The sequence below is a fragment of the Fibrella forsythiae genome (assembly GCF_017353175.1).
Taxonomy (GTDB): Bacteria; Bacteroidota; Bacteroidia; order Cytophagales; family Spirosomataceae; genus Fibrella; species Fibrella forsythiae.
In genome coordinates this window covers 403091-517976 of record NZ_JAFMYW010000006.1, presented here as the reverse complement: position 1 = coordinate 517976, position 114886 = coordinate 403091, and the positions used below count along the sequence as shown (strand labels likewise).

109 protein-coding genes, 4 tRNA genes and 1 riboswitch (2 of these 114 cut by a window edge) are annotated in these 114886 nt (G+C 52.3%); of the genes, 57 read left to right on the top strand and 56 right to left on the bottom strand.

Translation table 11 applies throughout. From position 1 onward, the window contains the following. The 4 genes from J2I46_RS20925 to J2I46_RS20910 form a co-directional block, all read left to right on the top strand. Positions 1–273: the 3' portion of a hypothetical protein gene (locus J2I46_RS20925; RefSeq protein ID WP_207330997.1), read on the top strand. The gene continues 27 nt to the left of window position 1, outside the view; the window shows 273 of its 300 coding nt (coding positions 28–300); its start codon lies off the left edge, out of view; it ends in the stop codon at positions 271–273. 92 nt (positions 274–365) lie between these two features. Beyond that, a complete protein-coding gene (locus J2I46_RS20920) occupies positions 366–800 on the top strand; it encodes a hypothetical protein (RefSeq protein WP_207330996.1) in 435 nt (144 codons plus the stop codon). Positions 801–995: 195 nt separating this feature from the next. Further along, on the top strand, positions 996–1517 hold the full coding sequence (locus J2I46_RS20915; protein WP_207330995.1) for a hypothetical protein: 522 nt from the start codon (positions 996–998) through the stop codon (positions 1515–1517). A 910-nt stretch (positions 1518–2427) separates the two neighbouring features. Further along, positions 2428–2643 carry a hypothetical protein gene (locus J2I46_RS20910; RefSeq protein WP_207330994.1) on the top strand — a complete coding sequence of 72 codons (216 nt, stop codon included), beginning with the start codon at positions 2428–2430 and terminating at the stop codon, positions 2641–2643. 282 nt (positions 2644–2925) lie between these two features. Here the strand turns inward: J2I46_RS20910 and J2I46_RS20905 are convergent, their stop codons facing one another. From J2I46_RS20905 to J2I46_RS20880, 6 genes are all read right to left on the bottom strand, one after another. Next, complete coding sequence (locus tag J2I46_RS20905; protein WP_207330993.1) at positions 2926–3924, bottom strand: phytanoyl-CoA dioxygenase family protein; 999 nt, start codon at positions 3922–3924, stop codon at positions 2926–2928. A 106-nt stretch (positions 3925–4030) separates the two neighbouring features. After that, positions 4031–7735: a cellulose binding domain-containing protein gene (locus tag J2I46_RS20900; RefSeq protein ID WP_207330992.1), complete on the bottom strand. Its 3705-nt coding sequence runs from the start codon at positions 7733–7735 to the stop codon at positions 4031–4033. A 116-nt stretch (positions 7736–7851) separates the two neighbouring features. Next, complete coding sequence (locus tag J2I46_RS20895; RefSeq protein ID WP_207330991.1) at positions 7852–8376, bottom strand: phage tail protein; 525 nt, start codon at positions 8374–8376, stop codon at positions 7852–7854. Between the two features lie 41 nt (positions 8377–8417). Next, on the bottom strand, positions 8418–9050 hold the full coding sequence (locus J2I46_RS20890) for a leucine-rich repeat domain-containing protein (RefSeq protein WP_207330990.1): 633 nt from the start codon (positions 9048–9050) through the stop codon (positions 8418–8420). A gap of 17 nt (positions 9051–9067) precedes the next feature. Then, positions 9068–9646, bottom strand: coding sequence for a hypothetical protein (locus J2I46_RS20885; RefSeq protein ID WP_207330989.1), 579 nt, complete (start codon positions 9644–9646; stop codon positions 9068–9070). Between the two features lie 154 nt (positions 9647–9800). Beyond that, positions 9801–10292, bottom strand: a complete 492-nt coding sequence (locus tag J2I46_RS20880) for a hypothetical protein (protein ID WP_207330988.1) — start codon at positions 10290–10292, stop codon at positions 9801–9803. A 742-nt stretch (positions 10293–11034) separates the two neighbouring features. Between J2I46_RS20880 and J2I46_RS20875 the strand changes: the two genes are divergently transcribed. Beyond that, positions 11035–11208, top strand: coding sequence for a hypothetical protein (locus J2I46_RS20875; protein ID WP_207330987.1), 174 nt, complete (start codon positions 11035–11037; stop codon positions 11206–11208). 815 nt (positions 11209–12023) lie between these two features. After that, positions 12024–12185: a hypothetical protein gene (locus J2I46_RS20870; RefSeq protein WP_207330986.1), complete on the top strand. Its 162-nt coding sequence runs from the start codon at positions 12024–12026 to the stop codon at positions 12183–12185. A gap of 5 nt (positions 12186–12190) precedes the next feature. On the opposite strand, the gene J2I46_RS20865 is transcribed toward J2I46_RS20870, so the two are convergent. Next, positions 12191–12487 (bottom strand): hypothetical protein, encoded by a 297-nt coding sequence (locus J2I46_RS20865; RefSeq protein ID WP_207330985.1) that lies wholly within the window; start codon positions 12485–12487, stop codon positions 12191–12193. A 145-nt stretch (positions 12488–12632) separates the two neighbouring features. On the opposite strand from J2I46_RS20865, the gene J2I46_RS20860 reads away from it, so the two are divergent. Beyond that, a complete protein-coding gene (locus J2I46_RS20860) occupies positions 12633–13379 on the top strand; it encodes an XRE family transcriptional regulator (RefSeq protein ID WP_207330984.1) in 747 nt (248 codons plus the stop codon). 70 nt (positions 13380–13449) lie between these two features. On the opposite strand, the gene J2I46_RS20855 is transcribed toward J2I46_RS20860, so the two are convergent. The 3 genes from J2I46_RS20855 to J2I46_RS20845 form a co-directional block, all read right to left on the bottom strand. Next, positions 13450–14394: a site-specific integrase gene (locus tag J2I46_RS20855; protein WP_207330983.1), complete on the bottom strand. Its 945-nt coding sequence runs from the start codon at positions 14392–14394 to the stop codon at positions 13450–13452. Positions 14395–14538: 144 nt separating this feature from the next. Then, complete coding sequence (locus J2I46_RS33530) at positions 14539–14718, bottom strand: Arm DNA-binding domain-containing protein (protein ID WP_207330982.1); 180 nt, start codon at positions 14716–14718, stop codon at positions 14539–14541. A 141-nt stretch (positions 14719–14859) separates the two neighbouring features. Beyond that, positions 14860–14941, bottom strand: a tRNA-Leu gene (locus tag J2I46_RS20845). Between the two features lie 151 nt (positions 14942–15092). Between J2I46_RS20845 and J2I46_RS20840 the strand changes: the two genes are divergently transcribed. Continuing rightward, a complete protein-coding gene (locus J2I46_RS20840) occupies positions 15093–15497 on the top strand; it encodes a DUF3127 domain-containing protein (RefSeq protein WP_207330981.1) in 405 nt (134 codons plus the stop codon). Positions 15498–15615: 118 nt separating this feature from the next. Here the strand turns inward: J2I46_RS20840 and J2I46_RS20835 are convergent. After that, a tRNA-Lys gene (locus J2I46_RS20835) sits at positions 15616–15688 on the bottom strand. 72 nt (positions 15689–15760) lie between these two features. On the opposite strand from J2I46_RS20835, the gene J2I46_RS20830 reads away from it, so the two are divergent. The 6 genes from J2I46_RS20830 to J2I46_RS20805 all read left to right on the top strand — a co-directional run bounded on the left by J2I46_RS20830 (position 15761) and on the right by J2I46_RS20805 (position 21258). Further along, a complete protein-coding gene (locus tag J2I46_RS20830; protein WP_207330980.1) occupies positions 15761–16504 on the top strand; it encodes an SH3 domain-containing protein in 744 nt (247 codons plus the stop codon). 9 nt (positions 16505–16513) lie between these two features. Further along, positions 16514–17830, top strand: a complete 1317-nt coding sequence (locus J2I46_RS20825; RefSeq protein WP_207330979.1) for an MFS transporter — start codon at positions 16514–16516, stop codon at positions 17828–17830. Between the two features lie 45 nt (positions 17831–17875). Further along, positions 17876–17950: transfer RNA gene (locus J2I46_RS20820), tRNA-Val, on the top strand. Between the two features lie 291 nt (positions 17951–18241). Next, positions 18242–19222 (top strand): YihY/virulence factor BrkB family protein, encoded by a 981-nt coding sequence (locus J2I46_RS20815; RefSeq protein WP_207330978.1) that lies wholly within the window; start codon positions 18242–18244, stop codon positions 19220–19222. Between the two features lie 56 nt (positions 19223–19278). After that, positions 19279–20211, top strand: a complete 933-nt coding sequence (locus tag J2I46_RS20810) for a carbon-nitrogen hydrolase family protein (RefSeq protein WP_207330977.1) — start codon at positions 19279–19281, stop codon at positions 20209–20211. A gap of 156 nt (positions 20212–20367) precedes the next feature. Further along, entirely contained in the window at positions 20368–21258 is an 891-nt protein-coding gene (locus J2I46_RS20805; protein WP_229379867.1) for a S1/P1 nuclease, read from the top strand. Positions 21259–21271: 13 nt separating this feature from the next. Here the strand turns inward: J2I46_RS20805 and J2I46_RS20800 are convergent, their stop codons facing one another. Continuing rightward, on the bottom strand, positions 21272–21730 hold the full coding sequence (locus J2I46_RS20800) for a PPC domain-containing DNA-binding protein (protein ID WP_229379866.1): 459 nt from the start codon (positions 21728–21730) through the stop codon (positions 21272–21274). 75 nt (positions 21731–21805) lie between these two features. Here J2I46_RS20800 and J2I46_RS20795 point away from each other — a divergent pair, with 75 nt between their 5' ends. Then, positions 21806–22798 carry a transglutaminase domain-containing protein gene (locus tag J2I46_RS20795; protein WP_207330974.1) on the top strand — a complete coding sequence of 331 codons (993 nt, stop codon included), beginning with the start codon at positions 21806–21808 and terminating at the stop codon, positions 22796–22798. A gap of 100 nt (positions 22799–22898) precedes the next feature. Here the strand turns inward: J2I46_RS20795 and J2I46_RS20790 are convergent, their stop codons facing one another. From J2I46_RS20790 to J2I46_RS20775, 4 genes are all read right to left on the bottom strand, one after another. Beyond that, positions 22899–24827, bottom strand: coding sequence for a hypothetical protein (locus J2I46_RS20790; protein WP_207330973.1), 1929 nt, complete (start codon positions 24825–24827; stop codon positions 22899–22901). A 416-nt stretch (positions 24828–25243) separates the two neighbouring features. Continuing rightward, positions 25244–25606: a hypothetical protein gene (locus J2I46_RS20785; RefSeq protein WP_207330972.1), complete on the bottom strand. Its 363-nt coding sequence runs from the start codon at positions 25604–25606 to the stop codon at positions 25244–25246. A gap of 25 nt (positions 25607–25631) precedes the next feature. Continuing rightward, positions 25632–26855, bottom strand: coding sequence for a class I SAM-dependent methyltransferase (locus J2I46_RS20780; protein ID WP_207330971.1), 1224 nt, complete (start codon positions 26853–26855; stop codon positions 25632–25634). A gap of 117 nt (positions 26856–26972) precedes the next feature. Next, entirely contained in the window at positions 26973–27509 is a 537-nt protein-coding gene (locus tag J2I46_RS20775) for a GNAT family N-acetyltransferase (protein WP_207330970.1), read from the bottom strand. A gap of 111 nt (positions 27510–27620) precedes the next feature. Here J2I46_RS20775 and J2I46_RS20770 point away from each other — a divergent pair, with 111 nt between their 5' ends. The 3 genes from J2I46_RS20770 to J2I46_RS20760 all read left to right on the top strand — a co-directional run bounded on the left by J2I46_RS20770 (position 27621) and on the right by J2I46_RS20760 (position 33418). Beyond that, complete coding sequence (locus tag J2I46_RS20770; RefSeq protein ID WP_207330969.1) at positions 27621–28967, top strand: TolC family protein; 1347 nt, start codon at positions 27621–27623, stop codon at positions 28965–28967. A 19-nt stretch (positions 28968–28986) separates the two neighbouring features. Then, positions 28987–30147: an efflux RND transporter periplasmic adaptor subunit gene (locus J2I46_RS20765; protein WP_207330968.1), complete on the top strand. Its 1161-nt coding sequence runs from the start codon at positions 28987–28989 to the stop codon at positions 30145–30147. Positions 30148–30217: 70 nt separating this feature from the next. Next, entirely contained in the window at positions 30218–33418 is a 3201-nt protein-coding gene (locus J2I46_RS20760) for an efflux RND transporter permease subunit (protein ID WP_207330967.1), read from the top strand. Positions 33419–33497: 79 nt separating this feature from the next. On the opposite strand, the gene J2I46_RS20755 is transcribed toward J2I46_RS20760, so the two are convergent. Further along, positions 33498–33866, bottom strand: coding sequence for a hypothetical protein (locus J2I46_RS20755; RefSeq protein ID WP_207330966.1), 369 nt, complete (start codon positions 33864–33866; stop codon positions 33498–33500). Between the two features lie 381 nt (positions 33867–34247). Here J2I46_RS20755 and J2I46_RS20750 point away from each other — a divergent pair, with 381 nt between their 5' ends. Together J2I46_RS20750 and J2I46_RS20745 are read left to right on the top strand one after the other, a co-directional pair. After that, positions 34248–35327 carry an alpha-amylase family protein gene (locus J2I46_RS20750; RefSeq protein ID WP_207330965.1) on the top strand — a complete coding sequence of 360 codons (1080 nt, stop codon included), beginning with the start codon at positions 34248–34250 and terminating at the stop codon, positions 35325–35327. 177 nt (positions 35328–35504) lie between these two features. After that, positions 35505–37721, top strand: a complete 2217-nt coding sequence (locus J2I46_RS20745; protein WP_207330964.1) for a bifunctional alpha,alpha-trehalose-phosphate synthase (UDP-forming)/trehalose-phosphatase — start codon at positions 35505–35507, stop codon at positions 37719–37721. A gap of 4 nt (positions 37722–37725) precedes the next feature. Here J2I46_RS20745 and J2I46_RS20740 read toward each other — a convergent pair whose 3' ends face one another. Continuing rightward, positions 37726–37923 (bottom strand): hypothetical protein, encoded by a 198-nt coding sequence (locus J2I46_RS20740; RefSeq protein WP_207330963.1) that lies wholly within the window; start codon positions 37921–37923, stop codon positions 37726–37728. Between the two features lie 202 nt (positions 37924–38125). On the opposite strand from J2I46_RS20740, the gene J2I46_RS20735 reads away from it, so the two are divergent. The 3 genes from J2I46_RS20735 (at position 38126) to J2I46_RS20725 (ending at position 40192) form a co-directional block, all read left to right on the top strand. Further along, complete coding sequence (locus J2I46_RS20735) at positions 38126–39370, top strand: cation:proton antiporter (protein WP_207330962.1); 1245 nt, start codon at positions 38126–38128, stop codon at positions 39368–39370. A gap of 95 nt (positions 39371–39465) precedes the next feature. Next, entirely contained in the window at positions 39466–39690 is a 225-nt protein-coding gene (locus tag J2I46_RS20730) for a copper chaperone (RefSeq protein WP_207330961.1), read from the top strand. Positions 39691–39775: 85 nt separating this feature from the next. Beyond that, on the top strand, positions 39776–40192 hold the full coding sequence (locus tag J2I46_RS20725; RefSeq protein ID WP_207330960.1) for a hypothetical protein: 417 nt from the start codon (positions 39776–39778) through the stop codon (positions 40190–40192). Between the two features lie 48 nt (positions 40193–40240). Here the strand turns inward: J2I46_RS20725 and J2I46_RS20720 are convergent, their stop codons facing one another. After that, a complete protein-coding gene (locus J2I46_RS20720) occupies positions 40241–41497 on the bottom strand; it encodes a sensor histidine kinase (protein ID WP_207330959.1) in 1257 nt (418 codons plus the stop codon). A gap of 216 nt (positions 41498–41713) precedes the next feature. After that, entirely contained in the window at positions 41714–42589 is an 876-nt protein-coding gene (locus J2I46_RS20715) for a phosphodiester glycosidase family protein (protein ID WP_207330958.1), read from the bottom strand. A gap of 180 nt (positions 42590–42769) precedes the next feature. Here J2I46_RS20715 and queG point away from each other — a divergent pair, with 180 nt between their 5' ends. Together queG and J2I46_RS20705 are read left to right on the top strand one after the other, a co-directional pair. Beyond that, positions 42770–43702: a tRNA epoxyqueuosine(34) reductase QueG gene (queG, locus tag J2I46_RS20710; RefSeq protein ID WP_207331021.1), complete on the top strand. Its 933-nt coding sequence runs from the start codon at positions 42770–42772 to the stop codon at positions 43700–43702. Between the two features lie 90 nt (positions 43703–43792). Continuing rightward, a complete protein-coding gene (locus J2I46_RS20705) occupies positions 43793–44461 on the top strand; it encodes a TetR/AcrR family transcriptional regulator (RefSeq protein WP_207330957.1) in 669 nt (222 codons plus the stop codon). Here the strand turns inward: J2I46_RS20705 and kynU are convergent. After that, entirely contained in the window at positions 44435–45706 is a 1272-nt protein-coding gene (kynU, locus tag J2I46_RS20700; RefSeq protein WP_207330956.1) for a kynureninase, read from the bottom strand. The two genes, J2I46_RS20705 and kynU, sit on opposite strands and share 27 nt — an antisense overlap. Positions 45707–45888: 182 nt before the next feature. Between kynU and J2I46_RS20695 the strand changes: the two genes are divergently transcribed. From J2I46_RS20695 to J2I46_RS33525, 3 genes are all read left to right on the top strand, one after another. Beyond that, positions 45889–46899, top strand: coding sequence for a nitrilase-related carbon-nitrogen hydrolase (locus J2I46_RS20695; RefSeq protein WP_207330955.1), 1011 nt, complete (start codon positions 45889–45891; stop codon positions 46897–46899). 74 nt (positions 46900–46973) lie between these two features. Continuing rightward, positions 46974–47189, top strand: a complete 216-nt coding sequence (locus tag J2I46_RS20690) for a hypothetical protein (protein ID WP_207330954.1) — start codon at positions 46974–46976, stop codon at positions 47187–47189. 39 nt (positions 47190–47228) lie between these two features. Further along, positions 47229–47564, top strand: coding sequence for a 2OG-Fe(II) oxygenase (locus J2I46_RS33525; protein ID WP_207330953.1), 336 nt, complete (start codon positions 47229–47231; stop codon positions 47562–47564). 125 nt (positions 47565–47689) lie between these two features. Here J2I46_RS33525 and J2I46_RS20680 read toward each other — a convergent pair whose 3' ends face one another. After that, a complete protein-coding gene (locus J2I46_RS20680; protein WP_207330952.1) occupies positions 47690–48316 on the bottom strand; it encodes an NUDIX hydrolase in 627 nt (208 codons plus the stop codon). A 323-nt stretch (positions 48317–48639) separates the two neighbouring features. Between J2I46_RS20680 and J2I46_RS20675 the strand changes: the two genes are divergently transcribed. Together J2I46_RS20675 and J2I46_RS20670 are read left to right on the top strand one after the other, a co-directional pair. Continuing rightward, positions 48640–49065: a GbsR/MarR family transcriptional regulator gene (locus J2I46_RS20675; RefSeq protein ID WP_310589057.1), complete on the top strand. Its 426-nt coding sequence runs from the start codon at positions 48640–48642 to the stop codon at positions 49063–49065. 101 nt (positions 49066–49166) lie between these two features. Further along, on the top strand, positions 49167–49925 hold the full coding sequence (locus J2I46_RS20670) for a hypothetical protein (RefSeq protein ID WP_207330950.1): 759 nt from the start codon (positions 49167–49169) through the stop codon (positions 49923–49925). Positions 49926–49951: 26 nt separating this feature from the next. Here the strand turns inward: J2I46_RS20670 and J2I46_RS20665 are convergent, their stop codons facing one another. From J2I46_RS20665 to J2I46_RS20655, 3 genes are all read right to left on the bottom strand, one after another. Beyond that, complete coding sequence (locus J2I46_RS20665; protein ID WP_207330949.1) at positions 49952–50617, bottom strand: hypothetical protein; 666 nt, start codon at positions 50615–50617, stop codon at positions 49952–49954. Between the two features lie 108 nt (positions 50618–50725). Beyond that, complete coding sequence (locus tag J2I46_RS20660) at positions 50726–51595, bottom strand: alpha/beta fold hydrolase (protein WP_207330948.1); 870 nt, start codon at positions 51593–51595, stop codon at positions 50726–50728. A gap of 77 nt (positions 51596–51672) precedes the next feature. After that, the gene (locus J2I46_RS20655; protein WP_207330947.1) at positions 51673–53265 is read right to left on the bottom strand and encodes an NAD(P)/FAD-dependent oxidoreductase; all 1593 of its coding nucleotides are present in this window, start codon (positions 53263–53265) and stop codon (positions 51673–51675) included. Between the two features lie 199 nt (positions 53266–53464). On the opposite strand from J2I46_RS20655, the gene J2I46_RS20650 reads away from it, so the two are divergent. Then, positions 53465–53695, top strand: a complete 231-nt coding sequence (locus J2I46_RS20650) for a YXWGXW repeat-containing protein (protein WP_207330946.1) — start codon at positions 53465–53467, stop codon at positions 53693–53695. Positions 53696–53834: 139 nt separating this feature from the next. Then, positions 53835–55046 carry an acyl-CoA dehydrogenase family protein gene (locus J2I46_RS20645; RefSeq protein ID WP_207330945.1) on the top strand — a complete coding sequence of 404 codons (1212 nt, stop codon included), beginning with the start codon at positions 53835–53837 and terminating at the stop codon, positions 55044–55046. An 11-nt stretch (positions 55047–55057) separates the two neighbouring features. Here J2I46_RS20645 and J2I46_RS20640 read toward each other — a convergent pair whose 3' ends face one another. Then, positions 55058–55471, bottom strand: coding sequence for a DUF1801 domain-containing protein (locus J2I46_RS20640; RefSeq protein ID WP_207330944.1), 414 nt, complete (start codon positions 55469–55471; stop codon positions 55058–55060). A 33-nt stretch (positions 55472–55504) separates the two neighbouring features. Beyond that, complete coding sequence (locus tag J2I46_RS20635; protein ID WP_207330943.1) at positions 55505–56227, bottom strand: glucosamine-6-phosphate deaminase; 723 nt, start codon at positions 56225–56227, stop codon at positions 55505–55507. Between the two features lie 99 nt (positions 56228–56326). On the opposite strand from J2I46_RS20635, the gene moaC reads away from it, so the two are divergent. Both moaC and mobA read left to right on the top strand, forming a co-directional pair. Then, a complete protein-coding gene (gene moaC, locus J2I46_RS20630) occupies positions 56327–56797 on the top strand; it encodes a cyclic pyranopterin monophosphate synthase MoaC (protein WP_207330942.1) in 471 nt (156 codons plus the stop codon). Then, positions 56787–57404 carry a molybdenum cofactor guanylyltransferase gene (gene mobA / locus J2I46_RS20625; protein WP_207330941.1) on the top strand — a complete coding sequence of 206 codons (618 nt, stop codon included), beginning with the start codon at positions 56787–56789 and terminating at the stop codon, positions 57402–57404. The genes moaC and mobA overlap by 11 nt, the downstream gene beginning before the upstream one ends. Before the next feature lie 71 nt (positions 57405–57475). On the opposite strand, the gene J2I46_RS20620 is transcribed toward mobA, so the two are convergent. Further along, complete coding sequence (locus J2I46_RS20620; protein WP_207330940.1) at positions 57476–58765, bottom strand: hemolysin family protein; 1290 nt, start codon at positions 58763–58765, stop codon at positions 57476–57478. A 113-nt stretch (positions 58766–58878) separates the two neighbouring features. On the opposite strand from J2I46_RS20620, the gene J2I46_RS20615 reads away from it, so the two are divergent. Beyond that, the gene (locus J2I46_RS20615) at positions 58879–59568 is read left to right on the top strand and encodes an NUDIX hydrolase (protein WP_207330939.1); all 690 of its coding nucleotides are present in this window, start codon (positions 58879–58881) and stop codon (positions 59566–59568) included. A gap of 82 nt (positions 59569–59650) precedes the next feature. Here J2I46_RS20615 and J2I46_RS20610 read toward each other — a convergent pair whose 3' ends face one another. Next, positions 59651–60037, bottom strand: coding sequence for a RidA family protein (locus J2I46_RS20610; protein ID WP_207330938.1), 387 nt, complete (start codon positions 60035–60037; stop codon positions 59651–59653). 136 nt (positions 60038–60173) lie between these two features. Here J2I46_RS20610 and prmC point away from each other — a divergent pair, with 136 nt between their 5' ends. Then, a complete protein-coding gene (gene prmC / locus J2I46_RS20605) occupies positions 60174–61031 on the top strand; it encodes a peptide chain release factor N(5)-glutamine methyltransferase (RefSeq protein WP_207330937.1) in 858 nt (285 codons plus the stop codon). A gap of 118 nt (positions 61032–61149) precedes the next feature. After that, positions 61150–62106 (top strand): AAA family ATPase, encoded by a 957-nt coding sequence (locus J2I46_RS20600; protein WP_207330936.1) that lies wholly within the window; start codon positions 61150–61152, stop codon positions 62104–62106. 5 nt (positions 62107–62111) lie between these two features. On the opposite strand, the gene J2I46_RS20595 is transcribed toward J2I46_RS20600, so the two are convergent. Further along, on the bottom strand, positions 62112–63056 hold the full coding sequence (locus J2I46_RS20595; RefSeq protein ID WP_207330935.1) for a GNAT family N-acetyltransferase: 945 nt from the start codon (positions 63054–63056) through the stop codon (positions 62112–62114). A gap of 174 nt (positions 63057–63230) precedes the next feature. Here J2I46_RS20595 and J2I46_RS20590 point away from each other — a divergent pair, with 174 nt between their 5' ends. Beyond that, positions 63231–65675: an SdrD B-like domain-containing protein gene (locus tag J2I46_RS20590; RefSeq protein WP_207330934.1), complete on the top strand. Its 2445-nt coding sequence runs from the start codon at positions 63231–63233 to the stop codon at positions 65673–65675. 16 nt (positions 65676–65691) lie between these two features. On the opposite strand, the gene J2I46_RS20585 is transcribed toward J2I46_RS20590, so the two are convergent. Beyond that, positions 65692–66564 carry a Ppx/GppA phosphatase family protein gene (locus J2I46_RS20585; protein ID WP_207330933.1) on the bottom strand — a complete coding sequence of 291 codons (873 nt, stop codon included), beginning with the start codon at positions 66562–66564 and terminating at the stop codon, positions 65692–65694. Between the two features lie 281 nt (positions 66565–66845). Here J2I46_RS20585 and metH point away from each other — a divergent pair, with 281 nt between their 5' ends. Continuing rightward, complete coding sequence (gene metH, locus J2I46_RS20580) at positions 66846–70565, top strand: methionine synthase (protein WP_374758099.1); 3720 nt, start codon at positions 66846–66848, stop codon at positions 70563–70565. A gap of 51 nt (positions 70566–70616) precedes the next feature. Then, a complete protein-coding gene (locus J2I46_RS33520) occupies positions 70617–70997 on the top strand; it encodes a DUF6970 domain-containing protein (protein WP_374758097.1) in 381 nt (126 codons plus the stop codon). 24 nt (positions 70998–71021) lie between these two features. Here J2I46_RS33520 and J2I46_RS20575 read toward each other — a convergent pair whose 3' ends face one another. The 5 genes from J2I46_RS20575 to J2I46_RS20555 all read right to left on the bottom strand — a co-directional run bounded on the left by J2I46_RS20575 (position 71022) and on the right by J2I46_RS20555 (position 76313). Then, a complete protein-coding gene (locus J2I46_RS20575) occupies positions 71022–71348 on the bottom strand; it encodes a hypothetical protein (protein ID WP_207330931.1) in 327 nt (108 codons plus the stop codon). Between the two features lie 14 nt (positions 71349–71362). Then, entirely contained in the window at positions 71363–72325 is a 963-nt protein-coding gene (locus J2I46_RS20570; RefSeq protein ID WP_207330930.1) for a hypothetical protein, read from the bottom strand. 52 nt (positions 72326–72377) lie between these two features. Beyond that, positions 72378–72818, bottom strand: a complete 441-nt coding sequence (locus J2I46_RS20565; RefSeq protein WP_207330929.1) for a hypothetical protein — start codon at positions 72816–72818, stop codon at positions 72378–72380. 251 nt (positions 72819–73069) lie between these two features. Then, the gene (locus J2I46_RS20560; protein WP_207330928.1) at positions 73070–74716 is read right to left on the bottom strand and encodes a hypothetical protein; all 1647 of its coding nucleotides are present in this window, start codon (positions 74714–74716) and stop codon (positions 73070–73072) included. 19 nt (positions 74717–74735) lie between these two features. Next, on the bottom strand, positions 74736–76313 hold the full coding sequence (locus J2I46_RS20555) for a hypothetical protein (RefSeq protein WP_207330927.1): 1578 nt from the start codon (positions 76311–76313) through the stop codon (positions 74736–74738). 177 nt (positions 76314–76490) lie between these two features. Between J2I46_RS20555 and J2I46_RS20550 the strand changes: the two genes are divergently transcribed. The 4 genes from J2I46_RS20550 (at position 76491) to J2I46_RS20535 (ending at position 79235) form a co-directional block, all read left to right on the top strand. Next, positions 76491–76925, top strand: a complete 435-nt coding sequence (locus J2I46_RS20550) for a hypothetical protein (RefSeq protein ID WP_207330926.1) — start codon at positions 76491–76493, stop codon at positions 76923–76925. A gap of 60 nt (positions 76926–76985) precedes the next feature. After that, positions 76986–77639 (top strand): hypothetical protein, encoded by a 654-nt coding sequence (locus tag J2I46_RS20545; protein WP_207330925.1) that lies wholly within the window; start codon positions 76986–76988, stop codon positions 77637–77639. Between the two features lie 4 nt (positions 77640–77643). Further along, positions 77644–78510 carry a sensor histidine kinase gene (locus tag J2I46_RS20540; RefSeq protein WP_207330924.1) on the top strand — a complete coding sequence of 289 codons (867 nt, stop codon included), beginning with the start codon at positions 77644–77646 and terminating at the stop codon, positions 78508–78510. A gap of 77 nt (positions 78511–78587) precedes the next feature. Further along, positions 78588–79235 carry a response regulator transcription factor gene (locus tag J2I46_RS20535; protein ID WP_207330923.1) on the top strand — a complete coding sequence of 216 codons (648 nt, stop codon included), beginning with the start codon at positions 78588–78590 and terminating at the stop codon, positions 79233–79235. On the opposite strand, the gene crtD is transcribed toward J2I46_RS20535, so the two are convergent. Together crtD and J2I46_RS20525 are read right to left on the bottom strand one after the other, a co-directional pair. After that, positions 79232–80752 carry a 1-hydroxycarotenoid 3,4-desaturase CrtD gene (crtD, locus tag J2I46_RS20530; RefSeq protein WP_207330922.1) on the bottom strand — a complete coding sequence of 507 codons (1521 nt, stop codon included), beginning with the start codon at positions 80750–80752 and terminating at the stop codon, positions 79232–79234. The two genes, J2I46_RS20535 and crtD, sit on opposite strands and share 4 nt — an antisense overlap. Beyond that, positions 80753–81619: a YjiK family protein gene (locus J2I46_RS20525; protein ID WP_207330921.1), complete on the bottom strand. Its 867-nt coding sequence runs from the start codon at positions 81617–81619 to the stop codon at positions 80753–80755. 167 nt (positions 81620–81786) lie between these two features. Here J2I46_RS20525 and J2I46_RS20520 point away from each other — a divergent pair, with 167 nt between their 5' ends. The 3 genes from J2I46_RS20520 to clpB all read left to right on the top strand — a co-directional run bounded on the left by J2I46_RS20520 (position 81787) and on the right by clpB (position 86125). Further along, on the top strand, positions 81787–82413 hold the full coding sequence (locus J2I46_RS20520) for an LEA/WHy family protein (protein ID WP_207330920.1): 627 nt from the start codon (positions 81787–81789) through the stop codon (positions 82411–82413). A 159-nt stretch (positions 82414–82572) separates the two neighbouring features. Further along, on the top strand, positions 82573–82854 hold the full coding sequence (locus J2I46_RS32915; RefSeq protein ID WP_229379864.1) for a transposase: 282 nt from the start codon (positions 82573–82575) through the stop codon (positions 82852–82854). A gap of 622 nt (positions 82855–83476) precedes the next feature. Continuing rightward, positions 83477–86125, top strand: a complete 2649-nt coding sequence (gene clpB, locus J2I46_RS20510; RefSeq protein WP_207330919.1) for an ATP-dependent chaperone ClpB — start codon at positions 83477–83479, stop codon at positions 86123–86125. 206 nt (positions 86126–86331) lie between these two features. Here clpB and J2I46_RS20505 read toward each other — a convergent pair whose 3' ends face one another. From J2I46_RS20505 to J2I46_RS20480, 7 genes are all read right to left on the bottom strand, one after another. Next, the gene (locus J2I46_RS20505; protein ID WP_207330918.1) at positions 86332–86592 is read right to left on the bottom strand and encodes a hypothetical protein; all 261 of its coding nucleotides are present in this window, start codon (positions 86590–86592) and stop codon (positions 86332–86334) included. Positions 86593–86699: 107 nt separating this feature from the next. Continuing rightward, positions 86700–87713: a zinc-binding alcohol dehydrogenase family protein gene (locus tag J2I46_RS20500; RefSeq protein ID WP_207330917.1), complete on the bottom strand. Its 1014-nt coding sequence runs from the start codon at positions 87711–87713 to the stop codon at positions 86700–86702. Between the two features lie 128 nt (positions 87714–87841). Then, complete coding sequence (locus J2I46_RS32910; protein WP_229379863.1) at positions 87842–88039, bottom strand: SDR family oxidoreductase; 198 nt, start codon at positions 88037–88039, stop codon at positions 87842–87844. Next, positions 88014–88133 carry a hypothetical protein gene (locus tag J2I46_RS32905; RefSeq protein ID WP_310589056.1) on the bottom strand — a complete coding sequence of 40 codons (120 nt, stop codon included), beginning with the start codon at positions 88131–88133 and terminating at the stop codon, positions 88014–88016. The genes J2I46_RS32910 and J2I46_RS32905 overlap by 26 nt, the downstream gene beginning before the upstream one ends. 489 nt (positions 88134–88622) lie before the next feature. Continuing rightward, positions 88623–89804, bottom strand: coding sequence for a 23S rRNA (guanosine(2251)-2'-O)-methyltransferase RlmB (gene rlmB / locus J2I46_RS32900; RefSeq protein WP_229379861.1), 1182 nt, complete (start codon positions 89802–89804; stop codon positions 88623–88625). Continuing rightward, complete coding sequence (locus J2I46_RS20485) at positions 89777–91153, bottom strand: GWxTD domain-containing protein (protein WP_207330916.1); 1377 nt, start codon at positions 91151–91153, stop codon at positions 89777–89779. Before J2I46_RS20485 ends, rlmB begins: the two co-directional genes overlap by 28 nt. A 189-nt stretch (positions 91154–91342) precedes the next feature. Next, positions 91343–93253 carry a YgiQ family radical SAM protein gene (locus J2I46_RS20480; RefSeq protein WP_229379860.1) on the bottom strand — a complete coding sequence of 637 codons (1911 nt, stop codon included), beginning with the start codon at positions 93251–93253 and terminating at the stop codon, positions 91343–91345. A gap of 162 nt (positions 93254–93415) precedes the next feature. On the opposite strand from J2I46_RS20480, the gene J2I46_RS20475 reads away from it, so the two are divergent. Next, positions 93416–94183: a class I SAM-dependent methyltransferase gene (locus tag J2I46_RS20475; protein WP_207330915.1), complete on the top strand. Its 768-nt coding sequence runs from the start codon at positions 93416–93418 to the stop codon at positions 94181–94183. A 99-nt stretch (positions 94184–94282) separates the two neighbouring features. Here the strand turns inward: J2I46_RS20475 and J2I46_RS20470 are convergent, their stop codons facing one another. Further along, the gene (locus J2I46_RS20470) at positions 94283–95203 is read right to left on the bottom strand and encodes a polysaccharide deacetylase family protein (RefSeq protein WP_207330914.1); all 921 of its coding nucleotides are present in this window, start codon (positions 95201–95203) and stop codon (positions 94283–94285) included. 365 nt (positions 95204–95568) lie between these two features. On the opposite strand from J2I46_RS20470, the gene J2I46_RS20465 reads away from it, so the two are divergent. Together J2I46_RS20465 and J2I46_RS20460 are read left to right on the top strand one after the other, a co-directional pair. After that, positions 95569–96543 (top strand): glycosyltransferase family 2 protein, encoded by a 975-nt coding sequence (locus tag J2I46_RS20465; protein ID WP_207330913.1) that lies wholly within the window; start codon positions 95569–95571, stop codon positions 96541–96543. A 237-nt stretch (positions 96544–96780) separates the two neighbouring features. Beyond that, the gene (locus J2I46_RS20460) at positions 96781–97602 is read left to right on the top strand and encodes a YciE/YciF ferroxidase family protein (protein WP_207330912.1); all 822 of its coding nucleotides are present in this window, start codon (positions 96781–96783) and stop codon (positions 97600–97602) included. A 112-nt stretch (positions 97603–97714) separates the two neighbouring features. Here the strand turns inward: J2I46_RS20460 and J2I46_RS20455 are convergent, their stop codons facing one another. The 3 genes from J2I46_RS20455 to J2I46_RS20445 all read right to left on the bottom strand — a co-directional run bounded on the left by J2I46_RS20455 (position 97715) and on the right by J2I46_RS20445 (position 101957). Next, positions 97715–98998: an adenylosuccinate synthase gene (locus tag J2I46_RS20455; RefSeq protein ID WP_207330911.1), complete on the bottom strand. Its 1284-nt coding sequence runs from the start codon at positions 98996–98998 to the stop codon at positions 97715–97717. A gap of 69 nt (positions 98999–99067) precedes the next feature. Next, positions 99068–99580: a Fur family transcriptional regulator gene (locus J2I46_RS20450; protein ID WP_207330910.1), complete on the bottom strand. Its 513-nt coding sequence runs from the start codon at positions 99578–99580 to the stop codon at positions 99068–99070. 127 nt (positions 99581–99707) lie between these two features. Further along, positions 99708–101957, bottom strand: a complete 2250-nt coding sequence (locus J2I46_RS20445) for a RelA/SpoT family protein (RefSeq protein ID WP_207330909.1) — start codon at positions 101955–101957, stop codon at positions 99708–99710. 256 nt (positions 101958–102213) lie between these two features. On the opposite strand from J2I46_RS20445, the gene J2I46_RS20440 reads away from it, so the two are divergent. The 3 genes from J2I46_RS20440 (at position 102214) to tig (ending at position 104994) form a co-directional block, all read left to right on the top strand. Continuing rightward, positions 102214–103317: a glycoside hydrolase family 76 protein gene (locus J2I46_RS20440; RefSeq protein ID WP_207330908.1), complete on the top strand. Its 1104-nt coding sequence runs from the start codon at positions 102214–102216 to the stop codon at positions 103315–103317. Between the two features lie 117 nt (positions 103318–103434). Continuing rightward, positions 103435–103516: transfer RNA gene (locus J2I46_RS20435), tRNA-Leu, on the top strand. Between the two features lie 110 nt (positions 103517–103626). After that, on the top strand, positions 103627–104994 hold the full coding sequence (gene tig / locus J2I46_RS20430) for a trigger factor (protein WP_207330907.1): 1368 nt from the start codon (positions 103627–103629) through the stop codon (positions 104992–104994). An 82-nt stretch (positions 104995–105076) separates the two neighbouring features. Here the strand turns inward: tig and J2I46_RS20425 are convergent, their stop codons facing one another. After that, positions 105077–105490, bottom strand: a complete 414-nt coding sequence (locus tag J2I46_RS20425; RefSeq protein ID WP_207330906.1) for a helix-turn-helix domain-containing protein — start codon at positions 105488–105490, stop codon at positions 105077–105079. A gap of 235 nt (positions 105491–105725) precedes the next feature. Here J2I46_RS20425 and J2I46_RS20420 point away from each other — a divergent pair, with 235 nt between their 5' ends. Next, positions 105726–106430: a ClpP family protease gene (locus J2I46_RS20420; protein ID WP_229379859.1), complete on the top strand. Its 705-nt coding sequence runs from the start codon at positions 105726–105728 to the stop codon at positions 106428–106430. 90 nt (positions 106431–106520) lie between these two features. Here the strand turns inward: J2I46_RS20420 and J2I46_RS20415 are convergent, their stop codons facing one another. Together J2I46_RS20415 and J2I46_RS20410 are read right to left on the bottom strand one after the other, a co-directional pair. Beyond that, the gene (locus J2I46_RS20415) at positions 106521–107528 is read right to left on the bottom strand and encodes a homoserine O-acetyltransferase family protein (protein WP_207330905.1); all 1008 of its coding nucleotides are present in this window, start codon (positions 107526–107528) and stop codon (positions 106521–106523) included. 105 nt (positions 107529–107633) lie between these two features. Then, the gene (locus J2I46_RS20410) at positions 107634–108950 is read right to left on the bottom strand and encodes an O-acetylhomoserine aminocarboxypropyltransferase/cysteine synthase family protein (RefSeq protein WP_207330904.1); all 1317 of its coding nucleotides are present in this window, start codon (positions 108948–108950) and stop codon (positions 107634–107636) included. Between the two features lie 170 nt (positions 108951–109120). Next, positions 109121–109230: riboswitch (SAM riboswitch) on the bottom strand. A 188-nt stretch (positions 109231–109418) separates the two neighbouring features. Here J2I46_RS20410 and J2I46_RS20405 point away from each other — a divergent pair. The 3 genes from J2I46_RS20405 to J2I46_RS20395 all read left to right on the top strand — a co-directional run bounded on the left by J2I46_RS20405 (position 109419) and on the right by J2I46_RS20395 (position 112598). Then, positions 109419–110246, top strand: coding sequence for a rhomboid family intramembrane serine protease (locus tag J2I46_RS20405; RefSeq protein ID WP_207330903.1), 828 nt, complete (start codon positions 109419–109421; stop codon positions 110244–110246). Positions 110247–110444: 198 nt separating this feature from the next. Continuing rightward, a complete protein-coding gene (locus J2I46_RS20400) occupies positions 110445–111017 on the top strand; it encodes a C40 family peptidase (protein WP_207330902.1) in 573 nt (190 codons plus the stop codon). 159 nt (positions 111018–111176) lie between these two features. Then, on the top strand, positions 111177–112598 hold the full coding sequence (locus J2I46_RS20395) for a glycoside hydrolase family 30 protein (RefSeq protein WP_207330901.1): 1422 nt from the start codon (positions 111177–111179) through the stop codon (positions 112596–112598). Between the two features lie 32 nt (positions 112599–112630). On the opposite strand, the gene J2I46_RS20390 is transcribed toward J2I46_RS20395, so the two are convergent. The 4 genes in view from J2I46_RS20390 to J2I46_RS20375 are tightly spaced (at most 27 nt apart) and all read right to left on the bottom strand, a layout consistent with a single transcriptional unit that may run on beyond the window. Then, positions 112631–113227, bottom strand: a complete 597-nt coding sequence (locus tag J2I46_RS20390) for a chemotaxis protein CheB (protein WP_229379858.1) — start codon at positions 113225–113227, stop codon at positions 112631–112633. Further along, a complete protein-coding gene (locus J2I46_RS20385) occupies positions 113227–114036 on the bottom strand; it encodes a CheR family methyltransferase (protein WP_207330899.1) in 810 nt (269 codons plus the stop codon). Before J2I46_RS20385 ends, J2I46_RS20390 begins: the two co-directional genes overlap by 1 nt. Positions 114037–114049: 13 nt before the next feature. Beyond that, the gene (locus tag J2I46_RS20380; protein WP_207330898.1) at positions 114050–114415 is read right to left on the bottom strand and encodes a response regulator; all 366 of its coding nucleotides are present in this window, start codon (positions 114413–114415) and stop codon (positions 114050–114052) included. Positions 114416–114442: 27 nt separating this feature from the next. After that, positions 114443–114886 carry the 3' portion of a response regulator gene (locus tag J2I46_RS20375; RefSeq protein WP_207330897.1) on the bottom strand. 3153 nt of this gene lie beyond the right edge of the window, so 444 of the gene's 3597 nt are visible here — the last part of the coding sequence; its start codon lies off the right edge, out of view — the gene reads right to left on this strand; it ends in the stop codon at positions 114443–114445.

Sequence of the window (114886 nt, the reverse complement as noted above, 5' to 3'; positions counted from 1 at the left end):
GGAGCTGTTTCCGAAAGTCAGAAAGCAGCTATCAAAAATGAGTTACAAGCAGAGCTAACCTTTCGTCATCCCTTGTTTAGCGAGCCACTTGAACCCATTGGCAGAAGCTCTGTAAACGACGATGTGTTGTTTGTAAGAGAAGGGGGTAAATTAGTGGTTGTTCATTTAACTTGGTCAGGACTGGGTGATAGCGAATACCCATCAACTAAGTTTTTCGATACGTGGGCGGAATTTACTAGCAAAAAAATGGACATCGATAACTTAGGCTACTAACATAGTACCACTTATAAAACAGGTTTGGAATAGGCTTATCACCTGATGCGCAACCAACTTATAGCTGGTTGCATCTTCTCATAAAAAAGACCATGAAAATCTATTCAACCCTCACCCTGTCAATTCTCACAGCTGTTACATTGCTAGCAGCTACCGGCTCAGACTCTCTTGCACAAAGTGGGATCAACGGAGGTAAACCCATTGTCACCTATAATACCTATGGGCCTTTACCTCAGATTAAAACACAGTCGCCACCTTCCTTCCCAGGGGGAGAAGATAAACTAAACGCATTTGTCCTTAATCAGATTGAAGAAGCTGAGAACCCCGTTAGAATAAGGCGAAAAACTTGGTTAACCGCTACTCTTGATGGGACTGGTAAAGTCACCAAATTAGTGCCAACTAATGACACTGATCCAACGTTGAAAAAGGAAATGGCACGAGTAGGCGTTTCAATGCCTCGATGGAATCCAGGAACGATTAATGAGCAAGGCGTAGAGACAAAATTCCAATTTCTACTTCGACGCTAAATTAGATTTTAGTAAGACCTAAAGCCAACCCTAAAAAGTTGGTTTCTGGCTATATTCTCATACTGTAAGTGTAGTTAGAAAACAGGGCTTGATAATAGACAAGATTGATGGGTAAAGCCTCGCACACTTGGCTGGCAGAGCGATCTATTTAGTTGAAGAAGGTGGGCTATTTCCTGTTGTATCACTCAAACAAGTATGATTGTACCTGTATGGCTGCTATCGGTTAGCCTTGGCGGAGTCGGCAGTTGGCTACTTATTCAGGGCGTCAGACGAATCCTGAAGGCGGTGGGCGGTCCCGTTTTGCTCAAACTGCCCTTGACCCAGCCAAGCGGCCAGTTTGAGCTGCCCCGGGCAGGCGAGTACGCCATCTGGCAATCGGGGAGAACCCTACAGCGAGTGCCCGCAACGATGCCCTGGCCAGCCATCGTTGCGGCAGCGACAGGTGAAATGGTCAGGGTGCACCAAAGCTTTTCCACGGTGCGGGTGAACAACGGGTGGGAGGGACGTATTCAGCTCTTTAGCTTCCGGGCTAAAGCAGGGCAGTATCGACTGGAGTTGCCCCCCAGTGAATCCACCGCCTTATCCGCCTCACCTTACTTTCTTGAAATTCGAGAACGTAAGCCAAGCTATCTGTTAGTGTGGGGCATTCTATTGCTAATCATTGGGGCAGGGTGCGTGATCACCGGGTTGGCTTTACCGGCCTTCAGCATCAACTAGCGAGGAGTGCATGTTGAAGGTATGGGGAAGCCCTATCCACTTGCTTGGCTAGATTAGACTTAGTAGGTGCTCTACAGTCAGTTGACTAATCTTAGAGCAAGGTGCTCATCAACTGGCTGCTTTGGATCCGCTACAGATTATGGGCAAGGATGGCGTTTCTCGGTTTGCTTTGGATAATCACGCCCGGAGGTAGCCATAAGCTCGGCGATGCCATTACCCAGAGCCTGCAGATAACCACTCATTGTCCAGCGAGGACCGCCCCAACGGAACGGCCCTCTAGCACACTACACGTAACTTGACAACAAACGCATACTATAGGCTTAGCAATGCCTAGTTCAGGACGTCCCCGGCGGCCTCTGTCCGGTGACGGGTGTAGTGACGAATAGCCGCGCTGGGGGGGATAAGTATCCTCACCCCCCCAGCGGGCCAAGGTACGCTCAACGGCGGCTTTGAGGCCTTTGCTGAATTCCAAGCGCAGATCGACCTCTTCCCGCAGGCGCTGGCGAAACATGCTGGTCACGAACGTACTGAAGGCTATGGCCAGAGCGATGCCCTGATAGCCTGACCCAACATGCAACACTACCCAATTGTAGTAACCAATATTCGGCCCATAGGTGATAGAAATTAGCTAGGTGTCAGGCCGCCCCTTAGACCATTAACAACCTAACCCGGTAGGCTGGATAGGCCCTTGAAGAGCCTATCTAGCCCATTTACCAACAGGTCACTACTGAAGCAGTGAGGCAATGGTCCGCCTACTATGTAACCACTCTGTCATATATCACCGGGAATTGCAAGTACAATTGTACTTGGCCGGTAGTGCGTGGCGGGGTCCTGTCTGGGATTTGGCCTGTGATGAGCGAAGAATTTTGGCTTAGTTGGCTTAGGATGAGCGAGTTGATCGTTTTTTGCGTTGGAAAAGTTGGAAGATCCACTGCTGACCTGGGTTATGGGGGAAACAGGCTCGCCGGTGGAGCCGTCAAAACGGCGCTATACCGAGCTAAAAACACCCTTTTTTGGGCCTGTTTCGGCTGGTCACCGCCAGCGGACAGGATTGATCAACGCGGGCGATTACCCGGTAATTGCAGTAACTGCTTTTCGGGTGAGCCGTGACAATAACCAGCCGTGAGCGCTGGCTTGAGCAGAAGAAAAACGTGAAACCCAGACGTAGGCCAGGGCATTTTCAGCCATAAGGAGTTATTTCTAGACTAGGCCCCATGTCCACCCGGTTCTGAAAGGGTAGACTCTGGGGCACGTCTTTAATGAGCAGCTTCCCGAGGAAATCGTACCGCTAGCAGCTAAGCGTCCACGGATCGCCGCAAACTTCACCTCACTACCGACCAGCTTGTTGGTAATGAGATGAAGTTTGTCAAGTGGAGATATGGAGGGAGCAGAAGGGCAAGCCGCGTCGCTAGGGAGCATAGTTAATGTACTGGACAAAGCGGGGTGCAGCGGCCAGGTTCGGGCTGCTGCCGTGGGGCAGGGCATGATGCCAGAGAATGAAGTCACCCGCCGCGCCCGCCAGAGGAATCGCACCCAAGGCACCTAAATCCTGGGTCTGCGGATCTGCCCGGGGCGGAAGCTGGGCCAACCAGTGGGTTAGCTGATGCTGAAAACCAGGCACCAGGGTAAAAGCACCCTGATTGACCTGGGTGTCCGAGAGGTAGAGCAGACCCTGCAGGCCAAAGGAAACAGGCCGGTCCAGTCGGACGTCCCAATGCAGATGGGGCCCCGGGAAGGGCCAGCTATCCGTCTGCGGGGGATTGAAGCCGACCCTATCATGGCTAACCCACAGATCCCGTCGGCCCCATAGCTGTTCATAGGCCGCCCGGATACGGGGCGATTCCCGGTTTTTGGTCAGTAGAGCATGGGTAAACAACTGGACCATGATACCTTGCCGGGCCGTATGAGGTGTATACCAGGTCTGCGGGTCATAGCGATCGATGCCCAGAAAATCGCAGATCAGTCCGATGGTCTCTTCACAGTCTTGCCGGGAGATTGCCTCTTTGATGATTACATACCCATGGGTATCCCAGTGAAGCAGATCAGCCCCAGACAATGTCGGCTCCGTCGCTGGATCGCTGGATTCAGCCAGGGTTGTACCCAGCAACCGGGCATTAAAGGTATCAATCTTGTCCCTGTTGACCAGGCCGCCGGTGACAAGCTGGATCCAGGCCTCGAAGTCAGGAAAGCTCGGACTGACCTGAAACAGGTACTGAATGGTTGGCTCAAGGCCCAGGCCCAGGGCATTTAACAGGGCCGAGTCCAGGTGCGTCTCCTCCTCAAAGGCGTTGCTGGCCAGTTGCCCCTGGCGAATGGCCATTTTCTTGGCCCAGTAGCGTTTCAGATGGAGAATACCCAGTTGGCTTGTAACGGTCGATGCCACCAAATCGAGTGAGGTCTTAGTCATAGCGGGTTTACATGTATACACTGCCTGGGGAAGGCGAAGTAGACCGGAAAAAGCCGCGCCTGGTTAAGGAGGCGCGGCTTTTTACAGGCGAAATAATGAAGGGAAGTTACTCGGCTTTCAGTACCCGGATGGTCTGCTTCTGGGTGGGCGTACTCACCTGCAAAAGCAGTATGCCCGCTCCCTGACCCGCCACCGACAGCTCATGCTGCTCGGTAGGCTGGGGAGTGGCTACCTGTTTACTGGTGATCATCCGGCCCTGGGTATCGACCAGCTGAAGCGTCAGGGGCGCTGATCCGGCTCCCCTGATCTGCACCGACACCGCATCGCCCCGCACGGGGTTACCCAGCAAGATCACCTCCAGCTGCGTGCCAGGCTCCACAGACGCGATACGGGCCGAGCCAGTGGGTTCACTGCCCCATACCCGTTCACCGGCCACATAGACGGGCACCCGGCCGTTAGAGCTCGACTCGGCGGGCTGCTCCTGGTAGGAGTAGTCGTTGGTCTGATCAAAGCGGCCCCCGTCAGGTTTGGAGATCCGGTAACGCACCCGGCCCGTTGAGGCCCCGGGAGCCAGCTGACCGCCCTGGTTGTAGCGAATCTCCAGGTAGTAGTTGGCTCCCCCTACGGCCGGATTCAATGCCACCAGCTGGGTGCTCACGTTGCCCTCATCGACCTCTACCTGCAGGCGCTCGTTGCCGTCCGAGGTAAAGTAATACCGGGCCCTGAGATCACTGTAGTTGACAGCTACGTTGCCCTCATTGCGAATCTCCAGGTACGTATTGATCTGGGTGGCCGAGGGACCGTTCTTGCTCTCGGTCAGGGCGCGCAGGGCCCGGACGGGGGTGAACACCCCACCAGGCTCCTGTCCCGCGATGAGTACCCCGTTATAGTAAGCCGTGATGCGCAGCGTGCCTACCAGCTGGTCGCGCACTGGAGCGTACGAATAATCATCGGCCTCATTGAGGCCCGAGTAGTCGCCCTTGGCAAAATAGGCCTGGATGGGTCCCGAGCTGGCCCCGGGGGCCAGGCTGCCCGCTCCCCCGGTGAAGCTGTACTCCACGTAGCCCGCCGCGCCCGCCTGAGCAGGCACCAGCGGTACGTAGCGCAGCCGCACGTTACTGTTGCCCACCTGGGCGTAGTTGATCGAGAGGTTGCTCAGGGCCGAAGCGCCCTCTACGGTCAGGTAATAGCGCAGCGTCAGACCCGAGAGGGGTAGACTGCCCGCGCCCTGGTTCTGCAGCACGATCAGGGGCTGAATGGCGTTGTTGTCGATGTAGTTGTCCACGTCCCGTTGCAGTACCGTCAAGCGTCCCTGCACAACAACGGTGGCTGAAGCGGCATCACTCACGCAGCTGCCTAGCTGGCAGCGGGCCTGGTAGACAAACCGGCCGGGCTGGCCCGTCGGCACCGTGATGGTTGATCCGGTCCCCGAGCTGCCGTTCGACCCCGTCCAGCTAGCCGTACCCGAGCAGCCGCCCACCAAAAGCGTTACCGGAGGGGCATTGAGATCCACGGTGAGGGAGGCTTGCCCGTTCTGGGTCAGCAGCGTCGGGGTGGCCAGGGTAGCACTGTTTCCGACCGTTGTCTGGGCGGTGGCCGTGCAGCCGCCCGCCGTGGTCACGGTGACCGAATAATCACCCGCCCGGGTAACGGTAGCGGTGTTGTCCGAGGAGCCACCCACCGGCGAGGCGTCGGCGCTAAAGCGATACGTCAACGCCTGCCCCTGCCCGTTGGCGGTGGCCACCAGCGTGACACTGGACTGGGTGCAGGTGATGGGCCCGTTATTGGCCAGGCTCACCGTGGGCTGGGGATTGATGGTGATGCTCGCATTGGCAAAGGCGTAAGTGTAGCCGTTAAACACCCGCAGGCTGAAGGATACGCTGCCCAGACTACGCGCCGTCAGCGTCTGACTAAAGGCGTTGGGAGTGGTGCCGACAATGGTGTTACCGCCCCCCACTAGCGTGAAGGAGTAGGTATCAGTCAGCTGGCCGAGCGTAGCCGTCAGGGTCACCGGGGTACTAGCGCAGACCGTAGCGGGTGTGGCCGCAAAGCCAGTGATGGTGACCGGTGGCAGGTAGAAGAAGCTCAGCGGCGAGGCCGCCTGGTTGCCGTTGCTGGCTGCATCCTGGGCTACGTTTGCTGGTACGCCGATGGTGGTCTGCCCTTTAGCGGTGGGCAGCAGATCAAACGTGTACGTGCTGCCGCTACCGGTAAAGTTTCTCACCTCCCCATTGGTAATGCCCAGATCACCGGCCACAAAGCCGGTCACGTTCTCCGAGAAGGTAACCGTCACGGCCACGGGGTAAGCACCGGATAGGAAACCACCGCTGACGGCGGGGGAGGTAGTGATTACCACGCTGGGGCGGGTCTGGTCGATGGTATAGGCCTCGCCCGTGGTAAAGCCCCCGCTTAGGGGGTTACCTACCGGATCAGTAATGCCCGAGCCGCTGCTCTTGACGTCGAGCTGGATGGTGCCGTTGCCGCTTACTCCATTTACCGCTACATCGTAGGTGGTGAAGCTGCCACTCACGGCCACTACGCTGGCGATAGCGCCTGTCACCCCGCTGGCCGTCACTAGAAAGCTGCTGACGGTGACTCCGCTGACGGGTTCGCTGAAGACCACCCGGAAGCTCAGGGCGGTGGCATTGGTCGTGGCGGTGACAGGGCTTTGACGGCTACTCGACAGCACGGTAGGAGCCACACCGTCCACCAGAATACCCGTCGTGGCAGGTGCGCCACTCAGGGTGAGCGTGGCATTGTTACCCACCGCGTCCCGAATGCTGCCGCCATTGAGGGCCAGCGCCGAGGCCAGTGCGATGCCATCTGTGTCCAAATCGCCGCTTTGAATGGTGTAGCGGAACAAAAGGGCCGTGGTGCCGCTGCCCGATACGTAGCTGGCCTGGCGGTTGGTAGCACCGATAGTCAGGCCTAGTTGGGGGCTACCCGTGACGATGGCCGCTTCCGAGAAGGTAACCGTGAAGTTCAGCGGCTGGGCAGCACGGTAGGTGCCATTGGCCGGTACGCTCACGCTGGTAACGGTAGGCGCAGTCTTGTCGAGGGTGTAGGTCTCTCCCAGGAAGGGCAGGTTACTGACACTGGGTAACAGGTTTTGGGTGTTGGCCAGGATCAGTTGCAGCGTACCGCTGCCGCTGCCGGTATTCACGCTGACGGTGTAGGTCTTACCCGCCCCTGTAAGGTTACTGACGGTGGCCCCGGTGATGGTACCGCGCGTTTCCAGGGAAAAGTTACTGGCCGTTAAGCCAGTCACCTCGTCGGCAAAGGTAACCGTGTAGATTACACTAGTGGCATTGGTGGGACTGCTGCCCGTGCGGGTGATGCTGGCAACGGTGGTGGCATACAGCACCCGGAGCGGCCCGCTTCCCTGGCAGGTTCCTATGGTCCCATCGCCTTCAACGGCCTGCCAGCCCGTAGCCGGAGGCAGAGTCGAGGTGGAGGCGTTTGACTGGTAGGGTTGCCCGTCAAAGTTCAGCACCCAGCTGGAAGCCGAGGCGAGGTAGTACAAGGTGAGCGAAACGTCGGGATACCGGGTTTCGTTGATGGTGACGGCTCCACTTCCCAAGTAAGCGGGTCTGCCCGTCGACTCGAAATTGTCGGCCACTTTGGTCAGCGTATAGGTGCTGTTCAGGCACGCTCCCGTAACGGAAACGGAGGCGGGCGCGGTCTGGGCGCTTACCTGGCTGGTCCAGCTTACCAGAAGGGCAATCAACAGCCCTATTGCCCAGCAGGCTTTCTGCCCGGCGGGTACCGGCGAGGCAGAACGCTCGCGGGAATGCGTAGAAAAGAGAGTCATAACACAAGCAGAGTAAAACTTGAAACGATACGCGTCAATTGGTTAGCTGTGGGTACCTGGTGACCGGTCAGCGTATCCCGGTCACCAGGTAGGGACAAGATCTCCTGGCGAGCGGGTTAGTTACGCGAGGGGAAAATACCCTGCAGGGAAATGGAGTAATTAATGGCCAGGTAAGGTGAGCGGTTCTCGTGGGCCTGGTTACTCCCGTTAGATCCCGTCTGCTGACTGGCCATGGGAACAACGGTGCCTGACGTCCGGTACTCGGGGTCCAGTGAGCCCGTGGCGGCGGGCGAGGCCCCGGCGGGACTACCCACGTTGCCCGGTTCGGAGTAGGCATTCAGGGCGAAGGAATGGGCGTGAGCAGGGAGCTGACCAGCAATCAGCGTTACGCTTTCCACGCCACCTTTCTGCCCCAGCTGGTAGGGCTGCAGGCCCGGAGCCGACCCCATGCCAATGAGCGTGCGGCCCCGCAGATCAGGTAAGCCGAAGGTCTGAACGCCATCACCACCAAAGGTGGTGCCCAGCAGGGCAAACAACGCTTGATTTTGCGCTATTTGGAGCAGTGACCCGTCGCACAACGCCCACCCGCGGGGGGCAAAATTGAATCCAAATGCTTTGATGACACCCAGGTATTCATCCATGATTGTAAAGAGTGATTTGTGATTAATGAATTAGTTAAGGGTCAAAGCGAGCGAAACCGAATGCCTAGTTTGCGTTCCAGGGGCATAATGATCCGGTCGCTCAGGTGCTCACTGGGCAGGCAGACAAACTGTTTCATGGCCAACGCGTGCTGGCGGGTCAGCCCCGAGAGGGTCTTGATCGGATTGAGACTAACGTAGAGCTCCCGTAGCTTGAGAAGATTACCTACCGCCTCAATCGACTCAAGCCGGTTGACCTGCGCATACAGCTGTTCCAGCTGGGTGAGCGGCTCAATCCCCTGTAGCGTCAGAATGGCATTATTGTTGACGAACAGACTCCTCAGCTGGGTCAGCTGGCCCAGCTGACCCAGGTGCTCCAGTTGGTGATGGGTCAGCACCAGGGTCTCCAGATTCTGCATACCCGCCAAACCCGAGCAGTTGGTCAACTCAAAGGTCAGACTCGGATAGGGAGCCCGGGGTCCCACCAGGCGCAGGACCCTGGTTTGCCAGAGACTTTCCAGCTCCTCAGGGGTGGGCTGGGCGGCATGGCGGAAAAAAGCCTGGCTAAAGGCGGCCCGCCACTGGGGCTCCAGCTCCGTCCACCACCTGGCGCGCTTGGCGGGGGTATCAGCCAGGGCGGGATAGGCCGCTGGCCCTGCAGATGCATCAGTTGTCATACGGGGTCGGTAACGAATTAACTCAGGTGATAGCCGCTGAGCAAACTCCGGCGGTTCAGCTGGCTGGGCGCCTGGTTGAGCCGCGGCTGCGTGGGATCCTGCAGATCGATCAGTTGATAGCCAGCTCCGTCCGGATGGGACTGCACCAGGCCTTTGGTGCCCCACAGCCGAAGCTGGGTGGTCGGCTCCGTCGCCTCCCCGCCAATGCGGGCTAAGCCCTGCCAACTCACGGTTACACCCTGCTGCTCCAACTGAGCCCAGTAGGAGCCGAATCCGGTTGATGAGCGCTCAAGCAGCCCCTGGCCGGTCAGGGGCAACTCCATGCCCAGCAGCTGACTGAGGCTGGCCAAATCGGCGTCAAGCAGCGTTTGAAGTCTAGCCAGTGAGGTATACCCGGGGGTGTATACGTGTGATAGCGTAATGTGCTGAAGGGAGCCCAGCGCCCCGGTCCGGATCCAGTCGGTGGCCCTTTTCAGGGAGTTGACTGTAGAGAGGGCATCCGAGGAGGCAGGTACGGGCTGAGCCCGGAGCGCAGAGGGAACGCCGAGCAGGGAAGCCCCGGCCAGGATATGCCCAACGAATAGACGACGATTCATAAAAGGACGGTAAAGGTTTGGTATAGGCCCAGCAAAAAGATAGATCAAGTAAACAAGCTGCCAAGATCGGCAGTAAGTAGTCTAACTTGGTAGGATAAGTCGGATATTGATTGGATGGTAGTTACCGGTTAGTTAGCCGCACGGGGATTGCCCATCAGGGGCGCACCCAGTGGATCATGGTAGGAAAGCCTGCCCCGGTCTGCTGGGGTGGCTGGGCAAGGCCCATCCACACCAGCAGCGGCAGGCCGACGTAGTTCCCTGCGGTGAACTGCTCGATAAGCCACTCGCTCTGACCGCTGTAGCCCGCCGGGTGAAAGACGACTCGTAGATCCAGATCCAGGTGCAGACACGCGGCGTAGCTCCACAGCAGCACGGCTAGCTCTTCGCCAGCCTTCTCGGGCTTCTGGTCGGTGATATCACCCGAAAGTCTCTGCCGCTCGGCGGGCGCACTGACGGCGATATGGCCCGCCTCGTGAAGCATATCGCCAGGATAGGCCAGCCGGGCGGGATCAAACAGTAGTTCGCCATCCTGAATCAGTAGACCCGGCAGAAAAGTCGGTCCGGGCAGCTCCTGCTGACGGGTGGGAATGCCGATCTGGGTCAGAAACGCGCGGATCTGGTTGATTGACGGGTTGGAAGAAGGCATACGAAAAATCAGTGATGAAGGTAACCGGGCGCCGAGCTGAGTGTAACGAGCAGACAAAGCTAAGCAAACCCTTCTCCGGTAAAGGTATAGTTACTGGCCGGTTGGGGAGGCGCCAACTAAGCGACGCATCCATTAGTTAGCCTTCAGCAGCCCACTAGTACGGTGCCGGGTAAGCCTGCTCACCTACAAGCGCGTCGGAGTTCTGCGCTCCTAAAGCGCCTGCTGCCTCGTGGAGCGGTCACCTGCCTGGTCGTGCTACCCCTGGGCACCGACTAATGACGAATAAAATCGATTGGATAAGGCGGCAAAATACGTCGCCGGGACCGGTCTGCCGCTCCTTAGTTTCGCTTCAGCTGGCAGCTACACTGACCAGTGCTGTAGTCACTCTGCTTCACCCCACGGGTGACATAGGCCCACTATGCACCAGACTACCTGTCTGGCTCAAGCGGAGCTGGCTGAGCGAGCAACTTCTGTGGAGCATCTTTTCAACTGGCTAGCTGATCGGTCACCACTGAAGCAGTGAGGCAATGGGTAGGAGGCCGTCCCTTCCGCTGTAACCACCCTGTCATATATCACCGGGAATTGGAGGTGCAATTGCAGTTGGCCGGTAGTGCGTGGCGGGGTCCTGTCTGGGATTTGGGCTCCGTCGAGCGAAGAATTTTGGCTTGGTTGACTTAGGATGACCGAGTTGACCGTTTTTTGCACCAGAAAAGTCGGAACATCCACTGCTGACCTGGCTTTTGTGGAAAATGCACTGGCTCACCAGGGCGTCAAACCGGCGGTAAAAACAGCCTTTTCAGGCCTGTTTCGGGTGGCCACCCCTATCAAACAGGAGCGATCAACGCGGGCGATTACGCGGCAATTGTCCTCGCCGCGTTTCGGGCCGCTGGTGACATTCGCCCCTGAAGAGCGCTAGGCCCGTTCACAGCAGGTAGGGACGATGGGGTAAAACTGGTCCATTACCCTGACTGGCTAATAGGGCAGCCAACAAAAAAGCATTGGCGCTCCGAGCGCCAATGCTTTCTGATCTACCATCATATAGACACTTATAGTATACGCTTACTCATAACCAGACGGCATCTTGGCTTGTTTGTAGCAAATCAATCAGTGGCCTGATTGGTGGGTAGGGGATCCACTGGCCCTTAACCTTAGTTCCCTTTACGGCGGCACGATCCGCTTGTTGGGTGGGACTACTTACGCAAACGTTTCCTAGCTGGCCCGCAACCGGTCCTTCACGAAAAACCCCTATCGCAGGGGAGATAGGGGTTTGTGATTGTGTATTCAACTGTAATGATACTCAAAACTAGTACTTAAATCGGTTGCGGTATAAGCCGGTAATTCAACTCAATGAAAATTAATCAACGTTTAATCAGGCCTGGTTGCCCTGCCCAATTCCCGGCCAAGGGTCTGTTTCCAGGCACCAGGCGCAGGATGAACCCGCCTGCGGGCAGGGCTGGCTGGTCGCTCCCTGAAGCCCAATGAGTCGGCCAGTCCTGCCCGCAAGTCAATAAATTCCTTTTGTTGTATATTTGTCGCATCAATAAGAGGGCGTCCGCTTTCTTTATGGTGTGGATAAGAATGGAAAGCAGACTAGCCCTGGTAGTCTGCTTTTTTGTAGGCCTATCTGCCGGCAACTTACCGGGCCTAGGTGACCTGCTTAGCGTTTAACCAGCACGGCGGGGTTGATGGCCAGCAGATCGGCTAGCAGGTAACCCATGATTCGGTAATGGCGTGAAACAGGGCAACGTGACGGGCTTCGATCCGTTGGTCACTGGCCAGCCTGAGCAGTTGTTCGTACCTGGTCATACACCGTCCGGCGAGTCATTCCCCGGACCAGCCATCCGGTTATACCGGTTTAAGTACCGGGTTACTTCCGACTGGCGGAACCCGTAATGTTTCTAGTCGATCTTGAAGCCGGTCAGCCGTCGCTCGCGCCGGGCCCGACGAACTGCCTCTTCACTCATGTGCAGCTGGCGGGCTACGTCGCGTACGGTGAGGACGGCATCTTCTGCCGTTGCCCGGTCGCGTTCCAGGTCGCGCTTCTCCAGGTAGGCCAGTCGGGCAGTGAACTGCTCCCATTCCGACTGCTCAATGATCACCGCTGGCTGCATAGACGACGGGCTGAGGGTTGGGCGATGGACAGAAACCGCTCCGGAAAGGGGAGAGGCAGGCTGTCGACAGACCGATGACGCCATCGATAGCCGTGACTGGCGAAATGGCGCACGCTGATCTAGGGACTGGGTAACCCTGTATGGAGGGGATAGACCGCCACCGACGTCAGCAGCATATCGTGTTTACTGTCTGATAGTTGCATATTTTCCTTATTATTACTGATAAATAATGGTAAAGCGTACAAGTATAAGATTTGTAAATACTCATAAATATCAGCATATACTTAGAAAAATAAGTATAAAATCAACAGACAATCCCACCACGACCGCTGAGCGATTCAAGATATTATTTTCCGAATTAGGTGTAAATGCGAATGAAGTAGCGGTAAAGCTGGGCGAGAGCAACGGCAAGTTCTATAATATTCTGACCGGTAAAGCGGAGCCCAGCTTCAAAACCATCCAGCAGCTGACGGAGCATTACCCGCTCATCAACGCCGATTATATCATCAGAGGTCAGCTGCCGGTGCTGCACAAGTCCGGCGCCGTGATCGAAGGGGGAGGCGGGTCTGCCAGGGGTAAGATCGAACTACCGCTGTTCGAAGCAGGAACTGGTTACGCTGGTCAGCAGGATACCTATACCCTACCCGTCCTGGAGAAAAGCGCAGGTAGCTATTCATCGGCCGTTGTCATCCGCCTGACCGATAATTCGATGCAGCCCCGCTACCCGGTAGGCATGCGCCTGCTGGCCCGTCCTGTGCCTGTAGCTGACTGGGACTATCTCAACTCGGCCCTGGTGATGGTGTTGTACCGGTCGACGCTGGTGGTGCGGCGTATCAAGGAAAACGAACTGGTGCTGAAAGATCTGCTGACGCTGTATGCGGATAACGATGACTCCGGTTTTGTCACGGTGAAAAGGGAGGATCTAAAGTCAATCTGGCAGGTAGTCGACATCGTCGGCGTGGACACGATGCCATAGATGAGTTGCTGGTCTGGATAAGGTCCGCAGCTCATCTATTGTTAGTATGCCTGGAAGCACCTAAGCCCTATCACGTTGCTTTTTTCTTTGATGGCGTAGTCGTACTCCAGGCATTATAAATCGATCGATTCTTGTAATCATCAGCAATTTTGGCATAGATCATGGTAGTCTTCAGATCGGAATGCCCTAGGGCTTTACTAACCACTTCGAGGGGAACGCCCTTGACAAGACATAGCGTGGCAAACGTATGTCGACCGATGTGGGATGATACCAGCTCATGCTTGGGAACCCTGGCTAGGACGGGTACTCCTTTTTCAAAAACGATCTGCTCAACAACGGAAGTAACCCCCGCTTGCTTGGCGATGTCTTTCACATAATCATTCATTTTCTGATTGGAAAGGACCGGCAGCAGTCGAAAATTGTCGGCATAGCGGGTTAAGATTGCTTCAGCGCCGGGAAGAATCGGCACCTCTACCCGTTTGGCTTTATGAGCTCGAACACTGACTGACTTTTCGGCAATGAACGTCAGGACACGATAACCTTCCCGTTGCTCAATATGACTGGAATCTAGTCGCGACAACTCCGTATAGCGCAGTCCGGTCAGGCACTGGAACAGAAACGCATCACGGACCCGGGCGAGGGCTGTCGACAGCTTAACCTGCTCAATGTTCTTCAGCTCGGCTTCGGTTAGGTAGATACGCTCAGACGATGCCCATTCTGTCTTAATGCTGGCGTGTTGTGGATGCAGCGCAATGTCACCTGATTTACACCAATTGAAAAATGCGCGTAGGTGTTTATTGGTGTTGGCTGTCGAGTTGGGGTGCAGTTTAAGCGTGACGGTCAGATAGTTCAGAAATCGGGCATGAACCTCATTGGTGTATCCTCTGACGGACAGTGGGCCTGAGACGGCTACAAACCATTTCAGCCGGCCAGCCGTCACCCCCATGCTCTTAAGCGTTGATGGTTTGTAGTTAGCCGACTGACAATGGTCTAGATAAGCTGCATAGAGCGTCAACAGATCGGTGAGGGCAGGTGATTCTTTTTTGGGGCGCAGCGCTGCTCTTAGTTTATCAGAAGTTACGGGTTCACCGGTGTTACGAATAGTTCGGTAGGCGGCTGTCAGGCGTTCACGGAGAAGTTGTAGTGAGTCATTGGCCTCCTAATAACCAGCCATTGACCGGCGAAACTTTTGTTTCTCAGCGTCCCATTCCGACAGCTGACATTTTTCCCCTGTAGCGTACACAAGTACTTGAGCATCATGGTAGAACTCTAAGAAGATGGGCGCTTTGTCTGACTTGTCAAGCTTTGATGTCTTTTGCCTAAAGTTGATTTCGTTCATTCGATTTGGTCGGGTTATTGGTCTGGTTCAGATGGTAGTATCCCTGAAAATAACGCGTTGTAAATCGAATACAAAATACAAAAAAAAGCCTGAATATCAGCGTATTCAGGCTTTTTACTACGACAACTGTTGTGTAAGTTGTGACCACGGGGAGACTCGAACTCCCACATCTTGCGAAACCACCCCCTCAAAGTGGCGTGTCTACCAATTTCACCACGTGGCCATGGTTTAATCTGGATGCAAAAGTAGGCGAACGGGGGGATAATGTCAATGCAACCGCTGAAAATCGACTAAAATTTCGTAATTTAGGGGTACAAACCGGTTGGTATCACAACGTACCTGACTGGCTTTTTTTAACTGAATCAATTAAGTATATGGCACTTGAATTAGTGGGCAAGCTGATAAAAACGCTGCCGGAAGTGACGGGTCAGGGCAAGAACGGCACCTGGCAGAAGCAGGAATTTGTAGTAGAGACTACAGATCAGTTCCCTAAAAAAGTGTGCGTGTCGCTGTGGGGCGATAAGGTGAACGACCTGAAACAGTATGCACCCGGTGATATGTTGAAACTGAGCCTGAACCTGGAGTCGCGCGAGTACAACGAACGCTGGTATACTGAAGCACGCGTATGGCGTATTGAAGCTGCCGACGGAACGGAGAGCGGTTCAGCAGGTCAGGGCCAATCAGCTCCGGCTGCTGGTAAGCCCCGTGCTGCTCAACCAACTGCTGTGCCGTTCAACTCATCGTTCGATGATGATAACAGCGGCGACTTGCCGTTCTAAAAAAAGACTTTCGTCTTCTGTTACGCTACTACGTACCGACAACGTACCTGAAGCGCAACAGAAGGCTGTAAGAAAAAAGGGCTGGTAGCATTTGCTACCAGCCCTTTTTTCTTACTCGTGATCCGGCTGGGATTCGAACCCAGGACCCATACATTAAAAGTGTATTGCTCTACCAGCTGAGCTACCAGATCGGGCTATTTCAGCTGCAGATTAAATGACCGTTCCCTGAATCGCGATGCAAAATTATTGCGTAATTTGGCCCAATGCAAGCCTTCGTCGTAAAAATATTCCTATTTCTGGGGGTTTTGCGGTCAGTGTTCTGGCCCTCAGTAGGGTTCGCTCAGGCGGTGTCTGGTGAGAACCTCGTCGGTCAGGCTGATTCGTTATACCGAGTTGGCAACTGGGCTGATGCGGCGCGCACGTACGAGTCGGCGATGGTGGCGGGGCAGCCTGCTTCAGACCCTATGTTGCTAAAGTTAGCCAATGCCTATGAGCAGCAGGGTGATGTAGCCAAAGTGCTTTATTTCCTACAGGTCTATTTCAAGCGTCATCCCGACGAGGCGGTACTGCGGAAGATGAACGATTTTGCCCGGGCCAATAACCTCACTGGTTACGAAACGAATGACCTGAACTACTTCTACCTGTTCTACCGCCAATACGGCGTATACCTGCTTTCGGTCATGTTGCTGCTGGGCATTTATGTTTTCAGCGTTCTGCTCATTAAATCTATGCGGCATGAACCTACATCGACTCAGTTGAAAACCCTGATCCTGGTCTACTTCGTTGCACTGCTGACATTCATCAATCTGCCGGAGGGATACGATGCCGGCATTACCAACACCAATCAGGTGTTTTTGCGGACCGAGCCATCTGCGGCAGCACCGGTTGTGGCCACGCTGGGCAAAGGAAATAAAATGAACATCCTGGGGAGCACCGATATTTGGTGGCGCGTATTCTGGAATAACAAGCTTTATTACGTTCGCAAAGACACACTCTGGATCATCTGACCCAAAAATATGAAGAATAACCCCCGCGTCATTCGTGCCTGGACCCTCTATGACTGGGCCAATTCGGTGCATTCACTAGTCATTGTATCCAGCATTTTTCCCGTCTATTTTTCGGCAACAGCGCTGAACGATGTCGGCGGGCCTGTCATTAATTTCCTGGGCCTGAACGTCAAAAACTCTGTTCTGTTCTCCTATACCGTCTCGGTAGCCATGTTGCTGGTTGCCTTAGCCAGTCCGTTCACGACCGCTCTGGCCGATTACAGTGGCAAGAAGAAGGCGTTCATGAAATTCTTCTGCTATACGGGCTCTATTGCCTGTGCACTGCTCTACTTCTTCACCAAAGAAACTACTACATTCGCCATTTTTTGCTTCGGCTGGAGTCTGGTCGGCTGGAGTGGCAGTATCGTTTTCTACAATTCTTACCTGCCCGATATTGCCACTGAAGATCAGTTTGACCGGGTCAGCGCCCGTGGTTTTTCGATGGGTTACATTGGCAGCGTGGCGTTGATGGTTTTCAACCTGATGATGATCCTTAAACCAGATTGGTTTGGTGGCCTGTCAAGTGCGATGGCATCCCGGTTGTCTTTTCTAACCGTAGGGTTATGGTGGTTTGGCTTCGCTCAGATCCCGTTTCGAATCTTGCCCGATGGTGTGCGAAAAGAAAAGAATCAAGCTGGTGGTAATTGGTTGTTCAATGGTTTTTACGAGCTACGAAATGTATTCAACCAGTTGAAGGAGCAAACGCTGACACAACGTTTTCTGATTGCGTTCTTCGTCTATAACATGGCTGTGCAAACGGTTATGTACGTGGCCACGCTGTTTGGATCTAATGAATTGAAGATGGAAGGCAGTGCCCTGATCATCACGATTCTGCTTATCCAACTGGTGGCCATTCCGGGTGCATACGGATTTGCCCGCCTCTCAGAACGGATTGGCAACACCTATGCTATTATGGTCGCGGTGGTGGTCTGGATTGGGATATGCGTAGCAGCTTACTTTGTAACCACGCAAACTCAGTTTTTTATCGTAGCGGCGGTTGTTGGCCTGGTTATGGGGGGCATTCAATCGCTATCGAGGTCTACGTATTCAAAGTTACTGCCGCCTACAACCGACACTGCATCTTATTTTAGCTTCTATGATGTATGTGAGAAGTTATCGATTGTGATAGGTACGTTCATTTATGGTTACGTTGAGCAGGTAACGGGCAGTATGCGAAATAGTATTTTAGCCCTGCTTGTACTGTTTATCATTGGGTTAGCTTTATTGGCCCGAATACCATCGCAAAAAGTGTACGGTCTGCGTTTGGAAAAACCTGAAGTTGCGTAAGTTTGCACTCCCGTTTGCCAGGCAACTTGCCTGCCTGAACGACATAGGATGTTAGCTCAGTTGGTTCAGAGCGCCGCCTTGACAGGGCGGAGGTCAGCGGTTCGAGCCCGCTACGTCCTACTGCCATGCAACAGAAAGGCCCGGAAACAGCTTGTTTCCGGGCCTTTCTGTTGCATGGCAGTAGGCTCATGACCTACGTCCAGGGTAATATAGGTTACCTCTATCCCCAGGGGTTGTTGCCTTACTACGGGCCTATAGTTACTAACAACTTCGCTTTGGTAGAGTTATCCCTGTTATAGATGCGGCTGTTGGCCCACAGGGAAAAAGCCGGATAGTCGTTTAAGTGCACAAGCCGAGAACGGACCAATTTGTGAGCTTCGGTAACTGACTAGTAACAGAACTCAATTTTTTATGACAACTCAAATAGCTAAAGCCAATGAGGGAAAAGGATTTTTCTCTAACGCCTGGACAGTATTAAGTGATACTGGTAGTGGCTTCATGGACGATCGCGGGCTGAAACTAAGCGCCGCTTTAGCTTATTACACGATTTTTTCTCTGGCTCCACTGCTGGTGCTTATAATGTCGTTAGCCAGTATTTTTTTGGGTGAAGAAGCGATCCAGGGTCAGATTTTTGGCCAGATAAATGGACTGGTTGGTAATGAGGCGGCCAAACAGATTCAGGACATGATCAAGAATGTAGGGCTGTCGGGTAAAACAAACACGGCGCTGTTTGTGAGCATCGGGACGTTATTGATTGGTGCTACCAGCATTTTTGTGGAAATTCAGGATTCCATCAATCTGATCTGGCGCGTAAAAGCTAAACCCGAGAAGGGATGGCTCAAGCTCATAAAAGACAGGCTGTTGTCTTCGTCGTTGGTTGTCAGTTTAGGGTTTTTGCTGTTAGTATCGTTGCTCATAAATGGCTTAATATTAGCCCTTAGTGACCGGCTTGGACGGTTTTTGCCTGGACTGAGCGTTTACTTGATCAGCGCTATCAATTTTTTGATCAGCACGGCAGTCGTTACAATATTGTTCGGCGTTATTTTTAAGGTGTTGCCCGATGCCAAAATAGGATGGAAGGACGTGCGTTGGGGCGCCTTCTTCACTGCCTTGCTTTTTATGCTGGGCCGTTATGTTATTGGCTTATACATCGATACCACGGGAACAAGCTCGTCATACGGAGCGGCCGGCTCGCTGATCGTTGTTTTGACCTGGATCTACTACACGGCTGCGATTCTCTATTTCGGAGCTGAATTTACGCAGGTGTATGCCAACCATTTTGGTATCAAAATCGAACCTGCCGACCACGCCGTCTATATTGAGCAAACTGAACGCGAGCGTGACGTAAAGACAATTCCAATTGAGAAGAAAGTAGAGCAGGCTAAGGAGTAGATCCCGGTAAAACTTCATTAGCCAACAACCTTCTTATTTCGTATTTTGCTGTTCTGATGCAGTATAAAACCGTAAAAGTAGGCGTCGTGCAAGCCACTCCTGCGCTTTTTGATCTTGAGAAAAGCGTCGAATTAACCATTTCATGGATCGAGCGCGGAGCTCGCGAAGGATGCCAGCTACTACTCTTTCCCGAAACGTTTATTCCCTGTTACCCGCGTGGGCTCCGCTTTGACGCGGTTATTGGCCGCCGGTCAGATCAGGGAAGAACCATGTGGCTGGATTACTGGTCGAACAGCATTGAGGTTGGTTCGCCTGAGATGGAGCAGATCAGTGAAGCAATTAAGCAAGCCGGTTTAGTTGTCGCTTTAGGTGTAACAGAACGGGAACCTATCGGCGGCTCGCTGCATTGTAGTCTGCTTTATTTCGGCCAGGATGGAACGTTGCTGGGTAAACATCGAAAACTGAAACCCACCGGGCTTGAACGGTTCATCTGGGGACAGAGCGACGGTGATTCGCTGGTCAGCTTTGATACCGAACTGGGAAAGATTGGCGGGTTGATCTGCTGGGAGAACTATATGCCGTTGGCCCGAACCGCTCTGTATCAGAAAGGTATCGAGATTTACCTGGCACCCACTGCCGACGCGCGCCCCGCCTGGCAATCGACCATGCAGCACATTGCTCTTGAAGGCCGTTGTTTTGTTCTGGCCAGTAATCAGTACGTTACCCGGGCTGATTATCCAGACCGATATCAGGCTGAGCTAACTGGTGAGCCTGAGATCATGAGTAGAGGAGGAAGCGTAATCATGTCGCCAATGGGTGAGGCTTTGGCCGGCCCCCTGTGGGATCAGGAGGGTTTGTTAGTCGCCGATCTAGACTTTTCCGAATTGATTAAAAGTAAGCTCGATTTCGATTGCGTTGGCCATTATGCCCGGCCGGATATCTTTCAGCTGAACGTTGTCGACCAGCCGGACATGATTCGGGTGCGATAGGTTTTCCCGGTTGATCGCCACCGAGGAGTTTGCGGCTACCTGCACGTGATTTAATGATGGCCTGATTGCATCGGCAGCACGGGCCTTCTACCTTGCATGCCGCAACGATGAAGACCGATGAACCACCCTGCTGCACGCGTGTGTATTACCTGCCTTTTGTTTTCAATTGCCTTCTCAACACCTGTTTTAGCCTGGAATAGAGCCACACATATGGTAACCGGGGCCATCGCGTACCAGGAAATGAAGGCGTCATCGCCCGCCACAGTTGCCCGAATTGTCGTTCTTCTGCGCCAACATCCCGAATACAAACAGCGCTGGGCCAGTAAGCTCAACGATGCCAGCCTGTCGGAAGATGACCGCGATCAGTATCTCTTTATGCTGGCAGCGCGCTGGCCAGACGATATACGGGGGAATGTGTACGACCATCCAACCTGGCACTATATCAACTATGTCTATGCACCTCAACAGGGTATTGCCCGCACGGATACCATGCTGGCTACCGGCGAAAATATTCTTGAGGCGTTCGAACAGAATAAACAAATCGTTCGCAGCAACGTACCTGACAGTACAAAAGCAATCGCCCTTTGCTGGCTTTTTCATTTAAGCGGTGATGTACATCAACCGTTACACGCTACTGCCTTGATTGACAATCAGTTTCCGGCTGGCGACAGGGGGGGGAATCTGTTTAAAATCAAAGTCATGATGAGCAGCCAGACCATCAACCTGCACTCGTTCTGGGATGGGATGTTACTGGGTGACGATGACTTTCAGGCCGCCCGCAATCTGGCCGTTCTGGCCCGTCAAACCGTCCGCCGGGAGCAATTACCTCAGTTGGGGAAAACAGACATTGGAAGCTGGTCGAAAGAAAGCTTTCAATTAGCTCAGGATAATGCCTATCGAAGCAACACACTTGCTGCCGGTACCGACCAGGAAGGGGCCATTCTGCCGCCCGATTATGTAGCGACGGTTAAACCTATTGCTCAGCGGCAGATGGTGCTGGCAGGCTACCGGCTGGCCGATGAACTTACGGCTGATTTCACCAACTAGTGGTCAGGTACGTCTATTTCCGCTTTTTCCGGCGAATAACCAGTTCACGGTATCCGAAGGTGGGGTCAGGCTCACGGGTATAGGTAACGGCCGGAAGAAGGCCAATCACCAGTTCTACTGTGGTATAAATCCTGTTGCCCGCCATCAGATGACCACCTATAGTTCGGCCGGTTGAATCAGAAACTGACAAATGAACGTGACTACCGTTGGTCGATAACGTACCTACGAGCGATACGATCTCGAAATGCCCCAGGTACGTAGTGGCCTTCTCCTGATTTGCCAAGCGTAATGAGGCGTCTGTCAGACTACCCACGCAGGTGAGTATCAGGCCTGCATCTATGCGTTGCTCACGAACGAGTCTCTCCAGTTCTTCTTTCAAGTCCTGCCCGGGCCGTAGCCGGATCGAGATGGTATTCATGGGCGATTGTTCGCCTGGATTCAGTGACGATTGGGCGGTTGCGTCAGGCATCATAAGGAAGAGACTGAATAGAGACAACAATAAAAGAAAGCGCATCCGTGTTACTAGTTGTGTGATTTGACTTGAGGTATGCGAAAATACACCCTTCCTGCCATTGTAGCCGCTTTTCTTATGGCGGGCTCAACGGCATTGACTCCCAGCCTACTAAAGCATTCAGCTAGTTTGACTGCTGTTGCACCTCAAGAGTATGAGGTGATTGATACTTATGCTCGGCGAACGCCTGATGCGTATGCGAAAAGTTTAAAATCATTGAGCGAGTATCTGACAGCACCTGCCCGGTCAGACCTGGCTAAAGCCCGCTCTGTATATGCCTGGATCGTAACCCACGTTCGCTACGACAGCGGCGTGTATACGGGAGGTAGCTACTCGTCGGAATCGCAGTATGCGAGTCGGATTCTGCAGAGCCGACGGGCGGTTTGTTCCGGTTTTGCCCTGTTATACAAGCATCTGCTCAGTCAGGCGGGTGTGGAAGTAACAACGGTAAAAGGCTTTGCCCGATACACAGACGCGCAGGCGGGATTTTCTACCGGAGGGATCGATCACGAATGGAACGCCGTGAAGTTAGACGGCGACTGGTATCTGGTTGATGTGACATGGGCCAGCACGACAGCCCAGAAAGGAGTGCCCAATGATTTCTATTTCCTTACAGATCCGCAGGCGTTTGTCTCGCAACATCTGCCAACTGATTCGCGCTGGCAGTTGCTATCCCGACCAGTCAGTAAATCGGACTTCGACCGGTTTCCCAAGTATTATGATGCCTACTTTAATCTCGGTTTCGATCCGTATTTCCCAAAACAGGGTGTGTTACGCGCATACGACGGGGTAACGGTTAACCTGACCAACGAAGGAAACGTTGAGTTCTGGTGTGCTGCCGGCCCAAGGGGGAGCGCCACGCACACGCAGGTACCTCATGTTGTAACACGCAATGGCGATAGTTACCAGCTTCGGGTGAAGTTGCCGGCCAGAGGTACACAGACGCTGTACGTGTTTGCTAAAGAAAAGGCTGGCAAGACGGAACGGTACAAGCAATATGCTGCAATTGCTTCATTCACGGTGATGTAATCAGTAAAGCCAGTCTGGTACAAATCCTGTATCGCTTCAAACGCAGAAAGCCGGATCGTCTGATCCGGCTTTCTGCGTTTACTGTATGATCTGAATTACTCTACCGACGACGCTTTGCTTTTGGCGCAGGTGGCGTGATGAGTTTTTCATACTGCTGAGCGTTCAGCGGCTTCAGATCGGTGATCGAGTACGTATTGTCGCTGATGATCGTGTTGAACTGACCAACAACGCGCTCTGGCTGACCGTTGCATGGGAGTTGCGTTACACTAAACACAGCGCGGAAGTACTGTACCTGTGGACGAACGCGACGGTTTTTGTACCGGATCGCTTTGCCACTTTCGATCTGCGATTTCTCCTGTTGCAGCGTACGTGCCAGATCGCCTGGTAGTTCGCGGATGTCGAGGATCAGAGCAGTAGTATCGAACGTGAATGGTTCGGCAGCCAGTTTACGGTTCAGCGTACGATAACGCAGGCGAGTGGTAGTGTCACCTACTGACGTGATCTGACCGTTACAGTAGCAGACGTTAGCTACTTCACGTGTGTATGGGTTGCGGTAGTATACTTCCAGGCGCTCCAGTTTGTGACGGAATTCGCAAGGACCACCTACAGCCGCCAGCGGAACTGTTGGGCCGCTCAACACAGCAAAGCTCGTTGTGGCTACTTCACTCATACACTCGCCACAAGCTGCAGTTTGATGGTTATGAACCGTTACATAGTAGAAACCACGGGTTGGTTTACCATTTTGCAGATATTGTGATGGGAATGTAAGCGTCGTGTCTTTCGTGTCAACTACCTGGGCAATAACCTGGTCGCCGGCAGCAGCACCGTTAGCTACGTCTGGACGATAGTATAGACGAGCCGTAAAGGTTTCGTTCTTTGGATTAACCGTTGTACTTCTCCAGCTGATTGTTGGTGCCGAAACGTTATCTGGAATGCTGTCAGCAGCCAGTGTCAGACCATTGAGCGGCGTGTTGCGGAAACGAACGGCCAGGGCTGGGATAGAATCGCAGGTTGGGCAGAAGGTCGGAGCTTTCGGGATCAGACGTTTCTGAATGAAGCCTTTCCGAACAGCAACCCCAGCCGTGAATCCACCATGAAGACGCTGGAAATCGAAGAAGTTGTTTGGAAGAGAAGGCGTCGTGTTGCCACCGTCAATGATAAAGTAGTCCAGTTTGGTCGAATAGCCCTGTGCCTGAACGCCCAAATGCCAGTTGTTGCGCAGTGGGAAGAAAATACCCAGCGAGGCATTACCGCCTAAATGCAGCAACTTGTTACTTGGTTCAACAATCCGAACCAGTTGCTCAACTGTGCCAGGTGCGCCGGATGGAACCGTTGCACCAAGGAAGGCAGATTCTGTTCGGTAAAGGCCACCACGAATAGCGGCTTCAATGAACGTACCTGTGGTGATTGGGTTTTTACGACGACCAATTTCCCATGAAATTACCGGGCCTATTGTCAGGAAGAAATCTTCCTGAGGTTTATTCCGTAACGACACACGGTCGGCAGGGATGCCACGGATACCAGCGAGGTTTACGAAATCAGTTTTCCATTCGTTCCGCGTATAAAAGTTCTGGTAACCTAATGCAGCACTAAGGCCGAGTTTTAACTTGCGCTCAGGCTTTGAGAAGAAATAGTCTGCATTGAACGTTGTATTGACACCCGTACCGTTGTACAACGAGTTGTCACGTTTGTTAGGGCCAAACGTAGCGTTGAAGCTACCGCAATAAGCAAAAGCGGGACCAATGAAGGCTCCGATTCTCCAGGGCGATATACGGCGGACAAGCGCAAACGTTTGAAGTGTTGTGTCGCAATCCTGCAACTCAGTCAGGGTTGGATACTGGCTTTTGAAACTGGCCCGTTGAACGGTGTCAGTAAAAGCCTTTTTCCCTAAGTCAAAGATTCGCTCACGGGGTGCATAGCGGTCTGTGGCCTGGTTACGGCGCACAGTGTCGGCTTGCTGTGCATAGGTGGACGCCGTACCCGCATAGAGGAACGCAACGCCCGCCATAAGTCGGATAAGTCTGTGCATACGTACAGTTATTTTTGTTTCGATGGCAAAATACAACTACAGTAACTCAAATCAAGGTTTACTCTACGAAAGATTTTAGGCAACGGTCTGATTGTTAAGGCGGTTTTGACTCGCAATTAACATCATAATGATCTGGTAATGGGCTAAATACAGGTTCACGTATGGGTTAATATATTTTTTCATGACTTACTCGAACACTAGTATAACTCAATTCCGTTTTTTGGTTGCCTTACCAACCGGGAATGATAGCCCGAATGTACGGGTTCCCATAACCATTTTGGCATAATTGGTCGTATTTCCTTGTTTTAAGGGTTAGAACGGGCAAAGCGACAAAAGTCACGCCGGTCTAGTTTGAATTCTTTAAAAAGTAAGGCGGGCAAACGGTCTGGTTATGGTAATCATAGGCTGCAGACTGGCTACTCCTCCCGATTGAGTTCATCGGCCACATCGTCTATACTTCGGTTCATGTCGGCAGGCTGTTGAATAGCTTCTATCTCCTGCTGAACAATACGCAGAATACGAGCTATGTACTCTGCATGCCAGCGTTGCCTGTCTGTTGACTGATCTGTCGTTGGCTGAAATGTCTCAATTTCGGCACGAGTGAGGATGCCTTTGCTCTCCAGAAGTCGCTCCAGCGTGTCGACACGTTCCCGGGCAACGGCGAGTTCGCCTGCAACGGCCATCGTAATGTTCAGTACCCGTTCAACCATCGGGTCGGTGAAGAAATAGGGCCGTTGGCCCTTGGCCTTGTTCGAAGCAAGCAACATGTCATTGATCATAGCGTGATTATGAAATGGTAAAGAGTTATTGAGTCGCATAAGACCTGGTTCCCTTCCAGGCCCCAAATACATTCCAGGAAACAGCCGGCATAATGGCGGGCAAACGGGTAGGTTGAGTGAAGTCGTCGGAATCGGCAACGGCTGCTGCACTGAATTGAAGCAGGTCATCAGGATCGAATCCGCCGGAAATCATCCAGTTTTTCATGCCCATGCCTGAGATGATCGTTCGAAACGGCATATTATCCAGTTGAGCTTTCCAGTCGCGTACACATTGTTCAAATAGATGTACGTCTGGTGTATAGGGCGACTGCTCCAGGTGAAGCATCAACCCGCCTGGTTTCAGCACCCGGTGTATTTCACGAATGATCTGCTCCAGTGCTGCTTTCGACGTCTCGTGAAGGAACGAAGTCGTTTGCACCCAATCAACCGATTCGTCGTCGTAGGGCAATTGCTCGGCGTTAACTTGGGAGAAGTCAACGTTGGGTACGTTCAGGGCAACAGATCGGGCATGACTGTAGCGGAGCATAGGCGCACTCACATCAATGCCCGTCACCTGCGCGGTCGGATAGCCGATTGCCAGCGGAAGCGTATTGTTGCCGGGGCCGCAGCCAAGATCAAGGATACGGGTTGGGGCAAAGTTTGGATAGTTCTGTTTCAGCCAGGCAACAACGGCCCGGCCCATGCCGTCGGAGAGTTGACCTTCCGCATGGGCATGCTTAACGATGAGCCCCAAATCGTACGTAGCCGCGCTCGACACGTCGTCTGGTCTATATTCCGTGTAGTAACCGCCAGGCATGGCGTGGTTGTCTGTTACCGTCAGGTACGTTGGTATACTGACGGAAGGGTCGAGGTGAAGAGTCTCTGGTCGCTGACTGGAATACTGGCTGGCTTTGCTGGCCAGCGTGTCGAGTTGCTTCAACACCAGGGAGCGGCTGGCTTGCTGGCGCATTTCAACGGTAGATCGGTATAACGCACCCCATGCCTGAAAACAGGGCTCGGGAAGCATCGCCGATTTTAACTCGTTATGCGTTGCAAAATCACGCCCTTTTTGAGCGTTGAAGGGCGGTCGTACCCGGCGCTCGTATGCAATTCTGATGCCTGGCTGAGCCACCGATGACACGTACTTGTTCAGGTTGGTCAGGAAATTGAACCGGGCCGCTTCATCGTGCGACACGCTGGGAAAGACCGGGTGTTGATCAGACTGACGGTTGTACGGCGGAGGCAGTATAGGGTGATTTTCTTTACTCATATCGATCCATAGACTTTATGGTATGATTGAGTAACTGCCAATTAGAAGCTGCTGTTTGCACACGCGGCCAAAGTAAGCCAGCGGAAGTAGCCTGACACTATAATATATATAGGTATGTTATAGCATTACTTTTTTCATCTGCCACATGCTACGGTACTCCGCTTTCAGTTGTGGAAACGGCAGCCTGGTTTCGCCAACCCGATTAAAACCCCGTTTCTCATAAAAGGCAATTGAATCCCGACTACTATCCATCACGTGCAGCCACATATAGGTTGCCTGCCGTTGCCGCGCAATAGTTTCAGCAAACTCGATCAGCAACGTACCCAGCCCTTGCCCGGCCGCTTCCGCCAAAAAATAAATTCGCTCAATCTCCAATCCGCCAGGTTCCTGTGTCTGTGGGAGGGGCTTGCTCAGGTTTATTTTCAGGTAACCAACCCGTTGATCATTCACAATTGCCCAGAAGTAGCGAACGTTCGGATGGTCGAGTTCAGCTTTTAACTGGCTTGCTCCGTATGAATGGGCTTGATACCAGGCTCCATCGTCGTCCCAGAGGTAGGTGAAGTGCTGAGGATAAATACGGAAGCATAACTCAGACAGGTCAATAGCCTGCTGGGAAAGTACAGGATCGATACGAAAATTAGTAACCTCATTCATGTTTTTGCAGGTCGTAATAAGTGCTGAACAAATTCGAATTACGGGAGTTTTTTTAGTAGTACACTCTGTTGACTATCCATCAGATAGCGTGTATTTGCCGCTCATAACGTTATGAAAATCAGTTACTTTGTATTTTGCTTAGGATTTTTTGGCTTATTTTATACTTGCGCTGTTGGGCAAAACCAAAATTCGCCTGACTTACAGGGTAAGCAGGCATATCTAAATGACTGCGTCCAGTATGCGCTGGCCAATAACCCACTTGTCAGGCAGCGGCTGATTGATCAGGAGGTGGCCGATCGAACCGTGAAAAGTGCATTGGCGGCCTGGTATCCTCAATTAAATAGTGGTTATAATCTGGTTCACTATCTAAAGCTGCCGGTTACGCTGATTCCCGACGCAACAACGGGCGAACGCCGACCTGTGGCCTTGGGCGCGCAAAATACATCGACGGTATCGTTCTCGCTGACGCAAAGTATTTTTAACCGGGATGTTCTGCTGGCCAGCCGTACCGCCGACGCCTACCGGATTCAGGCCGCTCAGACTACGACGAATGACAAGATCGACGTGGTGGTCAATGTGAGCAAGGCCTTTTACGATGTCATTCTAACCCAACGCCAGATCGAGATCCTGAACGAAGACATCACGCGGCTTCAACGCAGTTTGCAGGATGCGACCAACCAGTATCAAAGCGGTATTGTTGACCGTACTGACCCGCAACGGGCGAAGATTGCCCTGAACAACTCGTTGGCGCAACGGAAGCAGTATCAGGAACTGGTTGGTGCCAAAGCGCAGGCGTTGAAGCAGTTGATGGGCTATCCACCCACGTCGCAACTAACACTCACCTACGATACGCTCCAACTGGCCAACGAAATCTCGCTGGATACCACGCTGCTGGTTAATCCCAAATCGCGTATAGAATATCAGTTGCTTCAGACACAGGGGGAGTTGCTGGAGGCTAACGTGAAGTATAATCGCTGGTCGTATCTGCCCACGGTCAATGCCAATGCCAACTATAACCTGCTGTATCAGAACAACGTATTTCCTCAATTATACAATCAGAACTTCCCCAACTCACTGATTGGCCTCTCGGTCATCTTTCCCATTTTCCAGGGGGGACGACGAATTCAACAGACCCGGATTGCCGAGCTGCAAGTCAAACGATTGCAATGGGATTTAAACGCGCTGAACAGTTCGGTAGATGCCGAATACGCGCAGGCACTATCGACCTACAAAGGTAATCTGGCGAGCTATCAGGCGCAGCGAGAAAATCAGGCGCTGGCGCAGGATGTGTATCGGGTGATAGACCTGCAATATCGATCAGGAATACGAACGTACCTGGACGTGACAATTGCGCAGGCTGACCTGCAAACGGCCCGACTAAATGTATTCAACGCCCTCTACGCCGTCATAATCAGTAAACTGGACGTACAGCGGGCTCTTGGCCAGATCACGTTCTGACCCCACCCAACTCAACGATATGAAAACGACTATTAACATACTATTCCTGGCTGGTACCGTTTATCTGCTTGCTGCCTGTGGCGGAAAGAAAGAAGACAAGGCACAGGGACCGCCACCACCAACGCCCGTTACGGCTATTAAAGCCACGAAAGGGAATGCTACCTATTACGACGAATTTCCGGCCACGATAACGGCCCTGCTGGAAGTCGAAATTCAGCCGCAGGTAGCGGGTAATATCACGGGCATCTTCTTTCAGGACGGACAGGCTGTTCGTAAAGGACAGAAACTGTATTCGATTGATCCACAGCAGTATCGCGCTGGTTATGATCAGGCGGTGGCGAATCTGAATGTGCAGAAAGCGAACCTGAACCGGGCCCAGAAAGATGCCAATCGATATAACACGCTGGCTCAGCAGGATGCCATTGCCCGGCAGGTTGTAGATAATGCCGCTGCTACGCTCGAAGCCGCACAGATGCAGGTACAAGCCGCTGAAGCCAACATTCGGCAGGTAGCTACCAACCTGAAATACACCACCATTTATTCGCCGCTCGATGGTACTATCGGCATCTCACAGGTACGTCTCGGTGCTTCTGTAGCTCCCGGCTCAACGCCACTCAACACGGTATCGGCCGATAACCCGATCGCGGCTGATATTCAGGCTGATGAGTCGACGATTGCGCGCTTTCTGGCGCTGCAAAAACAGCCCAATGTAGTTCGCGACTCCACGCTGATGTTTACGCTGACAGATGGCACGGTGTATAAATACCCCGGAACGGTCCGCATTATCGACCGGGCGGTTGACCCACAGACAGGTACGTTGCGCGTACGGGTTTCTTTTCCTAATCCGGGTAAGCAGCTCAAAGTGGGTATCAACGGGAATATTCGGGTCAAGAATTCGACCGGGCAACCGCAACTGCTGATTCCGTACCAGGCCGTGACCGAGCAGATGAGCGAATACTTCGTGTATGTGGTCGGTGATAGCAGCAAGGTGGTGCAGAAGAAACTGACATTAGGGGCCCGCGTCAATGACCAGGTGATTGTGAAAGGCGGCCTTAAAGAAGGGGAAATCGTGGTTACGGAGGGTACCCAGAAGGTTCGTGATGGAGCGAAGGTAAAAGTCAATTTGCAAAGTCAAGAGCGAGGTAGCGCCGCAATGAACGGTCAGTCGGTCAGGCAATAATCGACTGTCTGATCATTCATTCTTTACCTGTCCAATCTGTTGGACCGTCACTCGTTTACCCGTTGAATTCATGTTCGCAGAAATATTTATAAATCGGCCCGTTACGGCCATTGTGGCATCCATCGTTATTGTAGCGTTGGGTGTGCTGGCCCTGCTGAGTTTGCCGGTCAGCCAATACCCCGACATTACGCCCCCGGTTGTGCAGGTTACAGGTACGTATACCGGGGCCGACGCGCAAACGGTTGAGCAAACCGTGGCCACGCCCATTGAAACCCAGGTGAACGGAACGCCCGGCATGGACTACGTGCAGACCAACGCTACCAACGACGGGCGCATGAGCATGAACGTGACCTTCAAAGTGGGCACCGACGTGAACATTGCCGCGCTCGACGTTCAGAACCGGGTTGGTATTGCCCAGCCGCAATTACCGCAGGAAGTAACCCGGCTCGGGGTGGTGGTGCGGAAACGGAATCCGTCGCTGTTCATGCTGGTGGCCATTTATTCGCCCAAAGGCACGCATAACGTGTCGTTTCTGGACAACTATACCAACATCTACATCCGGGATGCGCTGCTGCGGGTACCGGGGGTTGGTGATATCTTCAGTCGGGCCGATGATTTTTCGATGCGGATCTGGCTCAAGCCTGACCGGCTGGCGCAACTGGGTATGACACCCGATCAGGTGGTGGCGGCTTTGCAGGAACAAAACCTTCAGGTAGCCGGTGGGTCGGTGGGCGCGCCGCCGCAACCTAATTCGCAGGCTTTTGAGTACTCTGTCTTCACAAACAGCCGACTGAGCAAGGAAGAGGAATTTCGGAAAATCATTGTACGCAGCGATCCGGCCACGGGGTCGCTGGTTCGTTTAGAAGACGTTGCGCGGATACAATTGGGCAAATTCTCCTATGCCAGCAACTCGTTCGTTGATGGCAAGCGGGCGTCGTATCTGCTTGTGTATCAACTGCCGGGCAGTAACGCGCTGGCCACGGCCAAAGGCGTGTATGCAGCAATGGATAACCTGAAAAAAACCTTCCCGAAAGACATTGAATATGTAGTGCCGTTCGAGTCAGTATCGGTTATTCAGGTGTCGATTTCCGAAGTGGTTGAAACGCTGCTCGAAGCCTTGGTACTGGTGATTCTGGTGGTATTCCTGTTCCTGCAAAGCTGGCGCGCCACGCTTATTACGCTGCTGGCCATTCCGGTGTCAATCGTAGGTACGTTCGCTCTGTTTGTTCCGCTCGGGTTTACCATCAATACGTTGACACTCTTCGCCTTCGTACTCGCCATTGGTATTGTGGTCGATGATGCGATTGTGGTGGTCGAAGCCGTTCAGGTGAACATCGATAAGGGAATGTCGCCGAAAGAGGCTACCATGGAGGCCATGCGCGAGATTTCGGCGCCGGTAATCGCCATTGCCTTGATTCTGGCGGCGGTGTTCGTGCCGGTAGGGTTTATTCCCGGCATTGTCGGGCGCCTGTATCAGCAGTTTGCCATTACCATTGCCGTGTCGGTGCTGATTTCGGCGTTTGTGGCCTTATCGCTGACACCCGCGTTGTGTACGCTGATGCTGAGACCGATGCACATTGACGAGAAAGCAACCGGCCTGAACAAGTTCTTCTACAAGTTCAATCAGTGGTTCGAGAAGGTGACGAACGCGTATTCCAACAGCGTAAACCGACTGATCAAAGCCACACCACTGGTGATCGTGGGGCTGGTTGTCCTCTATATCGGAACAGGCCTGCTATTCAGAGCCAAGCCAACCGGCTTTATTCCAACGGAAGATGAAGGGCGATTGATTGTTACGTACGAAATCCCGGAAGCGGCCTCGACAACCCGAAGTCTGGAAGTGCTCAATAAGATCATGGACATTCTGAAAAAGCAGCCCTACGTCAACCACTTTGCGGCGCTGGGCGGGCTGAACGCGGTTACGTTCGCTTCCAAATCGAACAGTGGTACGGTGTTTATGCAGCTGAAACCATGGGAAGAACGAAAGGAACGAAACATGCAGGCCGATTCACTGGTGGTGAAGCTGCAACAGGAATTAGCGGTTCTGACCGATGCCCGACCGCAGGTGTTGCAACCGCCCGCCATTCCGGGTTTGGGGCAGTCGTCCGGCTTTACGTTTGAGATTCAGCAACGCGAAACCAACGACGATGTACGAGCCTTCGATGGCGTGGTACAGAACTTTCTGGCCGAGGCTAATAAACGCCCCGAAATCGGCCGGGCTTTTACCTACTTTACCGCTAAATCGCCTGCGTACCGGGTTGATGTCGATCGGGATAAGTGTAAAAAGCTGGGCATTTCGGTGAGCGCGGTCTATACCACCATGCAAACGTTTCTGGGTAGCCAGTACGTAAACGATTTTATTATCTACGGGCGGAAGTTCCGGGTGGTGGCACAGGCAGATACGATGTACCGCACCGATATAAAAAATCTGGGGCAGTATTATGTACGTAATCAGAGCGGACAACTGGTGCCGTTGAGTGCCGTGATCAAAACCAGTGTCATCGAAAATGCGCCGCTGATCTCTCACTTCAACCTCTTCCGAACAGTTGAACTCAACGGCGCAGCTAAACCCGGTTTCAGTAGTAGTCAGGCCAACGATGCCCTGCGCGAAGTGGCCGATAAGGTGCTGCCAACGGGCTATTCGTATGATTTCTCGGGTCTGAGCCGTGAAGAGATTAACGCCGGTAGTAGCTCGATCTACATCTTCATGTTGTCGGTTGGATTCGTATTCCTGTTCCTGGCGGCTCTGTACGAAAGCTGGTCGGTGCCCTTCTCCGTACTCTTATCGGTGCCAATTGGTGCCCTCGGTGCTATTCTTGCCCTCACGTTGTTCCCGTATCTGACCAATAACGTGTATGCGCAGATCGGGTTGATTACGCTGATTGGTTTGGCCGCCAAAAACGCCATCCTGATCGTAGAATTTGCCAAAGAGCGCGTAGACAAAGGCGAAGATTTGCTTGAATCGACTATTGAGGCCGTGCGGCTGCGGCTACGGCCCATCCTGATGACGTCGCTGGCATTCATCCTGGGTGTATTCCCGCTGGCGCTGGCGTCGGGTGCGGGCGGTGTGGCTCGTGCTACCATTGGCCGTACGGTGTTGGGTGGGATGCTGGCCGCTACGTCGCTGGCCATTTTCGTAGTGCCGGTGCTGTATGTGGGCATCACTAAACTGGCTTACGGCAAAAAAGGCCTTGATGAGCTGAAGAAGAAAAAAGAGAGTTCAAATCCTGACGAAAAACCGGGCGAAGACCCACAAGTAGCGCAGGCCTGAAGTGAATCAGAAACAGCAACGCCCGACCATGTACAAAATGGTCGGGCGTTGCTGTTTCTGACCGGGTGGGTACGTTTGGTCATGATTTTGTGAAGCCAACAACGACCACTTCACCTAATAGTGATTTGTCTTTCACAAATTTGACAAACGCACTGTTTTCTTCTAGCGGAGCAATCAGCTTGTGCTCGCCCTCTAGCTGAAACTGTACCGGAAGTACATAATTGCCCGCATAGGACTGCGACAGAGGCGGCAAGGCTGTTAGTACACGGTTAATTTCTTCTGTAAAAAGTGCGTCGACGTTGGCGGCGTTCAGAACCGAGACATTGGCAATCTTACCCAGGTCATCAACGCTGAAAAAGACATACGCCTTGGCCACCTTGTTTGCTTTGCTCGAAGCCGCCGGATACCTGATCTGCTTGGCGATGGCCTCAAAAAATTCGCGTGCCATAGGGTGGTCTTTAGTTTGGCCGAACGAACCAGTCATTGTGCTCGCGGCTAGGAGTAAGCTAACAAACAGGGTTTTTATAATTGGTAGACGTTATGCGTTGATTAACAGGTGCTTCCTGTATAGATGAACAAACACATGTTTGTCCACAACTGGGCCTAAGCAAGGCTTAAAAATACGACCCGACGAAATGCTGGTTAATAAATCACCTCTACGAATTCAGGTGTTGAGGCTAGGTACTAAGTAAACATTTTCGGCCCTTCTAAGGAGTTTCTAAGGTCTGATTAAGTCTATTCTAAGGGTGCGGTGCGTTGTTTGCGGCAACAAATAGAGTATCCAGAAAGCCCTGGCGTTATGACGTACGATATGCTTAACCAGCGTTTAATGAGCAGAAGAGCCTTTGGTGTGACCTTCATTGACGGGGAAACAGCGGCTATCAGGCTGTGGCACCTTCGCGCCAGAAACGTGGCCATTCTTGTTGAAGGACGCCCAGAACCAATTGATTTAAACAAAGAGAGCGACGGATACTGGTCGATAGAAACGACGGAGATCAAGCCCGGCGATTTGTATTCGGTGCTGGTCGACAACGAGCGTGTGTATCCAGATTCGGCATCGATCGTTCAGCCGCAGGGAATCTATGGTCCGTCGCAGGCCGTTGATATTACCAACTATTACTGGGATGATGGCTGCTGGGTAAACGCTCCGTTTGACGAGTACCGGATAGCTGAACTGGCTGTTGCTACCTTTACCCCCGCAGGTACGTTCTGCGCGGCCGAGCGGAAGGTAGGCGAGCTGAAAAAAGAAGGAGTCAACGCCGTAGTCATTCAGCCCACAAGGCCACTGCCTACCCCCAATGCGGCGGGATTTACGGCGGCTTCGTTATATACCATACAGGCAACGTATGGTACACCAACGCAGCTTCAGCATTTTATTAATACCTGCCATTACGAGGGTATTGCTGTCTGTGTAGATCTCGATTATGGCCTGTTACACCCGCAAGAGCCAGGCCGTGAGCCAGTTGATACCTACTTTATCCGCCAGGTAAGAACTGCATTGACCAAACGAAATCAGCACGCCGACGATGCCCGTTCTCAGGCAAGCCTCCGCTACTGCGTCGATAACGCATTGATGTGGTTTCGTGATTTTCATATCGATGCGCTCCGGTTAAATGGCATTCAGTCACTACCCGACGCCGATGTGTTGCTTACCCAGATTCGTCAGGCGGCCAATGAACTAACAGCCCAGACAGGGCATCAGTACTATTTGCTGATCGACTGCGATCAGACCAGGAAGGGTATTGCCGGGCAATCGTACCAACAATTTCCCTGTCGGGAGGAGCAACTGATTATGGCTGAGAACGATGATAAGCCAACGCCCGCCAAAGCCAGACGATACCGGCTTGATTTCCTCTATGAGCGGCGCTTTGCCGGTGTTTTGCGAACCCTTTTTGGCCGTCGGGCCTAAGTGCGTTCGGTGTACGTTTTCGCCGACTGCGCTGGCAGGTGGTGTTGATGAAGTCTGCTCAACACCACCTGCCAGCGGCCTTCTAAGCAGTTTCTAAGATTTGTTTAAGTCCGCTCTAAGTCGGTGACTGTACTTTGCCCATTCACACTGCGCGTTCAGTTGTTACGCGTTTCATGAATGAGCAAATCGAAAAACACGTATACCCGACTACTGATTGTTTCCTACCGATTGCCTTTTAGCATTCAGCCAACAGACGACGGACCAGCGCTGAGGCAGAATTCAGGCGGTCTGGTATCGGCCGTACTATCTATGGCCGAGCGAATGGGGCAGCAACCCGGAAACACTTCTACCAAAATTCATTGGGTAGGGCACGCCGATGCCAGCCTTCGGGCAGTTGAACCGGCATTGCTGGAAAACGAAAGCTTTGTGGCACATCCGGTATTCATGGAAGAGGCAGTTCACAAAGGATTCTACGAAGGGTTCAGCAATGATCTGCTCTGGCCGTTGTTTCATTATTTCACCTCGTATGCTTCATTCAACGAACGTGATTTCAGCCATTATCAGCAGGCCAACACGCGCTTTCTGGAAGAATTGAATGCCCTTATTGAACCGGGAGATCTGGTCTGGATCCATGATTTCCAGCTGATGCTGCTGCCGGATATGGTTAGAAAAGCCATTCCGAGCGCAACTATTGGCTATTTTTTCCATATTCCGTTTCCAACCTACGAAATCATCAAGCTGTTGCCACGTACCTGGCGGCAGGTATTGATCGAGGGCGTGCTGGGCGCCGATGTGATCGGTTTTCATACGGCTGATTACGTTCAGCATTTTATGCACAGCGTATCGGAGGTGCTGGCGTTGCCCATCATTGGCCACCGGATTGTACTGGCCGATCGATCCGTCAGCGTCCGGCATTTTCCGATCAGCGTCGATTTTACAAAGTTCAACGTCAGCGGGCAGGAGACTGATGTTGTCAGTACTCGCCTGCGGTACCAACGGCTGCTGCGCCATAACAAACTCATTTTCTCGGTCGACCGGCTCGATTATACCAAGGGTATACGCTACCGGCTACAGGGCTACGAACGTTTCCTGCTGCAACAGCCCGACTGGCACGGGCGGGTGGCCCTGGTGATGACCGTGGTGCCGTCGCGAGATAAAATCGGCCAGTATCAGGAATTGAAACGGGAGATCGAAGAAACGGTTGGGCGAATCAACGGTCTGTTTGGGTCAATTGGGTGGCGGCCAATCGTTTATTCCTACGCCTCGTTGACCTTCACCGAATTAATGGCCCTGTACACCGCCTGCGATGTGGCCCTGATCACCCCCATACGCGATGGTATGAATCTGGTAGCCAAGGAGTTCGTTGCCAGTCGGAGCGATCAGGCGGGGGTACTCATTCTGAGCGAACTGGCCGGTGCTGCTCAGGAGTTGCAGGAGGCGCTGATCATTAACCCGACCGATACGCAGGAAGTTGCCGACGCCATCGAACAGGCGTTGATCATGCCGAAACAGGAGCAATCGGCCCGGATGGAACAGATGCGGTGTCATATCCAGAATCATAACGTTTTCCGGTGGAGCCATGACTTTTTGAATGCGTTCGACAACGTACCTGGTGCCGAGCCTGATCTGGAAACCAACCTGCCGGTTGGCTCGTTCATGACCGCCTTTGCCGAGGCCCGGCAGCGATTGCTCCTGGTCGATTTCGACGGAACGCTGGCCCCTCTGGTTGATAACCCGGCCGATGCACGACCAACTGACGACCTCAGACAGGCCCTGGCGAGTTTGGCCGAACGTGCCGATCTGGTCATTATCAGCGGCCGAAACCGAACATTTTTGGAGCAGGCGATGGCTGGTATTCCCGTCTGTCTGGTTGCTGAACATGGTGCTTTCCTGAAAAAACCGGATCAGCCCTGGGAGCGGCTCGATCTGTCGGCGGATAATTGGCTGGCACCGGTGCGGTCGGTTATCGATCCGTTCGTTACACGTTTTTCCGGCTCGTTTGCTGAAGAAAAAGAGACAGCCATTGCCTGGCATTACCGAATGGCCCATGCCGACGACGTAGAATCTCAGGCCGTTGAACTGGCCAATATCTTGCGGGGCATCACGTCGGCTGTGCCATTGACGGTGATTCAGGGCAATAAAGTAGTGGAAGTAAAGCCAGCACAGCATAGCAAGGGCACGGTAGCGCTTTCCATTGTTGAGCAAAACGCCTACGATTTCATCGTTAGTATCGGCGACGATGCCACCGACGAAGACATGTTCAGCCAGTTGCCCAACTGGGCCTACACCCTGAAAGTTGGGCCAGGTACGTCTTTTGCCCGATATCGGCTAGCCCGGCAGCGCGATGTTGACACCCTACTGCAACAGATGAGCGAGGTGCTGACCAACATGTAGCAGGCTACTGATCTACTGGCTGCCCCGCTGGTGTTTCCAATTGTCTAACAGGCTCGGTTGCCTTATTTTCCGGCTCGGTCAGGTGTGTATAATGCGGCGGAAGCGGCGTCAGGCCAGACGACTGGCACCCAAATCGGGCACTGGCATAGTAGGCTGAGACGCCAGCCAAAACAAGGAGTACGAGTAAGATGCTGATTGCCATAACGAAGCAGTTTCGTGACCAGTATCAGATTGGCTAGCATACCCGCCTGGGTATCTGGCCAATCTGGCAGGCCCGAAAGCTATCAGTGGCTTTTAAGAGGCGGCTTAGAGGCAACTTAGAATTTACTTAGAAACGGGTCTTTCTACGTTCATCCGCAGGTACGTTGCTTATCAACATACCTGTATTACGAGACTATATATCGATGGATCTGTTTACGCTCATAACCCTGCTCATTGCTATATCGGCTCTGTTCGCTTACATCAATACCAGGTGGCTAAAGTTGCCCGACGCTATTGGCGTGATGGTGCTGTCGCTCTTGTTTTCGGTGGTGCTGATCGGGCTCAATGCAGTGCAACCTACCTGGCTGTCAACCGTTCGTCAGACGATGGCGCAGATCGACTTCGGACGGGTCCTGTTCGACATAATGCTCAGCTTTCTATTGTTCGCCGGAGCATTTCATACAGACGCTGATCAGCTGCGGCTGGAGCGCCGATCGGTTATGCTGTTTGCATTCGTGGGTGTATTGTTGAGCACGTTTCTGGTGGGCACCGGCCTGTATTATCTGGCGGGCTGGCTTGAGTTTAGTCTGTCCTATCCACTTTGCCTGTTGTTCGGGGCTCTCATCTCACCCACAGACCCTATTGCCGTGCTGGGTATTCTGGCAAAGTTCAAATTGCCCGAGAGCGTGAAGCTTAACATTGTGGGCGAGTCGCTTTTCAATGATGGGGTAGGAGTTGTGGTGTTCGCATCGATCTTTCGGATCGTTGTCAACGACGGTGCGGAGGTCAGTGCGGGGCCCATTGGTCTGCTGTTTCTGGAAGAAGCAGGTGGCGGCGTTCTGTTCGGGCTGGCCTTGGGTTACCTGCTGTTTCGGCTGTTGCGCTCCATCGATCATTATCAGACAGAGGTGATTATAACGGTGGCAGGTGTGATGGGGGGCTATCTGCTGGCGCAGAGGCTGCATGTATCGGGGCCCTTAGCCATGGTTGTTGCCGGTTTGTTTGTTGGGGGGCATGCCCGTTCTGGCGCGATGAGCCACCAGACAGAAGAATACGTAGACAAGTTCTGGGAACTCATCGACAGCATTCTGAACGCCGTGCTCTTCGTGCTGATTGGCCTGGAATTACTGATTATCGATATCCAGCGCAGTTATCTCCTGATCTGCCTCGTTGTGATCGGGCTGGTGCTACTGGCGCGGTTCATCTCTATCTGGCTACCATTCCGGGCCGCCCGTCGCTGGCTAGACCTCGACGACAAAGCGCCGGTTATGCTTACCTGGGGCGGTTTGCGGGGCGGGCTGTCAATTGCCATGGCGCTGTCTATTCCAAACGCCCTGCCCCATAAAGACCTGCTGGTTACCATTACGTATGCCGTTGTGCTGTTTTCAGTCATTGTACAGGGGCTTACCATGGAACGGCTAATCAGACGATTGTATCCGACAGGCTAGCCGTGAAATGGCTCAATTGGAAGGCCAGCAGCTTTCATTTTCGGGACAGTTTTCTTCTTTTCCAGTTGATAAATAGAACGAATCACAAACGACGTATGGAAACCCTGAATTTCAAGACAAACCTCACTTCCGGCAACGACATTGAAGCCGTTACACTGAACCTGAATGCCATTGAGCAGGTAGATGGGTGGAATGTGGATACAACCAGTCCAGACAACCTGCTGACGGTGCAAACAACCGATAATCGAATAGCCGATCTGGTGAAACAGGCAATAATGAAGGCAGGCTTTCAGGCCGACCTTATCGACAAACCGGTTTGACCGCCTCTGTTTTCCGGGCTTAGGCTCAAAATGTATAATCAGTTAGACCGGAGCGGGGTTCCTATATAACTAACCTATGAAACGTATGAAAACTATAAAGTCGCTATCCGCTATTCTCATCATAACAGTGGTTGTAAGCGCCTGTGCCCAAAAGATGAGCTTTATGCCCTCGACCATAGTGCCAGCTGCTACTGGCCAGGTTGAGGTAAAGAAAGACAGAAATTCGAACTATGGCATAACCATAAACGTGCTGAATCTGGCCAAACCGCAACGACTGAGCCCATCTAAGGAAACGTACGTTGTCTGGATGGAGACCGACCGCAAGGCGGCTCAAAAAGTAGGTCAGATCAACCCCGCGACCGGCCTGTTTTCGAAAGCCCTGAAGGGAAGTCTTAGTACTACATCGGTAACCGAACCAACCCGAATTTTTATTTCAGCCGAAGATAATATCGATGTGCAGTATCCTACCGGGCAGGTCGTATTAACTACGTCTGAACGGTAAAGCACCAACGCCACGTCTGATATCAGCGTAAATGCCGGGTCAAATCACCTATTGCGATTGGTCGATCAATAAACGAATCCGGATGAGTGTTCCCTGACCCGGAGCGGTTTCGATATCCATGCTTGCTTTGAGCAGATCACAAAACTTCTTGACAATGAACAGGCCAAGATTCTCACTGGGCCTCTCTGACAGCGTATCCGGAGCTTGCTGACTGGGGTAGGCGGTTGGGCCTTCAGACTGATGCGTACTGGTGAGTTGGGCCAATGGCCGTAGCTGGTTAGCCAGTAGGGCGGCGGGCCCACTCGTCAGGCCCGGCCCCGAATCCTGAACGCTCATGATCCATCGGGTATCATTCTCCTGGGCCCACGACACATAAATGGATCCGGACTTGGTATACTTCAAGGCGTTGAACAGTAAGTTCTGAAGAATGCGCAGGATTTTAAGTCGATCGCTTTTTATCACCAGGGAAGGGCCGTCTGCCCGTAGTTCCAGATTGTGTTTTTCCGCCACCGATTGGGCATTCAACACGGTATCACGCAGCAGCGTACTGACATCGAACTTTTGGGTATTCACCTGTTCATGATTGGCTTCGATACGCGCGAAATCGGTTAACTGAAACAGCATATCCCGAATAGACAGCAGGTTGCGATTCAGCATGTTAATCAGGTTAGCCTGCTCTTTTTTAGTGGTAGGGAACGTCAGCAGGTCAGTTACGCCCAGTAGAACGCCAAAATTTGACCGCAGATCGTGCGAAACCGTTTGCAGGTATTCACTTCGGTGTTCGATCAGTTGGTTGATGCTGTCGAGCGCACGTTGCAGATTGCCAACCTGCTCAGCTGCACTCGTCTGGCGTAGCTCATCGTAATACATGACACTACCTATATTTGTATCCCGGCTGATCTGATAGAGTTGCCCATACACCTCAGCAACAGCATCGGCCCCAAAATCGGGGTGAAGCTCAACGTAGACCTGAAATTCTTCGATAAGAACTTTATAAAGCAAGTCTAATTCAGTGAGCAACTCGTTGAGCAAATAGCCCCGCTGCCATCGGTGCAGCCCATGCAGACCTGCCTGTTCAACCGGGTCACTCTCTACTTTTTTGCGTTGAAGGCGTTGCGCCAGGATGTTTAGAAGAGCCGGCACCTGATCATAAAATTCCTCCCGTGAAAAGCTGGTTCGGGTGCTCAACGTCTGGTCGTCGCCGCATAAGGTCCGCCAGTGATTCAGGATCGATTCCCGACGAAGGTGTAAATGATCAACCAACTGGTCGATCTGATCCTGATAGTCCTTCTTCTTGGCAGCCATTACGTTATGTGGAATTGAGTAACATAGGTAATATAAGGGAAACCACCGACGTACCAGGCCAGGATAACATAATTATATATTTTATCTATGTAATAAGTATATAATTGGTGGTTGTTAAAGGGCCAAGGGTGTGGTCTGACCTGATTCCTCGTTTCTCCAGGTACGTTAAGGTAAGGTGGCACTGCTCGTGTTGGGCAGCAGGCAAAGGGCAGCCAATCAACGCGGATGCACTAGTAACACATTGCTCACGGGACGTTCGCCGGTATGGATCCACTGTTTACTGTCGGACGGATAGTTGACCACGCCATTATCGGGCTGGCCTGATAGCCAGAGCGTTGTTGACCCACCACCATCCAGGTTGATGGCATCGCGGCACCCAAGCCAGCGCAAAACCGTAGTTAATTCAGGGAGGCTGAAGCCCGCTGCGTTCTTGTGACGACCATCGGCCGTAATCAGCAGCACATGCCGATCATTGGTGAGGCAGAAGCAGGTACGTGGGTGGCGGTTATCATTGAACGCGTTGGGCTGTAGCGGCGCACGTTTGTTTCCTTTTAGCAAAAGCGGACCCGTCACCATCACGTTAGGCTCGGGGCGTTCGCTGGCCCAACGTGGGTTATCGGCGCCGCCAAAAACAATGGCTGCCTTTCCCCGTTTGGTCAGCACAATGGCCGCCTGCCGATGCTCTTCCAGTTTCTTGCCGGGTGTATACCGGGTGGTGTCAAGTACGTAGCCATCAATCTTGATGTGATCAACAGAGCCGCCTTTAAAGCTGAAAAATGTGCCATTGAGGGCTGCTGTAGCCTGTTTCTCCCGGCCAAGTCGGCTGGTTGTGCGTAGGCTGTCACCGGCTGAGCCGAACGCCAATCGCCATTTCCCGGGCCGCAGGCGAAGGATATTGATGTTCTGAGGAGAGCCAAACAGGGTATCCAGCCGCACGGATTGCCACTCAAGGCCACGCCGGAACTGAATTGCCGCAGGTCGATTGAGCAGTCGAAGTGAATCAGCAGACGTACCTGGTATCGTCTGGCAGGCCCCTGAAACAGTGAGTAAGCAGCATAGTGACAATGGCAAAAAGCGCATGGACCGGATCATGAATAAACAGTTCTGGTAAGATACACAACGGGCTAAAGCTACGGTTTATGACCAGAAGCCAGTGCCAACAGGAGCAAATCTTATTTTGGTACCAAACTACTGCCGACCAGCCAGACACTGCTTATGGCAACGTACCTGACTGCCCCGAAACCTATCCGGTCTGCAAAACCTTATAGGCATATGATGACCAACGCGCAAAAGATCAAAGCCAAAGCCCTGGAACTGGGGTTTGATTTTTGCGGAATTGCCAAAGCCGATTTTCTGGCCGATGAAGCCCCCCGCCTGGAAGCGTGGCTGACCCGGAACATGCACGGGCAAATGGGCTATATGGCCAACCACTTCGATAAACGCCTTGATCCGCGCCTGCTAGTCGACGACGCCAAATCGGTGGTGTCGGTTCTCCTGAATTATTACCCCGGCGATGACCCCGATAATCGCCTGCCCGAGGGAGCCGACGACTACAAGATCTCGAAATACGCCTATGGTACCGATTATCATTTCGTGCTGAAAGACAAACTGAAAGACCTGTTACACTTCATTCATGCTGAAATTGGTGAGGTAGGTGGGCGCGCCTTTGTTGATTCAGCGCCGGTGATGGATAAAGCCTGGGCGGCGAAGTCAGGGTTAGGCTGGGTGGGAAAGCACAGTAATCTGCTGAATCGGAAAATGGGCAGCTTCTTCTTCATCGGCGAGCTGATTCTCGATCTGGACCTCGACCCCGATGGCCCCACTACCGACCATTGCGGCACCTGCACCCGCTGCATCGACGCCTGCCCGACAGACGCCATCGTGGCGCCGTATGTAGTAGACGGTAGTCGTTGTATTTCCTATTTCACTATCGAACTGAAAGAGGCCATTCCGCAGGAAGTGAAAGGTAAATTCGAGAACTGGATATTCGGCTGCGATATCTGTCAGGATGTGTGCCCGTGGAACCGTTTTGCCAAACCACATCAGACACCCGCCTTTGCGTTATCTCCCGAATTGGCGGCTATGACCAAAACCGATTGGGAAGAAATCACCGAGGAGGTATTTCGTGAACTGGCAAAGCGATCACCAATGAAACGCACAAAGTGTGAAGGAATGGTTCGTAATGTCCGTTTCATAAACAAATAGCAGGTTACATTCACGTTAGTGTTATGTTTGAGCCGTGCTGGTGCTGAGTTTATAGCTTGTAGAATTCAGTTACACATTGGCTTTTCCGATATGACGCGCGATCGGGTGCGGACTGAACAACGATTGATTGATGCAGTCCATGAACTAGTTATTGAGGGCGGATTTGAGCAGGTTCGCATCAACCGGGTGTCGCAACGAGCCCGGGTTAATAAGATTTTGATATATCGCTATTTCGGTGGGCTCGATGGCCTGATCAATGCGTATTATCAGAAATACCAGCCAGTGGTTACTGCCCCACCGATTGATTTGGAAAAGCTGAGCGGAGCCACGCTCGACGAGTTTTTTCAGGCCTGTTCTAACTTCATTCTTGCTGAATTTCGGTTGCTGCGAACGAACCCCCAGGCGCAGGAATTTCTGCGTAATGATCTGATAAACAACCAGAATGGCGCGACTAACCTGGTGGCCTTTCAGAAAGAAGAACAGATTCGGGTCATGATTGAAAAACTGGGCGAACTCATCCAAAGCAAATACGGTCGGTCATTTGCCGCCATCATTATCAGCGGCATGACCATGCTAACGTTCATGGCACACGACAAACGAACCGTAATGGGGATCGACATGGGTACCGATGCCGGCTGGAACGAGATCGAAGCCGCTATTGAACGAATTTTTTACGGCGTTTCGCTCGCCACAAAAGAACGGCTGGGCCACGACGTACTGCCCGTAGTGACATTATCCGATAGTGAGCAGCCTGCTTAATGCATTACCTACCTGCCAGACCTCCTCGAATGTATTGTAGAGTGGAGTAGGGGCCAGCCTGATACAGTTGGGTTCGCGCCAGTCGCCAATAATTCCTTCTTCGGTCAGCTGCCCGAAAACAGTTTTCCCGTTGGCCGGAATCAGCAACGACAGCTGGCAACCTCGTTGAGCAGGGTCATCGGGCGTGATAACCTGTACCAGATCGCGCACCAGAAAATGCAGGTACGCCGTTAGCCGCTCGCTTTTCAGGCGTAGTGTCGGCATGCTGGCCTCGGCCGTGAGCTGAACGGCGGCCGTATGAACGGCCATGGCCAATACCGTTGGCGTACTGACCTGCCAGCCGTCGGCACCGGGCATTGCCACAAATCCTTTGGTCATCTCGAACCGTCGCGACTGATCATACCCCCACCAGCCCGCAAGCCTGGGTACGTTGGTGTCGGCATGGTGCTTTTCGTGCACAAACAGACCCGCAACCCCGCCTGGACCGGAATTAAGGTATTTGTAGGAACACCAGAACGCAAAATCAACGCCCCAGTCGTGGAGGTGAAGGGGTACGTTGCCTACGGCGTGAGCCAGATCGAATCCCACGGGTACGTTGTGCTGCTGTGCCAGACGGGCAACAGACGCCATATCAAAGGCTTGTCCGGTGTAGTAGTGAACGCCGCTCAGAAGCACCAGCGCCAGGTCATCGGCATGTTGCTCAATGGCCGCCAGTATGGTCGCCATTCGCCAGGTGTCTTCGCCTGCATGCGGAGTTACTTCAATCAATACCTTGGCCGGATCGAGACCTCTACTGCGAATGTGCGTCTCAAGCGCATACTGATCGGAGGGGAAATCACCGCTGATGGTCAAAATCCGGTTTCTGGTCGCCGTTGGCCGGTAGAACGACGTCAGCAACAAATGCATGTTTACCGTTAAATTGTTCATGGCGCATACCTCCGCTTCGGTAGCTCCCACAATATGGGCCAGGGCAGGCTTACTTCGCTCATGAATTGCCAGCCACGGTTCATTCTGCAGCGTAGTGTCCTGATCAAACCAGCCCTCAACGGCCAGGTGTTGCCAAACAGTTAGTTCACGGTCGAGCGCGGTGCGGGCGGCTTTAGGCTGAAGACCCAGTGAGTTACCACAGAAGTAGATGAGCGGCTGCCCGTTTCGCTGCGGAATGTGAAACTGATGGCGGTACTCGCGAAGCGGATCGACCTGATCGAGCTGGCGGGCAAAGTCGCGGTCATTGACGAAGTTCATACCGGAAAGTTAACGCAGAAATCAGGTCGATCTTTGTAATTTGGCCCATGAACATGCACGAACCTTATCCAGTGAATCAGTAAACCGGGCCATTCATACCAACCCGGTTGCCCGTTCATCATGATACGCAACGTACCTGTTTACAATCACCATACACGCTACCAGTTTCATTTTATCAACTTATGTACAAAGCTCTAGCGCTTCAGTTAACCTGTCAAACCGTAAATAATGCCACCACCCGCGACGAAGCCGAGGCGATCATGCTGGCCTCGATAAACCGGATCGACGCGCAAATAGAAGCGTCGATCACCGTGGCTGGTCGCGATACGCTGCTGGTTGTTGTTCCCGAATATTTTCTGACGGGCTACCCCATTGGCGAGAGCCTGGTAGAATGGCGCGACAAAGCAGCCCTGGAACTCGACGGACGCATTTATGAGGCGCTGGGGGCTATGGTTCAAAAACATAAGATTTATTTCTCAGGAAACGCCTACGAGCAGGATCCCTTCTTCCCTGATCTGTATTTCCAGACCAGCTTTATTCTTAACCCCAGCGGCGACGTTATTCTGCGCTATCGCCGGCTGAATTCAATATCGAGTCCAACGCCGCCCGACGTTTGGGCTTATTACTTAGAAGCATACGGCTACGATTCGATATTCCCCGTTGCCAAAACGAACATCGGTAACCTGGCATGCATCGCATCCGACGATATCCTGTTTCCGGAAGTGGCGCGTTGCCTGACCATGCGGGGGGCCGAGATTTTCCTGCATTCCACCTCCGAAATCGGCAGCCCACTGCTGACGCAGAAGAATGTGGGCAAAATGGCCCGGGCCATCGAGAACACGGGGTACGTTGTATCGGCCAACTCAGCAGGTTTGTCGGGGATTTCCGTACCCTTCGGGTCAACCGATGCGGGTTCAAGGGTGATTGATTACAAAGGGCTGGTTCTGGCAGAGGCAGGCTATGGTGAAAGTATGGTAGCCAACGCCGATATTGATCTGAGTGCCCTGCGCCAGTACCGGCAGCGTACGGGAGCAGCCAACCTGTTGTCGCGTCAACGCTTCGAAGTATATGCCGACAGCTACGCCCAGCATAACTATTACCCGCTCAATACGCTACTGGCCGAATCGCCCGACCGGGGTATTCTGGTCAAAAACCAGCAAGATGTCATTCGCCGGCTGTTCGACGCGAAATAACGGCAGTTTCGTCTGTCTGCCAGCCAAATGCGGATGACGTGAAGGTGGCTGGCAGCTAACAGAACATTGTTTGTATGCCAAAATTATTTCCATACCATCGGTTCCATAACTTTTTGCCGGAAGGCCTTCACAAGGAGTTGTATGACTACGTGATCGCGAACGAACTTAGGTTTGAGGTGTCGAAAGTCAACCATGGGAAAGAAGTAGACAAAAGTGCCAAACAGTCTACTTCACTTTTCAGCATGGGCAAGTTTGCCGATGTGTTCAAAGAGGCGCTAACAACCAACTAGGCGGCTATTTTCAAGGCGGCAGGCGTTGCTCCGTTTGCCGTGCGAAGGTACGAGTTAAACATCGCGGCATTCGGCGAGGGCGGTCATTTTAGAACACATATAGACATCAATGATAAGTCGATAGTCCAGAATATGCGCGTTGTAACGGCGGTCTACTACTTTTTCTCCGAACCCAAACAATTCGAAGGCGGTGAACTGATTATGTACCCGGCTGCTTTTCTTCCGGGCCTTGACGAGCCGGTTGCACTGAGTCCTGAAAACAATAGTTTGGTGGTTTTCTCATCAGTGGCACCCCATTCGGTTGCCCCAGTCAGAAGCAGCAACCTTGCGTTTAAAGATTATCGCTTTTCGGTAAACTGCTGGCTAATCAACTAGACTCACCGGTCGATTGCCACCGGGGGGGGGACTCTTCGCTACGCGATCTGGCTGGTAGCAGCATGTAGGGTCAGAACTAGCAGAGTGATGTCGATTTAAAGGGTTGATAATCAGTCTGTAGTGCGTTATTTCATCACCTCCAGCAACTCGGCGATCATCATGGCAGTGGCACCCCAGACACGGTGGCCTTCAATTTGGTAAAAAGGCGCATCAACCATCACGCCACGGACTTCAATCTGGCTGTCGCCAACAATGGTTTCGTCGAGCAGCGTAGCCAGATTAACTTCAATGACAGCATCTACTTCGCGTGGGTCGGGATAGAAATCGGGTCGGGAGTTGAGCATACCAACGATAGGCTGCACGTAGAAATTGCTGGGTGGAATGAAAAGCTCTGTCAACTGCCCCAACACCGTTACGTCCTGTACTTTAATGCCGATTTCTTCCTGCGCTTCCCGTAAGGCTGTCTGCGTCAGGTCGCGGTCGGTCCGTTCTTCGCGGCCACCCGGAAAGGCCATTTGACCGGCATGCACCCCGTCATACTGCGGGCGAAGAATGAGCGGTAAAAAAATCTGGCTCTGGTACGGATAGAAAAGAATAAGGACTGCGCTGCGCCGGGTACGTTCATTGGGCCTGATTCCCAGTTTAGTACGAGCCGACGATGCCATTTTTCGATGCGCAGCCTCGCCCGGTAAGGATTCGCTCAGACGCTGGCGCAGGTGTGTAGTAAGATCGGAAAACGGCTTGGCTACCATTTGTGGGAGTGGTGTGTCGCAGGGAGGGTGGGTGCTGGAAACTAACCCATACCAGCCCAAATTTAGGAAGAACTACTACACGCTAACGGTTGCTTTTCGTATTTCTGGTGAATAATGATCGCGAAGGGCAGGCAGGCTATGTCAGATTAACGTCAGAATTATCATTTGATGGGCGAATCATTCGATTTAATTTCGTTATTTTCATTAATTATTGAAAATACAAAACTAGCTATTACATTTGGATCATGGAATTCGCGGAGGCAAAGGATAGATTTATTCAAACGTGGGGGACCCTGGCAACGCAGTGGGGTATAAACCGTACGATGGCACAGATACATGCCCTGCTGATGATCTCGCCCGACTCGCTGGACACGGATACGATCATGGCAGAGTTGCAGATTTCGCGCGGGAATGCCAACATGAACATCCGTGACCTGATCGACTGGGGGCTGGTGTTCAAAAAGCTGAAGTCTGGCGAACGCAGAGAGTTTTTTTACGCTGAAAAAGACATCTGGAAGGTAGCCAGGCAGGTTGTGAAAGAACGCCGTCGTCGCGAAATAGCCCCGGTGCTGGCGGTACTCGATGAATTGACGTCAATCAATACTGATTCGCCGGAGGCCGCTGAGTTTACCAAAGTGATCAGCAACATCAGCCGGGTTGCCACCTTTGCCGACGCTACGGCTGGTGCGGCTTTGAAAGCGGAAGAAACCTGGTTGTTGACAAATTTTGTGAAATTATTCGCCCGGTGAGTCAGGCATAATACGTCTGTGCAGGCCACAATCAGGTGGCTTTTTTTAGAATTCTAAGTTTCAAATATTTCTGAAAATATAATTTCAAAATAAGCCATGTTATGAATAAGGTTCTGATTTATGACACTGATTGTCCGCTCTGCCGGGTTTACACAAAAGGATTGGTTGTTGCAGGAGCGCTCCCGCCTGAGGCTCGCCAGTCGAACGATTCGGCTACCGTTAGCCAGCTTATTGGTCAGCTAGACCCGGTTCGGAGCAAACATGAAATCCCGTTGCTCGATCTGGAAACGGGTGAAACGCAGTATGGCGTCGATGCCGTATTGACGTTATTAGGCACCGTATGGCCTCGCTTCAGCCAATTTGTTCGCCGAACGGTGCTGGTTGATGTGGCGCGAAAGCTGTACGCATTCATTTCATATAACCGCCGCATCATTGTGCCGGCAACAACCGAGCGCTGGCATATCATGGACCTCACGCCCGATTTCAGCGTGGCCTATCGGATCTCATTCCTGGTCTTGCTTTACGGCTCATTGCTGGTGAGCCACCTGTCAGTTATTGGGCACGTCAATCTGCTGGCATTGCTTGCACTGGTTGGCCAGACAGGATGGAGCGGTGCCTACATCGTTCGTCACTCGGCACAGACACGGCTAGCCAATAGCCTCGATTACGCCGGGCATTTGGGCATGAGCTTGCTGTTGGGGGGCATTTTTAAGGCAACCGGCGCGGCAATTGACGTACCTGCGCTGACAGTAATTGGTAATGCCGTAATGATCTGGCAGCACATTATCCGGCTGCGCGTCATGAAACTGCCCGATTACCTCAACCTGCCGTTCATCGCGTTTGTGCTGCTAAATCACTAATCCTACGTTGTCTTGGCATAAAAAGGTCACTGTTTGGCCTTGTCGTCTTTGCCCCAATAAACGTTGAAAGTACCGTTCTCGACCCTGATGTCGTCGGTCTTGTCGCCCTTTTTAGTGTTATCGTGATCGTGTGGGTCGCCTTTAACGAACATGCCACCGCCCGCTGCCGTAATCGCCTTGTCCTCCAGATTCTGCCTCAGGCCGAAGCCGGAAAGGGTTGCCATCACCCGCTTCTTATACGTTTGCCCTTTCAACGTACCTGAAAATGTACCCTCAATACTGGTGTCGGTCACCTTCGAAATTGTTACGGTGCCTTCGTACGATTCACCATCCTGAAAGGCGTGGCCCATGCCTTTCGTCTCTTCCGTATAGTCGAGCAGGGCATACACGGCACTGGCGTTCGGGTTGTTCTTATCAAACGTTTCTTTCACCGACTTATCATTCTCTGCCAGAATCCTGTAGGTGCCGGGTTTCAGTTCATTCAGATAGAAAAACCGGAGCCAGAGTTGTACATCAGGCTTTACGTTCATGCCGGCAATAGCCAGGTAACGCATCGATCCAGGCAACGGAAGTTTAAGCCGTTGACCATTCGCTTTGAATGGTTTACCGTTGATCGTAGCGGTGAACTGACTGGTTTGAGCAGCGGCAGTCCCGAATAGCAGGATGAAAAGGAGGGGATAAAGAGCGCGCATGGTGTTATACGTTGTTTTTGCGCAAACTATACCATGTTGATCCGTCGGTTTGCCAAGAACTGTGTGTTCGGTAACGGATTGAGGGATCGGTACGTTTTTGGCAAGCAGCTATTCATGCAAGAAATGGATGAGCAAGTTGTTAACAGAGTCAGCTTCCTCGTGTTGTACCCAATGCGTGGCCGATTCAATGAAAACCAGCCGTCCGTTCAGGCAGAGGTCAATGCTGGGTTGGGCCATATCGCGGAGCAGAAAAGCATCCCGGGATCCCCAAATCAATAGGGTTGGTACGGTGATCTGAGCGTGAGCCGGTAGGGGAGGGTGGTGTTGCGCCAATGCCCGATACCAGTTGATCATGGTCCGGAACGCTGTATCGCCCGTTGGGCCGGTTTGCGACCAGGCTTTCCGGTACGCATCAAGATCGGTATCTGCGAACGTACCTGGCCGGCTGGTTCGTTGCAAGGCACGGGTCATCAGCCACCAGTTGCCGCGTTGGCTGAGCCATTCAGGTAACCACGGAATCTGAAAAAAGCCCGCATACCAGCTACGCACCAGTTGACGGGGGCTTTTGTTCAGGAAGCGATGCATCACGGCGTAGTGTGGTACGTTCAGGCAACTGAGCCTGTGCAACCGGTCTGGGTACGTTGCCGCCAGCCACCAGGCTACAATAGCGCCCCAGTCGTGTCCGATAACGGTAGCTTTTTCGCGGCCCGCCTCATCGATTAGACCAACCACGTCGGCAACGAGCTTATCGATCGTGTAAGCACGAATGCCCACCGGTTTATCGCTCAGGTTGTAGCCGCGCTGGTCAGGTGCCCAGACCCGGAAACCAGCAGCGGCCAGCGCGTCGATCTGTGCTCGCCAGCCGTACCAGAACTCGGGGAAACCGTGTAGCAGTATAATCAGCGGCCCATCGACGGGGCCTTTTTTCACGACATGAAGTCGAATACCATTGGTTTCAACGAGGCGGTGTGTGGGCATACGCGTGATGAGCAACCAGGCGGTCTAACAGGGTATATGTATTTTCAGAAATCAGGCGTCAGTCTGCCGGAAAATGCCTACGCGTAAAGTGTAACCAGCTCATTTGCACAACGTTCACCATCCATGGCAGCAGAAACGATGCCGCCCGCATAGCCTGCCCCCTCACCACAGGGAAAAAGCCGACGTACCTGTACGTGTTCGCAGGTATTCCGGTCGCGGGGGATGCGTACGGGCGACGAAGTACGGCTTTCGATGCCGATCAACTGAGCCTCATTGCTAACGTACCCACGCATCTTCTGGCCAAAATCGCGAAGGCCCTGGCGCAACGGCTGAGCAATATGAGCGGGTAACACATCACGCATATCGACTGATACCAGACCCGGCTGGTAGGAGGTGGGCAGCAACGATGGCGAGATTCGACCAGCCACAAAATCGGCCACTCGCTGGGCGGGTGCCCGTTGCGATAGTGATCCGTCTGGAGCGCTGGCTACGACACAGGCGCGCTGTTCTACGGCCTGTTGCAGCATCAGTCCGGCTAGCGGTCCATGCTGGGTATATGGTTTCAGGTCGGCGTCGGTGATGGCTACGACCAGACCGGAGTTGGCAAATTTCGAGTCGCGACGCGAGGGCGACATGCCATTGACAACCAGTTCGCCGGGCGCCGTAGCCGACGGGACGATAAAGCCGCCGGGACACATACAAAACGAAAAAACGCCGCGCTCAATCCCGTTGAACTTTGTCTGCGTAACTAGGCTGTAGGAGGCCGCAGGCAGGTAGTTGCCCCGGCTGGGCGCGTGGCCAAGATGGTACTGCAGGTTATCGATCAGTGCCTGCTGGTGCTCAATCCGGACGCCCATCGCAAAGGGTTTTGCTTCGATGAGTACGTCACGCTCGTGCAACAGATGGAATATGTCGCGGGCTGAGTGACCGGTTGCCAGAATGACGCCTATACCGGTGAATTCGCGCCCGTCGCCCGTTATTACACCACGCATTTGATCACCTTCCAGAAGTAGATCAACCACTTTCGTATCGAAATGAACCTCGCCACCTGCGCCCAGAATACGCTCGCGCAGGGCTGTAACGACGCTGGGCAGTTTGTTGGTGCCGATGTGTGGATGCGCATCAACCAGGATCTGATCGGTGGCTCCGTGGGCAACCAGAATCTCCAGAATTCGCCGAATATCGCCGCGCTTACTTGATCGGGTGTACAACTTCCCGTCTGAATATGTACCTGCACCGCCTTCACCGAAACAGTAATTTGACTCGGGATTAACCGTATGGTCTTTGTTGATCGCCGCCAGGTCACGCCGTCGTGTTCGAACATCTGAACCGCGTTCCAGCACAATAGGCTTTACTCCTAACTCAATCAGCCGTAGTGCCGCAAACAGGCCTGCCGGGCCAGCCCCCACAATGACGACTGATTTTGCCCGGCTCACAGTCGGGTACGTTAACCCATGCCGGAGGAGCGGCGGCGGTGATTCGCCCTCGTACACGTCAACGTCGACATGTACTTTGGTTTGCCGACCCCGTGAGTCAATCGACTGGCGGCGTTTTCGCACCACCACATCGGGCGTATCGGAAAGGTGTAATTGGTTGATAACGAGTGTTCGAAAGGCGTCTTCGTCGAGGCCCTGCTCGGGTAACAGGGTCAGGGAAAGTGTATGCAGCATGGTTGATCTGGCCAGTGTTTATCTGGCAACGTACCTGCAAATTTACGGAAAAGGACCGTGTGAAACGTAAAGGGAAAGCTGGTGAGGAAAGGGGGTTTTATCAGCGCAGACCGGCCATTTAACAATCGTTTAATAGACACTGCTTAAACCACCAGGTTATATATCAATCTATTCGTTAACAAACCAATTGATAGACGTTATGAAAGCTCGTAGATCTGCACTGGCAGCCATCGGCTGTGCTTTTTTGCTACTTGGTTCGCTATCTGGCTGCGTGGTTCGGCCGGTAGCTAGTCGGCCTGCGCCGCCGCCCGCACGGGTAGAAGTGATTCCCGCCGCGCCCAGAGGCCGGTATGTATGGTCGCCCGGCTACCACCGCTACCGTCGGGGAGGGTATGTGTGGGTACCGGGTCGTTATGTTCGGGTTCGGTAACTGATAAACAGGTATGCGGCTCGGCGAAAAACTGTGGTTTCTTTTCGAACGTTATTCTCCGTGGCAGGAATTGGGGTAATTGATGCCAAAAAAGCATCTTGCAGCGTAACAAGCCCCTGCCTTTGGGGGTTACCCCGGTATGCAAGCACAACCTGTTCCGACCTCGACCCGATTGAAAGCTGACTCGTATGAGTCGCCCGATTTTTACCAGATCGACGATTTGCTCACCGCCGAGCAAAAGCTGGTGCGCTCGGCCATGCGCGATTTTGTGAAGCGGGAAATCACGCCGATCATTGACGATTACGCGCAACGGGGCGAATTTCCGGCGCATATCATTCAGAAATTTGCGCAAATCGGTGCGTTTGGAGCCACTATTCCAACAGAATACGGTGGCGGTGGGCTCGACTATATCGCGTCGGGATTGATGTTGCAGGAAATTGAACGCGGTGATTCGGGTATGCGGTCGACGTTATCGGTACATAATTCGTTGACGATGTACCCGATCCTGACGTTTGGGTCTGAGGAGCAGAAGCAGAAATACCTGCCCCGTTTGGCCAAAGGTGAGCTGATTGGCTGCTTTGGCCTCACAGAAGCCAACTACGGGTCGAATCCTGGCGGCATGCAGACGAACTTCATCGAACGGAGCGATTATTACTTGCTCAATGGTTCCAAACTCTGGATCACTAACGGCCCCATTGCCGATCTGGCAGTGGTTTGGGCCAAAAATGAGCAGGGTAAAATAAAGGGTTTGCTGCTCGAAAAAGGGATGGAAGGTTTTACCACCAACGAGATTGAGCGGAAATGGTCGTTGCGGGCCAGCCGGACGGGCGAGCTGATTTTCAACGATGTGAAAGTGCCCAAAAGCCAGATGCTGCCCGACGCCAGCGGCCTGAGAGCACCCCTCGACTGCCTCGATCAGGCGCGCTACGGTATTGCCTGGGGGGCGGTTGGCGCGGCAATGGATTGCTACGAAACGGCCCGTAAATACGCGTCAGAGCGAATTCAGTTCGACAAGCCGATCTCTGGCTTCCAACTGATCCAGAAGAAACTGGCTGAAATGCTGACCGACATTACCAAAGCGCAGCTTGTTTGCTGGCGGCTGGGTACGTTAAAAAACGGTGGGGCGGCCACTACCGCGCAGATTTCGATGGCCAAACGCGACAACGTCGACATGGCCCTTCGCGTGGCCCGCGAGTGCCGGCAAATTCTGGGCGGTATGGGTATCGTGGGCGACTATCCGATCATGCGCCACATGATGAACCTCGAATCGGTGGTTACCTACGAAGGTACGCATGATATTCACCTGCTGATCATGGGCGCTGAGATCACCGGCGTAGCTGCTTTCAAGTAGGTACGTTGCCGTTATTTCTCAACGCGTTTCAGCCATTCGGTCAGTACTACCTGTAAGGCTGCTGCTTTGGCTGCTACCTCATTCATGCCTGTGAACGATATGGTTCGGCGACCATCCTGGTAGGCTCCTTCCAGTAGCCCTGCCGGATCAGGAAGGCTGGCTGCGCCTGGCAAAACAAGCATGACACGACCTTTATGCAGGTTGAAAACCGCCATATCCCGTTTGTATGCCTTCGGATCGAACGGTTTCATCTCACCGGTGTAGTAAAAGCCCGGATTATTCCATTTGATCTGCTCGCCAATAGTGGGGTCGGTCTGTAAAATGATTTGCCGCAGCGTTTCAACCAGTCCCCCAATTTCAGGGGCGAGTTGGGCAATGTAGTCAGTAACCCGCTTCTGATCAGTGAGGGGCGACGTTGGTTTCATGCTGATGCCTTCCGGTTTCGGGTGTGGTCAGGCCTACAAATTCACGGTAGCGTCTTCGTCCAGCCAGACGTGGGCATCGGGCAGGGTCTGAAAAATGCTGGCCGGGCACTGTTCCGTAACGGGCCTGTTCAGGGCGGTGTGCATAATGGCCGCTTTCCGCGTGCCACTGGCCATCAGAACAGCCTCACGGGCGTTTGTCAGGTAGTGTAATCCGAGCGTAATACCTTGACTTAGTGGTGTTTCCTTTGTGAAATATTTCTGACCAACGGTCTTCGTCGATTCAGCCAGATCAACCACGTGCGAACGGAGTGTCCAGGACGTACCTGGTTCGTTCAGGGCAATATGGCCGTTCTCCCCAACGCCCACGAGCATCAGATCCAGGCCGCCCAACCTGTTGATCACCTCATCGACGCGCTGGCATTCGGCCTGAAGATTGGCGGCTGTGGCATCGAAATACGTAATCTGCTCGGGTCGGATATGCGCGGGAGTAAACAGATCACGGTACAGAAAATAAGCGCATCCGCCAACGTCTTCCGATGTAAACCCGACCCATTCATCGAGGCCGATAAACTGGCATTGGCTGAGGTCAAGCTCGCCGGTACGTACCTGTTGTGCCAGCAGTTTGAATGTACCTTCCGGGGTTGAACCGGAGGCAATACAAATAACGGCATTCGGCTTTTGGCGAATGAGGGAGGCGATATACTGGGCGGCATGGGCCGAAAGGGTCGCGTAATCGGGGAAGGTTCGCAGGTTCATACCGGTAAAAGTACCGGCCATAGGCTGGTATCCTGTCGCAAATCGAAAATTTTCGCTGCCTCCGGCCGTACTTTTGTTGAACCAGTAAACGCACTATACATGCTGACCCACCTAACGCCCGAAGGCAACCCCGCGATGGTTGACGTAGGGGCCAAATCTGTTTCCAAACGCACCGCCAAAGCGCGTAGCATCGTCACGCTCGGCGAAACTATTTTGCAACATCTGGAAGGCGGCGATATCCAGACCCGGAAAGGCCCTGTTTTCCAGACTGCCCGGATTGCCGGTACAATGGCTGCCAAACGGACCGACGACCTCATTCCGCTCTGCCATTCGCTGGGCCTCGACGGATGCTCGTTCGATATTCGAACGGAAGGTGCCGACGTGTATATCGAATGTACGGTGTCGGTAGAAGGGAAAACGGGCGTTGAGATGGAAGCACTGGTCGGTGTATCTGTAGCTGCCCTGACCGTGTACGACATGTGCAAGGCGCTTTCCCACGACATCGTCATCCGCGAAACGCGCCTGCTCGAAAAGACTGGTGGCAAACGCGATTTTCGCCATGAAGACTGATTGTCAATCGGCCGATAACGTACCTCAGGCAGACGTACCTGACGTGTATGGACTGGTGTTGATGGGCGGACGAAGTACCCGCATGGGAACAGACAAATCGGCGCTGGTTTATCATGGCAAACCCCAACGGGAACACCTGACGGATTTACTGACCCCTCTTTGCAAGCGCGTATGCTGGTCGGTAAACGAAACGCAGTTTGCAAGACTGGCTTACAGTGAAAAGTTGTTGGACAACTACCCCGAAACCGGGCCGTTGGGTGGGCTCCTCACGGCATTTGACACGTACCCGAACGTAGCCTGGCTTGTTGTTCCGTGTGACCTGCCGGATCTTGACTCAGGTACGTTGCAAACTTTATTGGCAAACAGGAATGCAGATAAGCCCGCCACTGCTTTCTGGGATGTTGACCACGCTGGCCCTGAGCCATTGGTGAGCCTTTGGGAGCCGTCGGCTGGGCCGCTGTTACATAGCTGGTTTCAGTCTGGAAACCGTAGTCCCCGCCGTTTTTTGTCAACACACGCCATTACGTGTATAGACCTACCTGATGCCCACGCGTTCGGTAATGTGAATGACTGGGATGAGTATGAAAAAAGGAGCAGCAGGCAGTAGTAATTAGCAGGCGTTGCTACAGGGCAACTAGTTGTGAAGTAGCACCCGCTAACTGCCATAGCCAATCACCATTACTCGTCCTCTACTTTCCGGACCAGAATTTTGTCGATCCTGTTTTTGTCCATATCGATGATTTCGAACTGGAACGACTGCCACCGGAAGGTTTCGCCTTCTTTCGGAATATCTTTCAAAATATGCAGCGCAAAGCCGCCGAGCGTGTCGAAATCCGTGAAATCCCGACGCGCCTGAGTCGATAACGTAATGTCGAAGTGCGATAAAAAATCGTCGAAAGGCAACGACGCGTCAACGAGATAGCTGCCATCTTCACGCTGATGGACGTCGTCATTCAATTCGCTGGTGTCTGAAATGTCGCCAACTAGGGCATCCAAAATGTCGTTGAGCGTCACGATTCCGAGCACTCCGCCATACTCATCCACGATGATACCAACGTATTGCCGCCGCTCCCGGAAGCGCTCCAGCACCTGATAAGCGCGGTTGTTTTCGGGCAGAAACAATACGTCTCGCTTTAATTCATTCAGGCGGGTGAGCTCCACATCGAGGTCGGTACCCAGGAAATCTTTCGAGTAAACCAGGCCAACAACTTCATCGACGCTGCCATTCACCAGCGGATAAACCGCGTGCCGATACTCCAGAATCTGCTCTTTGTTTTCGGCGGGGTCAGCTTCCAGATCAAGATAAACGATGCTCTGCCGATTGGTCATCAGCGACGTGATTTTCCGGTCGCCGAGTTGAAAAACGTTTTGAACAATTTCGTGCTCAATCTCTTCAATAGCTCCGGCCGTACTGCCTTCCTGCACCAGGCTTTTGATCTCTTCTTCTGTAACAGCACTTTCGTTTGGCTTGATACCCAGCAGTTTGATCAGTAAGTCGCTTGAAAAGGTGAGCAGAGCAATGAACGGTGCGGTGGCTTTGGATAGAATCTCCATCGGGGCGGCCATGGCTTTGGCAATCCCTTCCGGATTCGATAGCCCGATGCGTTTGGGCACCAGTTCACCCAACACCAGCGAGGTGTAGGTCAGGGCCAGAAGCACGCCGACAACGGCAATACTGTGCGAATAAGGCGCGAGCACGCTGACTTTGGCCACCCAGGCCTGAAAATCGGTTGTAATCTTATCGCCGGAAAAAATACCGAGCAGGATCCCAATCAAGGTAATTCCAATCTGAACGGTCGACAGAAAGCGGTTGGGCGAGTTGGCCAGGTCGAGGGCCGTTTGCGCACGGCGGTCGCCATTTTTGGCTGCACTCTCCAATTTAGATCGGCGCGACGATACCAGCGCTATTTCCGACATCGAGAAGATGCCGTTTAAAATCGTCAGCACCAGAATTATAAGTAGCTCCACGTAGTAGACAATTGTCCTGTTTGCAAAAATAGCATAACAATCGGGGCCGCAAAAGGTGAAGGGTTCGCTATTTTTGCATGATTTACGGGCAAAAAGACCCTCCTTCGTTTTCCATGATCGTATTTATCGACGACCGCCCTGTGCGGCTCACGGGTTCAAAAAAAGGGGACAAGCTCGCCCGGATAGCCGATTTCGACCGGGTGGTAGACGCTCGCCTTGAATCACTCAAAGCGGAGTCGCTCTATGGCCACCTGCTTTTGCTAAACGCCACGCCCGCCACCTCCGAACGTCTGATCGGTTTGCTGGAAGAGGCTGACATCAGCGATTTATTGTCGGTAACGCTGCAATGCCTCGACAGAGATGCCGTTGAATCGCGCATCAAGAGCTTATACAAAGTGGTGAAAGCTGCTGGTGGCGTGGTTACGCACGACGGTCGTATGCTCCTGATCTTCCGGCGCGGTGTCTGGGATTTGCCGAAGGGTAAACTCGACGACGGCGAGTCATCGAAAGCTGGTGCTGTGCGTGAAGTAGAAGAAGAGACCGGGGCTGTTGTGGCGCTGGGTGAGAAAATCTGCACGACCTACCACACCTACACGCTCAACGGTAACCGTATTCTGAAGCGCACGAAATGGTACCAGATGAGCCTGGTTGATGATGCCGGGCTTGCCCCACAGGCAGAAGAAAACATTGAAAAAGTAGCTTTTATGGAGCCCAAACAGGCGCAAGTTGCGCTGGCTGGGTCGTTCAGTTCCATCCGCCACGTGGTTGAACAGGCGTTGCTTGCCAAACAACCGAAGGCCTAACCGGTAAATGCAGGAAAAGGCGGCTATTACCAATCTGGTAACAGCCGCCTTTTCCTTTGTCTTACAACCGGATCCGGCAGGCTTACGCATCAACGACCGCTGTAAATTCAATCTCGACCAGGTATTCGGGACCAACTAGCTGGCTGATGCCGTACATACCGGTTGTGGGTTTGATCTGGCTGAAAAACTGGCCGTGTGCCCGGGCGATATCGTCGAAGCGGCGAATGTCAGTGGTGAAAATGCGGGTGCGCACCACGTTCTCCAGGCTGGCACCGGCTTCTTCCAGCACTTTGCCAATACGCTCAATGATGTTCACAGTTTGGGCATAGGCGTCATCAGCCTTTACCGTTTCGCCGTCGATGATGGCTACCGTTCCCGATACTTCGACAAGGTTACCGACGCGGATGGCCCGGCAATACCCAACTTTATCTTCCCAGGGCGAACCGGAGAGAATGGTTTGTTTCGTCATGATTTACAGTATGAAAGTGCCAAAGATAAGCGGGTAACCCACTCGCTAAATGGTACTCCGATTGGTCAGGTACGTTGTTTCCGTAACACCAACCGGGAAAACTTCCCTATTTTTGAGCCAAACACCTATTTGTCGTATGGCCAGTACTGCCCGACCCCTTTATCAGCAACTTAGCCGTAACATCACCGCCTACCCACCCGAAGAGGCTCGGGAAATGGCGTTTATGCTGCTCGACCATTATTTCGGCCTGCGAAAAGCCGATGTTCTGGCCGACCGTGCTTTGCCCACCAATCGCACAGAACCAGACTGGTTCAGGATCATTGAACGCCTTAACCGTCAGGAGCCAATTCAGCACGTGATTGGTACGACAATCTTCTGCGGATTAGAGTTTGAAGTCTCTTCCGACGTGCTTATTCCCCGCCCCGAAACCGAAGACCTCATCCGCCTCATCATGCACGACTTTGCCGACATGACAGAGCGCCCGGTGCGGGTAATCGATATCGGAACGGGAAGTGGTTGCCTGGCCGTGACGCTGGCGCGGTTCCTGCCTCAATCAGACGTAACGGGGTGGGATGTGTCGGAAGAAGCGCTTACAACGGCTCGTCGCAATGCCGAAACGCTTCAGGCAGACGTTAATTTTGAGATTCAGGATATCCTGAACGTACCCGCCGATTCAGTTGGTTTGTTCGATTGCATCGTGAGCAACCCGCCCTACGTAACCCGTTCCGAAGCAGCACACATGGATCGCAATGTGCTTGATTATGAGCCAGATGTTGCCCTGTTTGTGGATGACTCCGATCCGCTGATCTTCTACAAGGCCGTAGCTGATTTTGCGGTTACACACCTGTCTGAAACCGGAATTTGCTACGTAGAAATCAACGAGCGGTTTGGCGATGCCACCAAGGCCGTCTTTGATGAACGAGGCTTCACCAGCGTGCAGGTATATAAAGATATTCACGGCAAAGACCGCAGCGTGCGGGCGGCTAAAAAATAGTTTACTGTTTTCAGTTTGCTACGGTCCGCCGCCCGGTCTGCTGTTGCCTTACATAAAGCAACATTAGTCGGGAGCAGAGCATCAGAAAACGGTAAATAGAAAACGGTAAACTCCTTCTATGTCCTACCATTCTCAAATTAATCAGGCGCGTATCGAAATCGGCAAGGTCGTAGTGGGGCAGGACCGGCTGATTAACCGGTTGCTGATTGGCCTCTTTACGGGCGGGCATATCCTGCTCGAAGGAGTTCCCGGGTTGGCCAAAACGCTGACAATCAACACGCTGGCCAAAGTACTTCAGCTTGATTTTCAGCGAATCCAATTCACGCCTGATCTTCTTCCTGCCGATCTGATCGGGACAATGATTTTCAATCAGCGGACCGCCGATTTTGAGGTGAAGCAAGGACCCGTTTTCGCCAATCTTATTCTGGCTGATGAAATTAACCGGTCGCCAGCCAAAGTTCAGTCGGCGTTGCTGGAAGCCATGCAGGAGAAACAGGTAACCATCGGTGAAGAAACCTTTATTCTGGATCGGCCATTTCTGGTACTGGCTACTCAGAACCCGGTTGAGCAGGAGGGAACGTACCCATTGCCCGAGGCCCAGGTTGACCGGTTTATGATGAAGGTATTCGTTGATTACCTCACTAAAGATGACGAGCTGGAAGTGATGCGGCGCATGTCGAATATGAATTTCGACTACGAAGTGCAGCCAATTCTGGATAAAGACGATGTATTCGCCATTCGTGATGAGATCAACCGGGTGAATATTTCGGAATCACTGGAACGGTATATCATCGAATTGGTTTTTGCTACCCGCCGCCCGCTTGAATACGGCCTCCGCGATGAGGCCCGGTATATTCAGTATGGGGTATCGCCCCGGGCCAGTATCCACCTGAATCTGGCAGCGAAGGCGGCGGCCTATTTTGATCAGCGGGATTACGTATTGCCTGAAGATATCAAAGAAGTTTGTCCTGACGTCTTCAATCACAGGGTGTTACTAAACTATGAGGCGGAGGCTGACGGAATCGCATCGCTACAGGTAATTGACTCGATCTTGCGGAAGGTGGCTATCGGATAGCGCGGCTAAAAGCATTTTTCCCACACCATTTTAGCCGATTCCTGGGCGCCTAGCCTACGTTTGAATTCCATCAGTCCTGGTTTTGCCAGCCGGTACTCATCAACCGAAACTCCCAGGTCGAGCAGGGTAATGTTTTCCTGTTGGCAATACGAATAGAGCCCGTCTGTGAGTAACACCGCCGGACTGAAGCTACGGTAGGCCATATTGTCGGCAGGCAGAAAATTATAGAGAATATCCTGACGAACGCGCACGGCTACAGTAAGCGCCGCAATGGTTGAACCATCACGAACAACGAAGACCGGGTATTGATCAGGAAATTGTTGCAATAGGTACGTGAGTCGTTCAACGGAAATGGTGAGCGGATACCCCTGCTGGTTTCTGCTCTGTTGAATGAACTGGATCACCTGCTGAACAGGGGGGGCTACCCAGCGAGTAACGTCCAGATTAGCCTTTTTACATTTGGCCAGCCGTCTGCGCTCCGATAAATGCATGCGAGGGGCTAATGGCTCGCCGGTTACGTCAAGATGGAAATTAATCAATTGATCGGTTACTTCATACGCTCGTCTTTCCAGTTCATAGGCTAGCCTGCCCGCCTGTTGGGGAGCATAACAATGCGGATAGTTGGTGAGGCGGAGAACGGGTAACCCCAACTGATGCACCTGGCTCTCAAGTGAATCGAGCAGATCAGTCAGGGCGCGCTCCGGCAATGCGCTGATGAACTCAACCGAGCCAAACGGAGCAAGTTTGGGGCTGATAGCCAGCTCATTGTCGACAAAGACAGCGCACCGGGCATCGGCCAGGTGAGTAGCGGTATTTAACGCTGTGAGTAAGTGAAACGAACCATTATCCTGCTGCCGTAACTGGTCTTCTTCGTTAAAGAAAAAGCCCGGCTCGCTGAATATGGGAATTGGTCGTATGAAGCCAGGGTAATGTGTTTGTATTCGATGCATACCGGTAGATAAAGCATCACAAATATAGACTGTTTCTGATGGCTGATATACAAAAGGCAAGGGGGAGTATCGCTCGGGTAAGAAATCTACTTTATCCGGCTAGTAGCTAGTTGTTACATTTTGGCACGATTTTAGTTGACACCCATCACAAGAACCTGTAAATGTGCGATTTTTATGATAACTGGACTTATTACTCCAGCCAGGTACGCTTGTGCCTGTCTTGGCGCGATTGCCTGCTCAACGGCGCCGCGTTATGTATTCAGTTCACTGATAGTTATTGGTTTATCCCTACTCGGCCATACTGCATCAGCGCAGGTTAGCGGTACTGTTTATCGAGACTACGACCGGAATGGTCAGCATTCGGTAACGGCGCCTACTGAGTTGGGTGTAGGCGGAATTCTGGTAAGCGCCTACCTCGACGGAATCACCCAGCCTTTGTCGGCGACCACTGCGGCAGATGGTACATTTCATTTTTCGTCCGGACAGATTGCACCTGGAATGCAGGTACGTTTAGAGTTCGCCGGTCGTCCGCTTTACACCTATGATTCGCCGAGTTTTACCGCTGGCAGTGATGTCCAGTTCGTTAGGGCTCCGGCATCAATAGCCTACGGGCTGAGCGACCCGGCCGACTACTGCCAGGCGTCGCCACTTTTGGTAACGCCGGTATATCAGACAGGTGCCCTGAAAACGGGGCCAGGTACGTTGCTGTCGTTTCCCTTTACGGCTGAAGGGCAGCCCACTACCATTCAGGAAATGCCCAGCCAGATCGGCATGAGCGCTGACCTTGGTACGGTATGGGCAACGGCGCTGCAACGGCAGAGCAACAAGCTGGTAAGTGTTAGTTTTCTGAAACGTCATGCCGCACTGGGGCCACTTGGCCTGGGGGGTATTTATGTTACCAACCCCACTTCCGCCACATCCTCCGCGTATGTCGATATAAGTTCATACATAAATCTGGCTTCTCCATCCGACCTGACTGCCCTATCCGCCCGATCGTTTCCGCAGTCATTCAGCACAGCTACTGCCGATGCGGCTGCCTTTCCGCTTGTCGGGAAAGTGGGTCTGGGCGGAGCTACCTTCACGCCGCGTGAAGACCAGTTATGGGTCGTTAACCTGTATGAAAAATCGTTGGTGAGTATTAACGTTGGGGCACCGCTTCGGCCGGCAAACACGCTGACTCCCGATGCATTTACGAGCTATACCATTCCGCAATCGCTGACAACGGGCGTCAACCGGCCCTGGGCCGTAACGTATTATCAGGGTAAGCTGTATGTTGGTGTTGTCAACGACGCTTCAGTCAGTCGCAAACAGGCCGACCTCCGGGCGTGCGTGTATGTTTTCGACCTGACAACCAACACGTTCAATACTACGCCCGTGCTGAATGTGCCCCTTGGCTACCGGAAAGGCTGGGCTGTTGCAGGGGCCAATGCTGCTACTTCATTGGGCGAATACTGGGAGCCATGGAGTGATTCATGGGCTGAGTTTTCAACCAATATTCTGAACTCAGCCACAGTCCCACAAATTGCCCGCGTTGTTCGACCTCAGCCGATTCTATCGTCAATTGGTTTTGATGCGAACGGCGCAATGCTGATCGGCCTGATGGATCGCACCGGTCACCAGACATCGCGGAACCAGCTTGCGCCAACAGAAACCTCACCTTCACCCACGACCGTATACAGCGGTTATACGGGAGGTGATATACTACGGGCAGCCCTCTTCAATGGAATGTACCTGCTGGAAGCCAACGGTTCGTCGGGATCAGAGTCGGGTTGCGGGGTCGATAATGGTCAGGGACCTGTCTATACCGGACCCGGTAATACAACAATGGCCGGCGAATTTTACTGTAACGACCAGTTCTCTACGCTAAATCAGGAGACGTTTGCGGGTTCGGTACTAAGTAATCCAAGCCTCGACAATCTGTTTGTCACCCTGTTCAATCCGCTCACGACTTGGTCTGGCGGAACAGCCTATTTCGATGCGAAAAATGGTGATTTGCTGCGCCGTTACGAAGTGTACCGGGACGAAACCAGCAGCGTATTAACTGCACCCCGTTCTACGTTTGGGGCATCTAACGGAGTGGGTCAACTCAACGCCCTTTGCGAAGCCCCTGCCGTATCGATTGGAAACCGGGTATGGGTCGACGTGAATGGAGATGGTGTACAGGACCCGGCAGAACCTCCTTTAGCCGGCGTTAAACTATCGCTATACTCGGCTACTGGGGTCAGGCTGGCAACCGTAACGAGTGATGCACAGGGCCAGTACAGGTTTCAATCCGGCCCGACCCTGGTGCTAACCTATAATACGCCCTATTTTATTGTTGTTGGCTCTGACCAGACATCACAGCAGTTCAACACGACAAGCAATTTGCTGACGGTTAGCAACAAAACCTATCAGCTGACAGGCTGGAACCAGGGAGTAGGCACAAATGCATCGTTGAACGATTCAGACGCGTTTTTATTGACAGGTTCTAGCACCGCCCCCAATTTGAATGGCTTGCCCGTTATGCAATTTCAACTGAGCTTGCCGGGGCAAACCATTAATTCGCTTGATCTGGGTCTTCAGGACGCTACGCCTTGTAAGCCAGCCTGTTTGCCCATAACCGCTCAGCGAATTCGGTAAAGATCAGGTACGTTCCCTACTTCATTAACTGCTGATAAACGACTTGCAGAATTCCGTCTTTCAACCCTAAATCAGGAACGGCGATGTCGGTAGCTCCGGCCCACTGCATCGCCGAAATGTAGATCTGAGCAGCGGGAACAATCACATCGGCGCGGTCGGCGTTAAGGCGCAGCTTGTTGATTCGATCAGCCAGGCTAAAGCCGGCTATGTAATCACGCATCCTGATAATTTCGGATAATGTCGTCGTTGTATCGCTCGTTTTAGAAACCAGGTTAAATAATTTGCTGATGTTTCCCCCCGTTCCAACGGCTACAACGGGCTGGCTTCGGTCAACGTTATCGGCGATCCAGGATTCTACTTTAGCCCAGGTACTCCGCATGTCTTTCCCTTCCAGTAATCGGACCGAACCAATTTTAAAGGATCGGGATGCCAGCTTTTTCCGGTTTTTGTAGACGTTCAGTTCGGTGCTGCCTCCGCCTACATCGATATGCAGCGTTTGCCGTTCGTCGAGGGCCAGCACAACCACATTATTGATCAGTTCCGCTTCTTTCTGCCCGTCGATAATCTGAATCGGAACGCCCGACCGAAGCTTGACCAGATCAACCACTTCGCGGCCGTTGGTGGCTTCGCGAATGGCCGATGTGGCGCACGCCATAAAGGCCTCAACCTCATGTAATTCCATCAATAGTTTATAGGCCTGCATTAGTTTCACAGTGCGCTGAACGCTCTCTGTAGTCAGGGCACCGTGGGTAAATACATCGTGCCCTAACCGAAGCGGAAAGCGGACATATTCGACGCGTTTAAAGCTAACCACTTCATCGTTGGTCAGTACGGTCGAAATTTGCATGCGAGCGGCGTTGGAACCGATGTCAATTGCAGCCAGTTTCACTAGAGTATATAAGTTTGTGGGTCAACAGGGCCATACGTTACTTTGTACGGGCTGCGACACGGCTAGAAAATAGAGTAGTAGACTACAGGAGTCCACTCTGTTGAACAGGCGGCAAAACTACGGTGATTTCACCATTGTTCGGACAAGACCCAGTAAAGCGTATTTTTGTATTTTTCCGGGTCATAGCCTTTTGCTGTTGACTTATTTCACGAAAAAGTTGTCTTCTCTTGCAGCACATTACCGACCTCCTTCAGCAGCGTATTCTCGTTCTCGACGGTGCCATGGGCACCATGATTCAACGGTATGACCTCACCGAGGCCGATTACCGGGGCGAGCGCTTCCGCAATTTCCCGCACGATGTGAAGGGTAATAACGACCTCCTGTCGATTACCCGGCCCGACATCATCCAGGAAATCCACCGGCAATATTTTGAGGCAGGCTCCGACATTGTGGAGACCAACACCTTCAGCGGTACCCGCATTGCCATGGCTGATTACCACATGGAAGAGCTGGTCTACGAACTGAACTACGAATCGGCCCGGATTGCCCGTGAGGTAGCCGACGAGATCACTCGCCAGAACCCTGATAAGCCGCGCTTCGTGGCCGGGGCCATGGGACCCACCAACCGTACCGCCAGCCTCTCGCCGGATGTGAATAACCCCGGTTATCGCGCTGTGACGTTCGATGAACTGGTAGATGCCTACTACGAGCAGGTGTACGGGTTGGTGGAAGGTGGTTCGGATATTCTGCTGGTCGAAACGATTTTCGATACGCTCAATGCGAAAGCTGCCTTGTTCGCCATCGACAAGTATTTCGCCGATAAAGGTATTTCGTTGCCGATCATGATTTCCGGCACCATCACCGATGCATCAGGCCGTACCCTGTCTGGGCAAACCACCGAAGCGTTCCTGTATTCGGTATCGCATTTGCCCCTGCTGAGTGTTGGTCTGAACTGTGCATTGGGTGCTGAACCCATGCGGCCTTACATTCAGACCCTCTCGAAAGAAGCCCCCTTCTTCGTGTCGGCCTATCCGAATGCGGGTTTGCCGAATGAATTTGGTGAATACGACGAAACGCCGGAAATGATGGCCACCCAGGTGGAAGGTTTCATGCGCGACGGCTTCATCAACATCATCGGCGGTTGCTGTGGCTCTACACCCGATCACATTCGGGCTATTGCCGAAATGGCGGGTCGTTTTCAGCCCCGTCAGAAACCAACGCCGGAGCCGTATCAGAAACTGAGCGGGCTGGAACCGCTAAAAATTACGGAGCTGACCAACTTCGTGAATATTGGCGAACGTACGAACGTAACCGGCTCCAAAGCCTTTGCCCGGCTTATCAAAGCGGGCGACTACGAAGCGGCGTTGGCCGTTGCCCGTCAGCAGGTTGAAAACGGCGCGCAGGTGATCGACGTGAACATGGACGAAGGCATGCTCGATTCGGCAGAGGTGATGACAACGTACCTGAACCTGATCGCTGCCGAACCCGACATCGCCCGTGTTCCCGTGATGATCGACTCCTCGAAGTGGGAAGTGATTGAAGCGGGTCTGAAATGCGTGCAGGGTAAAGCCATTGTCAACTCGATCTCGCTGAAAGAAGGCGAAGAAGCTTTCATTGAGCGGGCGAATCTGGTGAAGCGTTACGGAGCTGCTGCTGTGGTAATGGCGTTTGACGAACAGGGACAGGCCGACAGCTACGAGCGTCGGATCGAAATCTGCGAACGCGCTTACCGGATTCTGGTCGATAAGGTTGATTTTGCCCCGCAGGACATCATCTTCGATCCAAACATTCTGACGGTTGCTACGGGCATCGACGAACATAATAATTACGCCGTTGACTTCATCAACGCCACGCGCTGGATCAAGGCGAACCTACCGTTGGCGAAAGTAAGTGGCGGTGTATCGAACATCTCGTTCAGCTTCCGGGGGAATGAGCCCGTTCGGGAAGCGTTCCACTCGGCGTTCCTATACCACGCCATCCGCGCCGGTATGGACATGGGTATCGTGAATGCGGGTCAGTTGGGTATCTATGATGATATTCCGAAAGACCTGCTCGAGCATGTTGAAGATGTGTTGCTGAATCGCCGTGACGATGCCACCGAGCGTATGGTGACGTTTGCCGAAACGGTAAAAGCGAAAGGTAAAGAAGTCGTTGTCGATGACGCCTGGCGGAATGGTACCGTGGGCGAGCGGTTAACGCACGCCCTGATCAAAGGCATTACTGAGTTCATTGATGTAGACGTTGAAGAAGCCCGCCAGCAGGCCGAACGGCCACTGCACGTGATCGAGGGACCATTGATGGACGGCATGAACGTGGTAGGCGACTTATTCGGCGAAGGCAAGATGTTTTTGCCACAGGTGGTGAAATCAGCACGGGTGATGAAAAAAGCCGTTGCTCACCTGACGCCCTACATCGAAGCTGAAAAACAGGTGGGCGAAGCCGCCGGAGCCGGTAAAATTCTGCTGGCCACGGTGAAAGGCGACGTGCACGACATTGGTAAAAACATTGTAGGCGTTGTGTTGGGCTGTAACAACTACGAGATCATCGACCTCGGTGTGATGGTACCTACCCAGAAAATTCTGGATGCTGCCCGCGAACACAACGTCGATATCATCGGCCTTAGTGGCCTGATTACGCCCTCATTAGATGAGATGGTGGGTGTGGCTAAAGAAATGGAACGTCAGGGTTTCACGATTCCGCTCCTGATTGGTGGTGCCACAACCTCCCGGATTCATACGGCCGTGAAAATTGATCCGCACTATTCGGGGCCGGTTATTCATGTGCTCGATGCCAGCCGGAGCGTACCTGTGGCTGGACGACTGGCCAGCAACGAAGCCGAAACCCGCGATCTGATATTCAACGAAATAAAGACCGAATATGCCAGGCTCCGTGATGATCATGCCAAGCGCCAGAAAGAGAAAAACCTGCTGACGATCAGCAAAGCCCGCCAAAATCGGGTGGCTATTGACTGGACCACATTCGAGCCTACCAAGCCTACATTCCTCGGAAACCGCTATTTTGATGAATACCCGCTCGACGAGATTGCGAAATACATCGACTGGACGCCGTTCTTCCAGACCTGGCAACTGAGTGGAAAATACCCCGCTATTTTCGAGGATGCCGTTGTGGGCAATGAGGCAAAAAAACTCTTCAACGATGCCAATGAATTACTCGATCAGATCATCAGCGGGAAACTGTTGGGGGCAAAAGCCGTAGTTGGTTTTTATCCGGCCAACGCAACCGAAGACGATGTGCTGATTCACGAATTTGAGGCGGTTACGCGCGAGATTCCCTGCGAACGTCATGGCTCTCACCAGCACGTAGAATACAAGATTAGCCGGGCTCAGTCACAGTCGGAGTTGACACCCGTCAGCGAACTGCTGTTCGATACCAAAACGGTGCTGCACTTCCTGCGGCAACAGAACCAGAAAGCGGCTGGCTTACCCAATTTGTGCCTTGCCGACTTTGTGGCTCCCCTCGAAAGCGGTCATCAGGATTACATCGGTGCGTTTGCCGTTACGGCGGGTATCGGCATCGAAAAACTGATTGAGAAGTATGACCGTGAGCATGATGATTACAACAGCATCATGGTGAAGGCCCTGGCCGACCGACTGGCCGAAGCGTTTACCGAACTGATGCACGCCCGCGTCCGCAAAGAATTCTGGCCCTATGCCGCTAGTGAGCAACTAAGCAACGAAGAGCTGATTAGGGAAAAATATCAGGGAATTCGGCCGGCACCGGGCTATCCGGCCTGCCCCGACCACACTGAAAAAGCAACCCTGTTCGATCTGCTCGACGCTGGCCGGGCCGGTATTGTGCTCACCGAAAGCTTTGCCATGTATCCGGCATCATCGGTCAGTGGGTTCTACTTCAGCCACCCCGAATCGAAGTATTTCGCAACGGGCAAGCTCAACAAAGATCAGATCATCGACTACGCGCACCGTAAAGACATGTCGGTAGAGGACATAGAACGGTGGCTGGCTCCAGTGCTGGCTTATTGATACAACGCTTAACGAGTAGGTAACCACAAAAGGGTTACCTACTTTGGTAGTATGACAGATCGTATAACGTATTCATGTAGAACTGGCTGGGTACGTTCTGCCCTGTTGATTGGGCTCAGCTGTACTCTCTCATGCAGTACAGATGCCATACCTGCCGACACACCCGCCTGCATTCGCGATCAGATAGCACAGATGCAGGCAGCGCCGGTACGTAATCCGCGAGGGAGCGTTACTCAGTATAGTTATAAAGGACGGGCGGTATATTACATCCCATCTGATTGTTGTGACGGGCTCAACGTGTTGCTTGATGCAGACTGTACCGTAATCTGCGCACCAGACGGCGGGTTCTCTGGTAGCGGAGACGGCAGATGCCGCGACTTTTATCAGACGGCTACGGATAAGAAGCTCATTTGGCAGGATGACCGAAAATGAACAGGTACGTCTCTCAACGTGGTGTTACAAAACAGACACTGCTTTTTTGAGCAGCTTTTCTAGCAAGGTAGCTGCTGAAGCGGCCTGTTTGATGGTATCGGCAATGTTAGTAATCGCTGTGGCTGAATCCAGCAGGCCTTGGTTCAGATCAGTCAGTTGCTGATTGGCCTCATCCACCTGTTTAACACCATCGGCAAATTCAGCAGACAAGGCGCTGATGAGCGATGCTCGTAACCGCATGCCCTGAGTAAGCATATTACCCTGCTGAACTGCTGAAAGGCGACCATCGCGGGCAAGGGTGAAGCTTTTCTGGGCAGCACCGGCCAGTTGTTCCGTATCAATCTTTTTCATGGCTGGGTACGTTGCTAAGGGTGGTCTGTTTTGCGTAACTCGTTGATACGCTGCGCCGCTTTCAGAAACAGATCGACCTGGGTTTCGTAGGATAGCACCGACGATTGAAACTGTTGGAATGTAGCCGTCTGCTTTGCCACGCCTACCAGCGATATATGCGCTTTTTTCAACGATCGGAGTACATCGGATGGGCGATTCGTTCGGGTAAGGCGCAGTTGTTCGGCAGCGCGCTGAATTTCATCCAGCCGTTTTTTTAGTTCATCACGCGGAACCGCCTTGCGATTGGCCATGGCATTGTAGGCCACTATCAATTGTGTTAGCTTCTGGTCATCGCCGGTCAGTTGAGCCAGAAAAACGTACTTATCTAAATCCTTTGTCAGGAAATCGAGAATCTGGTTAATGGGCGTTTCACCCTGTAGAATAACCTGCTTTATGGCCTTGTCGCGTTTCTTGATTAATGCTGCTTCGCCCACAACGGCAATCAGGGTAGTCAGGGGGGCGAGGTATGCAGTTGCCTGTTCATCGCCCCGATTATGGGCCAGATCCGAAAAGTTAGTCTGTACGACCTCCAAACTGGTGCCCAACTGAATCAGATTGGTACGAAGCGTTTGTGGAGAATCGTTACCCGCCAGTGCCGAGAGCTGATCGGCATAGGTTGCCAGCTGGCCAATCAGCGCAACCCGCGCCTGAATGGCAACCGGATCAAATGAGTTGGCCAGTAACGGGGTCTCTTTGCCCTGTGCATTCACTTCTTCTACACGCTGCGTCGGGTTGAGCAATAACGTGAGGAAGTATAGATCCCGCTCCTGCTGATTTAAGGCGTTGTAATAAATTGTAATGGCTTTGGTCGCGTCGGCGGTACTTTTCTGAAGCGTGTCGATCGGAGCCTTATATACCTGCTGGCAGGCTGATGAAGCCGCAATCAGATAGCAGGTAATGACAATTGGGAGCAGACGGCGCAGGTGAAATCGTGGCATATGACAAGATACCGGGTTGCCGCCAAACAGGCAGTGCCGCTTCCTAAAAAGTCTATTTTACCATGTTCAGCGCCTCCATTGGTGTGGCCAGTGACAAGGCCTTGCTCTTTGTGGCATCGGCGGGTTGACTAGCGGCTTTGACGGCGGTAGCGCGCCAGGTCTCGCGGTCAATTTCAGAGGTAAACCATTTAGCACCCGCCGTACCAACCAACACGGCCCCCATCAGTTGGCCTATAGTAACGGATGGAGCCGCCTGCGGGACGACCAACGTACCTATGGCATAGTTGGCTAGCGGCCCATACAAACCCCATGATACGCCGGCTGCGGCGCTGCTAACCAACATGTTGCCCAACAAGCCCGGTTTATAAACCGTAACGCCATCTACTTTTACAAATTTCGGTAGTTCAAATCCGCTTCGGTTAATGAGGGCGTTAACAATTCCGCCCATTGTGCCGGCCAAACAGATATAGAGTAGGATAAGCCAGATAGTCATGAGTAGCAGCAGTTCAAGGAATAGATTATAAAGGTCATTCGTGTTGGTTATAGTTGGCTGGTAATACTAGTTCCGATGGCCGAAAGAGCTAGCTTTCGGCCATCGGAGGCAAACTGGCTGGTGTGGATAGAAACCGCCGGAAAGCAGTCAGGATAATGAATTACTGGGTTAAAAGAGAAGGCCGATCCTGTTAAGCAACAGGCTCAAGCATGAAAATTTTCAGCTTTTGTAGCTCAGGACGGGTGATGTGCTCAGAGTGATCCTAAGTTATAACTAAGCCCGAAAAACCACGATCGTTCGGTCATGTCGCGTGTCGGAACGGTTCGGGCACCGGTAGAGCTATACACGTAAGGCTTACCAAGATCCAGCCCGTCATCCAGTCGTTTGACCTTGCCATAGGCTAGCCCGTAGGTGAGGATAAGCCGTTGTTCACGGCCGATCAGCAGACTTCCGCCAACCAAGTAACGGGTTGCAATGTTATTATCGATCATAAAACCACCCGTAAAGGCGAGGTTCACGCGCCAACCAGTTCGTACATAGGCATGAGCTAACGTGATTAAGCCTAACCTGAACTCTCCTTCGTTTCGCTTTGTGATAATATCTTCCGACGTAACCGAGGTAGCACTGGTTAAGCCCGTTGTAGACACACCATTGGTAACGGTCGTGGTTAGGGTCGTTGAGGTGATGGTAGCACTTTTAGCCACCGTCGTGAACGCTTCATCGAGCAGGCCTGTAGCCCCAATGCCCGCACTGAAATCGATCTTAAATCCGCCACTATTCGCTAACGTGAACGTGCGGGTAGCTGCTGGCGCATTTTTACGGTGAATCGTGAAGTTTAGTTCCGAAAGGTCGGCGTGTTGGATTTGAAAGACGGGTATACTTAACACATTGTAGGAGCCTAAAGCTTTATAAGCTTTTTCGATGCGCCCTAGCACATCGTCCGGGATTGCTGCTGATCGGCCTGTTTCAAGCCATTCGGAAAGTGATTTGCCCAAGCCTGCCTTCTCCGCCAACCGATTGAACTCTGCGATATCAAGCTCAACTTGGCATACCGACGGAGCAGGCCGATTAACCGAGTAATTCTCCAACGCTAACGCCAGATTGGTAAAGGTATTTATTTGGTCAGTAGCTGCTGGCCTGGTTCCAGATTGAGCATCTGCCGTGCTACCGGACTTTGGCGTAGATGTGCTGGTTGAGGTTGTTCCAGATGTAGTGGGCGTGAGTAAACGGATAAACCCTTCGCGCCCCTCCTTGTTCATGTCACGAGGTGTATAGGTGACGGTCATGCTGTCGCGGTACGGTTCGAAATTGGTGCCTGTGATCAGGAATGGCTCGTCGATCCGCGGATGTATTGTTTTACGTCGGCCCAGTTTGAGCGGCTTACCTTTCGGCGTGTACATGGTAAATGTCTGGCAGCGAAAATCGTAGCTCATTCGCGGTACACAATTGCCAGCGCAGTTGGCCGAAGGCTTACTAAGGTCGAATGTGACGTTAGGTTTGATTGGCGTGGCTATATTGGTGGTGGGTACTGGCGGAATAATTGACGCTGAGATACAGTCGGTACAGACAACCCGTATCTGGGCAGTTGATGTAATTGGATTGCCAAAAAAAAGTCGTTTAGCCGAATTGAGCTTGATGGCAACAAGTGTATCCCGCTTCAATCCTAATTCAACTGGTGTTAGTTTTTGACCTACTGTGTCGGCCGAATCTTTGAACACTAGTAACGCATATTTTTCAGAATTTGCAGGGTTGGCGTTCGTGAACTGCACCGCCGTTGCCGTTGACGGAATTGCTATACGGGCCGTCGTATTGTCGAGTGAGACTATAACGGTCAGGCTGTTCTGCGCCAGTGCTACATGACTGAACGTGACAAGTAGAAGTAAGTATAATTGCCTCATAGCCATTGGTTTGGTTGTATTAATTCGAGGTGTTGAAAAGAATCAAATCCTGGATAAAAGCGCCCCTGAGCTTATCTAGTATGTCGGCTATGGCGATGGCGTAGCTGTGGGTTGAGTTGCCTGCCACGATCATACCAACAGGAATACGTTCATCATCATAAACCAGCGATCCTGAATCGCCGGCAATGGTCAGGCGCCCGAAAGAACTGGTTGATGAGATACCTTCCAGTTCAATAAGCCCAGCCAAACCAACATCCTGACTTCCGCCGTACGTAATTTGAAGGGGAGCATTCAGTACCCTCGATACCCGCGCCCGACGACTTTCCCGGCTTGTCAAAATAGTAAGAGGTGTTTGTTGACTGATGTCAGTATCGTTCAGTGATCGAACGGTGGGTTGCAGACTAAGCGGTGACGCAAACAGGTTAATGTCGCCATCGTCTAACTGGGTGAGTGCTATATCGAAAGCCCGATTGAGCAGACCGTAACGCCATACACCCTGCGCCTTTGGACCAACATCTACGCGTACCAGCCGATCCAGTTCGCCGCCTTCGTTAATCGGAAAATTACCTGTGAGTACGTGGCTGCATGTTAGTACAAAAAAGGCTTTTACCTGTGTGTTGGGGTCTGTGCCTGTGAGCACACAGCAGATTGTTCCGAATGATGTAGACCCTGAGGCGTTAATAGAACTGCCCACGTTAAATAGGGATGTAGGACGTCCGCCATATTTTTCAACGTAGACCACTGGTAGCGGAAACCGCCGCCCACTGGCCAGATTTAGCGGAACCGTTGTAGGTAACCCTGCCGTGTTGTCATCCTGTACGTACACGATGAGCGCATCGCGAACGAGGCCATCGACCAGGCTACGTCCAACCACCACATCCACCACGTTGGGCTGATTACGCAGCGCCACGCCTTGTTGCTCTTGTGCTACGCTAGCCAGTTGCGCGGGAGTTAACTCAACAAATTCGCGTACTTCGTCGGCACTGCCCGACCTGAACAGTTCGGGCTCGTTGGTCATGCGGCGTTTCAGGTTCGAGGTATATAGGATTACGTCGAGCAGGTCGTGCCAGAATTTCGAGCCAAGACTGATAAAAAAGGCGGTCAGCAAATAACCCAGGAAATGATCCCAGGTCCAGAATCCATTCCACTCCTGATTGGAAAGTAATTCACCCTTATTCTGGAGCATATGAACCAGATCGGCTCCGCAAAAAGCAGCCACAAAGAAGCCACAGATAACCGCCCAGTTAATGATACCACGTTCTCGATTCTTCTCGGCAACGGGGTCATCTTCAGCCAGTTTGAAGTTGGTTCGCCCGTTGAAAAGCGCCGCATAACCGGTGGGCGTTAATAGCCGCGTCAGCACCGACTCAATGTTGAGTTTGATGAAATTGGTGATCCGCTCGTTGATCATGCTTAACACGAAGAGCGTGATGGTGACGGTCTGCCAGAGATTGTTCAGCGGGAAGTCCGGCGAGGTTGTAGGTACGTTGGTCAGCATGAGAGCATCGAACAGGAACAAGCAGGTCAATGGCAAACGTACTCGTTCCTGCTGCCACGTTCCAACTGAAATGCGCCCTTTCTCAGACGAGATAACCACCCAAATAAATACGGGAATTTTCCCCTATGAGGAGCATCTGGTAATGCCCAACTTGCAGTCGACAAATCAACTAATTACCTAATCCTGTCTACAGCTATGGCGAAAATGCGTACTCCTCCCCAACCTGTTGCTCCCCCGGCTTTAGGGCCTGACACCATCATTGAGCCTCAGGGCAGAATGAAACAGCCTTACAATGTCAAGGCAACACTGCAAGCCGAATGCCCGCCTGATTTTGTGACTCACCCCAAGCCACTCGACGGGTACAACGATGTTGATAACAGCGTACTACGGCAAGCCTGCGATAACTTCAAGGCGCTGGTTGCCGACCCTGATGCCCTTCAGGCCGAAGCACATAAACTGCTTCAGGCTAGTTATTTCCCCGTCGAGGAATTGAAAGCAGCACTGGACGCCACCCAGGGAGCCTATGTACGGGTCTATTACGGCGTCCATCAGGAAGATACGGAGACCAGCCATTTCATGTTCATGGCTCCGGCCGACACCAACGGCAATGCAATTGATGGCAAAGACATTATTTTTCCTCAGTGCATTGGCCCAAATCCGCCTTGTGGCAAGGGAGTGACAGCCATCAAAGATATGTTCATGGGCGACTAATGCCCCAGCTTACTAAATCCGGTCGAAGGATCGTTTCCCCGGCCCTATTCGTCTATAATTATGTGGGAGACGATCCTTTTTTTTACGTTTGCTACCGTCTGTTTACTGATCTACCTCTGGCATTGGAATACGTTGACGATACCGATGAAATGGATTGGTATTGCACACGCTATCAACACGTTAACGCTGGCCGTTGGCACGATCATGACGTTGAATAATGTCGATAATAATTTATACATCTTTCATTTTTCGCTTCTGTTATTACATACTGCCTATGCACTTGCTTTCTATTTTGCCATTGATCATTTACTGACCCGGAAGCTGATTTTAGTATCCATTGGTTTATTCATTACCATTTCTCTGATTTTTTCGGCTACTATTCAACCTCTGAACGAATTCAATTCCTACAGCCGTGTTCTATCCAATCTGTTGTTGGCAGGCATGTCGCTGCGTTATTTATATAAGCTGTTTGTTGAGGTAAAGCTGGCTCGTATCGAGCAAAATTCGTTCTTTTGGGTTAGCGTTGGCCTGCTTTTTACGTCGGTCGGTAGTTTTTTTGCGTATGGCCTCATGAGTTACCTGATCGGCCTATCCCGCTATCATGCGAAGCAAATATATTTGTTGATCGATGCCATGAACTTCCTGCTGATCGGTGTGCTGATCGTGGCAGTCTATGTCGAAACGTTGTTTACGCTGAAGCGACATAACCGATGAGGCAATGAACGAGCAGCTCTCTGATGTGCTCCTGATAATCGGCACGGGCACCATGCTGGTGTTTGGTCTGGCGGCCTTTGCCATCACCCTGATCGTGGTATACCGGCGCCGTTATGCGGCCCACCAGACCGAACTGACCCAACTCCACGAAGCTCATCAGCGCGAGATACTTCAGGCGCAACTTGAAACGCAGAACCAGACGCTGCAGCAGGTAGCCGAAGGATTACACGACCATGTTGGGCAGATGCTGTCGGTGGTTTGGCTACACCTCAACTGCCTGCATGCCGACACACAGGCTACGCCCTATCAGGCATCTGTAACCGAGCTACTGACGCATACGGCTACGCTGGTGGCCGATGTCCGTAATTTATCTAAATCGCTCAGCACCGACACGATCACCCGGTTTGGCCTCAGAGCCTGTCTTAACCTTGAACTCGACCGTATAAACCGTGCTGCTGGCACGCAACAGGCTGTTATGCAGGTAACTGGAGATGCGTACTCGATGGGGCAGCAAACCGAAACTATTCTTCTCCGAATGGTGCAGGAAGCGCTCAACAACGCGCTGAAACATGCACCCGGCTCCCCCATTTCCCTACTGCTCGTTTACCAGCCCGACGAACTGGCCATCAGCGTTGTTGACGAAGGCCCTGGCTTTTCAATGGATAGTCTGCAGGTACGTTCTTTAACGATGTCCGGGCAGGGAATAGACAACCTACGGCGGCGGGCAAGCCTGCTAGGCGGTACGTGCACCTGGCAAGCAGGCGAAGCGCACCGGGGAACAAAGGTGATACTGATTATCCCCAGGCTAAATCCCATTGAGGATAATCAGGCTAAGCCGGGGAGTAAAACCTACCCGTCGGCTACCATTTAATATAAACGCCGTAACGGGTGTTGAATAGAATTAAAAAGGAATGATAACTTGCTTGTCTACACTGACTTGCAGGGAAAATGAAGACAACCGTCGCCATTGTTGATGACCACCATCTGCTGGCACAGGCCTTAGCTGGTCTGGTTAATCGGTTCGATGCCTACCAGGTGATTTTCTGCGCCGAGAACGGACATGACCTGTTGCAGCAGATACCTGAAAAAGGAGTTCCCGATATTATTCTGCTCGATGTGAACATGCCGGGAATGAATGGGTCTGAAACGGCCGGCGTAATTCGGGATTACTACCCATCGGCGCAGGTGCTGGCCCTGTCTATGTTCGATGATGAACAGAACGTGGTCACCATGATGCAAAACGGCGCGCGGGGTTACTTGCTGAAAGGCAGTAGACCCGACGAACTGCTTCTGGCCCTAAACGAAGTGCGCGACCGTGGCTCCTACAATACAACGTTTGTCACCGAGCGATTGCTGTCGAGGTTGAATAATCCGGTTGCCATAACGAAGCCAAAACCAACACACGGGCTTAACGATCGCGAACTTACATTCGTAAAACATGCCTGCAGCGAACTTACCTATGTGGAGATTGCCGACAGGATGTGCGTAAGCCCCCGAACCGTAGATGGGTATCGGGAGGCTGTGTTTGAGAAGCTCGGTGTGAAAAGCCGTCAGGGGTTGGTTATGGAGGCTATTCGTCGGGGTTTGGCCGGTTAGACTTGGGCGTCGATCAGTTCCGTCGCAATTTTAGCCGACAGCAGGCAGAGCGGAATGCCCCCGCCAGGGTGTACACTACCACCCACAAAGTACAGATTGCTGAACTGATGCGAAAAGTTGGCATGACGAAGAAAAGCAGCAAACCGATTGTTGCTGCTGTTGCCATACAGCGCTCCCTGCGAACTCGAGGTACGTGCCTCAATGCTACGCGGATCGAGAACGCTCTCCGTTTCGATCAGCGATGCTACCTCTACACCCAGCACGTGGCTCAGCTTCCTGATTACGTTCTGCCGTGCTTCGGCAATAATACCATCCCAGTCTTGTCCGGTGTTATTGGGGGCGTTCAACAGAATAAACCAGTTTTCGCGGCCCGCAGGCGCGTCGTCCGGCTTATGCTTCGACGTGATATTCAGGTAAATTGTTGGGTCGTCGTAGAGCTTATGCTGATTGAAGAGATGGTGAAATTCGGCGCGGTAGTCATTGCTGAAAAAGATATTGTGCAGATCCAGCTCGGCAAATTCCCTGTTTATTCCCCAATAGAATATAAGCCCCGAACTCGATTTCGGCTGCCGTAGAATTCGCTCTGGCTGGTTGGCGTTTGGCAATAATTTCCGAAACGCATTGACCACATCCATATTGGAGATGACAAGGTCAAAAGGTAATAGCCGAGGGGTGGGGGGCGAGGGCGGTAATGACTTGAGGCGCAAGTCTGCGATCCGTACGCCAATCACCTGTTTCCCTTCTGTAACAATCTCGTCAACGCGTGTATTGAAATGAAAACGTACCCCCAGATCCATGGCCAGCTGCACCAGGCTGTCGGTAATACTGACCATCCCTTTCTTCGGGAAAAAGGCACCGATGTTATATTCCAGATGGGGGATGATATTCAACGTGGCTGGCGTCTGATACGGATCTGATCCATTATACGTGGCGTACCTGTTGAACAGCTGAACCAGTTTCGGGTGCTGAAACCGCCGTTCATTGGCCGCGTTCATGGTGCTGAAAACGCCCAGTTTAGGCAAATTTAGGTATCCACGCAGGGCGTCGCGTCCAATCCACGTACCCAGCTTGTGCAATGATCTATGGAGAAACAGTTTCTCTGTAACATCGTATTTCAGGGCGCTGTCGGCGAGCTGATCCAGTAGATGCTGGCCAGGTTCGCCTAATACCGTTTCTACCTCCCTGGCGAAGCGGGTATGATCGGCCCAGGCAGTAAGGCGGGTGCCATCATCCCAGAAATAACGACAGGTTTCGTCGAGGCGGATATAGTCGAAATAATCGGCCGGGTTGCAACCGGCTATTCTGAACAGATCGTCAACCAACTCAGGCATGGTGAACAGCGACGGACCGGCATCGAAACGGTAAAGCCCTCCGTCTGCTGCTGTATTGGCAAACGTAGAAAGTTTACCTCCCGGATACGCGTTGGCCTCGTACACATCGACCTCATAACCCTTTACGGCCAATCGAATTGACGAAGCAATGCCCGCAATGCCGGCACCAATAATGGCAGCTTTCACTTATTTCCGGAGATAATAATTCAAGGTTGGATTAACGCCGTTTGCTTTCTCGCTGAGCGTAAAATAGCCTTTATTTTGCCGGTCGAAGCAGATGGCTTCACCCTGTGGTTCAAGGCGGTAAGGAAGGTCGCGTGCAGCGGTAAGCTGCATGGCATCAGCAACAGACTGCCCGCTCTTGCGGCTCCAGTAAAAGATATTGGTGTAGGTACGTATCACCACCTCTGACCCATCGGGCGAAAAAGCGCCGCCCGTTACGTAGGTGTAAGGTAGTTCGCCCAGCAATTCCGCCGTTATGACCGACGTAGTGCTCTGCGGATAGGCAAGCCGGTAGAGGTGCACTTTCGTTTCGCGCTTCGATACGACATACAAATCGCGGGTTTGTGGATCGATCAATAGCGTTTCGGCATCGCGGGCACCGTCAGGGTATTTAAAGTTGATTTTTTCAACGGGTCCAACGGCATCCGTCAGGTTTTTTGGTTCAGGCAATCGGTAAATGGCGTAGTTGCCATACTGCCCGTTATTGTCGCCGGTTTCGGCAATGTAGAGGTAGTTTACAGTTGCCTGAGGACCGGGACCGATTGTCAGGTCTTCCCAGTCGCGGTTGGTAGCGTTTGGAATGGCCAGCTTGCCCTGAATATGACCATCGTAACCAAGCAGGGCCAACTCGGCGGGGCTACCTCCGTCCTGCTCAACCCATAACGTACCTGGCATACTCCGGCTATCGGCAATGCCCGACGCTTCATTAATCTGGTCGGCGTCGATGGTTGTCATGGTTGGCTCGGTACTAAACTGAACCGGGGTGACCGTGGGGTTCTGACAGGCGAGTAATGAGATAGAAAGAAAGGAAGCGACAAGGAAGCGGTGCATGAAGTGAATGGCTATTTTGATGCAAAAGACGTTAGTTTCAACCAGAAAGACCGCTGCTTAGTTATGGAATGTAGGCGGAAGGACAGATATTCACGGGCTTTTAAACCTTAAACGTCTGTTTTCGCTCTAATCAATACAGCATCTTTACCGTTGACACGGAATTAATTATGAAGAAAATCGTGCTTTTTGTGCTGCTGGCCCTGCCAGCTATTTTTTATCAGTGTGGCGTTGGTCGCCAGATCGGCGAGGCTAAGGCCCTTGGCGACTGCAAATACAACATCATCTCGGCTGATAGTATGCTTGTTGCAGGCTATGACGTCCGCGAGTTTCGGAATATCCGTAAACTGGAAGATTTCAACCCCATCAAGTACCCACGTCTGGCGGCGGGTCTGCTCACGCGCAATATCCCGTTCGGCGCAAAGATCAATCTGGAAATTACCAACCCGACAACTAAACTGGCTGCGTTGAACCAATTGGAATACAAGGTGTTACTGGCCGGTAAAGAGCTGGCACAGGGTTTCATCAACCAGCGAATCGAAGTGCCATCTGCCGGTGGTAAAACGGTAGTGCCCGTACATCTGAAAACGAACGCTTATGACTTGCTGACCGACCCCACCACCCGCGATGCGTTCACAAACGTGTTCCGTAACCTCAGTGGCGAGCAGGGCAGTACGCCAACGAAAGTGACCATCAAGATCAAACCCACGATCGATATGTTCAACAAGGCCGTAAACTACCCCGGCTACATTACAATTGAACAGGAGCTGACGGGTAAAATGTTGGTTGGTGGATGAGCATACAAGCCTTTTTTAGGCCCTATACGCCTTATAGGCAGTAAGCAAACGCCGTTCTCCATGTCCTTGGGGGCGGCGTTTGTTTTTGCAGATTCAGGTACGTTGTAGGTGTATGGTATACTTTCTTATATGTTAGTCAACCTTAACTCCTTCACTACGATGCCAAACATATACACCCAGCTATACGTCCAGATCGTTTTTGCCGTAAAAAGTCGTCAGAACCTAATTCGTAGGGAGTATCAGGACGAACTTCATGCGTATATAACTGGTGTTGTTAAGAAGTGGAAGGCCAAAACGTTGGCTATTTATTGCATGCGTGACCACGTTCATTTATTTGTTGGCTTCAATCCGACACATACTATTGCAGATTTGGTGCGGGACGTAAAAGCATGCTTTTCGGGGTTTATAAAAGAAAAGAACTGGTGTAAAAAATTTGAATAGCAAGAAGGATATGGCGTATTTACATACAGCCAGTCTCAGGTTAAGCGGCTGATTCAGTATGTGTTGAATCAGGAAGACCACCACCGTAAACGTACGTTTCGGGAAGAGTATCTTGCGTTTTTAGATCGTTTCGACGTGCCTTATAATTCCAGGTACGTATTTGAGTTCTATGATGATGGCAGTGACGATTAAGCGGGTAGCCCAACCAGAATGGCAACAAACAACCCCGGTAGGGGTATCCTGTTAATAGCACGATTTAGCAGGATATACCTAATAGCCCTGCCAGAGGCGACCTGGCCGTCTAGCTTGTTAATTGGTCGCACCTACGGTGCTCAGAAATGTAGGGAGTGCACATTCTCCTATCGACAGAAAACCCCTAACGGGGTTGGCGACTCGTATCCCCTACATAGTAAACTGGCAAAGGTTAAAACGCAATTGCTATTCAATTTCTAGTTCAATGAGATAAATCACCTCATTGACGTAATCCAACAAATTAACTATGTAGCCTGTTGCCATTTTGTCCTAAAAGCGATGAGAAACGGGCAAATAACCGCCATTTTGGCCGAAAAAACAGCTCGGCTTGAGATTTGTTTAGTAGTACATAACAGCATCCTACTAAACCATGGACTTTAAAAATTACACCATAAAAGCGCAGGAGGTCGTGCAGCAGGCGGCCCAGATTGCGCAGGGTAATCAGCAACAGGCCGTAGAAACCGGTCATGTGTTGAAAGCCATCCTTGACGAAGATCCAAATACGGTTGGCTATCTGGCCAAAACCGTGGGTACCGACGTGAGCCGGTTAAATCTGGCACTGAACGCCATTGTATCCGGTTACCCCAAAGTGGTCGTGAGCGGCGATGCACAACAGGGAATTTATCTGGGCGGTGACCTTAATGCTGCCCTGCAACGCTCAACCGGTTTTTTGAAAGGATTTGGCGACGATTACGTCAGTGTTGAACTGATGTTACTGGGGCTTGTTGGCGGAAAAGACGCCGTAGCCCAATTGCTGAAAGACGTTGGTTTCTCTGAAAAAACGCTGAAAGACGCTATTAAAGCCCTTCGGGGTAAAAATAATCCTGTGAAAAATCAAAACGCAGAAGCGACCTACCAGTCTCTGGAACGCTACAGCATAAACCTCAACGAACGGGCCAGCGCGGGCAAAATTGACCCGGTCATTGGCCGTGATGAAGAAATTCGGCGGGTGCTTCAGATCCTGAGCCGCCGAACGAAAAATAACCCGATCCTGCTGGGTGAACCCGGCGTTGGTAAGACAGCCATCGTGGAAGGCCTGGCCCAGCGGATTGTACAGGGTGACGTACCTGAGAACCTGAAATCGAAGATCATCGTATCGCTCGATATGGGTTTGCTCGTGGCCGGTGCCAAGTACAAAGGGGAATTTGAAGAACGCCTTAAATCGGTGATCAAGGAAGTAACCGATTCGGAAGGGGAGATCATCCTGTTTATCGACGAGATTCATACGCTTGTGGGCGCTGGCAGCGGCGGCGAAGGGGCCATGGATGCAGCCAACCTGCTGAAACCGGCTCTGGCCCGTGGCGAATTGCACGCTATTGGTGCCACTACGCTCAAAGAGTATCAGAAATATATTGAAAAAGATAAGGCCCTGGAGCGCCGCTTCCAGGCTGTCATTGTCGATGAACCCGACGTAGCCGACGCCATTTCGATTCTGCGGGGTATCAAAGACAAGTACGAACTCCACCACGGGGTACGTATCAAAGACGACGCCGTGATTGCTGCCGTTGAGCTATCGAACCGGTACATCAGCGACCGTTTCCTGCCCGACAAGGCCATTGATTTGATGGACGAAGCAGCCGCGAAACTCCGTTTGGAGATGGATTCAGTTCCCGAAGAACTCGACGAACTGAACCGCCGGATTATGCAGCTGGAAATTGAGCGTGAAGCCATTCGCCGCGAAAATGACCGGGACAAAGAAACCGTATTGAACAAGCAGATTGCCGACCTCAGCGACGAGCGCAACGAACTGCGGGCCAAATGGGAGACCGAAAAAGCCTCGGTTAACGAAAGCCGCACAGCGAAGGAGCAACTCGATCAGCTGCGTTTTGAAGCCGAGCAGGCTGAACGCGCCGGTGAGTATGGCAAAGTAGCCGAAATCCGCTACGGACGTATTCCTGAACTGGAAGCCAAATTAAACGCGTCGCAATCGGCTGATAAGGCTGATGGCTCCGACCGGATGATGCAGGAAGAGGTCAACGCCGAAGACATTGCCGAGGTAGTGGCCAAATGGACGGGTATTCCGATGAGCCGCATGGTGCAGTCGGAGCGCGATAAACTGCTGTTCCTTGAAGCTGAACTGGGCAAACGCGTCGCTGGTCAGGAAGAGGCAATTGAGGTGGTGGCCGATGCCGTTCGTCGGAGCCGCGCCGGTATGCAGGACCCCAAACGGCCGATCGGTTCGTTTATTTTCCTGGGTACTACGGGTGTCGGTAAAACTGAACTGGCCCGCGCCCTGGCCGATTTCCTGTTCAATGATGAGAACGCGCTGGTTCGTATCGATATGAGCGAATACCAGGAACGCCACGCCGTAAGCCGGCTGATTGGCGCGCCTCCCGGGTACGTTGGGTACGATGAAGGTGGTCAGTTGACCGAAGCCGTTCGCCGGAAACCGTACAGCGTTATCCTGCTCGACGAAATTGAAAAGGCGCACCCGGACGTGTTCAACATTCTGTTGCAGGTGCTCGATGATGGCCGCCTGACTGATAACAAAGGCCGCGTAGCCAACTTCAAGAATACGATCATCATCATGACGTCGAACATTGGTTCGCAGATTATTCGGGAGCGGTTTAGTGATATGGACACCAGCAACCGGGAAGCCGTGATTGAGAAGACGAAGGAGGAGGTGTTCGAACTGCTGAAACAAACCGTTCGCCCCGAATTCCTGAACCGGATTGATGAACTGGTGATGTTCCAGCCGCTGACCAAGCGCGAGATCCGCAAGATCATGGATATCCAGTTCAGGCAGATTCAGCACCGCCTGGCCGAACAGGGCATGGTACTCGAAGCCGACAATGAAGTGCTCGACTTCATTGCCCGCGAAGGTTACGACCCCGTGTTTGGTGCGCGTCCGTTAAAACGGGTAATGCAACGCCGGATTCTGAATGCGCTGTCGAAAGAGATTTTGTCGGGCCGAATTCAGAAAAACGCCATCGTCGGCATGATGCTGAACGAAGACGAAAATGGGCAGGAAGATATCATCTTCTATAACCTCGATAAGGTCGTTCCCGTGTTGGATTAACGTACCTAAAAAGACACAAAAAAGGTGGGCCATCAGGTCCGCCTTTTTTGTGTAAGATAATGGATAGCTCTATAAGCTACCGATGGCTGGGTACGTCGATTCACGAACTGCCGCTTATAAAACCGCTCCGGATACGTCAGGATCGAATCAATGTGTGTCAGGATAATATCCCGCCTAAACTCATCCTGATTGTTGTCGTACCCGGTTCATACTTTGTCGTAGGAATCCCACATGATTTTCTCTTCCAACGGCGACGGGTACTCTTCGTGAAAGAAAATCAGGAATCCCTTGACGGCAACCTGCACATTGCTCATCGCGATGATCTGCCTGAGTTTCACAAACACCATCAACCCACTGTCGTGGTCGTACTTGGTTTTGCCATACAGCACATAGCCCGATTTGATCTTTTTCAGAGCAATCATATGAAAATCGCCCGTAAATCGGGTTTTCCCTACCGAGTATGGCATCAGTTCCTTGCACGTCGTCAGATTCAGCAGGGGGTGTTCGAGCGGTGGAAAATCGCTTTGCTAATGCAGCTCCGAGAGGGACTTTTAGTGATTGATTCGATCCGTGATCAGAAGGTGATAACCAGTTTACCGATCGTCGTGCCCGATTCTAGCTGTGCGTGCGCCTGTTTCAGGGTATCTGCCTTGAGGCCATGCAGGGTTTGAGTCAGCGTCGTTTCCAGGACGCCCTCATCGAGCAAGTCGGCTACCCGGTTCAGAATATGGTGCTGTTCGATCATATCATCGGTCTGGAAGGTTGAGCGCGTATACATGAACTCCCATGAAAAGCTGACGCTTTTGTTTTTGAGCTTATTCAGCACGACAGGCGCAGCACTGCCGGTGATGGAAGCGATGTGTCCCTGCGGTTTGATTAGCTCGGCCATGGCATCCCAATAAGCGTTGGTATCCACAAAGTCGACGATGTAGTCTACCTGCTGGAAACCGGCGTTCCGAACTTCGTCAACGAGGTTTCGGTGATTGACAACCAGATCGGCGCCCATTTTTTTGCACCAGTCGATGGTTTCGGGGCGCGAGGCGGTGGCAATTACGTGCAACCCCAGCAGAGTTTTGGCCAACTGAATAGCAATAGATCCCACACCACCAGCTCCACCGATAATCAGCAGGGTTTTGTTTCGATCACGCTCGGGTGAAAGCCGCATGCGGTCGAACAGGATTTCCCAGGCAGTCAGAGCAGTCAGCGGCATGGCAGCGGCGGCTTCATCAGATAACGTACCTGGCTTACGGCCCACAATGCGCTCGTCGATTACCTGGTATTCGGCGTTGCTGCCCGGCCTGGTAATGTCGCCCGCATAATAGACCAGATCGCCCACGTTGAAGAGCGTGACGGCATTCCCTACCGCTTCTACCACACCCACAGCATCCCAGCCAATGATTTTGGGTTGTTCCAGCACCGTGTCCTTTGCTGAGTTCTGCCTGATCTTAAAATCGACCGGGTTAACCGATACAGCACTGACCTTCACCAGCAAGTCGTGGGCCGCCGGAATGGGTTTGTCAATGTCGATGTCGATAAAACTTGCTGCGTTTGCAATGGGGAGTGATGTTCTGAAACCTACTGCTTTCATGACTGATTTACGTATATGTGTTATTTTTCATGCGCTTCCCGGCTCACCTCTTCCCAGGTGTCCCAGGTTGCCAGCCGCTGTTCATAGACGGCCCTCACGGTTGGATAACCAATTTTTCCCAAGATAAGTCAAAGTAGTGGTTGTGAGTAGTCAACCAATTTCATGACAGCGTTGACCGTAGCCGTCGGCACCCCATAATGATCCAGGTTGTCACCGTTGCGAACCGCCGCTTTCAGGTCATCGTATGCATCCAGATTCTGCGCGTGACTGGCCGAATTGCTAACCCACTCTGTTTCATACCTATTCGGCTCGATCAGGGGACACATGAACTTCAGTGGCCAGCGTTTCGGTGAGCCCCTCAACGGCGAATTTAGAGGCATTGTACAGGCCCAGTGTCGGCAGTGTGAATAAGCTCAACACACTAGACACCTGAAATTATGTGACCGCTTTGCTGGGCTCTCATGTACGGCAGCATCGCCTGAGTGGCCCAAAGCGGACCGAAGAAATTGACGCCCATCTGGCTGCACCGGTAACACCCGGTCACCAAATTCCTGTACCAGATCGGACAGGTTGCGGGCGGTAACGGCTACATTGTCGCCCCGTTTCAGGAAAACAGTTGCCCATATTTTCCGGATCCACGGGATGCGCCGGTAATGAAGACCGTCTTTGCCATTGTTGATTGATAAGGCAAAGGTGCGGCGCCGACAGACCCCGCGACTTATACAAAAGGCTGGACTACTGATACGGTTTTACGTAGGCACATAGCCCAAATTCAGCCCGGAATAACGGTCGTGCCAGATTCGGTAAGGTCAATAATAGCTGCTGATGACCGGTTCAGAACCTAAAAAGCGCGACCGTTTATTACAGTCGCGCTTTTTAGTCAGCGGTTTATTGCCTCAGGTACGTTGCCTAGGCTTCCAGTGCCCGTTGGCGGACTACCTCGTACAGCACCACACCTGTAGCCACCGATACGTTCAGAGAGCCCACTTCGCCGAGAAGGGGAATTTTTACGTGGTTATCAACGGCACGCAGGATTTCGGGAGATATGCCGTCATCTTCTGAACCCATCACTATGGCAAGTGGCCCCTGCAACTCGGTTGTTTTGGCGTACAGATCACGGTGCGATTTCTCGGTACAGGCAATCACCTGAACTCCAGACTTTTGCAGGAATTTGACAGTGTCGACCAGATCAAATTCCCGGCAGACCGAGATGTGGTTTAATGCTCCCGACGATGTTTTCATGGCGTCGGAATTAATGGCGGCCGAGCCTTTACCCGGAATAACGATGCACTGCACCCCAGCACATTCGGCCGTTCGGGCGATGGCGCCGAAGTTCCGAACATCAGTAATACGGTCGAGCAGGAGCAGGAACGGCACCTCGCCACGTTCGTGAACGTCGGCCATTACATTCGACAGCTTTACGTACTGAACGGCTGCTACCAGGCATACAACTCCCTGGTGATTCTTACGCGTCAGGCGATCGAGTTTCTCGACCGGTACACGCTGAATGGTAACCCGGTTCTGGAACGCAAGCGTCTGAATATCAGGGTTGCTCAATTCCTTCTCCATGTACAGCTTATCAATCTGCTGACCAGACCGTAACGTCTCGATCACCGACTGAATACCATAAACCATTTCGTCTGATTCCGGACGGAACTCAGGACGAGGCTTATCATAACTACCCGAACGAGGTGGCCGCCCGCCCGACGGACGACCGCCACCCGACGAACGTGATCCCTCCGACGGCCGGTCAGATGTTGGGCGTTCTGCTGTTGTATGATCCTCCGACTCGTCGCGGGCTGGTTTACTGTATGGGCCACGACCTTCTTCGCGGCGGCGATCGAACGACCGGCCAGACGGCCGATCTGATGCTGAGGGACGATTAGTAAATGGCTTGCGCTCAGACGGGCTTCGCTCAGGTACGTCCTGGTTAGAGGCCGGGCGTGAACGGCCTACGGGTGACTGTGAACGTTCAGGATCGTCTGACCGGGTCTCGTCTGACCGGGTAAAATCGCGGGGGCGGCCGTCATCAAACGACTCGTCAGAACGATTGGTATCTGTATTTACTCGCGAATTGCGCCGGTTCTCCATGCTTCTACTATTGGGTACCAAATGGGCTGATATTCGCTGTAGCGCACCAGTTCATAATGGTCCTCGACAAATTGATTTTGCTTTCTATTAAAGGTAAAATTTACTTCCGACAGGTTATTCCGCCGGTTGTAGACCCACACCTCCCGGTCGCGGCTTCGCTGCACCCGGTCGGGCGAACCCAGAATGATAAAGATCATGCCCTTATCTGTTTTCCAGCCCTCTTTATAGGTAGTGAATAACTGATTGGCATCTTCTACTCGGTTATAATAGGCCCGTATGGCCTGTTTAGCTACTTCCTCGTTGCCGGCCATAAGTGACAGCCAATACCGGTCCAAGGCTTTCTTGGCCTCTTTCGTATTGTTCAACTCGGCAATTTCCGTACCCGTACTCATGTATAGCAACGGCTTCACGAGCCGTTCGGGCCTGGTCATCTTTGGGTACCGGGCGTCGGTAGCCATCAGGCCCAGACCAAACTGATCAGTTGTATCAGCAACGAAATAATACAGCCCTTCACCGGGAAGCCGAATTGGTTCATTCGTCGACACAACCATCGTAGTATCGATGTTTAGCGTACGAGGGGCCGGGCGCTGCGTGGCGGTCATTGGCGGCAGGGCCGGATCGAACTCATGTTTATATCGGTAAACGTACAGATTCTTCTTTGTGCCCGGCACATCACGAATCATAAAGGTATCTTTCGCCTGCACAAAGTTACGCAATTGCGGCAGTCGACCTGTTGCGTCGAAAACAGCGTACTGGTCTGTCAGTTTGGTTGGTTTGAAACGAAGTGGGAGGTCGTTTAGTGATTTCTTGCCCGTTCCCGTTTCCGAAATTTCAGTCAGGAGAATCGCGTTGGTAGCACCTTTCGGGCGGTTCAGCGTGAACGTGAGCATCAGCCGATCATCGATCTTCTGAATCGATTCAGGCGTAATCGGAATGTTACCATAGCCCAGCCGTTCACGGTTATTATAATCGGGGTACATCACGTAGTTGACAATGAACCGCTCCCGGAATGTCTCCACCGACATTGGTTGCCCGTTGGGCTGTGTGGTGGTGATGCTCAGATAAATCCGGACGGCCGAAGTGTCAATGTCCAGAAACTTCCCTTTTATCGAAGAAACGGCCCATTCGCTGTTAGCCTGTTCCGGAGCAGTTGGCGCTGCGCCTACAGAGGTGGATGGGGCCGGGCGTGAACTGGTGTTGGTGCGCGACGGCGTTGGATCTGACGAAATAGTCCGGGTACGTGCCGGTTGCTGCGCCGTTGCCGACCGGTCGGGCATAGGAAATTGTGGCTTCTGCGGAGCACAGGCCGCCAGCAATGCCAGTATCGGGAGTAGAAGATAACTACGCATGAAGTAATTTCTTATCAGTTGTGGTCATGCTTTGTCAGGGGCAACTAAGTAGTAATGGCAAAGCTAGCTACAATTCGTAGCCGACTGCTAGCTAAACGAATAACACAGCCTGTTTCGTTTGGTTAGCCGTGTTGGTTTCGGTGTAGCACCCTTCGGGGCGGGGCTACACCGAAACGTATAGGTAACGGCCTATGAGTTCCTGAACTTACGGAATTTGCTTTTCTGCTTTTTAGCCGGGGCTTCAACAACAGCGTCAGCGCGGGTGTCGCTCAGTAGTTTCTTGGCTAAATCGGGGCGGCCAAGTTTAGTGAGGCGGTTCTTGATCCAGCCTCTGAATTCGTTTTTATACCAGAAGAAATAGTTATTCTGGTTCTGCTTTTCCTCTTTCGTTTTGGCCGTGTGTACAGGCTGTAGCGTATACGGATGAACGCCCGTGTAATAGATCACCTCGGCCACGGTCATTGGGGTGGGGGTGAAGTCCTGAACCTGTTCCAGCCTGAAGCCAAGGTCCTTCGTTTCTGCCGCCAGGTTCGCCATGTCCTGTTCTTCACAGCCGGGGTGCGAACTGATAAAGTACGGAATCAGGGGCTGGTTCAGGTTATGCTTGTCCTGAATCTGGTCGTATTTCTCTTTAAACTTCCTGAAATACTTGAACGACGGCTTCCGCATCACTTTCAGTGTCGCGTCAGACGTATGTTCTGGCGCAACTTTCAACCGGCCTGATACGTGGCGCGTTACCAGTTGCTCCATGTACTCGTCGTGGTTGCCGTCGGCGTTGTTCTTATTGAAATCATCGACAAGCAGATCATAACGTACCCCGGATCCGACGAAGGCTTTCTTGATGTCGGGGTGCGCGTCTACTTTCTGGTAAATGCTGGTCAGCGGTTTATGCGACGTATCGAGGTTCGAGCAGATAACCGGGTTGATGCAGCTTGGGGCCTGACAACGGGCGCAGATCGATTCGTCTTTACCCTTCATCCGATACATGTTGGCCGAAGGGCCACCCAGATCAGAAATGTAGCCTTTAAACTCAGGGTGTTTCGCGATCTCATCGACCTCTTTCATGATCGATTCTTCCGACCGCGACGCCACGAATTTCCCCTGGTGTGCCGATATGGTGCAGAAGCTACAACCGCCAAAACAGCCCCGGTGCATGTTGACCGAGAACTTGATCATGTCGTAGGCCGGAATTGGCCCCCGGTTCTTGTATTTTGGGTGGGGGAGGCGCGTATAAGGCAGATCGAACGATTTGTCCATCTCAGCCTCGTCCATCGTTTTGAAGGGCGGATTGATCACCAGCGTTCGGTTGCCTACTTTCTGCAGAATCCGGTTGGCCTGCCACTTGTTCGATTCAACTTCAACGATCTTGAAGTTGGCCGCATACTTCAGCTTATCCTGTAAACATACCTCGTGGCTCGCCAGCGAAACGGTAGACCAGCTTTCATGTTCAGGTACGTCTGTTGTGTCGTCCATGTAAGCGATCTGGTTCACCTCACGTACCTGATTCAGGGGTACGCCGCTTTTTACCAGGCGCAGAATTTCGCGCAGGGGTTGTTCTCCCATCCCATACACAAGCAGGTCGGCTCCCGAATCTTCCAGAATTGTCGGCATCAGCCGGTCTTGCCAGTAATCGTAATGGGTTACCCGCCGCAACGACGCCTCGATGCCACCGATCAGTACAGGTACGTCGGGATAAATTTCTTTTAAAATTCTGGTGTACACCGTTGTGGCATAATCGGGCCGGAAACCTGCCTCGCCGCCGGGCGTGTAACTGTCGTTCGACCGCAGCCGTTTGTTCGCCGTGTAGTGGTTCACCATCGAATCCATACAACCGGCTGTGACCCCGAAAAAATACTTGGGCTTACCCAGCTTTTTGAAATCCCTCAGATCATCGCGCCAGTTGGGCTGCGGAATAATGGCGACTCTAAATCCTTCACTTTCAATGATTCGCCCAATTACGGCGGTACCAAACGAAGGGTGATCGACATAGGCATCGCCTGAAATCAAAATCACATCTACCTCATCCCAACCTCTCTGTTCAACTTCTTTCTTCGTAATGGGTAACCAATGGGTAATCGGCCGTTCGCGGATTGTGATCATGCTATGAATCTAACAGTTTGTGGACCCCCGCTCTATGCAGTGATAGCGGGGAGGTGTACACAGATGAAGGAGTTAACGATGCCCGTACAACAAAACTCTGTGCAACTCCGTGCCATTTACATGTATCTCTGTGGCCTAAATCGTCGTAATTTTGGGGTACTTATGTACAAGACCACGGAAATAACCTCCGCCGACATTGCGTCGGACAACCCCGTTCATCAACGGCTGCTGTTTCCCTACATTGAAGCGGCAAAAATTGTGAGCGGCAACGTACTCGAAATTGGCTGCGGCTGGGGGCGTGGCCTGCATCTGCTCACCGAGGCTGCCGACCAGTATACGGGCATCGATAAAAACGCCGACCTGATCAATGCCCTCGGGAAAGCGTACCCGAAATCGACCTTTATTCAGGCCAATATCCCGCCGCTGTCGACCCTTCCCGATGACACGTTCGATTATATCGTAACGTTTCAAGTAATCGAGCACATTGAAAACGACGATCTGTTTGTAAAGGAGTGCTACCGGGTACTGAAGCCGGGCGGAAAACTGCTACTGACAACGGTAAACAAGACGTTTTCGCTCACGCGCAACCCCTGGCACGTTCGCGAATATGTAGCTGATGAACTGAAGACCCTGATGCGCAAGTACTTCCCAACCGTTGAAACGCGCGGCGTACATGGCAACGAAAAGGTGATGACGTATTACGCGCAGAATAAGGCGTCAGTTGAAAAAATAACTCGCTGGGATCTGCTCGATCTGCAACACCGGCTTCCCCGCCGTCTGCTCCAGATTCCCTACGACCTGATGAATCGGCTGAACCGCAACCGCCTCCTGCAACAGGACGGCCTCGCCGCCGAAATCAACTACACCGATTATGTGGTGAGTCAGGACCCCGCCGGCAGTCTTGATTTCTTCTATGTAGGAATTAAATAAGTTAAGCGTATAGAGGTAAGAATGAAGAGTTGGCTGGCGCAAGACTATGGGTGCGCCAGCCAACTCTTCATTCTTACCTCTATACGCTTAACTTATTTCTTACCCCTTAAAGCTTCCAACCATTGCATTGTGCAACGTTTTGGGCGACCAGTAGCCGCTGGCAATGATGCGGCGAATGCTCTGGAGCGGGTATTGCTCGTCCCGCTTTTTCTCCGATAACTGGTACGAAGCCAGATAACCGATTTTCTGCAGTTCAGCGGCGGCTTCGTGGTTCCACAGGCCAAACGGGTACACGAAATACTTAACGGGCTTTCCGGTAATGTCTTCCAGTTTCTTCTTGGGTTCTACGGCCTGCGTTACCCAATCGGTAGCCGTGTATTTCTTGGTATTATGGTGATCCCAGGTGTGGCAACTTACCTCATGGCCCCGGTCGGCCAGGTCTTTGATCTGTGCCTTATCCATGTAGGGTTGCTTGCCACGGCGGCCAATGGCCACCGTCATGATGCCAAACATGGCCTTGAACTTGTGCTTGTCGAGCACGGGCAGCGCATTTTCGTACTGGTCCAGATCGCCATCGTCGAATGTCAGAAAGACGGGCTTCTCGGGTAAGGCTGCGCCTGTTGTCAGGTACGCATAAAGCTGATCGGCGGTGATAGCGGTATACCCGCTGTCGGCCAGCATCTGCATTTGCTGGGTGAATACGCTGGTTGGGCAAATGTAATCCTTCGCGCTTTTCGAGTCAGAACCGCGCCAGTCGCGAATCTGGTGATAGCATAAAATAGGCACCTGTTTCCGACTCAGGATGGTAGCGGCATCAGCGATTTTACCCGTTGGTACGGTTGCTGGAGCAGCCGCAGGTACGTCTGTTGCGTCATTTTCGGAAGTAGCCGAAGTGGATGTTGCAGCTACTTCAGTTGGTGGCGTTGCGGTGGTGGTACTTTCGTCGACGTTTTTACTTTTTACGCCGCAGCCAACAGCCAGTGAGGCCAGTAGAGCTGTTGTGAGAAGAGGTTTGTACATGAATCGGATTCGATACGTTTGGCCAAAATTAACGAAAACTATACCGGTCTTAGGTAATCCATAAAGTTTAAATAGTTTGTCATGAGCACCCTGACTTATTCACCGGTCAGGTTGCCCGACGTACGACCTGCGATCACACGAAACGTGCCAATGCAGAAGCCCTTCACAACCAGCCCATTGCTGCTTCTGCCGATACAGTCTGTCCTTTTTTGGTGGATATAGCCAGCAGGCCCTACTCATAATCAGGTGGGTACTACCGGCGTTCCGGGTGTAAAACAGCGTTTGAGCAAGCACCGGTAGATAGCTAAGTAAAGGAATAAATCCGGTAGAATAAGTAGTATAAAGGAATCGTAAACACAGCCGGTATGACTCCTTTGATCTCTGTCATTATTCCCACTTACCATCGACCCGAGTTGCTGCGTAAGTGCCTGGATGCTCTGGCGATGCAAACCCTGTCTCCAGAACAATTTGAAATACTTGTAGTCGATGATGGCGACCAACCACAAACTGCCCTGGCTGTGCGAAAAGCCATGCAGGAGACTGGGTTGGCCATACGCTACCTGGCTCAGCCTGAGCGGCGTGGCCCCGCTGCCGCTCGTAACAGGGGCTGGCGCGTGGCCATAGGTGCGCTCATTGCCTTCACTGATGATGATTGCGTGCCCGATCCTAACTGGTTAAGCGCTGGTTTAGCCGGGTTTAACGGTGGTTCATCCGTTCTCACGGGACAGTTGACGATGCCGTTACCCGAAAATCCAACAGCCCACGAGCGTACAACGGCTCTGCTGGAAAAAGCTGAATTCATGACGGCTAATCTCTTTTGCCGTCGGTCTGTACTTGAAGAAGTGGGAGGATTCGATGAAGCGTTTGATAGTCCCTGGCGCGAAGACCGCGAACTACAGTTCAAACTGCTTCGAATCGGGGTGCCCATTACGCCCTGGCCAACCGCGTTGATTGTGCATCCGATGCGTCCCGCTCCCTGGTATGCCTCCCTGCGCGACGAGCGGAAGAGCCGGTATGATGCACTGTTGTATAGGAAGCACCCCGATCTGTTCCGCCAGCGAATTCCGACGTACTCGACGCTGGTGCGCCGTCACTATCTGACGGTTAGTGCGGCAATGGTTAGCGTCATGGCTGCGCTAGCCGGGCAAGGGACGATGGTATCTGCGGGTGTTACCTGCTGGCTATTACTGACAATAATGCTGGTAGTTGATCAGTTATCGGGGCAGCGGCTGAGTTGGAAGGCGATGGGCCATGCGCTGGTGGTGGGCATTGCCACGCCGTTTCTGGCCGTTTACTGGCGATTGTACGGAGCCGTCAAATACAGAGCACTCTATCTGTAGGCAATTAGTTTATCCACCCTGGCTATATAGAGGAAAGGGCTGGTAATCAATGTGTGCAGCGTACCTGCTGAGAGTAATATAGACATAGATTCATTTATTCTACTATTTCTGTAGAATAAAATACGCACTATACTTTCTTACTAAAAGCTAACTGTCACAGGATCAGCAGGTGGTACAGTCCTTGCTCAAATGTATTTCAGTAATCAACCAATACCGACAACAAACCCAACTCAAGTTATGGCAACCATTGGCAAACAGATCGCAGACTTTTTCTCAGGCGGTTCAACTATGGATAATGATGAGGGGCTTCGCAGCCTGTTCATCAGCGAACTGAAAGGAATTTATTATGCTGAAAAAGCACTGGTAGACAATATGCCGGGCATGGCCGACGCCGCCACGACCGATCAGGTACGTCAGGCTTTTCAGCTGCATCTGGAAGAAACCCGCAACCAGGTGACTCGTCTGGAGCGTGTTTTCCAAAGCATAAACGAGCCAGCCGATACAATGACTTGCAATGCCATTGATGGTCTGGCCGACGATGCCGATAATGTTATCAGCAACACCGATTCGGGCTCATTAACACGCGATGCTGCTCTGATCATTGCTGGTCAGAAGGTAGAACATCATGAAATTGCGGCCTATGGTTCGTTGCACGCATTAGCACAACTGTTAGGCTACACTGAAGCTGCACAACTTATTGAGCAGTCGTTGCAGGAAGAAAAGAATACAGACAAGAAATTGACCCAACTGGCCGAAACGTTCGTTAACGAACGGGCAAAGTCAGAAGGGAACAATGACTCGGCGTATTCGAGTCCAAACCGGCGCAATTACTACGATGACGAGGATGATAATGACAGACTGACCACCAACGCAGCCAGCACAAGTGGTAGCCTGTCGGGTTATGCCAGTGGTGCCAATTACCAAAGCGGTTCGTCTGTGGGTGATTCAAGTACCTATGGCAATGAAACGACAACCAGTAACTCGGGTACTATGGGGTATTCACCAACCCGTGAAGGATCATCAGGCAATGCTACGTCAGGCGGCACACTTGGCGTATAAAGATGCTTTTCGGCACTTTCCTCTATAAAAAAAGTGGCCCCATCTGTAATAGATGGGGCCACTTTTGCTGTCAGCCAACCGAAGCTGGAAACGCTACAGGCTTTAGTTCAGACTAAACGCCTACCGCCTCCCGGTGAACCAATGCTTCGCGATCCGGGCCAGTTGAGACAAAACTGATCGGAAGGTTCAGTTCTGCTTCGAGATAACTAACGTACCCAGCCAGTTCAGCGGGCATACTGTCGAACACACGAATACCGTCGAGCGACGTTTTCCAGCCTTTAAAATCTTTGTAAACCGGAACAACATCTGTGTCGCACAGATCGTACGGAAGCTGATCCGTGATGGTGCCATCTGGAAGCTGGTAGTGTGTGCAAACGCGGATCGTGTCGAAAATATTTAGCACGTCAGCCTTCATCATAACCAGCTGGGTTACGCCATTGAGCATCACCGCATACTTCAGCGCGGGCAAATCGAGCCAGCCACAGCGACGGGGACGACCGGTAGTTGCCCCAAACTCGCGGCCCTCTGCCCGCATGCGTTCGCCGGTTTCTTCCAGCAGTTCGGTTGGGAAGGGACCGCTACCAACGCGGGTGCAATAGGCTTTAAAAATGCCATAAACCTCGCCAATCTGCCGGGGAGCAATGCCCAGGCCTGTGCAGGCGCCAGCCGCCATAGTGCTTGAGCTGGTTACGAACGGGTAAGAGCCGAAGTCCAGGTCAAGCAACGAGCCCTGCGCACCTTCGGCCAGTACACGCTGACCAGCCTGTAGCGCATTGTTCACGTCATACTCGCTGTCGGTGAGCTTGAACGTTTTGAGGAACTCGACGGCCGAGAAAAACTTCTCTTCTGACTCTGCCAGTACGGCATAATCAAAATTCAGGCGGTCCAGAATGGCTTTGTGGGCATCGACCAGCTTGTCATATTTCGCCCGGAAGTTTGGTGACAGTACATCACCGATCCGGAGGCCCTGACGTGCTACTTTATCCTGATAGGTTGGGCCAATGCCGCGAAGGGTTGAGCCAATCTTGGCGGCACCTTTTGCCTGCTCATAAGCTGCGTCGAGCAAACTATGCGTGGGCACAATCAGCGCGGCTTTCTTCGAGATGATCAGATTGGCGTGCAGATCGAGATTGAACTTCGCCAGCCCGTCAATCTCCCGGCGGAAAACAATCGGATCGAGCACAACGCCGTTGCCGATGATGTTGAGGGCATCGGGCCGGAAGATGCCGGATGGAATCTGATGGAGAACGTGTTTAAAGCCGTCAAACTCAAGCGTATGACCCGCATTGGGGCCACCCTGAAAACGCGCAACAACCTGATATTGTGGTGCCAGGACGTCCACAATCTTACCTTTTCCCTCGTCGCCCCATTGGAGGCCTAATAATACGTCTACCATTACAATTCAGAATAATTCGGAACGCTCCGCTATGCGCTCATTTTTATGTAAGCGAAAAATGAATGTGATTTATACCTCTGCCTGACTGGCTGGCTCGCCCTGCCGGTCTTTTTCGGCTTCGCGGCGGTTATCGCATGGGTCACGCTGGCAGGATCCATAGAAAATCAGCGAGTGGTGCATGACGTTAAACTTCAGCATGTCGCCCACCATATTCTGAATATTCTGAACACGGGGATCGCAAAATTCCATCACCTTGTGGCAGTCTGTACAAATCAGGTGGTCGTGCTGCCGATAGCCATATGATTTTTCATACTGCGCCAGATTACGACCAAACTGGTGTTTGGTCACCAGGTCGCAGTCAACCAGTACGTCGAGCGTATTATACACTGTGGCCCGACTAACCCGGTAATTCTTGTTTTTCATGGAGATATACAACTCATCTACGTCGAAATGGTCGGCGCGATTGTATATCTCTTCCAGAATGGCGAACCGTTCGGGGGTTTTCCGGAGTCCTTTATTTTCCAGATAAGCCCGCAGAATGGTCTTCGCCGAGTCGATATTCGCTTGATTGGGAGCAGACATGGGGCAAAAGTAATTAAGAATTAAGAACGGTCCGCCGTTGCGGCGAAGAGTTAAGAATATAAGAGTTGCTCTGCTAAATCAGAGGTCTGGATTTAGCAGAGCAACTCTTATATTCTTAACTCTTCACTTAGTCAAATCGGACCACATCAAACACCCCGTCGACGCGTTCAAGTTTACGCATCAGCGTGTCGAGGTGGCTGGTATCATGCACATACAGTCGGATATTGCCCTCAAAAATGCCATCTTTTGAATCAATGGTCACCGAACGCATGTTGATGTTCAACTCATTGCTAATCACACGAGTTACATCGTTGACAAGCCCCATTCGGTCGGTTCCGGTAATACGCAGACCCGCCAAAAACGCCAGTTCCTTCTGCGATGTCCACTTCGCTTTGATAATCCGGTTGCCGTGGTTCGACATCAACTCAACGGCGTTGGGGCAACTAACCCGGTGAATCTTAATGCCGTCCATAACCGTCACAAACCCAAACACATCGTCGCCGGCAATCGGATTACAGCATTTCGACAGCGTATAATCGATCTTGTCCATATCCTCACCGATAAGGAGGGTGTCGCTGTCGGTTCGTTCGCCGTGAATTTTCTTGAGTTCCTTCGTTACCGCTTTGCCGTCCTGAGCACCGTCGGTATTTACTTTATTGGCGCGGTTTTCCTTGGCTTCCTTATCAGCTTTGAACTTGGTCAGTTCTTTTACTTCAATATGCCCTTTGCCAACCCGGTAATAGAAATCGCTGGTCGTCTTTGAGCCGAAATACGCCCTTATCTGATTAACCAGTTCGTTGGTCATCTCCATACGCATGATCTTCAGGCGCTTGGTAATCATCTCCTTGCCATCAGTGATGTACCGCTTGTTCTCCTCCTTGATCAGGTCTTTGATCTTGGTCTTTGCCTTCGAGGTTACCACAAACCGAAGCCAGTCTTCTTTAGGCTTTTGCTTGTTCGAGGTAATGACCTCGACCTGATCACCGTTTTGCAACACATGACTCAGCGGCACCAGCACATTGTTGACCTTAGCCGCCATGCAGCGTGCGCCAATCTGCGTGTGAATATCGAACGCGAAATCGAGGGCGGTGGCTCCGCGTTGCAACACTTTCAGCTCACCTTTTGGTGTGAACACGAAGACTTCTTCACTGTAGAGGTTACTCCGGAAATCGTCGAGAAACTCAATGGCGCCGGTTCGGTCACCTTTCTCCGACGTTTCCAGCATTTCACGTACCTGACCAATCCATGAGTCGATGCCGGCACCGGTGCGGGTATCGTTGCCTTTATATTTCCAGTGAGCTGCGTATCCCTTTTCGGCAATTTCATTCATCCGCTCAGTTCGTATCTGCACCTCCACCCACTGCCCCAGTTTACTCATCACGGTCGTGTGCAGTGATTCGTAGCCGTTGGCGCGGGGCGTACTGATCCAGTCTTTCAGCCGGTCGGGGTTGGGTTTGTAATGATCCGTAACGATGGAATACGCCCGCCAGCAAGCCGCTTTTTCCTGCTCGATAGGTACGTTCAGAATAATCCTGACGGCAAACAGGTCATAGATTTCCTCGAACGGCTTCTTCGATTTGTTCAGCTTGTTCCAGATCGAATAAATCGATTTCGGTCGCCCCTTGATCACATACGGATAGCCCGAAGCGATCAGATCATCTTCAATCGGCTTGATAAACATGTTGATGAACCGATCCCGCGAGGTTTTCGTCTCGCGCAGTTTCTTCGCCGTGTCTTTGTAGGCCTCCGGCTCAACATACTTCAGATACAGATCTTCAAGTTCCGATTTGATAGCGTTCAGGCCAAGCCGGTGCGCCAGTGGAGCGTAGATGTAAATTGTTTCCGATGCAATTTTCAACTGCTTATCGCGGGGCATCGAGTCCAGCGTCCGCATGTTGTGCAGGCGATCGGCCAGTTTGATAAGAATGACCCGTACATCGTCCGACAGCGTCAGCAGCATTTTCCGAAAGTTCTCGGCCTGCTGCGATGTCCCATACTCGAAAATACCCGAGATCTTGGTCAGTCCGTCGATAATCCGGGCTACTTTCTGCCCAAAGCTGCGTTCAATATCGGCAATGGTGGTGTCCGTATCTTCAACAACGTCGTGTAGCAGCGCCGCCACAATGGAGGTTGTTCCCAGCCCGATTTCCTCAACGGCAATCTGGGCCACGGCAATGGGGTGGTATATATAAGGTTCACCTGAGCGACGGCGCATGTCTTTATGCGCCTCGGCCGAGGTATTAAACGCCTTCTTAATCAGCTTGGCATCGTTTTCTTTCAGATATGGCTTGGCTGATCGAAGCAGTCGGCGGTATCGTTTTAAAATTTCCTGCCGTTCCAGGTTTAGATCGATAACAGGATCAGAGGCTACAGTCATATCGTTGGTGTCGTTACGCCGTGAGTGGTTTTGTCGGTTGTACTCAACCTCAATGTACACGTTAAAAACAAAATATCGGACAGCTTAGATCATAAAAAGATAACGTACAGGCGAAATTTCGCTGGGTACGCTGGCGAGTTATTCGATATACAGGACAGTAACGTACCCGGGAACCGCAGGATTATAATGGTCATGGAAGGATAAATAAGGGAGGCAAACCGGTTTACGCTATACTGAACATTGTTCGCGTCGACTTATGAATCCATTTGCCTGCTTCTCAATGACTACCTGCCTGAAAACGCTGCTCATCGGCCTTTTTCTGACCACATCGGTTGTCTCATTCGCTCAGGATGGGTTCACGAAAAAGGAAGCCGCTAAGGCTTACGAGGCGTTCAACAGGTACTTCTACAGCCCGGAAGCGAAGCTTTATCAAAGCACGACCAAACGTGATCATGTGGCCGCCATCTGGGTGCAGGCCATCTATTGGGACATGGCGATGGACGTGTACAGACGCACAAAAAAACCGGCCCAATTGCAGTTTATAACCGATCTCTACGAAGGAAACGGCAAGCAGTACGCGCAGTATGACTGGACAAATCACAAAGTATGGTTCATCTACGATGATATGATGTGGTGGATCATGGCGTTTGCCCGCGCTCACGAACTGACCGGTAACCCAACGTATCTGCAGAAATCGATCGAAGGATTCAACCATGTTTGGGAAGGCTCCTACGACCCAGTCAACGGTGGTATGTTCTGGGATTTTAAACACAGCGGCAAAAATGCCTGCATCAATTACCCGACGGTCATTGCGGCCATGAGGTTATATAAAAGCACGGGCGACACAACGTACCTGGCAAAAGCAAAGCAGGTGTACGCCTGGTCGCGGAATAACCTGTTTAATAAGGATAACGGCCGGGTAGCCGACCATAAAATAGGCAACAACCGGCCCGGCTACGAAGATTACACCTACAATCAGGGAACATGCATCGGGGCGGCATCGCTGCTTTACAAAGCGACCAACGACATAACGTACCTGAATGATGCCAAGCTTGCTGCCACATACACAATGACCACAATGAGTAAGGATGGTGTGTTGCCTGCAGAAGGCGATTTTAACGAACAAGGCATTCTAAAAGCAATACTGGCGCAATATCTGGTGCCACTTATCTACGAATACGGGCAAACACAGTACCTGCCCTGGATTAAAAAAAACGTGGCTCTGGGCTGGACAAACCGGGATAAACAGCGTGACCTAACGTACCGAAACTACAACGTACCCTGCCCAACCGGCGATATTCAATCCTACGAAGCGAGCAGCGTTGTCATGTTGATGCAATTGCTTAAACCAATCAAATGAGTAGGGGAGAAAAGAAAATAGTGGTAAAAAATCTGCTGATATGTTTGACCCGGTCAAAGTTCTTCGTACTTTTGCAGTCCCAAATCGATAATCGTAACGAGGTCGATTGGTCTACCTGCGGGCGTGGCGAAATTGGTAGACGTGCCAGACTTAGGATCTGGTGCCGCAAGGCATGGGGGTTCGAGTCCCTCCGCCCGTACAAGTAAAAAAAGAGTGAAAGAGAACAAGAGTGAAAGAGCGAGCCAGTTATGATCACTCTTTGCCTTTTAGCCTCTTTCGCTCTTTATCATTTTAAACCGAACCAAACTAGTGGATATAGCCCTCGAAAAAGCCAGTGACACCAATGCATCGCTGATCATTACGCTCAAACCAGAAGATTATAAAGCTGAAGTTGACAAGAAACTAAAGCAGTATGGCAAGCAGGCATCGCTGAAAGGCTTCCGTCCTGGTCACGTACCTGCCGCTGTTTTACAAAAAATGTACGGCAAAGGCATCCTGGTTGAAGAGGTAAATGGCATTCTTAGCAAGAGCGTAACCAACTACATCCGCGAGAACAAATTGCAGGTGGTTGGTGACCCAATGCCGAACCGCGAAGAGGCTGACGCCATCGACTGGGATTCGCAGGATGAATTCAAGTTTAGCTACGAACTTGGTCTTGCTTCTGATTTCGACGTTGATATGACTTCACTGGGGTCTGTTAACCGCTACGAGATTGAAGCAGGCGACAAAGAGGTAAACGAAACGATCGAAAACCTCCGGACGCAGTTCCACTCGCATCAGCACGCTGAAGAGGCTGGTGAAGGCGATACAATTTTCGGTGAGTTGAAGCAACTCAATGCACCTGAAGGCGCCGAGGCATTCGTAACGAAAACTGCGTTGCCACTGGCTAAGGTTGCTCCTGATGCGCTGGGTACGTTCCTGGGCAAGAAGAAAGACGAAACCTTCACATTTGCGATGGAAGCGGCTTTCCCGGACGAGAAAGAGCGTGCACTGGCTACTGGTGCCAAAAAAGAAGACGCTGGTAACCTGACCGGCGAATTCTCATTCACCATTGAAGATGTAACCCGCCACGCGCCTGCTGATCTGAATCAGGAATTCTTCGACAAGGTATTGGGCGTTGGTGCTGTATCAGACGAAGAGACGTTCCGCACAAAAGTGAAGGAAATCATCGGTCAGAACTACGGTCGTGAATCAGACAACCTTCTCCGCAATGACATCGAACAGACGTTGCTCGACAACATCCTGATCAGCCTGCCCGATGAGTTTCTGAAGAAGTGGTTGCTGGAAATGAATGAAGGCAAGTTCACCGCCGAGCAGATCGAAGAGCAGTACCCTGATTTCACGAAGTCGGCTAAACTGCAACTAATTAAAAATCGGGTTGCTGAGAAGAACGACATCAACGTGAACTTCGAAGAGGTAATGGATGCTACCCGCCAGATGGTACGCGACCAGTTCGGCTTTGCCGGCAGCGACGGTGGCGAGATGGACGAGACGATCGACAAGATTGCCAAGAACTACCTGATGGACGAAAAGAACAACGGTCAGAATTACACCCAGACATTCAACCGGGTATTCGACGACAAGGTGATCGACTTCATCAAATCGCAACTGACGATCGTTGATCAAACGGTATCGCTCGATGAGTTCCGTGAGCGGGCTCAGCGTCAGCAAGCCTAGGCTTCGATATAGCTTTTACGAAAAATGCCCACGATTGCTCGTGGGCATTTTTTATGATGTAGAGCGCTGGAAGGGCCGCTACCTAAAATCCAATCTTGGGGCGTTCCTGTTTTTGACCGATCGCCCAGGCTAGTTCGAGCGCAATCCGTTCGTCGTATCGGCGTTTATGGTAGTCTACCTCAAGCCTGAGTTTGTCGAGTTCAAGCTGTTGCCTCTCCACAGTGTTGCGTAGCTTCTCCAGTTCGTTAGGGGCAATGATGGTTGGCTCAATGGCCGCAGGTACGTCGGAGATAAGGTCAACCACAGATGTGCGCAGTACGTCGGCAATCTGAGCTAACCGGGTCAGGGTCAGCTCCGTTTTGCCGCGCTCAATATCGCCGTAGGCGGTGGTTGACAGACCCAGCAGGTCGGCCATGTTTTCTTGTGAAAGGCCCTGTTGCAGACGGGCGAGCCGAATACGGTCCGGGGTTGGTTGCGAGGCAGCTAGATGCTTCATAACAAGGAATAGCGAGGAAATCTCAAGAAAAAACGACAGGGATTTTCCACTCTACAACGCAACTTTGTGTCGGATAAGTTTTGAAACTTACCATCTGACTCGTTCGTTAATTTACAAACGGGTTTGATAGGCGATGTTTTGAGTTTGATGTTAGGCTGTTAATTGACCAGATAGTTAATTGGCAAAGCAATACAAACTCGTAACCTCAACCATCAGACTCCCTTTAATCACACACATGCATTACGGAGACGAATTTCGCAAATTTGCCGTCCACCACATGGGCCTTAATGGTCTGACGGTCGACGGATATGTTAAACACACTGTTAACAACCACCATGTTGAGAACATGACACGGTCGGTGATCGAAGAACGACCAATGAATTTCCGGGAGGTAGACGTGTTCTCACGTCTGATGGCCGACCGGATCATTTTCATGGGTTTACCCGTCGATGACAATATCGCCAACATTATTGTTGCTCAACTTTTGTTCCTGGAATCGGCTGATCCACGGAAAGACATTCTGATGTACATCAATAGCCCCGGTGGCTCGGTGTATGCAGGTTTGGGTATCTACGATACGATGCAGTACGTGCGTCCTGACGTTGCTACTGTTTGCACGAGTCTGGCTGCGTCAATGGGAGCGGTACTGCTCGCTGGTGGTGCTGCCGGCAAGCGGTCGGCATTGCCACACGCACGGGTAATGATTCACCAGCCATCGGGTGGGGCACAGGGTCAGTCGGTTGATATCGAAATCACCGCTCGTGAGATCGTGAAATTGCGCGAAGAACTGTACCAGATCCTGGCCCAGCACTCAGGCAAGACGTTCGAAGAAATTGAGCGTGACTCAGACCGTGACAAATGGCTCCGTGCCGAAGAAGCCAAAGAGTACGGCCTCATCGACGAAGTTCTCCGCCGCGAACGCACCATCGGCGAGAAGTAAAACCGATTTTGGATTGGGGATATCGGATTTGTTGCTTTCGCGAGAGTAAGTCTAGGCGAAAGCAACAAATCCGATATCCCCAATCCAAAATCAGTTTACCCACTTCCGGATGATCTGGGCCAGGGGTTTGAATTCGATCAGAAAGCCGTCGTGGCCGTAAAGAGAGTTTATTTCTTCATAGACCGCGTTGGGAATATGGCGAGCGATGAATTGCTGTTCCGAGGGAGGGAACAATACATCGGAATGAATGCCGACGACCAGCGTTTTTGCTTCGATCAACCCCAGTGCGTTGGGAATACTACCCCGATTGCGGCCAACGTTGTGCGAATCCATTGCTTTCGTTAACAGCCAGTACGTGAATGCATTAAATCGGCTGACCAGCTTCTCGCCCTGGTATTGCTGATAACCGGCGGCCTTATACTGATCGGTTTGTTCGTTATTATCAAGCGCCTGTGTAAAGGCGTAGGTTTCGTAATTCCGGTAGGAGAGAAGCGCAATTGACCGGGCTGCTTTGAGGCCGCGCTGACCTGCCTCAGGTACGTTGTCGGCCCAGGTAGGGTCGGCTTCCAGCGCCATCCGTTGCGATTCGTTGAAAGCGATTCCCCAGGGTGAGAACACCGCGTTGGTGGCGATCAGAATAAGGTTTTTGATCAGCCTGGGCTGCATTATGGCCCATTCAATGGCCTGCTGGCCACCCACCGACCCACCGACGCAGGTATGAATCTGCTCGATACCCAACTCCTGACGCAGTAAATCCAGGGCGCCAACCATATCGCGGATGGTGACGGTTGGGAAATCGTGGCAGTAGGGTTCGCCCGTTACCGGATTGATCGTCAGCGGACCGGTTGAGCCGTAGCAGCCGCCCAGCACGTTGGCGCAAATGATGAAATACTGAGCCGGATCATAATACTTTCCGGCCCCAACCAAACCGCTCCACCATTCACCGGGATCTGCATTGCCCGTGAGGGCATGGCAAATCCAGATAACGTTGCTGCCGTCATCGTTGAGGGTTCCGCGCGTCGTATAAGCCAGTCTAAAACCAGGCAATTCTTCCCCTAATTCAAGGGAATACGAAAATCTGTAGTCGAAGTAGTGCAAGGGGACGTAGGTAAGAAAGTTTCAAGTTTCAGGTTTCAAGTGCTCTGCTGATCAATGTCTGGTTACTCAGCAGAGCACTTGAAACTTGAAGCCTGAAACTTGAAACTAGTTAAGAACAGCCTGTTCAATCTGGGCAAAAGCCTGTTCAAAATCGGCCTTGATATCGTCGATGTGTTCAATACCCAGCGACACCCGAAGCAGACCAGGCTCAACGCCTGCTGCTGCCTGATCGTCGGTTGATAATTGAGAGTGGGTTGTACTGGCCGGGTGAATGATCAGCGTTTTAGCGTCACCGACATTGGCCAGGTGGCTTACCATCTTCAGCGAATTCACAACGGCGTCGCCAGCATCTCGACCAGCTTTGAGCTTAAAGGAGAGAACACCACCTGAACCGCGTGTCAGGTACTTTTTGGCGAGGGCGTTGTATTTGCTGCTGGCCAGACCAGGGTAGTTCACGTACTCGACCAGGTCGTGTTGTTCCAGCCATTGGGCCAGCGCCAGGGCGTTTTCGCAGGTACGTTCCACCCGGAGCGATAAGGTTTCGAGGCCCTGAATGAGCATCCAGCTGTTGAACGGGCTTTGCGATGGCCCCCAATCGCGGAGACCTTCAACACGGGCCCGGATGATGAACTGGATATTGCCGAATGGCCCGCCAATACCGAACACATCGTTCATCACCAGACCGTGGTAGCTTGGCGATGGCTCTGTGAACTGTGGATACTTGCCGTTGCCCCAGTTGAACGTACCTGCGTCGACAATGACGCCGCCCATTGTGGTACCGTGGCCGCCAATCCATTTTGTAGCCGATTCCACCAGAATGTGAGCACCGTGCTTTAGTGGCGCACAGATTGCTCCACCAGCGCCAAAGGTGTTATCAACGATCAGCGGTAAATCGTACTTGGTTGCCAGCGCTACAAATGCTTCAAAATCAGGTACGCTGAAGCTCGGATTACCAATGGTTTCGAGGTAAATGGCCTTCGTTCGTTCATCGATCAGCGGCTCGAAGCTGGCCGGATTGTCGCCATCGGCAAACCGGGCTTCTACGCCAATGTTTCTGAACGAGTTCTTGAACTGGTTGTATGACCCCCCGTAGAGAAACGAGGTCGTCACGAAGTTATCGCCAACAGATGTGATGTTGTTGATGGCCAGGAACTGGGCCGAGTGCCCTGAAGCCGTTGCCAGGGCCGCCACGCCGCCTTCCAGAGCCGCCACACGTTTTTCAAAAACGTCGGTGGTGGGGTTCATCAGGCGGGTATAAATGTTGCCGAACTCCTGCAGGGCAAACAGGCGCGCACCGTGTGCCGAATCGTTAAACTGATAGGCGGTTGTTTGGTAAAGTGGCACCGCCCGAGAGTGTGTCACGGCGTCGATCTCCTGACCGGCGTGAAGCTGAAGGGTCTCGAATTTAGGTTGATTAGCCATAAAGAACGTGTAGAATCAGCCAGTAGGGGCTGGGTACGTAGTAGCCAGAGGCGTTAAGTGAAGGAATAGGAGAAGATTGACCAGCACCGGTTGGGCCTGGTAGAGATGACGTTAACAGCCCGTAGCGGGCATACAGCGTCGAAAGCTCAGGTAGCGCATAATGTCAGTTTGGTTTATATGCCCCACCAACACCTTGTTGTGGGCAGGACGTAGCACCTTGCCAATTGGTAGGTTGCCTGAGGTTCGCAGAGCCTGATCTCTCCCCTCATCTCTATAAATCAACGGGTATTCTGTTGGTCCCTGGCGGGCAGCACCGTATTGACTTGATGATGCAAACATACGGCTCAACCGCCGATTGCGCAACGATTCTGGTCTGGAAGCGGCTCAACACGATGTGCAACCGGTAATGAATTTACTGATCGATGCTGTTGTTTTTAGGGAAGAACCAGTTTAAACAATTGTCTTTGTATGGCTTCTTACGGCAGTATTGGCCTTCTGCTTGTTGTAGTGACCAGTTTAATCACGTTTAGTGCATTCCGCCGGGCATCACTGCTGTCGCGATATGCTTTTTCTGTCGAGGGTATCCTGATCCATAAGGAATATGGTCGCCTGATTTCGTCTGGTTTTGTGCATGCCGACTGGAAACATCTGCTGTTCAACATGTATTCCCTGATGGCGTTTGCCGGCACGCTGGAACAAGTAGCAGGCCCTTTGCATGTGCTTATCATCTACTTTGCCAGTCTGGTTGGCGGCAATCTGCTGGCGTTGTTCATCAACCGGAATAATACTGGCTACCGGGCAGTGGGCGCATCGGGAGCCATTGCCGGGATCATCTTTGCCGTGATCGTCTTGTTTCCCGGCATTTCAATTAACCCGCTGTTTATGCCGTTTCGCATTCCAGCCTGGATATACGGCCTGTTCTATACGCTTTTTTCCATCTACGGAATCAAATCGCGGAACGATAATATCGGGCACGAAGCACACCTGGGTGGAGCTGTGGTGGGTGTATTGAGTATGTGTGCAATTGAACCCGCTGTATTACTCATAAACTGGCCGATCGCGTTATTGCTGACACTGCCAGCCATCGCCTTTCTGCTGTTCATCGTGCATCGCCCGGACTGGCTGTATATTAACGGTTTTTCGTTGACATCCACGCAACATGAAACCAAAGACGAACGCTACAACGCGGCCAGGTTTCAGCGCCAACAGGAGATCGATCGCATTCTGGATAAGATCAATGAGCGGGGCGTACATAGCCTGACCGAGCACGAACGTGATGTGCTGGAAGGTCGGTAGGGGGTAACTGCTCGCGGTCAATTCACGGAATTTTAATACGGACGTCGATAGTCTATTAGTCAGTAGGTTAACAGTAGTTGTGGTGTAATTTCCACACTATTGTGGAAAGTAATCAGCACAAAAAACCATCATTTGTTTGGCCGTATGGCGGGTTGGCCATAGATTAGCTGCTGTAACTACGACTTAACCCGTCCGTTTATGCTGAAGAAAGTGCTCCTGACAGCGTGTTTCGCTGTCTCGTTTGGCATCACCCAAGCCCAGACCAACGCCGAACTAGCGATGGTAACGGTTGATATGAAGCCGGTTGTTTCCGCTGACAAAGCGGCCGCTACTCAGTCTGAATCTGCTTCTTTTTATGATAATATCCCGATTGTGAGTGATGTTATCGGGTTTGCCAAAAAGCATCTTTCTATTCGTTACCGTTCCGGTGGCACCACGCCCAAAGGCTTCGATTGCTCGGGATTCACCCGGTTTTGTTTTAGTCAGTTCGGCATTGATTTGCCCCACTCGAGTGCCGCCCAGGGAAATGTTGGCCTGAAAGTAGAGCGTGAATTTGCAAAACCCGGTGATCTGATCTTCTTCAAAGGTCACTCGTCAGGAGGAAGCCGAATCGGGCATGTCGGCATGATTACTGAGGTTGTTGGTGATCAGATAAAATTTATTCATTCGGCCTGGGGCGGTGGTATTCGCTTCGATTACCTACACGCCGACTATTACCGCAATCGCTTCATGGGCATCCGCCGTGTAGCCCGGTTAATGGCCGAAAAGTAGCTTGCCTACCGTAATCTTGTGAGGTCGTTACCGAAAGGTAGCGGCCTTTTTTAGTAGAATCCCGGCTGTTGGGCGTTACTGAGTAGATGGCGAGAAACGTTGAGTAGTATCCGTTTCCCAGCCCGATCACACTCATTTATTTATCCTGATAGTTTCCTGATGATTCACCCATATACTTATTGTTGCGCGGTTCTGCTGGCGCTCTTGTTTGCCGCAGGAAGTTTTGACCGGGGCCTACTGGCTCAGAAAGCGCCCGGCGCAGCGCAGGTGTGGGTAACTAACCCGGATCGGTCAGCACTCTTTGCGCGTCAACCAGGTACGTTGCCGTTCAGCAATAAACCCATTACCGGCAGCCGGATCGATGTTGATGACAGCCAGACGTTTCAATCGATCGATGGCTTCGGCTATACGCTGACGGGCGGCAGTGCCATGCTCATCAGCCGGATGGAAACCAGAGCGAAAAACGCGCTGTTGCGAGAGCTTTTCTCAACAGAAGGCAACAGCATCGGCGTGAGTTACCTGCGTATCAGTATCGGTGCGTCGGATCTGGACGACCGGGTCTTTTCGTACGATGACCTGCCCGCTGGCGAGACAGACCCCACTTTAGCCAGGTTCTCGCTGACACCCGACCGAGCTTACCTGATCCCGATTCTTAAGCAAATTCTGGCGATCAATCCGGCCATTAAAATCCTGGGTTCGCCCTGGTCGCCTCCGGTCTGGATGAAGACGAACCTGCACTCGAAAGGAGGTAGTCTGAAACCCGAGTATTATGCGGTGTATGCGCAGTATTTCGTCAAGTATATTCAGGCCATGAAAGCGGAAGGAATCGCGATCGATGCCATCACGATTCAAAACGAGCCGCTGCATCCGGGCAACAATCCCAGTTTGCTGATGCTGCCTCAGGAGCAGGCCGCATTCATCAAGAAGAGTCTCGGTCCAGCGTTCAAACAGGCAGGCATCAAAACTAAAATTATCCTCTACGACCATAACGCCGACCGGCCCGATTATCCGGTCTCGATCCTGGACGATCCAGAGGTTAAACACTATGTCGACGGGTCGGCCTTCCATTTGTACGCTGGTCCCGTTTCGGCACTGGGCGAAGTACACAAGGCCCATCCGGACAAGAATGTGTATTTCACGGAACAATGGACTGGCGCACCCGGTAATCTGACAGGTGATCTGGGCTGGCACGTAGCGAATCTGATCATCGGTGCCACCCGAAACTGGAGCCGGACGGTGCTGGAATGGAATTTGGCCGCTGACCCGAAACAAGAGCCTCATACGGTTGGCGGCTGTACCGAATGCCTGGGAGCAATCACACTGGATGGCAACAAGGTAACCCAGAATCCGGCATACTATGTGGTAGCATCCGCGTCGAAATTCGTCAGGCCAGGTTCTGTTCGGATAGCTACGAATTTGCCTGAAATGCTGCCGAATGTGGCGTTTAAGACGCCGAACGGGAGAATTGCGCTCATCGTCCTGAACAGCGGAAAAATGCCCCGAACCTTTACCATCCGCCACCGGGGTAAGGCTATTGCCAGCACTCTGAAAGAAGGGTGTGTAGGTACGTATGTCTGGTAAACTGTGCAGGCGGGGCCAAAGCAGTCCAACGTCTAAAGCGCCTGATTGGCTTCGTTCAACTGATTGATGAACTGGATGAGCTCAGGTACGTCTAGCACCCGATCAACTGCGGCATTGTCTATTGCTTGTTGAGGCATGTAGGCTACCTGAGCGGTTGCGGGTTGCTGGGCCACGGTAATGCCTCCCGCTTGTTTGATGGCCTTTAGCCCTCTGGTACCATCGGCGTTGGCACCCGATAAGAGAATACCCACAACACCAGCGCCGTACACATCAGCGGCAGACTCGAACGTGACGTCGATGGCGGGGCGGCTGAAATTGATTTTTTCTGAGTCGTCAAGCGAAAAAGTACCGTCGTGTTCAACGAGCAGGTGATAATCGGCGGGGGCCAGATACACGCAACCCGGCTTCATCACGTCTTTATCGTCGACCTCGCGAACGGGTAACGTTGTCTTCACGGAAAGCAACGTGGCCAGTGGGGAATTTGGCGTATTCTTGCGATGAACCACTACCACAAGGCTGAAGGTCAGGGGTGGTTTCAGCACCGATAAAACGGGCAGCAATACATCGAGGCTACCCGTAGAGCCGCCGATAACAACAGCCTTGTAGGGCGTGTTTGCCGTTGACTGCATCAGCCTATTTTCCGCCATATTTTCTCGGGCGTAATTTGTCTGTAATTCAGCCGAATGGCGGAAAGTTTCAGGGTTTCTCTGGAACCGAGGGCCAGGTAGCTGAGCGGCCCCAGGCTCTCATCGAATAGCCGCAGCACACGTTCCTGAAGTTCTTTGTCGAAATAGATCAAGACGTTCCGGCACAGAATCAGATCGAATTCATTGAAAGAATGATCAGAAACGAGGTTGTGGGTAGAGAAAACCATTTTCGCGGCCAGCTCGTCGTTGAACTTGACGTACCCGTAGTTGGCCGTGTAGTAAAGCGAAAAGTCCCGGTTGCCGCCCGAAAGCTGGTAGTTTTCTGAATACTGCGGCATGGGGGCCAGCGCGAAGATGCCTTTCCGGGCCGACTCCAGTACGTCCGGATTCAGATCGGTGGCATAGAGTAGCGATTTATGCAATAGACCCGCTTCCTGTAGCAGTATGGCCATCGAAAAGACTTCCTCCCCGGTTGAACAGCCCGCGTGCCAGATACGAATAAAGGGCTTTGCTGCCAGCGTAGGCAATACCTCGGTTCGCAGGCATTTGTAGAACGACGGGTCCCGGAACATTTCCGTAACATTGACCGTCAGTTCCTCCACAAATCGCTTCAGATACCCCGCGTCGGAACGTACCCGGTATCGTAGTTCGGCAAAGCTCGGAAACCGATCTGCCGCCCATAGTCGATTGATCCGGCGTTTAAGGGACGCCCGGCTATAGTGGGTAAAATCGTAGCCGTACAACTCTAAAATGTCGTTTAGCAAAAGCGTTACCTGTTCTTCCTCAATCATACTCCCTGTACACTTAACTACCTACCAGTAGGCCAACCAGCCGGTCTACATCGATGGGCTTGGCAACGTAGTCTGTTGCACCTGCCTGCAGGCACTTTTCCCGATCGCCAACCATTGCCTGAGCTGTCACCGCATAAATGGGGGTTTCCTGCCGACCTGGAATGTTCTTGATGCGCGGAATGGCCTCGTAGCCATCCATATCGGGCATCATCATATCAATCAACACGGCATCGATTACCTCGTCTTTTTGCAGAATCGTAAGGGCCTCCTGCGCACTCAGACAGGATACACACTCAAATCCTTTTGCCTTCAGCGTAGCCTTCAGCGCAAAAATATTCCGGGGGTCATCGTCGATCAGTAAGACTCGTTTTTTTGACATACTGTTTAGAGGTAGTAACAGGAATGATTAGGCACGGTCATACAGCCAGACGCGAAGCAGCGATACCAACTGGTCAATGTCGACGGGCTTGGTGATGTAATCGGACGCGCCTGCCTGGAGGCATTTTTCCCGGTCTCCGGTCATGGCTTTGGCCGTCACCGCAATAATGGGCAGACCCTTCCACTTGTAATGTTCCCGAATGTGGCGGGCCGTTTCGTAGCCGTCCATCTGCGGCATCATCATATCCAGCAAGACCAGATCAATTTCCGGATGCTCTGTCAGCCGTTGAAGGGCTTCTTTACCATCGAGGGCGGCAATGACGGTCATGTTATACTGCTCCAGCGCTTTTGAGAGCGAGAAGATGTTACGCACGTCGTCGTCGGCTACAAGTACCGTTTTACCCGTTAGCACCTGATTGAGCGCTCCCAGTTTTTTGGTTACGCCGTTGCTGGTTGCTGAATTATTGCTTTC

Excerpts from the sequence above, each read along its gene's own strand:
- J2I46_RS20420 (WP_229379859.1), top strand. The coding sequence starts at position 105,726 with ATGCATTACGGAGACGAATTTCGCAAATTTGCCGTCCACCACATGGGC.
- J2I46_RS20660 (WP_207330948.1), bottom strand. The coding sequence starts at position 51,595 with ATGCCCACACACCGCCTCGTTGAAACCAATGGTATTCGACTTCATGTC.
- J2I46_RS20445 (WP_207330909.1), bottom strand. The coding sequence starts at position 101,957 with ATGACTGTAGCCTCTGATCCTGTTATCGATCTAAACCTGGAACGGCAG.
- J2I46_RS20390 (WP_229379858.1), bottom strand. The coding sequence starts at position 113,227 with ATGCAGTCAACGGCAAACACGCCCTACAAGGCTGTTGTTATCGGCGGC.
- J2I46_RS33520 (WP_374758097.1), top strand. The coding sequence starts at position 70,617 with ATGACAGATCGTATAACGTATTCATGTAGAACTGGCTGGGTACGTTCT.
- J2I46_RS20575 (WP_207330931.1), bottom strand. The coding sequence starts at position 71,348 with ATGAAAAAGATTGATACGGAACAACTGGCCGGTGCTGCCCAGAAAAGC.
- J2I46_RS20715 (WP_207330958.1), bottom strand. The coding sequence starts at position 42,589 with ATGATCCGGTCCATGCGCTTTTTGCCATTGTCACTATGCTGCTTACTC.
- J2I46_RS20485 (WP_207330916.1), bottom strand. The coding sequence starts at position 91,153 with ATGCGTAGTTATCTTCTACTCCCGATACTGGCATTGCTGGCGGCCTGT.
- J2I46_RS20830 (WP_207330980.1), top strand. The coding sequence starts at position 15,761 with ATGCAAGCCTTCGTCGTAAAAATATTCCTATTTCTGGGGGTTTTGCGG.
- prmC (WP_207330937.1), top strand. The coding sequence starts at position 60,174 with ATGGCCAGTACTGCCCGACCCCTTTATCAGCAACTTAGCCGTAACATC.
- clpB (WP_207330919.1), top strand. The coding sequence starts at position 83,477 with ATGGACTTTAAAAATTACACCATAAAAGCGCAGGAGGTCGTGCAGCAG.
- J2I46_RS20460 (WP_207330912.1), top strand. The coding sequence starts at position 96,781 with ATGGCAACCATTGGCAAACAGATCGCAGACTTTTTCTCAGGCGGTTCA.
- J2I46_RS20385 (WP_207330899.1), bottom strand. The coding sequence starts at position 114,036 with ATGATTGAGGAAGAACAGGTAACGCTTTTGCTAAACGACATTTTAGAG.
- J2I46_RS20600 (WP_207330936.1), top strand. The coding sequence starts at position 61,150 with ATGTCCTACCATTCTCAAATTAATCAGGCGCGTATCGAAATCGGCAAG.
- J2I46_RS20720 (WP_207330959.1), bottom strand. The coding sequence starts at position 41,497 with ATGGCTGCCAAGAAGAAGGACTATCAGGATCAGATCGACCAGTTGGTT.
- J2I46_RS20795 (WP_207330974.1), top strand. The coding sequence starts at position 21,806 with ATGCGAAAATACACCCTTCCTGCCATTGTAGCCGCTTTTCTTATGGCG.
- J2I46_RS20905 (WP_207330993.1), bottom strand. The coding sequence starts at position 3,924 with ATGACTAAGACCTCACTCGATTTGGTGGCATCGACCGTTACAAGCCAA.
- J2I46_RS20615 (WP_207330939.1), top strand. The coding sequence starts at position 58,879 with ATGATCGTATTTATCGACGACCGCCCTGTGCGGCTCACGGGTTCAAAA.
- J2I46_RS20755 (WP_207330966.1), bottom strand. The coding sequence starts at position 33,866 with ATGGCACGCGAATTTTTTGAGGCCATCGCCAAGCAGATCAGGTATCCG.
- J2I46_RS20610 (WP_207330938.1), bottom strand. The coding sequence starts at position 60,037 with ATGACGAAACAAACCATTCTCTCCGGTTCGCCCTGGGAAGATAAAGTT.
- J2I46_RS20450 (WP_207330910.1), bottom strand. The coding sequence starts at position 99,580 with ATGTCTGCTCCCAATCAAGCGAATATCGACTCGGCGAAGACCATTCTG.
- mobA (WP_207330941.1), top strand. The coding sequence starts at position 56,787 with ATGAAGACTGATTGTCAATCGGCCGATAACGTACCTCAGGCAGACGTA.
- J2I46_RS20540 (WP_207330924.1), top strand. The coding sequence starts at position 77,644 with ATGAACGAGCAGCTCTCTGATGTGCTCCTGATAATCGGCACGGGCACC.
- J2I46_RS20525 (WP_207330921.1), bottom strand. The coding sequence starts at position 81,619 with ATGCACCGCTTCCTTGTCGCTTCCTTTCTTTCTATCTCATTACTCGCC.
- J2I46_RS20760 (WP_207330967.1), top strand. The coding sequence starts at position 30,218 with ATGTTCGCAGAAATATTTATAAATCGGCCCGTTACGGCCATTGTGGCA.
- J2I46_RS20785 (WP_207330972.1), bottom strand. The coding sequence starts at position 25,606 with ATGATCAATGACATGTTGCTTGCTTCGAACAAGGCCAAGGGCCAACGG.
- J2I46_RS33530 (WP_207330982.1), bottom strand. The coding sequence starts at position 14,718 with ATGAACGAAATCAACTTTAGGCAAAAGACATCAAAGCTTGACAAGTCA.
- J2I46_RS20670 (WP_207330950.1), top strand. The coding sequence starts at position 49,167 with ATGAATAAGGTTCTGATTTATGACACTGATTGTCCGCTCTGCCGGGTT.
- J2I46_RS20480 (WP_229379860.1), bottom strand. The coding sequence starts at position 93,253 with ATGATCACAATCCGCGAACGGCCGATTACCCATTGGTTACCCATTACG.
- J2I46_RS20730 (WP_207330961.1), top strand. The coding sequence starts at position 39,466 with ATGGAAACCCTGAATTTCAAGACAAACCTCACTTCCGGCAACGACATT.
- J2I46_RS20565 (WP_207330929.1), bottom strand. The coding sequence starts at position 72,818 with ATGACTATCTGGCTTATCCTACTCTATATCTGTTTGGCCGGCACAATG.
- J2I46_RS32910 (WP_229379863.1), bottom strand. The coding sequence starts at position 88,039 with ATGTGTCCCCTGATCGAGCCGAATAGGTATGAAACAGAGTGGGTTAGC.
- J2I46_RS20500 (WP_207330917.1), bottom strand. The coding sequence starts at position 87,713 with ATGAAAGCAGTAGGTTTCAGAACATCACTCCCCATTGCAAACGCAGCA.
- J2I46_RS20780 (WP_207330971.1), bottom strand. The coding sequence starts at position 26,855 with ATGAGTAAAGAAAATCACCCTATACTGCCTCCGCCGTACAACCGTCAG.
- J2I46_RS20825 (WP_207330979.1), top strand. The coding sequence starts at position 16,514 with ATGAAGAATAACCCCCGCGTCATTCGTGCCTGGACCCTCTATGACTGG.
- J2I46_RS20560 (WP_207330928.1), bottom strand. The coding sequence starts at position 74,716 with ATGAGGCAATTATACTTACTTCTACTTGTCACGTTCAGTCATGTAGCA.
- J2I46_RS20900 (WP_207330992.1), bottom strand. The coding sequence starts at position 7,735 with ATGACTCTCTTTTCTACGCATTCCCGCGAGCGTTCTGCCTCGCCGGTA.
- J2I46_RS20640 (WP_207330944.1), bottom strand. The coding sequence starts at position 55,471 with ATGAAACCAACGTCGCCCCTCACTGATCAGAAGCGGGTTACTGACTAC.
- J2I46_RS20770 (WP_207330969.1), top strand. The coding sequence starts at position 27,621 with ATGAAAATCAGTTACTTTGTATTTTGCTTAGGATTTTTTGGCTTATTT.
- J2I46_RS20790 (WP_207330973.1), bottom strand. The coding sequence starts at position 24,827 with ATGCACAGACTTATCCGACTTATGGCGGGCGTTGCGTTCCTCTATGCG.
- J2I46_RS20895 (WP_207330991.1), bottom strand. The coding sequence starts at position 8,376 with ATGGATGAATACCTGGGTGTCATCAAAGCATTTGGATTCAATTTTGCC.
- J2I46_RS20455 (WP_207330911.1), bottom strand. The coding sequence starts at position 98,998 with ATGGTAGACGTATTATTAGGCCTCCAATGGGGCGACGAGGGAAAAGGT.
- J2I46_RS20765 (WP_207330968.1), top strand. The coding sequence starts at position 28,987 with ATGAAAACGACTATTAACATACTATTCCTGGCTGGTACCGTTTATCTG.
- J2I46_RS20815 (WP_207330978.1), top strand. The coding sequence starts at position 18,242 with ATGACAACTCAAATAGCTAAAGCCAATGAGGGAAAAGGATTTTTCTCT.
- J2I46_RS20690 (WP_207330954.1), top strand. The coding sequence starts at position 46,974 with ATGCCAAAATTATTTCCATACCATCGGTTCCATAACTTTTTGCCGGAA.
- J2I46_RS20635 (WP_207330943.1), bottom strand. The coding sequence starts at position 56,227 with ATGAACCTGCGAACCTTCCCCGATTACGCGACCCTTTCGGCCCATGCC.
- J2I46_RS20595 (WP_207330935.1), bottom strand. The coding sequence starts at position 63,056 with ATGCATCGAATACAAACACATTACCCTGGCTTCATACGACCAATTCCC.
- J2I46_RS20520 (WP_207330920.1), top strand. The coding sequence starts at position 81,787 with ATGAAGAAAATCGTGCTTTTTGTGCTGCTGGCCCTGCCAGCTATTTTT.
- J2I46_RS20535 (WP_207330923.1), top strand. The coding sequence starts at position 78,588 with ATGAAGACAACCGTCGCCATTGTTGATGACCACCATCTGCTGGCACAG.
- J2I46_RS20885 (WP_207330989.1), bottom strand. The coding sequence starts at position 9,646 with ATGAATCGTCGTCTATTCGTTGGGCATATCCTGGCCGGGGCTTCCCTG.
- rlmB (WP_229379861.1), bottom strand. The coding sequence starts at position 89,804 with ATGGAGAACCGGCGCAATTCGCGAGTAAATACAGATACCAATCGTTCT.
- J2I46_RS20380 (WP_207330898.1), bottom strand. The coding sequence starts at position 114,415 with ATGTCAAAAAAACGAGTCTTACTGATCGACGATGACCCCCGGAATATT.
- J2I46_RS20405 (WP_207330903.1), top strand. The coding sequence starts at position 109,419 with ATGGCTTCTTACGGCAGTATTGGCCTTCTGCTTGTTGTAGTGACCAGT.
- J2I46_RS20645 (WP_207330945.1), top strand. The coding sequence starts at position 53,835 with ATGCAAGCACAACCTGTTCCGACCTCGACCCGATTGAAAGCTGACTCG.
- moaC (WP_207330942.1), top strand. The coding sequence starts at position 56,327 with ATGCTGACCCACCTAACGCCCGAAGGCAACCCCGCGATGGTTGACGTA.
- J2I46_RS20470 (WP_207330914.1), bottom strand. The coding sequence starts at position 95,203 with ATGTACAAACCTCTTCTCACAACAGCTCTACTGGCCTCACTGGCTGTT.
- J2I46_RS20810 (WP_207330977.1), top strand. The coding sequence starts at position 19,279 with ATGCAGTATAAAACCGTAAAAGTAGGCGTCGTGCAAGCCACTCCTGCG.
- J2I46_RS20695 (WP_207330955.1), top strand. The coding sequence starts at position 45,889 with ATGTACAAAGCTCTAGCGCTTCAGTTAACCTGTCAAACCGTAAATAAT.
- J2I46_RS20725 (WP_207330960.1), top strand. The coding sequence starts at position 39,776 with ATGAAAACTATAAAGTCGCTATCCGCTATTCTCATCATAACAGTGGTT.
- J2I46_RS20655 (WP_207330947.1), bottom strand. The coding sequence starts at position 53,265 with ATGCTGCATACACTTTCCCTGACCCTGTTACCCGAGCAGGGCCTCGAC.
- J2I46_RS20550 (WP_207330926.1), top strand. The coding sequence starts at position 76,491 with ATGAAACAGCCTTACAATGTCAAGGCAACACTGCAAGCCGAATGCCCG.
- J2I46_RS20440 (WP_207330908.1), top strand. The coding sequence starts at position 102,214 with ATGAATCCATTTGCCTGCTTCTCAATGACTACCTGCCTGAAAACGCTG.
- J2I46_RS20395 (WP_207330901.1), top strand. The coding sequence starts at position 111,177 with ATGATTCACCCATATACTTATTGTTGCGCGGTTCTGCTGGCGCTCTTG.
- J2I46_RS20890 (WP_207330990.1), bottom strand. The coding sequence starts at position 9,050 with ATGACAACTGATGCATCTGCAGGGCCAGCGGCCTATCCCGCCCTGGCT.
- J2I46_RS20915 (WP_207330995.1), top strand. The coding sequence starts at position 996 with ATGATTGTACCTGTATGGCTGCTATCGGTTAGCCTTGGCGGAGTCGGC.
- J2I46_RS20675 (WP_310589057.1), top strand. The coding sequence starts at position 48,640 with ATGGCACAGATACATGCCCTGCTGATGATCTCGCCCGACTCGCTGGAC.
- J2I46_RS20665 (WP_207330949.1), bottom strand. The coding sequence starts at position 50,617 with ATGCGCGCTCTTTATCCCCTCCTTTTCATCCTGCTATTCGGGACTGCC.
- metH (WP_374758099.1), top strand. The coding sequence starts at position 66,846 with ATGGGCACCATGATTCAACGGTATGACCTCACCGAGGCCGATTACCGG.
- J2I46_RS32915 (WP_229379864.1), top strand. The coding sequence starts at position 82,573 with ATGCCAAACATATACACCCAGCTATACGTCCAGATCGTTTTTGCCGTA.
- queG (WP_207331021.1), top strand. The coding sequence starts at position 42,770 with ATGATGACCAACGCGCAAAAGATCAAAGCCAAAGCCCTGGAACTGGGG.
- J2I46_RS20570 (WP_207330930.1), bottom strand. The coding sequence starts at position 72,325 with ATGCCACGATTTCACCTGCGCCGTCTGCTCCCAATTGTCATTACCTGC.
- J2I46_RS20505 (WP_207330918.1), bottom strand. The coding sequence starts at position 86,592 with ATGCCATACTCGGTAGGGAAAACCCGATTTACGGGCGATTTTCATATG.
- J2I46_RS20800 (WP_229379866.1), bottom strand. The coding sequence starts at position 21,730 with ATGATGCCTGACGCAACCGCCCAATCGTCACTGAATCCAGGCGAACAA.
- J2I46_RS20425 (WP_207330906.1), bottom strand. The coding sequence starts at position 105,490 with ATGAAGCATCTAGCTGCCTCGCAACCAACCCCGGACCGTATTCGGCTC.
- J2I46_RS20840 (WP_207330981.1), top strand. The coding sequence starts at position 15,093 with ATGGCACTTGAATTAGTGGGCAAGCTGATAAAAACGCTGCCGGAAGTG.
- kynU (WP_207330956.1), bottom strand. The coding sequence starts at position 45,706 with ATGAACTTCGTCAATGACCGCGACTTTGCCCGCCAGCTCGATCAGGTC.
- J2I46_RS20745 (WP_207330964.1), top strand. The coding sequence starts at position 35,505 with ATGAGCAAATCGAAAAACACGTATACCCGACTACTGATTGTTTCCTAC.
- J2I46_RS20880 (WP_207330988.1), bottom strand. The coding sequence starts at position 10,292 with ATGCCTTCTTCCAACCCGTCAATCAACCAGATCCGCGCGTTTCTGACC.
- J2I46_RS20920 (WP_207330996.1), top strand. The coding sequence starts at position 366 with ATGAAAATCTATTCAACCCTCACCCTGTCAATTCTCACAGCTGTTACA.
- J2I46_RS20650 (WP_207330946.1), top strand. The coding sequence starts at position 53,465 with ATGAAAGCTCGTAGATCTGCACTGGCAGCCATCGGCTGTGCTTTTTTG.
- J2I46_RS20865 (WP_207330985.1), bottom strand. The coding sequence starts at position 12,487 with ATGGCGTCATCGGTCTGTCGACAGCCTGCCTCTCCCCTTTCCGGAGCG.
- J2I46_RS20465 (WP_207330913.1), top strand. The coding sequence starts at position 95,569 with ATGACTCCTTTGATCTCTGTCATTATTCCCACTTACCATCGACCCGAG.
- J2I46_RS20705 (WP_207330957.1), top strand. The coding sequence starts at position 43,793 with ATGACGCGCGATCGGGTGCGGACTGAACAACGATTGATTGATGCAGTC.
- J2I46_RS20475 (WP_207330915.1), top strand. The coding sequence starts at position 93,416 with ATGTACAAGACCACGGAAATAACCTCCGCCGACATTGCGTCGGACAAC.
- J2I46_RS20410 (WP_207330904.1), bottom strand. The coding sequence starts at position 108,950 with ATGGCTAATCAACCTAAATTCGAGACCCTTCAGCTTCACGCCGGTCAG.
- J2I46_RS20545 (WP_207330925.1), top strand. The coding sequence starts at position 76,986 with ATGTGGGAGACGATCCTTTTTTTTACGTTTGCTACCGTCTGTTTACTG.
- J2I46_RS20775 (WP_207330970.1), bottom strand. The coding sequence starts at position 27,509 with ATGAATGAGGTTACTAATTTTCGTATCGATCCTGTACTTTCCCAGCAG.
- J2I46_RS20740 (WP_207330963.1), bottom strand. The coding sequence starts at position 37,923 with ATGGCAATCAGCATCTTACTCGTACTCCTTGTTTTGGCTGGCGTCTCA.
- J2I46_RS20750 (WP_207330965.1), top strand. The coding sequence starts at position 34,248 with ATGAGCAGAAGAGCCTTTGGTGTGACCTTCATTGACGGGGAAACAGCG.
- J2I46_RS20860 (WP_207330984.1), top strand. The coding sequence starts at position 12,633 with ATGGTAAAGCGTACAAGTATAAGATTTGTAAATACTCATAAATATCAG.
- J2I46_RS20590 (WP_207330934.1), top strand. The coding sequence starts at position 63,231 with ATGATAACTGGACTTATTACTCCAGCCAGGTACGCTTGTGCCTGTCTT.
- J2I46_RS20400 (WP_207330902.1), top strand. The coding sequence starts at position 110,445 with ATGCTGAAGAAAGTGCTCCTGACAGCGTGTTTCGCTGTCTCGTTTGGC.
- J2I46_RS20680 (WP_207330952.1), bottom strand. The coding sequence starts at position 48,316 with ATGGTAGCCAAGCCGTTTTCCGATCTTACTACACACCTGCGCCAGCGT.
- J2I46_RS20735 (WP_207330962.1), top strand. The coding sequence starts at position 38,126 with ATGGATCTGTTTACGCTCATAACCCTGCTCATTGCTATATCGGCTCTG.